The sequence below is a fragment of the Acinetobacter sp. ABJ-A23_2 genome, from assembly GCF_044538765.1.
In the GTDB taxonomy this organism is placed as follows: Bacteria; Pseudomonadota; Gammaproteobacteria; order Pseudomonadales; family Moraxellaceae; genus Acinetobacter; species Acinetobacter nosocomialis_A.
In genome coordinates, this window is the sequence record NZ_JBIUCP010000008.1 from 1 (window position 1) to 95902 (window position 95902).

A 95902-nucleotide genomic window follows, 5' to 3' on the forward strand; every position below is an offset into this window, starting at 1 on the left:
GCCACTGTTGCTGCATATCCAGTTTGGCTTGCGTTGCAATCAGGCCTGACTGGTTATCAATCCCTTGTGCCTTTAATGTCAGGTCCTGACTAGACTGAAGCTTGCCTTGCTGGTTACTTAACACCCCAGTACCGGCATCAATATTCACAGTACCTTCAACACTGCCAATCTGCCCTGCATTGTTCGTCAGACTCTGACTGCTCAGCTGTACCGCCTTGTTCGCAATGATCTGGCCTGAACTGTTATCAATGTCCTGACCTGCCGTCACCTCTATCGAACCCTGGGCATTGATCAAGCCGGACTGGGTCTTTAACTGGCCTGCCTGAACCTTGATATCTTTACCTGACTGTAAAGAACCTGACTGGTTGCTCAATACACCTGTACCAGCATTTAGTATTAATTTGCCTTCTACTGAACCAATTTCACCTGCGTCATTATTAAGTTCTTGAGAAGAAACGCCAACATCAGCATTTGCAATGATTTTTCCAGAGTGGTTATTGATGAGCCCTAAGCTTGTTAAAGTCAAAGCATTCTGTGCAGAGATTTTCCCAGCCATACTGTTATTGATAGAACCAGCATGAATGTTATTGTTCAGACCTGCATAAATTTGACCTGATTGGCTGTTATCGAGTAAACCCGCTACATCAAGCTGCAGATCATGATCTGCTGCAGAACTTAACTGGCCACCCTGATTATTTAAGCTACCCGCAGTAATATAAAGTGCTGTTGGACTTTGAATAAATCCTAACTGGTTATTGATTTGATCTCTAATGGCTAATGTAAGCGGTTTTAATGTTCCGCGTTGGATCATTTGCCCTTTTTGGTGACTCAAGTTATACGCGGTAATATTAATTTGATCTGCTGATGTAATAGCACCATCTAGTATAGCTTGCTCTGTAGCTAATACTAATTGTCCATTACTCAGAATCTTACCTTGGGCTCCCTGCAATTGATTACTATTGATATTCAATTGCTGATTTCCAGAGTGAATAATTTGGCCTGCTTCATTGTTTAGAATAGAAGTATTTAACTGCATTAAAGCTGCATTACTACTCATTTCACCTGATTTATTATTTAGACCATTTACAAAGTTCAGAGTAAATTCGTTATTTCCAGTATGCTGAATTTTTCCTTGGCTATTATCTAGTTGTTGAGCAGAAAGAATAATATCCTGACTATTTAACTGTCCTTGCTGATTATTAATCAGATTCTGGCTGGCCAGTTTGAGTTGATCTTGAGCAACAACTGTCGCTGCCTGAGTTGAAATATCTGTACCAGCGTTCAATGCAATCGTTTTCGATTGTAATTGTCCCTGTGCTGCATCAATCGTCCCTGTCGCATTAATCTGGATATGCTGGCCTGCGAATGTTTGGCCATGTAAACCAACCCGATCCACATTGATCGTAAGCATACCCGTATCAGCTAATTTACCTTCACGATCTAGGCCCGCGGCAATTAAACCATTCTGTGCATGTTCTAATGCTGAGCTTGTGATTTTTATATTTTCCCCAGCCGCCAAAGAACCAGAATTTTGAATATATTTTCCTGTAACCGTTAAATCCTGATCCGCATAAATATCACCATTGTTTTTAAGCTGATCATGTTGCAATTGAACAGTTGTCGCCTGTAATTGCCCTTGATCATTGTCAAATTGCTGAGCAGTACTGTTTAAATTTTGCTTGGCAATAATAGCTCCTTGGCTATTATTGACAGTGCCGTGTTGCTGTTGAATTTGATTGCCAATGATTTGCCCAGATGTATTATTCAGCGTTTGACTATTTAAATTTAAATCAGTTTTTGCCTGTATAAACCCCTCTGTATTATCAATCGCTTGATTAGCTTTGATATTTACAGATTGGTTTTCTGAATAAACCACACCAAACTGGTTGTTTAAATCGCCTGCACTTACCAGAACATTGTCACCACTAGCAACGTAGCCCTTACTATTATTTAACTCACCACCTATAACTAAATCGAGCTGCCCAATTGACTGGATCTTACCACTTTGGTTATTAGCATTCTGACTTTGAATTTTTAGTGTGTCACTCGATGCCAACTGACCTTGCTGGTTGGTAAAACCTAACGTTTGAATATCGGCCTGTTTAACATTCAATTGGCCTAGATCATTATTGAAGTTGCTGCCTTTAATGGTGACAGTACCTAAATTCAGTTGCCCACCTTGGTTATCCAAACCATTTTGACTCTCTAAATCGACACCGCCATTGGCAATGATCGTTCCCTGATCATTACCTAATACACCCGAAACATGAATGAAGCCAGTATCATAAGTTTTTGGGGTGGTATCTATTGGAGGAACAACACCCAGACTTCCTCCATCCTGTGCCGGATCAACAGGAACCGTTGGAACTATTACCGTACTATCTGTATTACCGGAGCTATTTCCAGCGGCACCACCACTCGTATTACTCTTGGCAACTCCAATTTTACCACCTAAGTTGGTCATTGCACCCGACTTTAAATCAAGTCCTTGCAAACCTGTTTGTTCAATAGAACCACTATTTTTTAGTGTAGTAGAGGTAATAGCTATTCGAGCAGCATTTAAGGTGCCGCTATTGCTCATCTTACTTTCGTTTTGAAGATGTAACTCATCAGCACTACTGATTAAACCAGAGTTCTCTAGATTTTGACTTTCAATAGAAATTTGTGAAGTTGCGCTACTTACATTACCCGTATTTTGAATATTTTGAGCTTTTAGCTGTACCTGATCTTTATTCGCGATCAAGTTACCATTATTGACCAAATCACCATTTGCATTTAGTGTCAGAGTACCTTGAGTACTATTTATCGTACCTGCGTTACGTACACCTAGCCCTTGCTCTGTTCCCACTAAAAAGATTTTTCCAGCATACATCCCACCGAGTTGGCCTACATCTAAAGCAAAGCTTGGCGGAGGCGTAGTTGTGGATCCTGTTGTTGCCTTGATTTGAGGAGCTACTTGATCTTTGACTTGAATATCATTTTGTCCAAGTACCGTATTGAGTTCATTTGCATATAGGCCTGCATTGACTTTTAAGGCACGCGCATAAATATCTGTATACGGGGTTAAACTTCCATTTAAACCTTTACCTTCAATCGTGACCTGCCCCTCGCGGACACGGAATGATTCAAGATAACCTTGATTCATCACCGCTTGACCCGTAGTTAAAGTAAAGCGATCTGCATTAATCACACCACAGCCATCACATATCAAACCAGATGGATTCGCAATAACAACTTGTGCTTGTTTTCCGGCAACTTCAATATAACCCTTGAGTTGACTTGGATTATTACTATTCACTTCATTCAAAATAACTTTGGCTTCGCCTTTTGCAAGCCATGGGTTACCTTGCACCCAGCCTCCTAATTGAGTTTGGGTGTTATTTCGTGAGTTATTTAAAATAGCGCCTTCTTGCCCAACATCAAACTGAGTATAGGTATTACGTGAAACACCACCAGCGCTTGGTGTCTGAATATTGACCTGAGTCGTCCCATTTGCACTCGTTAAAATTGTCGGCTGTTGCGATGTAGGTGCACCTTTATCTGCAATAATCTGGGTTTCAGCCACACTGCTCATTGGCAAGCTAATCACCAATGCTCCCAAACAGCCAATAACAGCAAAGTTGAGTGGATTTAACTTCTTATAATGAATAGGTAGAACCGAGCCTGTAGTCGAATCTGTTCCAGATGCCCCCTGACTTTGCCCTGCTTGCTTGGTTTTGCTTTTTACAATCTCGGCAACAGCAATAAACATCCCACGAGCATGGCTAAAAATAATACGATAACGATTCTTATTCACTTTAAAGTCTCACTAAATTTTTATGTAATCAAATAAATATGTAATTGGGAGAGGATGGTTTAGTAAGTCCAGTTCACACTAAATCCAGTCGTGTAATCATCCGTTTCAAAGTGATCTGGCTTTTTCAACGGTGCTCCGACAAAAGCGTCATAATTCAAACGTAAGGGAGCAATTTGACCACGCAACCCGATAACTGCACCTAATAAACTTGTGCCTGGTAAAGGATTTGGATAATGTGCAGTTTTTCCACCAACCTCTCCGTAATCGATACCTGCGTACCAAGAGTGTGGTTTATTCATGATTGAGCCACTTAGTTCATTGCGAACTAAAAAACCATTATCAGCTAATAAAGTTTGCTCACCATCAAAACCTCTTACGGTATAACGGTTTCCAATTGAAAATCTGTCTTGAGGAGTTAAAGGTTGATTGCTGTGTTGAGTACGCCATTCAGCTAAATATTGCAGATTTTGCTGACCCACTTTAAAAGGAATTTGTAAACTAGCATTGGCTTGTAAAATCCCCACACGCGTATAAGCTTCACCAAAGTCTTCTTCTGGTGCTCTCATCGCATTCAACCAACCTGTACCACGTTTATAAGTCACATTGCCGCTTAAAGTAGCGTTAGAAAAATATTCAGTATGATCAAGGGTTGCTTTCCAACCCGCAGTTTTACGGCGTTGTACTTCAACTTCTACATCATTAATATAGTTTTGTGATTCACGATACCATCCTCCAAAACCCAAGGTTGTTTTCCGATGTGCGTCCCGATAAATTACTCGTGATAGATCTGCATTAATGAGTTCACTTTTACCGCTATATTGATAAGTTTCACTACTTCCAGCGACTGTTTGCAGGTAATTAGAGCGACTATAACTGGTTGAAAATAACCAATAATCAAATGGAATAGTATAACTTGCATAAAAGCCATCAGTACCATGTTTACCAGAGTTTCCACCGCCTAAATCATGGTTATAACTGATATAAAACAAATCATTTAAAGTCAGCATATCATCAAGTGATAAAGTCGCTGTGCCTTGATATTTTCCGGTCGCCTCACTCCCTGAATCATCAACCCCTATATGTAAGCGATAAGGTTTAGCCTGTTGCCACGCCAAAACCACATCACTATAGCCTGGTTCTTTTTTTTGTTCTGCTGGCTGGATTTTAAAGTCAGCTTCAACCGTTGGCACTCGTTTAAAGTTTTCTAAACCTTGCTCCATATCACGAATATTTAACAGCTCACCCGACTTTATCGGTAAAGCATTCCATAAATGTGCACGTTTAGAAGTACCATCAGCGAACTTAATCTGATCCACTCGTCCTGGAATAACACGAACACGCACCGTACCAGATGCAATATTTTGCTGAGGAAGCAGAACACGTGTGGTCACATAACCGTTTGCTATAATTTTATTTTGTACAAGATCAAGCGCCTGGTTTAGTCCATTTACCCCTAAACATCTTCCAATAATATTGTTCTTGCCAGTCGTAATCACATTAAAAGAAGAAATGAATTGATGGGCTTCTTCGCCTTCTAAAAGTATTTTCTTAATTTCAAAACAAGGTGTTTCACTGTTAGAGCGTAAATATTGTAATTGCTGAGCTGAAATCTTATTTTGTTCTTGCCCTAGATTTACGTTTACATTCGGCTGAATTTGTTTTTCTAATGCAGTGTCACGCTGTTGTTGTCGAATGGTTTGGTCAGCTTGAATTCTCTGGCCAATCGGATCACCTGAGTCCGCAGCATAACTTAAGCCCCCCATTAGCGATAAGCAGATGAATAAGACGCTTTTATTAAATTTTTTATAGTTCAACATATAAATCAAATCAAAATTTACTTTAATTAATCATATTTTAACAAAACATTAACAAAGTAAAAATACTTTATACAGATTAGTCTGTATGAAATTAAATTTTATTTAATATTAGTAATAATTTTTAAGAAAATTTAATTAGAAAATATACGAGATAAAAAAAAGCCCCTCTAACAGGAGCTTTTTTGAATCTTGGCAGAGGATCAAGGATTCGAACCTTGACGAACGGTTTTGGAGACCGTCATGCTACCATTACACCAATCCTCTATATGAATAATTAAACCCTTTAGATTTAATCATAAAAAAAGCAAGATCATCGTCTTGCTTTTTTCAATGGTGGGGGCGAAGAGACTCGAACTCTTACACCTTGCGGCGCTGGAACCTAAATCCAGTGCGTCTACCAATTTCGCCACGCCCCCATCTGGGACATTTATTTAAAATAAATGTGGCAGAGGATCAAGGATTCGAACCTTGACGAACGGTTTTGGAGACCGTCATGCTACCATTACACCAATCCTCTTCCAAGATTTAAATGACTTAACATTCAAATCAACTTTAAGTCTTAACTTAAAGTGGTGGGGGCGAAGAGACTCGAACTCTTACACCTTGCGGCGCTGGAACCTAAATCCAGTGCGTCTACCAATTTCGCCACGCCCCCGATGGCTGTGTATATTAGCGATAAGATCTAACAGTGACAAGTGTTTTTTTTCTAAAAAAAACTGACCGTGTAAATTGTATACAGATACTAGATCAATGATTTTTATCAGTTTGAGAGCGCATTTAAACAATTGATTGCTTCAAATGCATTTGAAAATCGGTTTTTCTGTTGTTTTTGCAATAACCCTACAAGTAAAGGGTAAAAAATTTTAACTGAATCAGGCAACTGAATGTTTAAATTTTGGCAATGCAATACAGCCCAATCATGATAAGTATTTGCTTGTAAACGCATTTGACTTAACCATTCATACAACACAACTCCAAAAGCATATAAATCGCTTTGTATACTTTTACTGGTTCCATGAAACAGTTCAGGTGCCATATACCTTGGTGTAGCATCAATGATTGAATCAGGACTCGGTATACGCCGCGTTTTTTCAAAATCAATTAAATAGAGCCCCTGCTCAAACTTTCGAAAGTGCTCCCTTTTTATATCTCCATGAATCCATCCTAGCTCATGAAACTCCGCTAAAGCTATAAGCGAGGTATAGATCATCTCACGAATATCTTTTAAATTTTGCTTTTGATCTAAATTGCCAAACCAGCAATCGGTGTCTGGCAAAATTAATACTTTCCCTTCAAACTGATGTAATTGGGAAATAGCACCGACATCAACTATTTTAAATGGCAAAAGCCAGTTCACTTTTTTATACTGAATATCTTCATAGAATTGCAATTCATGCAAAAAATCTTGCTCACTTTGAGCATGTACATGCGGCAAATGGTATTTTAGCCAGTAGTGATGAGCATCTATAGTACATGTCCATAGATGCCGTCCTAAAACTGCACTTTTAGGTTTTGTTACGCATTTTAGGTTTTCTATATGAGAAGCAAAATCATGCTTCAGCATAATAAGACTCTGGTTGTTGTCTCTTTTCTTCAAAACGTAGAACTTCTAAACAATGCTGAATTGTTTTACCAATACGCGCATGAGTTTCTATAGAAGAGATTTTCGGCCAAGTCGCCCGCTCACCTTCTCGTTGTAAACGCTTAAACAAATGCGGACGAGGGTTTTGTAGCGTATAGGCATAATGTTTTAGGCCATATTTGGCAATGATATTGACATCGCCATAGTAGCGCTGCCCTATTACTCCATACCCATGATCAAGCAATCTTCTTACTGGAGAAATAGCGCCAAGTCTTTGCCGGGTAAAGTCCATTACACCCATAGACAGAACTTTACCTTGGCGTCTTAAAATTCGTTCAGGCCAACTTAAAAGATCTTTACGGAAACGGTGTGCATCATCTTGCATAAATGGCACAACATGCGGATTTACTTGGCTGGCAATGGTGTAGTTTAAATTATAAAGCCTTGCCATTCTTTCTTGTGGAAAGTCACTGCGCACACTGCCATCTACCCATTTAGTGTTTGCCATATACGGCGTATGTTCACCATCATAACGCTTACTGGTTAAACGCACAGGTGGAAATAGAACTGGCACAGCACAAGAAGCCAATACAGCACTCCAAACTAAAACGTTGGGTGTCATAATTGCATTCATAATTCGTGGGTTTTCTGTTGCATCGTACGGTGCAACTGCCACATTAATATTTAAACCCGATTTTTTAAATGCTTCTTCAAAAGTCAAATCACCTAAGTTTTCGATAAGGAATTTTTTCAAATAATGGACATCCGCAATGCCCCCATTCCCTTTTATGAGTTCACGAAGCTTTCTAAAGTGAAACGCATCACTAAAAAATTGCTCGCCATTTAATAAGTTTTGAACGTCTTCACTCGCAGAAGTCCCCAACATACCTGTCATAATGGCGCCAGCACTTGAGCCAGACAGGACTTTGGGCATTAAGTCTTGTTCAATTAAAGCTTTACATACGCCTGTATGAAAAAGACCTAAAGTTGCACCACCCGAAAACATAAGCGCGGGCTGTCCATATGCTTTTTCACAATTTTCAAAAAACTCGATTTTTTCTTTTCTTTGAAAGGTAATACATTCACTAGAAGCAATATAAGCCAAGCTTTGGCTGACTTCTTCAATATAATCTTCAATTAATTTCTTTGTACCTACATGGGTTGCAGCAAACAACATAGGGTGGCCAATGTTTGCAATATCGTAGGTCAACCCTTCTTTTAAAAGATAAATCAAATCTAAAGTACGATGTTGCTGACGATATCTTTTCAGTAAAGTGTAACGATAAGAAATAAGCTCAGCATCAAAATAAGGTGAACTATTATCGAACTTCCACTCTTGCGCACCTGTTTCTTCATCTAGCTTTAATGCAAAAGACTTCCACTCTTCATAAGATTCAGCCATGTCTAACTGACGTTGTAATTTTTTGATACGGTAAGCCTGATGCGGATTCATATCACTTCGTATTTTTTCAAACATATTTCGTCCTCATCTTCACAGATGATTTTACTGAATAGACATGACAACACTATGCGCGGTCTGAACATTTCAATCAATTGCAAAACCGATAAACTGCATTGCTAGTATCTTTTTTGTCAGCTTGCAAATTTCGGTGTTAGTATCCTAGTAAATTACTGTTTAACATGATTGATTAACCATGGCTACCATTGATTTACCCGACAATTTAGTTCAAACCTTATCACTTGTATTAAATCAGTTACAGCAGGTTTTACCTGAACCGAAACAAGAAACTGATTTTACTGCACCTGCTTTTAGATGGGAAAACCAGCAACTTAAAGCAATTTATACGCCTAAGAATATTTATCTTGATGACTTAAAAGGCATCGAACGTCAAAAAGAAAAAATCATTCAAAATACTTTGCAGTTTTTAAATGGCCTACCTGCAAATGATGTACTGTTAACGGGTTCACGTGGTACGGGTAAATCCTCTATTGTGCGTGCTTTACTCACGGAGTATGCGCCTCAAGGATTACGTTTAATTGAAATTGAACGTGATGATTTAGCAGACTTACCTAAAATCCAAAAAATCATTCAAAACCGCTCTGAAAAGTATATCGTTTATTGTGATGACTTAGCTTTTAATGCTGAAGATGAAAATTATCGTAGTTTAAAAAGTGTATTAGATGGCTCATTACAGTCAGGTTCAACAAATTTTATTATTTATGCGACCAGTAACCGCCGTCACTTATTACCCGAGTTCATGCATGAAAATACACCTGTAACCAAGGTGGATGTACCTCAATATACCGAACTACATCCTCAAGAAGCGATTGAAGAAAAGATCTCTTTGTCAGATCGTTTTGGTTTATGGTTATCTTTTTATCCAATGGATCAAAACTTATATTTAGAAATCGTAGAGCACTATCTTGATAAAGCAAATATGCTTTTTACCGATGAAGTTCGTGCCGAAAGCTTGCGTTGGTGCCAAATGCGTGGACAACGTTCTGGTCGTGCTGCATATCAGTTTTCTAAGCACTGGATTGGTTTAAATGGCTTAAAAGAGTTGACCAGTTCTACCCAATAAAATAAACGGCTATTTAAATAATAATAGCCGTTTATTTTTAAATATTAAGAATTTACTGGAATAGATAATTCAGTCATTGGCCAACGTGGTGTAGTCGTGACAGCCAAGCCATCATGTTGGCCGGCTTTTAAACGCTGATAACCTGCAAATGCAATCATTGCACCATTATCAGTACATAAAGCAGGTTCTGCATAGTAAACCTGAGCTTTAATTTTCGCCAATGAAGTTTCTAACTGTTCACGTAGTCGTAAATTTGCACTTACCCCACCAGCAATCACTAAACGCTTAAGTCCAGTTTGCTTTAAGGCTTTTACTGATTTTTTTACCAAGGTATCAACAATGGCTTCTTGGAATGAAGCAGCAATATCAGCATCACGGTTTTCACCATTCAACTTTTTCAATTGAACAGAAACTGCCGTCTTTAAACCACTAAAAGAAAAATCTAGGCCTTGATGAAGCATTGGCCGTGGAAATTCAAATGCTAGCGGATCACCAGATAACGCTAGTTTTGCGATATTTGGCCCACCCGGATATGGCAAGCTCATCATTTTCGCGACTTTATCGAAAGCTTCACCAGCAGCATCATCAATAGACTCACCCAATAGTTCATATTGACCAATGCCATGAGCTGCCATCAATTGCGTATGTCCACCCGAAACAAGCAATGCAACAAATGGAAACTCAGGCGGTTGGCTTGAAAGCAAGGGCGCCAACATGTGCCCTTCCATATGGTGAACACCAATCGCAGGCTTATTTAAAGAAAAAGCTAAAGTTCTTCCAAACAATGCGCCTGTCATTAAGGCTCCCATTAAACCGGGGCCACGCGTATAAGCGACTGCATCAATTTCTTGTTTTGTTACGCCACTTTGTTCAAGCAATTGATTCATTAAAGGAATGAGCTTACGAACATGGTCACGAGAAGCTAACTCTGGAACCACTCCACCATATTCAGCATGAAGTTTTATCTGGCTATAAAGAACCTGTCCCCGTAAGCCGAGTTCGCTATCATAAAGTGCCAACCCTGTTTCATCACAAGAAGTTTCCAAGCCTAAAACAATCATCAAAACTGCCTTTTATATGAGTCAAAATATTGCAATCGCTATTATAGACTTGTGATATGAGTTGTAAATGAGTAAAATACTGACCTTCACTTGTGATCCGGCGCAATGGTGTGCCTGATCTTATCCATAATCTAGAGGATTTTACATGCCACAAGTTAAGTTGAAAGAAGGCGAACCAGTTGACGTAGCTATCCGTCGTTTCAAACGTTCATGCGAAAAAGCTGGTGTTTTAGCTGACGTTCGTAAGCGCGAATTCTACGAAAAACCAACTCAAGAACGTAAGCGCAAAAAAGCTGCTGCAGTTAAACGCTACCAAAAGAAATTGGCTCGCGAATCTGTACGTACTACTCGCCTTTACTAATTAATTTGTGATTGACTGCTGAAATTATGACTACTTTAAAAGACCAAATTACTGATGCATTAAAAACTTCTATGCGTGCCAAAGATATGGCAACAGTGACGGTTTTGCGTAGTCTACAAGCAGCAATTAAGCAAATCGAAGTTGATGAGCGCATAGAGCTTGGCGACGCTCAGGTTCTTGCGGTCATTGAAAAGCAAATTAAACAACGTAAAGAATCGATCAAAGCCTTTGAAGGTGCTGGTCGTGATGATTTAGCTAGTAAAGAACAAGCCGAAGCTGAGATTATTTCCCAGTTTCTACCAGAAGCTATGACTGAGGAAGAGCTTGATTCTATCATTGAGCAAACGATTGCTGCTCAAGAAGCAACTAGCATGAAAGATATGGGTAAGGTGATGAATTCTCTACGTCCGATCATAGCCGGGCGTGCCGATCCTGCTCAAGTTTCAGCAAAAATTAAAGCTAAGTTAGCTTAATTCCCTCCTCTTTCCTTATACATTCTTAAACTAAACTTTCATTTACTTGTCAGTTTAAGTATATCTGTGTCTACGAAAATCCTAAGTCAAACTAAATCTATTAAATTTTCATTCGTCGCTCATCTTGCATTTGCTTTAATCGACTATCTATTTTAGCCGACATAGCTTGGTTGCCCTTCGCTAGTCTTTGCGCGTGCAACATAGATTTAATTGCATTTTCTTCACTACCAGACCAGTACTGTGCTTCTGCACGATATCGCAATACATTCACCGCTCTTAATGGCGATTGTTTATCTAAATTAGCAGCCTGCTGTAATAGTTGCCAGCCCTGAATATCTCGAGCATTTTTATTAATAAAACGCTGCACGAGCGTCTGTACTTGCGCATATTTTCCCTGACGCAACAACACCTCAGCCAACTTATAGCTGAACGCCTTATTTTCAGGTATGGTCATTTGCAGTGGGGCAATCGAATTATAGGCCTGATCAAGCTTATTTTGGCCCAAATAAATATCTGTTTGTATAAGGGTAACTAGAGGCTTACCACTAGATTTCACTTGATCTAATGTTGTTTGAGCCTGCGTGTAATCTCCTTGTTTAAGATAAAACGCCGACAAAGCCAATATCCCTGCCAGATTTTTTTGTGAAGCTAAACTCTGCAGCTGATTTTCTGTAGCTTCTCCAGCGACCACCATGGTGTACCATTTTAAAATTTCAAAATCGACATCATATATTCTGCTTTTAACCTTAGGCATTTGATTGGCTCTTAAACGAGCTTCACTCATACGCTCAGTCGTTAAAGGATGCGTAAGCCAAAAATCCGGCAGAAAACTTACATGGCTAGTTGCTCTATGCATTGTTTCAAAATAATCTGCCATACTTTGCGGGTTATAACCCGCGGCATACATATACTGCATTCCAATTCGGTCAGCTTCACGCTCTTGATTACGACTATAAGTGAGCTGTTTATCAAGAAGCGCAGCTTGCGTACCTAACATGACCGCAGCTCCAGCATCTCCACCTGCCTGAGCAGCTAGAGCCACTCCAGCTAGCAAACCAGCCAGACTTAAAAGCGCCTGCCCTTTAAAAGCCTCTTCTGAACGGCTAAAGTGCCTCTGAGAAACGTGAGCAATTTCGTGTGCCATCACACCAGCAATCTCATCAATATTTCGAGCTGATGAAATAAGGCCAGTATTTAGTGCAAATAGCCCACCCGGGACAGCAAATGCGTTAATTTGAGGATCTTTAATTACAACCAGCCCAATAGGTTGTCCAAGTTGTGTTTCACCCAGAATATTAGAGAAGACTTGGAAAAACTGATCTTCCAGCCACACATCTTGTATGACTGGCATTTGCTTATGAACTTCACGGAAAACTTTTTCACCAATAAATTTTTCTTTCTGCTGGTCAAGCAATCCTATTCCACTACCAATATTGGGAATTTCGACTTGTCCAGAAGCGGGTTTTGGATCAAAAGGGTCAGCATAAGAGGCATTTGTTATAAAAGCCAAACTTAAAATAACTGGCAAAAATTTCAAAAGTTCTTCTCTATTAAAATTAAACTAACAAAAAAGCCCATTCATAGAATGCTTGAGTTTGCTGCATCATATGAACAGGCTTTCACTATAACATTGAAAATAGACTATATTTGCAATGAAGTGTTATTCAATATTTATACGAAATTAGGATTCACCAAATATCTTGGTGTTTTATCTTCTAATGCTTCTACCAAATTTTTATATGCTAAGTTTGCCATTTTTTTGCGTGTTTCAGCTGTAGCAGAACCAACATGAGGCAAAGTAACTACATTTGGTAATTTGAAAAGTTCAGAATCTTGCAAAGGCTCTTTTTCATATACATCCAAACCTGCAGCAAAAATAACTTCCTGCTGTAAAGCTTCAATAAGTGCCTGCTCATCAACCACTGAACCACGCGCAATATTAATAAAAATAGCGTGCTTTTGCATAAGCTCAAATTGAGCTTTACCCATTAATGCTTTAGATTCTGCATTTAAATCAACTGCTGTGACTACAAAATCAGACTGTTGTAACAACTCATCCAAACCTAGATATTGAGCATTCAATGGCTCAGCCAATTCAGGCTTTTCACGTCGATTATGGTAAACAATATTCATATTAAAACCATAAAAACCACGACGTGCAATTGCAGCACCAATATTACCCAATCCAATAATACCTAGTGTTTTCCCAAAAACATCCAGACCAAACTCCTGTGGCCCAACTGTTCTTTTCCATTCACCTTGTTTAGTCCAATGGTCTAGAAATGGTACTTTTCTAGCTGCACTTAACAATAGAGTAAAGGCAAGATCTGCTGTAGTTTCAGTCAAAACATGTGGTGTATTTGATAACCAGATTTTCTTTTGGTTTAAATAAGCAACATCATAATTATCGTAGCCAACTGTCACAGATGAAATAATTTTTAATTTTTGTGCTGGAGCAAGGTTACTTTCATTAAGTAAGCGGCCTGCCCCAATCATTCCATCAGCATCTACCACTTCTTGTCGTATCTGTTCATTAATATCACCCAATTTAGGGTTTAATACGACAACATGATAGTCCTGCTGCAACCGTGACAAAATTTCTTTATCGATTTGGCTAAAAACCACAACCTTTTTCATGTATATCCCTACTACTCATTGTTATCTTGCATAAGTTGCCACAACCTTTTTTTAAGGAGAGGCTTATCTAACATTTCTTTTAAACTAGCTAAATGAATAATATTTGTATGTTGAATATAGGCACATTTACCCAGACATAAAATCTTTTTTTCTGCCGCCACAGCATCTAAAAAACCTTGAATATATGAACCCACACCACGTTGATCCTGATAAGCAGCTAACGGGAAAGGCCATTTTAATTCAGCATAGTGCCCGACTTTGGCCTTTTGTATATTTGCCCAAAGTTGTTTTTCTTCTTTTTCTAATGCAGTTACATCAACAAAGATTACATACTTTTCAAGGCAATAAGCTTGCATCTCAAATGGAGCAATTGCCTCTTGCTCAACAACCACTTCAGACTGTGGAACATCTACAATTGCTATTGAAGGCTCCTCTACGACTTTAGGAACTTCAGGCAACACAGGCTTAGATGGCTTTTTTTCAAAAGTAGGAACATCTATTGTAGGTGCGATAATTGGTGCTTGAGATTCGACAACCTGATCTCGCCATACAGTATGGGCATTATTTTTTTGGCACACTTGTGTTCTAGGAATCCATACATCGATTCCTAAGGTTGCCAGTATATTTCTTTGCTGCCCAATCATGTTTAAATCAGTACCTCTAATCTACACACATTCTAACGGGCTTCTGATTTTTTTTCAGCGTTTTCTTTTAATGATCCCTATTGGAAACCACATATGTTTCTTAAATAATCATAACGCTATTTTTCTTCTGCATTTGCTCTACAATTTCATCAGACTCGAAACCAAATCGCCAGTAAAGCAATTCAAGCACATCCAGTTCATCTTGCGTAATAATTCGGTCACTCCATAAGCACATCTCAGCAATTGCCAAAATACTTAAACGATCACGAAGCAAGAGCCCAGCAATGTCATTTAAAATTTCAGCCAAGTCTAAAGGCTCATCCGAAATTTCATCATAAATATGCATTTCATCTGGGTTAAGTAAAGAGCGCAAAATACGTTCGCGAACTTCCAACTGGTTTGGACTATTAATTTGCTGCACATGGAGCAATGCATCAATCAAACGAACTATTTGAGGTTTCACCTCTTCAAATGCTGTTGGCAAATGAAGTGGCATCAAATTCAATTCATACTTAACACGCTCTAGTAATAGCGCATCAAGCAGTCCTATTTCGCCATCTTCCTGAATAATCAGTGCCAGTTTTGTCAAAAATTGACGTGCAATACTTGCAGGCATATGGCCAATATTTTTACATGCGTCGTGAAATATCTGAATATGAATACGACCATCCAAATTAAGCAAAGCATCGACAATCGAATGGCTTACTGGAGCTTCTTGCGGAATAAATTCTCGATATTGACGAATCATTAAAATTGCAACCATCACCTCACGCGAACCAGTGGCTGTTTGCAATGCACGCTGAATAAGTTCAGGGCGTTTTTTATTACGCCGGATATCACCACTTAAAGGCTTGATCGCATCATTTAATGCAAAACTAATTGGAGAAAGTCGTAATAATGGCAGAGGTTGTGGTGATGACCACGGAATATAGATTTCTGTCTCAGATTCTTCTAATGAACGGAAAAGGCTAAATAAAGGCCTATTGCGAAGTTTCTTTAAATTTTCTAACTGTAAATCTTGCAGTAAAGTGGGATTGAGCTCGTAAATACGCTCACGAATACTTGGGTGAATATTCATCCAGCTTTGAGGGCTAAGTGAGTTTGCAAAACACATATGCGCGATTGATTCAGAATAAGCACTATGAATTTGTGATCCTGAATGGTGAACATAAATACGTAATAATGTTTGGGTATTTGTACTATTTTTTAATAATCGCATGGTTTTTTGGTCATTGCGAAACGTACGGCCACTTAATGTTAAATATTTAATAAAACGAGTGATTAATACACCCAAGCTTCCCGCCAACCAGATTACACCACCGACAGCAACAAATACCGTTTCAAATTTATGCTTATAACCGGGACTATAGCGTTTAAAACCTTGCTTGGCGAGTTTACTACCCCATTGACTGAAAGTCGTTAAACCGCTGTATAAAATTTTTAATTTAGTATTTTCTACAGCTTCGCCCGATAAAATTTGGTTAAACTCATGGCCCAATAAACCATACAGCTCCAGTTCATCCAGATTCTGTAAAGCACCCCAGGTCAAGATAATGACAATATCATTTGAGTGAAAACCTGCCGTTAACGCATTTACACCTACTTCGTCAGGCAACACATAGAGAGTTGGAACGTTAAGAGAAAATGTTTGCGCCAAATGTTCTGTAATTTTTAATGCCGCATGTTCTTCTGGTGTACTCTCACCTTTTACCAAACGACGCGCTTTAAGCTGCTTGGCAAGGGAATGTCCACCTTTACGCAAAATATAAAGTTCAGTCACCACCGACCAAACCATAATAAAAAGCAAAAGAGCAACAAAATATGGACTTAAAGCGTGCCACCAAATTGGCTGACTATAATCAAAAAAATGAACGAGTAAACCTAAAATGAGATTTAAAATAAAAATAGTTAAAAGCACAGCGACCAAACACATAGTGATGGACCATGCCATATTTTTATTTTCGATTAAATAGTGGCTTACTTCTTTCAATGTAAATAATCCCAATTACATTGTTAAGTTTCATCATAAAAGAAAAAAGCGGGAAACACCCGCTTTTTTCGGCTATTTCTATTCTTCTTTAATACCCGTCAAATCTACTGACGCTGCATCAATATTGACATCAATATAACCATCTTTTTTCTTTTTCGCAGAATCATTACGCTTCTGCTCCAAATTATTCAGATAGTCTGCATCGATTCCACCAGTTACATAGATACCATCAAAAACAGAACAATCAAACTCAGTCAATGTAGGAACCTTACTTGTACGTACGGCGTTCTTCAAGTCTTCCAAATCTTGGAATACTAAACGATCAGCACCAATAATTTCCTGGATTTCCTCTACGCTGCGTTCTGAAGCAATAAGCTCAGTCTTAGCAGGCATATCGATACCATAAACGTTTGGATACATTACTTTTGGTGCTGCTGAAGCAAAGTATACTTTTTTCGCACCTGAGTCACGCGCCATTTGAATGATCTCATTACACGTAGTACCACGTACAATAGAGTCATCCACCAATAGAACGTTCTTGCCTTTAAACTCTAATTCAACAGGGTTCAATTTCTGACGTACAGATTTTTTACGCTGTTGTTGACCCGGCATAATGAAGGTACGACCGATATAACGGTTTTTCATAAAGCCTTCGCGGAACTTCACACCAAGAATATTTGCAAGTTCTAATGCTGAAGTACGGCTTGTATCTGGAATTGGGATAACCACATCAATATCATGGTCCTCACCCCAGTCACGCAAAATTTTATGCGCTAATTTTTCACCCATTTTTAAACGGGCTTTATAAACTGAAATACCATCAATAATTGCGTCTGGACGAGCAAAATAAACATATTCAAAAATACATGGGCGGTATTTTGGTTCTGCCGCACACTGTTTAGTGAATAACTGACCTTCAGAATCAATAAAAATTGCTTCACCTGGTGCAATATCACGCTCGATTTTAAAACCAAGTGCAGTAATCGCTACAGACTCTGATGCAATGATATATTCCATCTCGCCCTGTTCAGTTTCACGCGAACCGTAAATAAGTGGACGAATACCATTTGGATCACGGAAACCAACCAAACCATGACCAGTGATCATAGCCACTACGCCATAAGCACCTTGACAGCGCTCATGAACACGAGAAACCGTATGGAAAATATCTTCAGCTGTAGGGTTTAGTGTTCCTTTCTTTTGCAACTCATGTGCAAAAACGTTTAAAAGAACTTCTGAGTCAGAATCAGTGTTCATGTGACGTAAATCTGTTTTAAACAGGTCATCATGAATTTCTTCTGCATTGGTCAAGTTACCATTATGTGCAAGTGTAATCCCGTATGGCGAGTTCACATAAAATGGTTGAGCTTCAGCACTGCTAGCAGAACCCGCAGTTGGGTAGCGTACATGACCAATACCGTAATTACCAAGTAATGCTCTCATATGACGAGTATGAAAGACATCACGCACCATACCGTTATCCTTACGAAGGAAAAGACGGCCTTCATGGCAGGTTACTATTCCAGCTGCATCTTGCCCACGATGCTGCAACATCGTTAATGCATCAAACAACATTTGGTTCACTGGCGATTTACCGGCTATACCAACAACTCCACACATAGCAACCTCGCAGACAAGCTAGGAATTAATAAAAAGGATTCTTTGTTGAATGGTCGGGCCGGATTTCTGATTCTTCCGACTCGTCCATTGGTTTTGGAGAAGTGCGAGATACACCACCTCCAGATGTTATCTGATGATATGCCTCACTTGCTGCGTCTTTAGAAAGCTCTGTGGCTAAAGGCGCATAAGGCAGTAAAAATTGTATAAGTATGGACTGTTTCCAGTTTGCTGAACCCTCAACCCAAGGTCCTACACCTTGCATGGTAATAAGAACGACCAGTAAACCTTTCAACGAACCAAAAGCACCACCTGCTAAACGATTTAATGGCCCCAATTTCAAACTTTTCAAGAGGCCATTTAAAAGTGCAGTGACGATCCAAGTTAAAACAACAATAATAAGTGCAATAAATGCAAAAGCCGCAATCTTTTGAACCACCGGATCCTGACTTAAACCCGACATTGACGGAGCTAGAAGAACAGCATATTTTGCACCCATAATTAATGCAAAAATCCATCCTACCAAGTTCGCAAAGGCTTTTATAAATCCTTGTCGCAAACCGTTTAGCCCCCCAATGAGCAAAAGTATTAGAATGATGATATCAATAGTGTTCATGTTCAATTAGGTCATAGCTTCAACACATTGCTTTACAAGTGTTGGTCCTGTGTAGATTAGACCACTATAAATTTGAACAAGTGTTGCTCCAGCTTGTTGTTTCGCTAAAGCTTGCTCACCAGACAAAATACCACCCACACCGATTAAAGGAATTTGTCCTTTTAATGATTGAGCAAATAAACGTAAACATTCTGTACTTTTTTCAAATACAGGAGCGCCTGACAAACCACCTGACTCATTACCGTAAGGCAGGTTTTCCACCCCTTCTCTCGATAAAGTCGTATTGGTCACAATAAGACCGTCAATTTTAAAATCTAATAATTGAGCAGAGATAAACTCAACATCTTCAGCTGTTAGGTCCGGAGCGACTTTCAAAACCAAAGGAACATAATGATTATATTGCTCAGCCAACTCAAGTTGACGCGCTTTTAAAGTTTGCAGTAATTCAGTTAACGCATCGCCACTTTGTAAACTACGCAAGTTTTTAGTGTTTGGAGATGAAATATTAACTGTAATGTATGACGCGTAGTTATAAACTTTCTCAAGACAAATCAAGTAATCATCAACTGCTTTTTCGACAGGCGTATCAGCATTTTTACCAATATTGATTCCTAAAATGCCTCTAAACTTTGAAGCTTTAACATTTTCAATCAGCTTATCAACACCATCATTATTAAAACCCATGCGGTTAATAATGGCTTTAGCTTCAGGAATACGAAATAAACGTGGTTTTGGATTACCCGATTGTGGGCGAGGTGTAATTGTGCCAATTTCAATAAAACCGAAACCTAATCCAGCCAAGGCATCAATATGAGCACCATTTTTATCTAGGCCTGCTGCCAAACCTACAGGGTTAGGAAACTCTATTCCCATACATGTAGTAGGCTTTGCTTCTACAGCCTGACGCATCATGCCTAGCTTATGCGCTTTATCAAGCATGGATAATGTTAATTCATGGGCACGCTCTGGTGCTAAACTAAACAACATCGGGCGAGCAAGTGAATATAACATACCAATCACAGTCTACTGATTTTAGGTACGCATATTATAGGCACAGGCAGCACAAAACACCATGCCTGACATAAGCATATTTTAATATGTTATTGAACTGTCGCTGTTAATTTAATCTGACCTTCGCTTGAAACCATTTCCATCTTCTGAATACTAAGGCCCATCTGTGCAAGTTGTGTTAAAAAGTTAGCTAAAACCGCATAATTCTGATGTGTTACAACAATTTGTAACTGCTCTCCATTTTGCTGAGAAGTCACAGTTAAACCTTGCTGTTGAGCCACCCTTTGTATTTTTCCAGACTTATCAAGTTCAAGCTCATTTGCGGGTTTCATAGTAACCGCATTACTCTGCATCCACACCATCAAATCTTTTAAATCATTTAAGCGTTTTTGCTGTTGTTCTGCCAAGGAATGCATTTTCCAAAGTGAAGATCCAACAATAGCGACTACAACAAAAATTGTAGTAAAGACCACCATAACGCGTTCACGGACAGTTAAACGATCTAGGTATTGAACAACTTGTTCAATCCACTGATCAAAACGATTCTGCAATTGAGCTAACATTTTCATTATTGTATTTTCACCACCCCAATTGCCCCACCACCATTTGCTTGAACATTACCTAGCTCAGCTTTAAATCCTTGCTGATTTAATTGTTGTGTCAAAGCTTGTAAATCATCTGCCGATTTTGCTTTTAATGCCATCGTTAAGATTGAAGCATCATAATTAAGTTGCTGAGCCAAAATCTGTCTTTGCATTAAAATTGGGCCAACACGGCTCAACAAAGAAAGTGCTTGTGTATCACCTTGCTGACTCATTCTTAGATGGCTTTCAAATTGACCTTTAATATTTTGTTCGGTTACACGACTAGATGGCCCAAACCAATATTTATATTGTTCAATCGTTTGGTCAGCAGTTTGATTCGCCACTTTTTTCAATTTGACCCAACGCAATAAATCATAGCTAAACTGCACCACAATAATTGCTAAAACAACAGCAGCGCAAGCTTTCCAATAGCCAGAGAAAGTACGCTCCTGACCTTTTGATTTTGGCAAAACATTAAAAGGATGTTGCTTAGTTTTATCTAGAGACTGAAATTGATAAACAAACTCAGAACGTTGCTCTGCGCTTGAGGCGGCTTCTAAACTCTCTAGTTGCTCTGCTGTTAAACCGCTATATTGATAATGTATTTCAGCTGGCTGAAATTCTAAAAAAAGCCCCAAATCATCAATTGAATTACCTAACCACTTATTTTCACGCACCAAAAGTTGATGGTTAATATTACACAGAATAACTTGCTCAGTTTGTGGTTCAGGCAAAATCAGAAAATCAGGTAACAAAGCAACAAGTTTGGTTGGCAGTAAAGCCAAGGAATGTTGCCATGTCTCAACCATACCTTGAGCAACACCTAAGACAGTTAACTGATCCGCATGAAAATGGTGGACCACTTTCATGTGATCAATAGGTAAAGTTACAAACTCTTCAAGTAGATATTTAACCCCATCAGCCCCCAGCTGTTTATAGTGGGACTTCGCCATAGATTGCTGAAGCATTTGAGCATGGCGACTCGGAAAAAAGACCGTAGCCTCTTTTCCTTGATGTATTTGCAAGTCTTGTATTAATTGATCGAGACTCGCAGCCTGCAACCAGCTTTCTCCGTTAGACCAATGCCATGTTCCATTGGTTTCAGGCATCCATATATACAGCATGTCGGCTAAATAACCTTTTTAATTATATTGTGGGTATAAAACTATTTTTTTGTGTTGATAAACCATTTGCAATAACAGCTTGATCATAAATTCTAGCTTCAGCAAGCGCAAATGGATTGAAATTCTCATGAGTAAGTAGCTCTGCAATATGGCCTACAACATTCATATGGCAAACCACCACAATCGACTCATAAGGAATTTGAGACAACCACTCAATTGCTTCTTTTGCATCATCATCTGGCTTAATTTTATCGCACAACAACACAGGCACATCTTTAAAATATGTCTGAATATGTGCCAATGTTTCTTGAGCACGCAACAAAGGACTGACTACAAAAATATCAGGTTTTACAATATCTTTTAAAAATGTTGCTGTTTGTTCAGCCTGTGCATGCCCACGCGCAGTAAGTGGACGTTTAATATCATTACCATTTACTGGTGGAGCAGCTTCCCCATGACGAACTAATGTCAGTTGCATAAAATTTCCTTGTTAATAATTCCTGCATTATAACCACAATTTATGACATTTATTCGTCAGACTTCATGATGAGGTAAAACAAACTCGACATCACTACGATGCCCATTTTTCATAAGAGAAAGTGCAATATTTAATGGCGGAGCGCCTTCAAAAATCACCTCATATAAAGCATTGGTAATTGGCATATATACGTCCAGTTCTTGTGCTTTACCACGCACCTGAACAATTGTATTAATCCCTTCAGCAGTTTGACCCAACTCTTTACTAGCTTGATCCAATGTCTTACCAGAACCTAGCGCATATCCGATTTGGTAGTTACGGCTTAATGGACTATTACAAGTCGCAAATAAATCGCCCACACCAGATAAACCTAAGAACGTAAGTGGATTTGCACCCTGCTTTACCGCGAAACGGCTCATTTCAGCCAAAGCACGCGTTAAAATCATACTCTTGGTATTTTCACCAATTTTATATGCTGCACCAATTCCCATTGCAACTGCATAAATATTTTTAAGCGCTCCACCCAATTCAACTCCATGCACATCATCACTACCAAAAACGCGGAATAACGCACTATGAAGCGCATGCTGCACAGCATAACGAACAAGCTCGGAATCACTAGCAATCACTGTACCAGATGGCATGCCTGCCATAATTTCTTTGGCAAGGTTTGGACCTGACAATACACCATATGGAACTTCTGGTAGTTCTTCACGAATAATATCGCTCATGAAACTAAACGTTTTAGCTTCAACACCTTTCGTTAAAGAAACAACCGCTTGTGCAGTAATATAAGGAGCAATTTGTTTTAAGACATCACGGAAAGAATGACTAGGAATTGCGACCAAAATAATATCTCGATCACATACAGCTTGTTCCAAATCAGAAACTGCACGTAATGAAGATTCTAAAGTAAAGTCTGGTAAATAACGTTTATTAATATGGGTTTTATTAATTTCTTCTGCTGTTTCGGCATCACGAATCCAGATCATGGTATCGCAGCCATTACGAGCAGCTAAATTCGCCATGGCTGTACCAAAGCTACCGCCCCCTAAAACGGTAATACGTAATGCCGTTTTTTTATCGACCGCAACAGGTTCCACCAAATCTGTAAACTTAAATTCAGCCATGCTTTATTATCCTATTTCTTACTTTTACAGACGTTTAAGCCTGCCAAACTTTTACGAATTCTTTACTTTCAATATCTGCACGAGGCGCAATTGCTTTAGCTGCAGTGCCAACGTAAATAATACCTGAAATTAAATCATGTGGTTGCAGTCCTAAATACTGTTTTAACCAATTTGATTCAACAACAGCTCCACTACGCCACATGGTTGAAAACCCTTGAGCTTGCAAAGATAACAAAAGATTTTGTACTGCCGCACCTGTACTTAAGATTTGCTCAAAATGTGGTACTTTTGGGTGATCTTGTAACTGAGTCAGCGCTAAAATAAGTAGCGGAGCGCGAAAAGGATGTTGCTTAACACGTTCAAGTTGAGCGGGATCAGTTTCACCTAAATCTGCCAAAGCTTTTGTTAGAACCTCACCGAAAGCACCGCGTTGCTCACCTGGAATAACTACAAAACGCGTTGGCTTAAGTCTATGATGATCTGGAGCCGTTAAAGCAGCCTGAAAAGCTAACTCTAGTTGCTCTGAGTTTGGAGCTGGTTCAATTAATTGGCCAATAGACTGACGCTGATGAATATTTTGGTGAATTATTTGTATTGCTGAATCCGTCATTAATATTGATCTAACTCAAAAATTCGAAATAGATTAGCATAATCTACCGTTAATCCACCATTGAATCTAGCTTATAAACCTAGTGAACTTATAGTTTGACATTTTTTAATACAAAACTTCAAAACTCATACAACGTCTTCAAAATCAATTAGAAAACTTATGTTCAAATAGCTATGTCTTTTGGCGATTAACTTAGGTGAATCATGAAAAAAATAATTTTAGCGAGCGCAATGAGCGGCGTTGTTTTATTACTAGGTGCTTGTGCAACCACCCCTAAAAATACTCTAGCAATTCAAAAAGAAAATAATCAGTTTGAAGTGACTGGTATTGGTAAAACTAATTTAATTGCAAAGAATAATGCAGTTACTGCGGCACAAAAAACGTGCTCTAAGAGTACAAGCCCAGTTATTGTAGATGAAAAAACCTCTTATCACGGCGTATTAAAAGATGTGGTCAGTGAAAAGACTGGTCAAATGGTAGAAGCTGCTGCGGGTGTCATTGGTACTTTAACCGGTAAAAATGCGTCTTTGGCTAAAGATGATGACTACCAAACTACCCTTACTTTTTATTGCAAAATTAATTAAGTAAAAAAAATCCCAATCAATTGATTGGGATTTTTTTATTAGCAGTAGCCATCTAATCGGGTAAGCGGTAATTTCTTACCAATTGCTTTTTCAATTTCCGGTAAATAGAAAGCATCATCTTCAGATAAGAAACTAATACTTACACCCTGTGCCCCTGCACGGCCTGTACGCCCAATACGATGAACATAATCATCAGATTGTTCAGGTAAAGTAAAGTTGACTACATGAGATACGCCATCTACGTGAATACCACGACCAGCGACATCCGTTGCAATCATGATGTTATGCTTACCTTGTTTGAACTGCTCCAACATTTTCATGCGTTTATCTTGAGCAATCTCACCAGATAGCATCCCTACTTTATACCCATCTTTTTTCAAATGATCGTAAAGACGGCGCACCTGATCACGACGGTTAGCAAAGATCATAACTTTATCAATTGGCTCTTCACGTAAAATATCTTGTAAAAGACGATATTTATCTTGTTTAGCCACAACATAAACACGTTGTTCGACATCGTTATTGGTCTTTTGTTCAGGCTCAATTTCAACTGTTACAGGTTCAAACAACCACTGTCTTGCCAAATTTAAGACATCGTAACTAAATGTCGCCGAGAACATTAGAGTTTGGCGTTGTTCCTTACGCGGTGAATAACGAACAATACGTTTTACCGAAGGAATAAAGCCCATATCTAATAAACGGTCAGCTTCATCAATGACTAAAAATTCAATTTGATCGAGCCAAACTTCTTTTTGTTCTACAAAATCAATTAAACGTCCAGGTGTAGCGACAATAATATCAACAAAATTAGCATCAAGTTGCTTCTTCTGCTTATCAAAATCAACACCACCCAATAGGGTCACGACATGTAAATTAGAGAATTTTGTGAGGAATTTTGCATCACTTTCAATTTGCAATGCCAACTCACGAGTAGGCGCCAAGATTAAAGCACGAGGCTCGCCACGGAAGCGTTGCTCTTGAACCGGATTATTGAGTAAATCATTAATTACACTAATCAGAAAGGCAGCTGTCTTACCTGTTCCTGTCTGTGCTCGCCCAATTGCATCATGCCCGGCTAATGTATATTTTAAAACCTTTTGCTGAATTGGGGTCATTTGAGTAAACCCTAAAGCATCAATCGCCTTTTTAAGTTGCGGATGTAAATTCAAGGTTTCAAAACCAGATGTCATAAATACGCGCTCTAACAAACAATCTCTCGAATGAGAAGATCATTATAAACAAAAACGCCCCAATTCAAAAATTGGAGCGTCCATCATTCATCAAAAAGATGAATTAGTCTTAGTCTAAAGGCTGAACGTTTTCAGCTTGAAAACCTTTTTGACCTTGTACAACGCTAAACTCTACGCGTTGACCGTCACGTAGAGAACGGTGACCGTCACCTACGATTGCACGGAAGTGAACGAATACATCGTCGCCGCCGTTACGTTGAATAAAACCAAAGCCTTTAGTGTCATTAAACCACTTTACTACGCCTTGTTCACGAGCTGTCATAAGTCAATCCTCAGATGATGAAAAAAGGACCTTCCGGTGTTGCAAACAGCAGAGTAAACAAGTATTTAAAATTTTTATAATCTTAAAGCTTGTAATCATTCTGTAAAACTATCAACAATTTCCGGTTACATCCATTTGTTATAGGTTATTAAAACAATTTAACTGTGTGGTAATCCCTAAAACGGTTCGAGCTTAACACGGGTTTATGACAATTAATAGAATTTTTTTCAAATATTTCCCCTATTTTTAGCTCTTTTTTTAAACAGCTTATTACAATAATTTTTATATAATCCTTTACCTTTTAATTTTTATAAAACACCTAGAGTTCATCAAAAAATTTGTTAGAATATTTTTTTTAGTTGTTTTTATAATGAATGAGCACTACCTCTTCTACTGTAACGCCTATTGAAATTAATGCCCTTGGTCAACCATGCCCAATGCCTTTATTAATGTTGAAACGTGAACTTAAGAAAGTATCAGGAAAGCAGCTATTTTTATTGAAATCATCTGACCCTCATAGTGAAATTGATGTAACGCGTTACTGCAATTTACATCATTTTATGTGTCAAACCATGCAAATTTCAGAAAGAGAATTTCACTATTTAATTGAAACTCAATGATTCTTTGTTAAAATCTAAGATTAGTAACTGCATAAAATTTTACATTTTTCTACCCAATTTTCCTTAATTATGAAGGCAATTCAAATTAAGATGAATTTATTGGTTAATCCATCCTATCCTATAAGGAGAACTCATGAGTGACAGCAGCAATCAATTGATGCCCCTGTCATTGTCTGCGCCCGGTGTAAACCTTGGTGCATATATCAGTACTGTCAATCAGATTCCTATTTTAACGGCCGAGCAAGAAAAAGAACTTGCTGAACGTTATTATTATGACCAAGATCTTGATGCCGCAAAAATGCTGGTAATGTCGCATTTACGTTTTGTCGTTCATATTGCGCGCAGCTATGCAGGTTATGGCCTACCACAAGGCGACCTTATTCAAGAAGGTAATTTAGGCTTAATGAAAGCCGTAAAACGTTTCGACCCAAATATGGGCGTACGTCTAGTATCTTTTGCCGTCCACTGGATTAAGGCAGAAATTCATGAATACGTTATTCGTAACTGGCGTATTGTAAAAATTGCAACAACTAAAGCTCAACGTAAACTTTTCTTCAACTTACGTAGTTTAAAAAAATCGAGTAAAAAATTAACGCTCGAAGAAGCGCAATCTATTGCAAACGACTTGAATGTAACTCCAGAACAAGTTCTGGAAATGGAAGGTCGTTTAACTGCTTATGATGCTGCTTTTGAAGCGCAAGGTGATGATGACGATGATACGCCACATACTGCCCCTGCGTTGTATCTTGAAGATAACCGTTATGATCCGGCTCGTTTAGTTGAAAATGAAGACTGGGAAGAGCAAAGTACATCTGCTTTACATGATGCCATGGACCAGTTAGATGATCGTTCGCGTAATATTTTGCAGCGCCGTTGGTTAGATGATGATAAATCTACCCTACACGAGCTTGCTGCTGAGTATAATGTTTCGGCAGAACGTATTCGTCAGCTTGAAAAAAATGCGATGGAAAAAATTAAAGTCGCTATGTCGGCAAGCTAAAGTAAATGAAAAAAATAAAAGGGCGATAAGCCCTTTTGTTTTATCTGGCTATGTTTAGCCAACCTATTCTATGGTAACGTTGCCTTTCATTATTCAGTTGCGTTTTTTGTTATGTGGATTGCCATTTCAGCCCTTAATCTTGCTTTTGCAGTCATGTTGGGTGCTTTTGGAGCACATGGTCTTAAAGCTCACGCGAGTCCCGAGCAACTTGCTTGGTGGCAGACTGCAACCGACTACTTTTTTTATCATGCTCTAGGCCTATTAGCGCTTGGTATTTTAAGTAAGGTTCTTCCCCATTTCCCAATCAAGTTATCTTTCTTATTTATCCAGATTGGTATTCTATTTTTTTGTGGTTCGCTTTATATCATGGCGCTGGGATTACCAAGAATATTAGGTGCAATTACGCCAATCGGTGGAGCTTTAATGATTGCTGGATGGCTGATCTTGGCTTGGAATGCTTTCAAATACGCAAAATAATCGGAATGTGATCATGCAAATTTATTTAAATGGCGAATTAACGGACACGCCCAGCCAAAACCTGTTGCAACTCATTCAGGAGTTGGCACTTGAAGGAAAACGTTTTGCTGTCGAACACAATCAGCAAATCGTTTCTAAAAGCAAATTAGAGCAAATTACGATTGCTCAACATGACCGTATCGAAATTATTCACGCTGTTGGCGGCGGCTAAGTCGGAGTTATCCATGCAAGACATCCCTCTCATTATTGGTTCACGTTCTTTTCAATCTCGTTTATTGGTAGGAACTGGCAAATATAAAGACTTAAATGAAACGGATTTAGCTATTCAAGCCAGTGGTGCAGAAATTGTAACCGTCGCAATCCGCCGTGTGAATATTGGACAAAATCCAGATCAACCGAATTTACTCTCAGTTATTCCACCAGAAAAATATACTATCTTGCCAAATACCGCAGGTTGTTTTGATGCTGACAGCGCAGTACGTACATGTATGTTAGCGCGTGAGTTACTCGATGGTCATAACCTAGTAAAGCTTGAAGTGTTGGGTGATGAAAAAACCTTATATCCAAATGTAACCGAGACATTAAAAGCGGCTCGTACTTTGATTGATGATGGTTTTGAGATTATGGTCTACACCTCGGATGACCCAATCATTGCGCAAGAACTTGAAAGTATGGGCTGCGTTGCGATTATGCCTTTAGGTAGTCTGATCGGTTCAGGTTTAGGTATTTTAAACCCGCACACCATTTCAATTATTAAAGAAAATGCGAAAGTACCAGTTTTAGTAGATGCAGGTGTTGGTACAGCAAGTGACGCAGCAATTGCTATGGAACTTGGATGTGACGGCGTACTCATGAATACAGCAATTGCAGCTGCTCAAAACCCTATTTTGATGGCTTCTGCAATGAAAAAAGCTGTTGAAGCTGGACGTGAAGCATTTTTAGCAGGTCGTATGCCACGTAAACGTATGGCAAATGCAAGCTCGCCAGAAACAGGGTATTTCTTTAAATAATTTATTTCTAAGGAATCACTGTTTTTCAGTGATTCCTCTCCCCGTTCATATAACCATCTTTTTTTCTTTTTAAAGCTTATATCTCTTTATTCAATCAACAGATCTAAATTTTATATTTAGCTTAGGCTATTCTAATATTTGCTTTAAATTTTGCTTGGCGTTTAAATCAAAATTCTTTTGGAAATATGCAGTTTGATAAAGTGGCTCAGACTGATAAAAATGCATTAAAACTTCTTTTCGCTTAATTGCATATACTTCTGGATCAACCCAAGCATATTCCTGCTGAATTTGCTGTTCATATTGCATAAAACGCTCAGGTGTTGCTGCCAAAATAGCTAAATCAATATCCAATAAAAATTGCAAATCTGTTTCATCGGTTAATGCATGCTTTTGAGTCGCAAGAATCCAACGCTTTATTTTCTCTAGAGTATCGGATGATAAATCTTGCGCCATCGCTTGTTCAAATAACTCAACACTCTTAAGTTCATTATCTTTAGCTTCTGGATCATAGACCGCATCATGAAACCAAAGAGCCAATGCAACAGAATAAGGATCATTTAACTCAGACCGAATCAATTCATACAAACTCAAACATTCATACAAATGTTGGACGGTATGATAGGCTCGCTGCTTTTCACTATAAGCCGCAATAAGTTCATCATAAATTTTCTGCGGTTCGGAAAAAAGATAATGCTGATGCAGCTCAAACCAAAAATGTTTCAGTTTTAATAAATAAAGCTGCATCATCATCTATTAACCACGCTTAGGATTATTGCTCATCACGTTTAAATACCAACTCTTTTGCCGATGAATTATCAGCATCAAAGTAGTAACCCTCGGTATTAAACGCTTTGATGTCCTCAGCTTTATTTAATTGGTTTTCAATAATAAAACGAGCCATTAAACCACGTGCTTTTTTCGCATAGAAACTAATGACTTTATATTTGCCATTTTTCTGGTCAAGAAAAACTGGCTTCACAATTTCAGCCTTAATTTTCTTTTCATTGACAGATTTGTAATATTCATCTGAAGCTAGATTTACCAGCAATTCAGATTTAATTTCTGCTAAGTCTTCATTAATTTGGTTAGTGATGATGTCACCCCAAAACTCATACAAATTATGACCGCGTGTATTCTTTAATTTAGTACCCATCTCTAAACGATACGGCATCATTAAATCTAAAGGACGTAATAAACCATATAGACCAGAGAGCATACGCAAATGCTGCTGTGCAAAATCAATATCTTTATCTTTTAAGTGATAAGCATCTAAACCCGTATAAACATCCCCTTTAAATGCATAGATTGCTTGGCGAGCATTTGAGAAATTAAATTCGGGATTCCAATCTCTAAATCGATCTGCATTTAGTGTGGAAATTTTTTCACTAACACTCATTAAACTCGCAATTTCCGACGCAGAAAGTTTGCGGCAAACATCAATTAATTGTGCGGAGTGTTCTAACAAGCGCGGCTGAGTGAACTCATCTGTAGGTAACGCTGTTTCATAATCTAAAGTTTTTGCAGGAGAAATTAAAGCAAGCATAGACAACCTGAAAAAATTATTATTAATGCCAACTATAACAGTAGATATTTTTTAATGCTAACTCGTGTTTTCAATGACGACTATCGGTAAAATAGCACTTACGTATTGTTATTTAGCGGTTCTTCTATGTCTGAGCAAATTTTCATCCAGGGTCCAGTAGGTAAAATTGAACTTTTTGTTGACCGCCCTGAAGGTGAAATCAAAGGCTTTGCAGTTGTTTGTCACCCTCACCCCTTACAAGGTGGAACTCCTCAACATAAAGTCCCTGCTCTTTTAACCCAAATCTTTAATGAATATGGCTGTATCGTTTACCGTCCTAGTTTCCGTGGATTAGGCGGCAGTGAAGGTGTTCATGATGAAGGTCATGGAGAAACTGAAGATATTTTAGCTGTGATTGAGCATGTCCGTAAGCTTCATGCAGGTTTGCCATTTTATGCAGGTGGCTTTAGCTTTGGCTCACATGTTTTGGCAAAATGTCATGCGCAGCTTAGCCCTGAATTACAGCCAGTACAGTTAATTTTATGTGGTTTACCAACAGCTACTGTTGTGGGCTTACGTCACTATAAAACACCTGAAATTCAAGGTGATATTCTACTCATTCATGGTGAACAAGATGACATCACCTTACTTTCAGATGCAATTGAGTGGGCAAAACCACAAAAGCATCCAATTACGATTTTACCGGGCGCTAACCACTTCTTTACAGGTTATTTAAAACAGCTTCGCCAAATCATTACACGCTTTATTATTATGAAATAAACAGTAACTTGATGGGCATAGATTGAGTCTAAGCCCATCAAGTTATATACCATGTCCTTATTGAAAATTATTCCAACTTAATCCAAAACGCGCTAAATATTTTTTCACTCGGTCGCTATCATTTGTTGTATTACGTTGTTGGCGTGATACTGAAAAGAGTTGTCTTCCTGCCTCTGCCATTGATTTTGAATTTTCGCAGACTTTGAGTACACCTCGTAATTGAATCTGATCAAATTCATCTATTTGTTCCAGCTGCTCAGGACTTAAATAGCTCAACAGAATATCTGCATCTTTATCATTGTAAGATTCATCCTGAATAAGCCAAAGCTGCTTTAGACGTTGAATTTCTTTTTCTACAGCATCACGACGAATTAACTCACCTTGAGATAAAGTTGCCAACCGAGTTACGCTCGCTGCTAAATCTCTAAAATTTCCTTGCCATGATGCATCTGCCGATTTAGCAAACTTTAAATATGTTTCTAAGGCATCACGTTGAAAATGCAGTTGCCTTTGATGCATTGCAGCAAAACGTTGCAGCTCAAAATCAATATTGGGTGCAATATCCTCTACACGATCTTTTAAATTTGGTAAGAAGAACGTCCACGTATTCAAACGAGCCCATAAATCTTCACGAAAACGACCAGCTTGAACCTCATTGCGCAAATCACGGTTAGTACCCGCTATTAGCTGAAAATCGGCTTGAATTTCTTTATCACTCCCAACAGGAAAAAAGCTTTTGTCCTCTAAAGCTTTTAGCAGCATAGCTTGCTCATCAAGTCCCAATTCACCAATTTCATCTAAAAATAAAATACCTTGGTCAGCACTTTTTAATAAACCAGCACGAGATGCAGCTGCTCCGGTAAATGCACCTTTTATATGACCAAATAAAGTTGACATGGCACTATCACCACGCAAGGTTGCACAGTTAACATCAATAAAACGGCCGCTTAATTGAAATTTATCTTTCTTTAACTGAAAAATTTGTTTTGCCAAATGAGACTTACCAACCCCTGTTGCCCCCATAATTAAAATAGGTGCACTAGAGCGGGTTGCAACTAATTCAACTTCCTCAATAAGTTGATTAAACGCTTTATTATGAGTAGAAATATTGGCTTTAAGTTGTTGCCAATTTTGCTTTTGCTCATCATCGAAGCGCTGTTTTAAAACATCGTATCGAGATAAGTCCAGATTAATAATTCTATATTCACCTTCTGATGTCTTGTGTTGATTAGGTGAACTTTGGATAAGTTGAGCTGGTAAATAATGCGCATCTATCAATAAATACCAACAAATTTGAGCAACATGCGTTCCTGTCGTGATATGCAGTAAATAGTTATTTTTTTCGACATCAAACGGATACGTTTTTATAAAGTCATAGAGTGCACCATAAACTTCAGCAAAATCCCAAGGATCTTTAATACTTATCTTATGTCCAGAAACCTCAGTTTGTGGAGAAATCTCTTTAGCATCTGCTGCTATAGATTTAACTAAATTATGATGCTGTCGATCATGTAAAAGTACCAATTCATCTACAAGCAAATCTTCATGCATTAACAAGCTAATCGTAGGACGCCAACGTTGCCATCGATCTGGCTTTCTCCCCTGATCAAGTGTAGAACCGACAAAGCCAATAACGACTGTTTTCTTTGCATCCGCCATAATTTCTATAAAATTTTATAAGTGTCTATAATATACAATACGCATTTGACCAAAAAATTCCAAGAATATGCTTCATTTTACTTTTTTAGGCACATCTTCAGGTGTACCGACCCTGACACGTAATGTTTCAGGATTAGCAGTTCGTAACAGCAAAAATAAGGACTGGATTTTAATTGATGCTGGCGAAGGGACACAGCACCGTATTCAACAAGCTAAACTTTCACTACAAAACCTAGTTGCCATTTGTATTACACATGTTCACGGCGACCATTGTTATGGTCTAGTTGGTTTATTAGCAAGTGCAGGCATGAATGCCCGTAGCAAACCCTTAATCGTGATTGCGCCGAAAGAAATTCAGCAATGGTTTGAAATCACTGCCCAACTTACAGATTTACATTTACCCTATTCCCTTCAATTTATTGATGTGAATGAAGCAATGCAGCCACAACAAATCACTGACGAATTCATTGTTCAAGCACATCCACTAAGCCATCGTGTTCCAAGTTTTGCTTTTAGCATTTATATCAAATCTATTCAGAAGAAGTTAGATACCCAAGCTCTAACTCAGCTTGGCGTACCTCAAGGTGATATGTGGGGCCATTTGAAACGAGGCTACAATATTGAATTTGAAGGACAAACCTTAAAAGCTCAAGACTTTATCAAAATTCAAAATCAACAAGTTCATGCAATTATAGGTGGTGATAATGACCAACCAGAACTATTAGTTGACGCTTGCAAAGATGCTCAACTCCTTATTCACGAATCGACTTACTTGCAAACGGTTTTAGATAAAGTCGGCAAAGGTCCAATGCATAGCTCAGCAAAAATGGTGGCTGAATTTGCAGAACAGCAATCTTTAAGTAATTTAATTCTGACGCACTTTAGCCCCCGACATCAAGATAGAGCTGGACAGCAAGCTATTACTGAAGAAGTTCGCCAGTTTTATAAAGGTCATTTTTATTTAGCCAATGATTTTGATGAATTTACTTTAAATGAAGCTGGACAGCTTTTAAAAATCGATAAAAACGGGAAGATCCATTAAACACATATATCCAAAAATATATTTAAATATATTTATGGATATATTTTTAATATTAAAAACCGCCAAAAAAATTCATCCGATATAAGATAAAATTATTTTTATTTATTATTTTCAATATCTTATATTTTTAATTAACTGTTTTTAAAAAAAGTTGGCACACTCAGTGCAATAGTACAAAGCACACAACATCATTCGGATATTGTGAATAACACCTGCCTGCAAACGCTTGGCAGGCAGGCTTTGAAAGGAAAAGAAAATGTCTGTCATTGAAGAAATTAACCAACAAGCTCAGTTTGAACAAAAGCAGCAACAACGTTCTTATGAAGTTCTGCAAAATGAAAAAAGTATGCCAGTCAAAATGTGGACTAAAGGCGTGCTTGTTGATGACAACTCAAAACAACAATTATTGCAAACTGCTCAAATGCCTTTTATTTATAAATGGATGGCTGTAATGCCAGATGTACACTTCGGTTTAGGAGCAACTATTGGTAGCGTGATTCCAACTAAAGGGGCAATTATTCCTGCTGCTGTGGGTGTAGATATTGGTTGTGGAATGATGGCAACCCGTACAAGCTTAACTGCTTCAGATTTACCAGATAACCTGCATGCTCTACGTACTGAACTTGAACGTTTAATCCCACATGGAATGACGAAGCGCGGACGTGATCGCGGGTCATGGGAAACTCCACCAGAAATGGTAGATCAAGCTTGGACTGATCTGGTTGCAGATTTTGAATATATTTGTGCAAAACATCCACGCTTAAAAAACACCAACAACCGCAAACATTTGGGAACTTTAGGTACTGGAAACCACTTTGTCGAAATCTGTTTAGATGAGCATGATCATGTTTGGATTATGTTGCACTCAGGTTCTCGTGGTGTAGGAAATGCTATCGGTAATCATTTTATCGAACTTGCCCGTAAAGATATGCAGAAGCATTTCATTAATTTACCAAATAAAGATTTAGCATACCTAGTCGAAGGAACCGAACACTTTGATGATTACTGGTTTGCTGTAGGTTGGGCTCAACGCTTTGCGATGAAGAACCGAGAAATCATGATGCAATCTGCGATTAAAGCCTTAGCTACGATTGTACCAAAGCCTTTTCAAGCACAGTTGGAAGCAGTGAACTGTCACCATAACTATGTGGAAAAGGAAGAACACTACGGTGAAGAAGTGATGGTCACTCGTAAAGGTGCAGTCCGTGCGCGCTTAGGTGAATACGGAATTATTCCAGGTTCAATGGGTGCGAAGTCGTTTATTGTCCGTGGGCTTGGAAATCAGGAATCTTTCTGTTCATGTTCGCATGGTGCTGGCCGTGTTATGAGCCGTACTGAAGCAAAACGACGTTTTACTGTGGAAGATCAAATTGCACAAACTCAAGGTGTGGAATGCCGTAAAGATGCAGCAGTTATTGATGAAATTCCATCGGCATATAAACCAATTGAAGATGTAATGAAAGCTCAAAGCGATTTGGTTGAAGTGGTATATACCTTACGACAAGTGGTGTGTATTAAGGGTTAATCATGGAAAAAGATTGTTTAGATATTCGAAGTTATAGAATCAGGGCAAATGAAGAAAAGCATCTGATTCTACCTGAACACCCCTATTACATCCTCTTGGTTGTGGAAACCGATCAAATTCTGCCTAAATAGCGTAATTGGATTTGTGAGCAGATTGTCTATTCAAGACATTGTATTCAAGCAATGGTTACAGGATATGAGTGTTCGCTTTGGGATGACATCCTAGATGAAGCTTATCTAGTTTTTTATAACTATCAACCACCAATCGATCATTGCTTTATGACAACTTGGCATGAAGATGAAACTTTAGAAGACATTACTGAATGTGCAAAAACTACGATGCAATTAGAAGATATTTCGAACTTAGTGATTGTACATATTGAATAAAAGGTAAATAAAATGAAACTCGCAGAAGCACTTTTACTTCGAAGCGATCAACAAAAAAAGCTTGCTTCGTTAAAACAACGAATTAATACCAATGTATTGGTACAAGAAGGTGATGAACCTAGTGAAGATCCAAATGACCTCATCAAACAAGTATTCGCTTTAACTCAGGAAAGCAATCAATTGATTTGTCGTATTCACTTGACCAATGCACAAGCAAAACTGAAAGATGGCAAAGTATTGTTGTCCCTATTAAGCTTGCGCGATAGTTATGCTGAACAACATAAGATTTTAATCGATGCAATTGCCAATACGCATCGAGAACCTGATCGTTATAGCTCACGTGAAATTAAGTGGAAGAAAGTCATTCCTGTTTCTAGCTTACAAAAGCAGGCGGATGATATCAGTGCGAAACTCCGTGACTTAAACGTTAAAATTCAGGCTGCTAATTGGCAAATTGATCTAATCGATTAAACAATAAATTTTGTGAAATCATTTTCACAATCAAAGTTTGGACATACTGGGCGAGTACAAGATCCTGCATTACTCCGATCTGAGGGATTGAAAATAATTCAGGCGGCTATGGCAGCATGTGAGCCGTGCATCGATATTCACTTATCAGGCTCAGCACTATGCACCTAGTAAACCTTTGTCAAAAGCAAAGTCACACGTTACTTCGCATTACCATGTACTGACAGTATGTTCATTAAATTAGAAAATAAGGAAAATAGAAGTGAATACAGTTTTGGCAAATATGCCAAAAGCCATTCAAATTGATGGATCACAAGGTGAAGGTGGTGGACAGATTTTAAGAACTGCCCTTGCGCTTTCAATGATTACAGGCCAACCATTTGAATTAATTAATATACGTGCAGGACGTAAAAAACCAGGGTTAATGCGTCAACATTTGGTTTGTGTACAAGCATCTCAACAAATTAGCCAAGCTTATGTAGAGGGTGCTGAATTACATAGTCAACGTTTATATTTCGCACCTCAGCATGTTCAAAGTGGTAAATATCAATTTCAAATCGGTTCAGCGGGTAGTACAACACTGGTTTTACAAACGCTTCTACCTGTTTTGTTGTTACAAAATGAAGCTACCGAACTCACCATTTCAGGGGGTACACATAACCCACTTGCACCAACAGCAGATTTTATTGAACACTGCTTTTTACCTGCTCTAGCGAAGATTGGAATTAACGTCGATTTTAGATTAAATAAAGCTGGCTTTTTTCCAATTGGTGCAGGTGAAATTCAGATTACCGTTCAACCATGGCAACATCGAAACAAGCTAAATTTATTAGATCGCGGTGCTTTGCAAAGTAATGAGGCCTTTGCAGCTGTATTAAATCTTTCAGAAGAAGCACAGATAGCACAACGTGAATTAACCACATTAAGTAAAAAACTAAACTTAAGCTCTCAGCAGCAATTTCATTTAAATGGAATTAGCCAAGGCAATACAGTCTATGTGAAAGTTACTCATCAATATCACACTCAACTGTTTACAGCTTTAGGTGAGATGCGCAAAAGTGCAGAGCAAATAGCTGATCATTTAGCAAAAGGTGTAAAACTATATTTATCTTCACAGGCTGTTGTAGATGAGTATTTGGCAGATCAATTGCTTTTACCTTTAGCTTTAGGTCAAGGTGGTGAATTCACCGCACAATGTATTAGCGAACACACTCGTACTCAAGCGGCCATGATTGAAAAATTTATTGATTGTGAAATCGAGTTTGTCGAGTTAAAACCAGATCATTTTCATGTAAAAGTTAAAGTTTAAGAAGCTCACAATTGAGCTTCTTATTTGTAAAAACTACTCTACAGATGCTAAAGCTGTTACCAACAGCTTCCAGCATTTCTCTACAGTATCAACTTTGACTCGTTCGCCTGGTGCATGTGCACCTTGAATATCCGGTCCAAAAGAAACCATTTGTAGATGTGGATAATGCTCGGCAATAATCCCACATTCTAAGCCTGCATGAATTACTTTTAGATTTGGCTCAATATTAAATGCATTTTGATAGGCCTGTTGTAAGCACTTTAGAGCAGCCGAATCTGGATTTGGTGTCCAACCTGACACTAACGGTGTAAGTGTAGAGCCGATATTAAATTCATGAAAATGTGCCTGAATTTTTTCTGCAAAATCTTGAGCTTCTTGATTCACCATTGAACGAACCATTAAGACAGCTTTTCCACCTTCTCGATTTAGTCTCACCACCCCAATGTTATTTGATGTTTCAACTACATCTGGTAGAACCTGACTCATACTTGCAACGCCATAAGGACTTGTTGCCAAAGCTTGTAACCACTCGTTTTGCTGTTGTTGAGCGATCACTCCCGCCACTTCAGTACTATTAGGCTGAATAGTTAATTGCAGATTGTCATCAATACCTTGTAGCTGTTTTTTCCATGCTGTTTGATATTCAGCGAGTAATTGTTCTAATTCAGGCAATTGGTTAGATAAAATAGTAATGGTTGCTACAGCTTCGCGAGGTAAAGCATTACGAGCTGTACCACCTATAAACTCAACAAGCCGTCCACCAAACTTCGCTAAATGCTGATTTAAAAAACGGGCCAGAATAACGTTGGCATTACCACGTCCTAAATGGATATCTACGCCAGAGTGGCCACCTTTAAGACCAGCCACCTGAATATTAACAATATTCAAATTTTCAGGAATTGGTTCATAATTAAGCGGTTGCTCAACTTCAACATCAATACTACCAGCACATCCGAGATACAACTCGCCCCACTCTTCTGTATCAATATTAAATAGCCACTTCCCTTTTAGTACACCTGCCTGTAAAAGCCGTGCACCACTCATACCTGCTTCTTCATCAACTGTTAAAAGAACTTCAATTGGCCCATGAGCAATATCATTTGAATCTAAAACAGCTAAAGCCAAAGCCACCCCAATGCCATTATCAGCACCTAAAGTAGTATCTTTAGCAATTAACCAGCCATCTTCAAGAACTGGACGAATCGGGTCTTTAAAGAAGTCATGTACCGTGCCAGTATTGGCTTGTGTAACCATATCTAAATGGCCTTGCAGAATAACGCCAGACACATGTTCTTTACCCAGAGTCGCATTCTTACGAATAATCAAATTCCCCACTTCATCTACGTAGGTTTCTAAATTTCGACTTTCGGCCCAGTTTCTTAAAAACTCACGAAGTTGCTGTTCATGCTTCGATGGGCGAGGAATAGTGCAAAGTGTTTGAAAATGCTGCCAAACCACTTGAGGAGATAATGCTGCAATATTGACTTGTGTCATGAAAACCACACTCTAATTATGTAAATATCGTAATAATTTCAATATACACAATGCATTATAGATAGGTAGCGATTTAGGGAAAGATTTTGTATTTTTATATTTAATCTAAAGAGATTGTACGACTTTTCTAAAAAGCCGTACTTCATGAATAACTCTTAACAGCCGTGCGCTTAGTTTTTCCATTCAAATGCTGAAAAGCTATGATCAGCCTTCAAACTATTTTCAACTGCCTGTGCAAGCTGACGAATAATGCTTTGTGTTTCGATTTTCTCAAACCAGTCTTGTTCCTCATCTGGATTGGCAGAGATTTCACACATCAAATGCCCTTCATGGTCTGTTTTCTGGCAAGTAATCGATAATGGCAAAAGATGATTATCAATACTCACTTCTACTTTTTCATGCTCATGCACAATGTGCTGTGCATCAAAGCCATAATGCCCCAATTGTTTAAACAGTAAAGCTGCTACATATTCTTGAGTGATATGGCATTCATTTGGTGGATGATCAAGCACCCCATGTTGTGGGCAACTGGCAATAAATTGTAATTTTTTCATCCTTTGTCCTAACACTTTTATCATTATCTGCGCTTAGCATAAGCAATAAACAAACAGCAGCCAAGCCTTTAGCCCGCTGCTGCCGTTGCTATTGTGTTAGCAATTATAAAATGTGTTAGGTTAAAAGTTATTGGCTAACTTCGATTGTTAAGCCTGCACGATTCGCCAACTCAGTGAAAGTTGGGAAACTTGTCGCCACAGTTTCAGTACCATGAATTGTAATCGGACCAGAATTACGAAGACCTGCCATACTAAAACTCATAGCAATACGGTGGTCATGATGTGATTCAATTTCGCCGCCAGCAAAGATTGGTGACCAATCGCCAGATTTGCCTTTACCTTCGATAATGATGCCATCTTCAGTTGGTGTGCAGTCAATGCCCATGATTTTTAAGCCATCAGCCATAACCTGAATGCGGTCAGACTCTTTCACGCGAAGTTCTGCCGCACCAGTTAATACTGTTTGCCCTTCGGCACAAGCCGCTGCAATAAATAAAGCAGGGAATTCATCGATTGCTAAAGGTACTTGATCTTCCGGCATGTGAATGCCTTTAAGCGTGCGTGAACCTTTAATATGAATATCAGCAATAGGTTCGCCACCAGCAATACGTTCATTTTCAACAGTCAGGTCAGCACCCATCTGTTTTAAAATTTCGATTACGCCAGTACGTGTAGGGTTAATACCAACCGCTTCAAGCACAACGTCTGCACCTTCAGTAATTGCAGCGCCCACCATAAAGAAAGCAGCAGATGAAATATCAGATGGAACCTGAATATCAGTACCTACTAATTTACCGCCACCCACAAGAGAGATCTTATTGCCTTCAGTTTTAACATCATAACCAAATGCACGAAGCATGCGCTCTGTGTGGTCACGAGTAGGTTCTGGTTCAGTTACCGAAGTTTCACCTTCAGCCCATAAACCAGCAAGTAAAATACCCGACTTCACTTGAGCAGATGCCATCGGTAAATCGTATTGAATGCCTTTTAATTGCTGGCTACCCGTAATGCTGACAGGTGGTGTACCTTTCTCACCTGTTGTCTGGATTTGCGCACCCATTAAACGCAATGGCTTAGCAATACGCTCCATTGGACGTTTAGAGAGCGAAGCATCACCTGTCATAACAGAATCAAACTTTTGTGCAGAAAGCATACCTGAAAGCAAACGCATGCTTGTTCCAGAGTTACCCATATACAATGCACTTGCTGGTGCTTTTAAGCCATGCATACCCACGCCATGAATGGTCACTTCACCATTTTTAGGGCCTTCAATGCTTACGCCCATATCACGGAAAGCTTGTAAAGTTGCTAAAGCATCTTCACCTTCAAGGAAGCCAGTTACATGCGTAGTGCCTTCTGCAATAGCACCAAACATAATGGAGCGATGTGACACAGATTTGTCACCCGGTACGGTAAATTTACCTTTAAAAGCCTTATTTCCCGGTAAGATACTGAATTGCTGTGTCACCTTATTTTTCTCCATTAAAGGTTTTTTGGCTAACATATGATTGAAATGCTGACGTGCTGCCTGAGCATGGCCGAGTAAACCCATTAATGCATGAGAATCTTCGTTTTCAATCAATTTTCTAAGTACGGTAAGTTGCTTCTCGAAACCATCTACAGCATTTAATATGGCTGTTTTATTGGCAAAGAAAATGTCATGCCACATTTGGGGATCACTAGCCGCAATTCGTGAGAAATCACGAAAGCCACCTGCTGCATAACGGAAAATATCAAGATTATCTTCACGGTTTGCAAGTTGCTCGACCAGATTAAATGCCATTAAGTGCGGTAAATGGCTCGTATGTGCCAAAACCTCATCATGCTTGGCAACATCCATACAAATAACTTCAGCTTTAGCAGCTGACCAAAGTTGAATCAGTTTATCAACAGCCCATTCTGCACTTGTTGGCAACGGCGTTAAAATTACTTTGTGATTTGCAAAGAGATCGACCTTACCTGCATGGACACCCGTATGTTCACTACCCGCAATAGGATGCCCCGGTACAAAACCTGCTGGTAAATCTTCACCAAATACAGCTTTTGCTGCATCAACCACATTACCTTTTGTACTTCCTACATCAGTTACAATCGTGGTTTCTGACAAATAAGGTTTAATTTGCTCGAGCACTTTTTTTGTTGCGCGTACTGGTAAGGCTAAAACAACTAAATCAGCCCCCTTCACAGCCTCTACAGGATCAGAAAATCCTTCTTGTATTAAGCCAAGTGATTTTGCATCTTCTAAAGTTTTCTGTGAGCGTGTAGAAGCCACAATAGTTGTCGCCAATTTTTCTGCAATAATAACGCGCGCCAAACTCGACCCGATGAGTCCTAAACCAATAAATGCAACTTTTTTAAATAGGGGTTGTGACATAACTTCAACTTTGCTTTTGCTCAAACTTATTTAAATCTTTGAACAATTTGTTTTTTAAGCATAATGACATGTTCTATTTGATACATGTCATTATTCCAACATGAGTGATTAAAGAACAGCAGCAGGATAAGAACCTAAAATACGAAGCTCTTTCACCATTGGACGAATATCATTGATTGCCGCAGCAACGTTCTCTTGATCGATATGACCTTCTAAATCGATAAAGAATACATATGCCCATTTTTCAGGTAATGCTGGACGAGTCTCAATACTCGTTAAGCTAATATTGTGTTTTGCAAACGGTGCTAGAATTTCTAATAAAGCACCTGCACGGTCATGTGCTGAAATTAATAACGATGTTTTGTCATTGCCACTTTGTGGAATTTTTTCACGGCCAATGACTAAGAAACGAGTGGTATTTTCAGGATTATCTTCAATATTACTATGTAAAATTTCAAGGTTATACATACCTGCTGCAATGTCAGATGCAATTGCTGCTGAGTGCCATTCGTTGCGAATACGGCGTGCAGCTTCCGCATTTGAGTTTAAAGCAACACGTTCAACACCCGGATAATGCGCATCTAACCACTGGCGGCATTGAGCCAAAGTTTGCTGGTGAGCATAAATCTGTTTAATACTGTCTTTACGCGTATTTTCAGAGACTAGGAATTGATGATGAATACGCAATTCAACTTCACCAATCACATTTAAATTCGATGTTTTAAAGCAGTCTAAAGTATGGTTCACAATACCTTCAGATGAGTTTTCAACCGGAACCACACCATAATGTGCACTACCCGCTTCTACTTCACGGAACACTTCATCAATAGTTGGTAATGGACGAACAACTGCATCTTTACCAAAATGCTTAAGTACAGCAGATTGAGTAAAAGTACCTTCTGGCCCTAAAAATGCAATGCTTTGTGGAGCTTCTAAAGCAAGGCAAGCAGACATAATTTCACGGAACAGACGCGCCATGGTGACATCAGATAAAGGCCCCTGATTGCGCTCCATAACTTTACGTAAAACTTGTGCTTCACGTTCAGGACGATAAAACAAAGGATTCTCTTCAGAAGCAAATTTAGCTTTCGCAACAGCTTCAGCAAGGCTTGCGCGGCGATTTAATAATTCTTGAATCTGTTGATCTACGCTATCAATATCTTCGCGAATTTGTTCTAAACTAAGAGAAGTCGTTTTGTTTTGATCATCGTTGATCATTGGAATGCAGCCTCAGCAAAATCATCTTTTAAACGAGAGTATAACAATAGTCGGCTTTGATTTGTTAGGCAATATCGGTGTATTGGCTTTTTTCGTTAATCGCTCTCGAACCTGTCTATAAGATTACTTTATTTGATAATGATTTTCATTTATTATTTTACTTACCCTATTTCTTATCGGTATTTTTAAAACTCTACTCAGCAATAGATGACAAATCTGTATCCTCTCTTCTCATAAGCACTTATGTTTGCTTCATATCAAAACCTAGAAAGCTATAAATCTTTAATTGATGAGTAGAAGCACAAGACTACTGAATAAAAAATTACTCAACTTTTAAAATAATTATTTCGTTTATTTTAAAAGTTGAACTCGTCTTAATGCTTTGATTAGCTATACTGCCTAAAGATGTTATAAGAACAGTAAAATAGAATGAATAAAATTATTGTTTTAGGCTTACTGGGTATTACAAGTTTTAGTTTAACGGCTTGTGGCGGTTGTCCAATAATCGCAGGATGCAATGGTACTGATAATTCCCCGTATTATATGACCACTATCAACAATCAAGTTCGTGGCATTCCAATCCCACCCCAAACCAAACTGACCTATCAGTCGCAACATTTCAGACAGAAATTTGAGCAATCACATGCTTTAAAAGAGAAAAATTTATCAGGCATTACTTTACCAACAGATACTGCAATCATTTGGGGTGGCATGCCAGTAGACATGTTTATACAGTTTTCTAATCCCGAAATGAAAGGCTTCTCGGTCTATCCTGCACAAGGATTTAAAACAGAATTATCAAATGAGTTTTTACGTTTATGGAAAAGCTGTGAAAGTGATTTAAACATTAACTTAAAGAATCCAAATGACTGGTCATTTAATCCTGAAAATATGAAAATAACGGGTTGTGGTGTCGTCTTTCAAGAACGTAGTGAATACACCGAAGATTCATTTCATCAAGATGAAGCCGATGAATTTTTAAGAAAGATCAATCATGCATTACAGCAATTACCGAAACAACAAGACTATCCTGTCATTCATCGAACTAACAAATAGGTAATATAAAAAAGCCTACTCAAAGGTAGGCTTTTTTTGAAACTATTTAATTAGGCTTTGCCAATTAATCCACGCGCTACGATTTCTTTCATAATTTCATTTGTACCACCGTAAATACGCTGAATACGAGCATCTACAAAGAAACGTGAAATCGGATATTCAGTCATATAGCCATAACCGCCAAAAAGTTGCAGCAAGTTGTCAGCCACTTTCATTTGCATATCTGTACTGAAGCTTTTAAGCGCCGCTGCAGTTTCAACATCAAGTTTACCTTCTTGATATAGAGCAACGTTTCTCTCATAAAAAGCAGCTGTAGCAAGCTCATCAATTTTTGCTTGTGCCAGAACAAAACGCGTATTTTGGAACTGTGAAATAGGTTGCCCAAATGCATGACGCTCTTTTACATAAGCAGTTGCCAAATCAATTGCACCACGAATAGCGCCAATTGCGGTAGATGCAATAGCGGTACGCTCACGTGGTAACTCTTGCATTAAATAAGCAAAACCTTGTCCAGCTTGACCGAGTAACTGGTTTTTAGGAACCTTAACATTGTCAAAAAATAGCTCAGAAGTATCTTGAGAATGCAGACCGATTTTGTCTAGGTTGGTACCTTTCTTAAAGCCTTCCAGATGAGTATCTGCCAATAATAACGACACCCCTTTCGCACGCGCTTGAGGATCAGTTTTTACTGCAAGCACCACAAGGTCAGCATGTTGCCCATTTGAAATAAATGTTTTAGAACCATTTAGCAAATAATGGTCATCTTGCAAAATGGCACTGGTACGCATTGATTGTAAGTCTGAACCAGCACCCGGTTCCGTCATACCAATTGCCCCAACCACTTCACCAGTTACCATTTTCGGCAACCAGTATTGCTTTTGCTCTTCTGTCCCAATATGTAAAATATAAGGTGCAGCAATTTCAGAGTGACAAGAAATAGCCGTTGATAATGCACAAAAACCGGCTCGAGCAGACTCTTCAACTAACATTAATGAATAGTAAGTTGGAACGCCATAACCACCGTATTCTTCTGGAACATCTACACATAAAAAGCCATTTTCGCCCAGTTGATTCCACACTGAACGCGGCATAATTCCTTCACGTTCCCATTGGTCGTAATGTGGAGCAATATGCTCATTCATAAAACGTTTAAAATTATCACGGAATAATTCTAAATCTGCATCATATGCCAACATAATATTTTCCTTCGGCTTTATTGTTTTATCGAATCTCATTGCTGTGCATGCTAATCATTTTTTTAGTTACTGTCATGGCATAGCTGCTCATTTAAACTGTACTTTTCAGTCAGCCAATAAAAAAGGAAGCTTAGCCTCCTTTTTTATTACGATAAATGATTAGTGAGATGCCTCAGCAATTACACTTTTTTGCTCAAGCATTTTTCTATCTACTTCATCTGGATTATTCAGTGCATCATTTAGTTTATCTTTATCTAATGCACCGACCCATTTCGCAACCACAATCGTTGCTAGAGAGTTACCAACTAAGTTCGTTAAAGCACGTGCTTCTGACATGAAACGGTCAATACCTAAAATCAATGCCAAACCTGCAACTGGAATATGACCAACAGCAGATAAAGTTGCCGCCATAACAATAAAGCCAGAGCCCGTTACACCTGCCGCACCTTTAGATGAAATTAAAAGTACCAAAAGCAAAGTAATTTGATGTTGGATATCAAGCTGCGTATTTGTTGCCTGAGCAATAAAGATTGCAGCCATCGTCAAATAAATTGAAGTACCATCAAGGTTAAATGAATAACCTGTTGGGATGACTAAACCAACTACAGACTTTTCACAACCTGCGATTTCAAGCTTACGTAGCATACGTGGCAAGACCGACTCAGAAGAAGATGTACCGAGTACAATTAAGAGTTCTTCACGAATCAAACGCACCATCTTAAGAATGCTAAATCCACTTAAACGGCTGATCGTTCCTAATACCAAGAAAATAAATAATAAACAGGTAATGTAGAAACAGAGGATGAGCTGACCTAGCTGTACCAGTGAACCCACACCATATTTACCAATGGTAAACGCCATTGCCCCGAATGCACCTAGTGGAGCAAGCTTCATGATCATATTTACAATGTTAAAGAACACATGTGCAATTTGATCAATTAACTTTAATACTGGACGTCCTGCATCACCTAACTTATGCAGTGCAAAACCAAATAGAATTGCAAAAAGAAGGACCTGTAAGATTTCACCATTTGCAAATGCACCCACCACTGTATCTGGGATGATATGCATTAAGAAATCAACGGTAGATTGTGACTCACCAGAAGTGACGTATTTTTGGATACCTGAAGTGTCCAGAGTCGCAGGATCAATATTCATTCCTACGCCTGGCTTTGCAATGTTAATCACCACAAGGCCAATCAGAAGTGCGATTGTTGAAACGATCTCGAAGTATAACAACGCAACACCGCCAGTTTTACCAACTGACTTCATACTTTCCATACCAGCAATACCACTGACCACTGTACAGAAAATAACAGGTGCGATGATCATTTTAATCAAACGAATAAAAGCATCACCTAATGGCTTGAGTTGCTCACCTAAACCTGGAATATGATGTTCGACACCATTAACAATTTGCATTGTACTTGGAGAGAAATGCCCTACCAAAACACCCGCAATAATCGCAATAATCACCTGAAAATAAAGTGATTTATAAATCGGTTTTTTAGCCATAACTTTACTTCAATCTATATTTCCAAGTCCGTTGGAAATATCAAAATGAAACGTCTATTCTTTACGAATACACAGCCCTAACCTTTCACATGAACACCGCAAAAGGGAAACGGTTTTTTAATAACAAAAAACCTTCCTACTACCTCAACGAAAACAAAAAAGCTGTTTTCTAAAACAGGAGAATACCTGAAGTTTCCAACCACTTTGAGTAGCCAGAAATAACCTCTTACTTTTTCAATAAAAAGCTGAAGATATAGGAGAATCACAGAAAATTATGATATGAGTGCTCAAAAAAGCACATGAAAGTTTACTCGAATTAAATCACGATTCGGTTAAATTTTTGGCTAATACGCACAAAAAATACTCATGCAGCCTTAAGACTTTAGTATGAGAAACACTTTTGATATTTTTTCAGCAGATTTTTATGTCATATTGATAAGTCCTTGTAGACATTTCATTTTGAGCTGCCTACCCCTTATTTTTTACTGTTTTGAATTGACATGAATACTAAACGTAATATCTATAAAGATGCTGAACATCCCTTTGCACAATATGTCCGTATTTTAGGTAAGGGGAAAACCGGATCTCGATCACTGAATTATGAAGAAGCTTATCAAGCTTTTACCATGATTTTAAAAGGCGAAGTTCTTGATGTTCAGTTGGGTGCTTTTTTAATGCTACTACGTGTTAAGGAAGAGTCTATTGATGAGCTTGCGGGCTTTGTACAAGCCACCAAAGACCAACTTAATTTTCAACCTTTAGACGTTAACCTAGACTGGTCATCTTATGCAGGCAAGCGTAAACATTATCCTTGGTTTTTATTGGCTGCCCTGACACTTGCTCATCATGGCTATAAAATCGTTATGCACGGCGCTTCTGGCCATACAATTAACCGAGTCTATAGCGAACAAGTTTTAGAATATTTAGATTATAAAATTTGCCATTCTGAACAAGAAGTCCGTACACAATTGGCCGAACAGAATTTTGCTTACTTACCTTTAGAAGTAATTTCACCTGTTTTAAGTGATTTAATTTCTTTAAGAAATGTCATGGGTTTACGCTCTCCTATTCATACTTTAGCCCGTCTCATTAACCCATTTAACGCGAAAGCAACCTTACAAGCGATATTCCATCCGGCTTATAGAACCTCTCATCAGCATAGTGCGCTTCGCTTAGGCTATCAAAATAGTGCAGTCATTAAAGGTGAAGGCGGTGAATTTGAGCGAAACCCCGATGCTAAAACACTGATTTGCGGTATTAAAAATGGTGAACTCTATGAACATGAGTTGCCAAAGCTTACACCTGAACGTAGCCCAATTGAAGAAGAGTTAGACTTGGCAACATTTAAAGCTGTCTGGCTTGGTCAGCAGCATCATGAATATGGTGAAATGGCAGTAACAGAAACCATGGGTATTGCGTTATATACCATGGGTGTAGTCAATAGCTATGATGAAGCAATGGATAAAGCCAAAGCGTTGTGGAATAGTCGTTTCTAAAATACGAATAACCAAGGTTATATCAGATAACCTTGGTTTTAAGGCTCAACATAATAAAAGTCTGGCCAAAATGGATATTCCTGACCTGAAGAATGAATATTTCTTAGTTTCAAATGATCACCTATTTTGATTGTAATCTTATTAGAAGCGTAGGGACCTGAAAGATAAGCATCTCGTTGTTGACCAATAAGTGTCTTACAATATAAATGATGCGCTTTGATCTTTTGGGAGCTTCGTATTGTTTGCGACCCCAGCACCTGAATCCCAATCAATAACATGGGATAACCGTCATTCTTTATACTTGTATATTTAGCTTGAGGGGAAGTGTATTTCTGACTCGCAATAACCTTCACATTGAGTAAACATTCAATAGGCTGTTTGGCCAATGCAGCACCACTAAACAATATGAGAAATAATAGTACGTAAACAGGTTTTAAACGTTTCATATGTTTCTTTATTATATGTTGATAAACATAAAAAAAGCCCAGTAATCACTGAGCTTCCTAAATTAAACAAAACGAATCGGTTTAAACTCAGGTTCTTGCTTGTGATGATCATCATCACACTCTTCACCCTCTTCTTTCGTTCCGCGGTCAATATAACCACTACGCTGCTCTTCCGGTAAGTTCTTTAACTCCCAAGCAATCACAGCTTGCATACATGTTTCGCGCTGTTCTTTCGTTAAAACAACACCATTTGGCCATTTACCAATTTCTACTGCTGTTTTTAAACGCTCTACAATTTCAGGGTTTAAAACAGATAGCATTTGTTCAATATTCATGATTCATCTCTTTGAAAAGATTCAAAATCTTGGTTCCAACCCAGTTTGGTACGACAAGCCATATAGAAATCATAACCTGGTGGGTGTAATAAACTTAATTTAAATGGGTGTTTACGGATGTGCAAACTGTCGCCAACATTGAGCGATACGCTATGTTGTCCGTCTGCACTCACCATCGGTAACACTCGATTTTCGCGAATAACAATTTTAATTTCACTTTGCCCACCGACTACGATTGGGCGTGAAGATAATGTATGGGGGTGCATAGGGACTAATGCAATCGCATCCATACTCGGATGTAAAATTGGACCACCACCCGACAATGCATAAGCAGTTGATCCTGTCGGTGTCGACACAATTAAACCATCACTATGCTGACGGTAAACATATTGACCATCAATATTGAGTTCAAAGTCGATCATATGTACCGACTTACCTGAGTGTAGTACGACATCATTTAAAGCAATTGCGTCATAAATGACTTCGCCATTGGTACGTACTTCCATTTCAAGCAAGAAACGGCGATCAAGTTGGAAATGACCTTGTAATACCTGATCAAGTTTAAAAATAGCTTCCGCAGGCTTAATATCGGTTAAAAATCCTAAACGCCCACGGTTAATACCAATGACAGGTGTATTGTAGCGAACTAAAGCTCTAGCTGCATGAAGTAAAGAACCATCTCCACCGACTACAATCACCAGATCAGCAACTTCACCTAATAAGTGACGACTAACAACTTGTGCATGATCATAGGGCACTAATTCGGCAGTTTCCTGATCAAAAATGGGGTTTAGGCCTAAACTTAGCAAATGGTCATGAATTAAACATAGTGTTTCTACAACTGATGATTTATCCGGTCGACCAATTAACCCGACGTTTCTGAAGGACTTATGTGAAATTTGCACGAATGAGTAAGCTCCGCTGCGATTCTACGCTATCATAACATTAACCTGATTAATTTAAAAAAACATAACAACAAGATGCTGTAAAATTCAATCTAAGTTTTCCATTTATTCACAGTTTTATCATTGCAAATTGATGACAAGCTATCGCATCATTAACGTATTGTTTAGGGTTTTATCTCATTTATATGAAGTTTGAACGTGGTATCGGTTTCTTCGCACTAATTTTTTCCATATTGGTGATTGGTGCTTTTATTGCTCTTAGTATCTATCTGATTCGTTTAGATAATATTATCCGTGAAAAATTTGAAGGACAGCGCTGGGACATTCCTGCCAAAGTGTTCGCTCGGCCTTTGGAAATTTATAATAATGCACCTATTACTCAAGCAAATTTTACCCAAGAATTAAAATTATTAGGTTACAAAACTTCAAGTAATTATGACAAGTCTGGAACCTTTGTTGCTCAAGGTAGCAACATGTATGTACATACTCGCGGTTTCGACTATGGTGATAGTGTAGAACCTGAACAAGTTTTAGAACTTAGCTTTGCAAACGACCAAATTGCGGAGGTACGCAGTACCAAACCTTCTTCGACAGGTGTGGCTCGTTTAGAACCTATGCTCATTGGGGGGATTTATCCTCAGCATAATGAAGACCGCGTTCTAATCAAACTCAATAATGTTCCTAAACCACTTATTGAAGCTTTAATTTCTACAGAAGACCGTAATTTCTACCACCATCACGGTATTTCAATTCGTGGTACGGCCCGTGCTTTGGTGAGTAATGTAACTGGAGGACGTCGCCAAGGTGGTTCAACCCTGACACAACAGTTAGTTAAGAATTTTTATTTAACACCTGAACGCACATTAAAACGTAAAGTGAATGAAGCCCTAATGGCTTTACTCATTGAATTGCATTACAGCAAAGATGAAATTTTAGAAGCTTATTTAAATGAAGTAAATTTAGGCCAAAACGGTAACTATTCAATCAATGGTTATGGCTTGGCTTCACAGTTTTATTTTGGTTTACCACTTCGTGAACTGAATGTCGCGCAACAAGCTTATTTAGTCGGTTTGGTTCAAGGTCCATCTTTATATAACCCTTGGAAAAATCCTGAAGGAGCAAAAAATCGTCGTGATACAGTTTTAAATAACATGCGTGTTATGGGTTATTTAACTCAAGCAGAATATGAAACTGAAATTGCACGTCCTTTAAATGTGCTAAGCAAACCAAGCTTAGGTCCTGCAAAATTCCCTGACTTCTTAGATATTGTGCGTCGTCAGTTACGTACCGAATATCAAGAAAGTGATTTAACCAATCAAGGATTACGTATTTTTACGACCTTGGACCCTATTGCTCAAACTCAAGTTCAAGATGCATTTAAAGCTTCTGTAGAACGTCTGACTCAAAGCAACCCTGCCCGCTTGAAAAACTTGCAAGGTGCTGTACTGATTGCACATCCTGAAAATGGTGAGTTAATTGCAGCCGTTGGCTCAACTCAAGACTTTACTGGCTTTAACCGTGCCTTAGATGCAAAACGTCAAGTCGGCTCTTTATTGAAGCCAGTGATTTATTTAAGTGCAATTGAGTCTGGCCGTTATAACTGGGCAAGTAAAATTGAAGACGCACCAATCAGTATTCCTGTAGACGGCGGTAAAAGTTGGACACCGAAAAACTATAGTGGCGGTGGTCATGGCATTGTAAGTTTAAGTGAAGCCTTAGCAAACTCTTATAACCTTTCTGCTGTTCGTATAGGTCAAGAATTTGGGTTATCTACATTTACCAACAACTTAAGAAAATTTGGCGTTGAATCACCAATTCCCGCCTACCCTTCTATTTTCCTTGGTGCAGTTAATATGTCACCAATGGAAGTACTCGGTATTTATGAAAACTTCGCTACAGGTGGTTTCAAATATCCAACCCGTGCGATTCGTTCTGTAGTAGATGCAAATGGCCGTTTACTTGATCGTTATGGTTTAAACGTACAACAAACCATTGACCCTTCGGTTGGCTATATCATGAACTACGGCCTTCAACAGGTCATGTCTTCAGGTACGGGCCGCGCAGCGTACAACAGCTTACCTCCTGCTTTAAAACTGGCTGGTAAATCAGGTACGACTAACGATACACGTGACTCATGGTTTGCCGGTTATTCGGGTAACCATGTCGCTGTAGTATGGTTAGGTCTAGATGACAACAAAGTTACTGGCTTAACAGGTTCATCTGGTGCATTACCGGTATGGATTAATGTGATGAAACAATTACGTCAAACACCGGTAAATTTACGTCAGCCAGACACTGTACAGTGGCAATGGATTGACCATGCAACAGGTGATTTATCGGCACAGGCGTGTGCTGGTGCGATGTATATCCCTATGCTGACACATACAGTGCCACATCGTGCTACGCCATGTGGAGCACCGTATTATCAAGTTGATCCAACATACGCACCACAAAGTGATAACACAGCACCAGCTTCTCAACCGGATAATAGCGATAGCTATATTCGTGAGAGTGAAAATCAGATGGAACAAGATCTGTCGAATAACTCACATGTGATTTCTAGTGGTAGTTATAACAACTAAGCGTTGACAGGAAACAGGGTATGTTAAAGAAAGGTGTTTTTTATATTGGTGCTGTACTTATGGTCGGCTGTACAACTTTACCGGATCATTCAGCTCCAAAAGAGAAAACACCGCCTGTTACCGAGAAAAAGAATACTGAGACGCCGTCTGGTGTAAAAATTACACCTTATGATCATCCAGATATTCAACGTAAAAGTTTACAAGTGATTGTTCCTCAGCAGAAAAAGTCCCAACGCTTTAATGATGATGGAAGCCAATTACCTGCTTTTAAAACGTTAATGCAAAAAACTGAGCAAGCTTACAAAAACCAGCAATGGTCGGAGGCTGAGCGCTATGCCCTTCAAGCGCAGCGTTTAGCACCACAGGCGGCTGAGACTTATTTATTTCTTGCACTCACGGCAAATCATAAACAGCAATATGCTAATGCTGAGTCTCTTGCTAGACGTGGTTTAAGCTTTGCTCAGAGCCAAGCAATGAAAAAACAGCTTTGGCTAACCATTTTAAAAGCTGGGCAACAGCGGAATAACCCAAAAACTGTTCAGGAAGCACAGCAAGCATTAAAAGCGCTCTAGCTTTTAATACTTTTATGTCTTATTAAAAATTACGAATACCTGCCAAGCCATACGCACCATGTTGCTGTGCTGTAGCTAAATCATCAGGACTCATGCCTCCCAAAGCAAATACGGGAATCTGGCATTTCTCAATCAAGTCAGTTAAACGATCCCATCCTAATGCGCTAGCGTCTGGATGGGTTTCTGTTACTTTGACAGGACTTACAAAAACAGCATCACAGCCAATTTGCTGAGCATGCTGTAAAGAAACTGCATCGTGACAAGCAGCAATAAAACGTACTCCCACCTCTAAGTCGCCTTTATGCAAACTCATTAATTGAGACTGCTTAAGATGAACCGTTTTTATATGACTTTTTAACTCAGGTTTTAGCTTGTGCCAAACATCGATATTCACGATTAATTTTGAAAGCTGATCTGTATCTAAAAGAGCTAATTTTTCTAGATCTGCCTGATCAAAACTCTCTTTTTCATTACGCCAATACACTAAAGTGTCATCATTTTCGGCTGGAGTCAGCGTGGGACTAATTTTAATAAAATGCGGCCAATACAATCTTTTAATAATGTCTTTATTGGCTTTCGGGAAGTTTAATTGAAGTAACTGTTCACGTGTGTACCATGTCCAAGGCTGATGAATAAGATTTAATAATTCATCAGGCACATAGCTATGAAACAAATGAAGGTTGACGATAATGTCATCATATTCATGGTGAATATAATCAAATTGATGCCAATCTTTTAAACCAATACCGACTTCTTCATAAATTTCACGGCGGCAAGCTTCTTCTGGTGTTTCACCCTGCTCAACCTTTCCTCCAGGAAACTCATGCTTTCCACCTTGATGCTGCTGTTCTCCACGCCATCCAATTAATATTTTTCCGCGATGAATTAAGATGGCTATTGCGACATCGACGATCGGTTTAGGCATTGTTCTACTCACTCAAATTTTTCTCAAGTGTAAGCAAATTTTATCAATTTATAAATTCTTTAAAATCTCATTGACAGATCTATTCGATAATGATTATCATTTAAATCGTTCAAGAATATACCACGGAGCACAACAAATGAACGCACCTTTTAGCTTATTTACTCGTAACACTGACTCAGCTCATGCCTTACCAATGCTACATTCTAACAACCTATTTGCATTAGGTCGTGAAATTCGAATTATGCATGCTGGCGAGGAATACCGCTTACGCCTTACTCGCAATAACCGTCTCATTTTAACTAAATAAGAACGATCCTCGCGTTTCAATAATATTCGTGGGAAAACAAAAAATGGATAGCATGGGCAACCATGCTATTTTTGTATTTCATAATTAAAAGGCAATGTCACTTCAACTTTTAAACCACCTTGGCTTGCATGCATAAATTGTAGTTCCCCACCATGGAGTTGAATAATTTTTTTAGTAATTGAGAGCCCTAGTCCTGACCCTTGCTGCTGCGTACCTAATACCCGAAAAAAACGCTGTCCTAGACGTCTTAAAACTTCATCATCTACCCCATTTCCAGCGTCTTCTATAGAAATTTTCAGTTGTTGCTGGGACTGACTAAGTTCAACATGAATAAATCCTAAAGTAGGACTATAGCGAATCGCGTTATCAAATAGATTTCGAAAAGCAATAAAGAGTAACTCTTCATTCGCAAATACTTTAGTTTCATTTGACAAAATATTTGTCTCAATCACCATTTGTTTGGCTTGTGCATCAATATTTACAGTTTCAACTACTCGAGCCAATACATGGTTTAAATCAATGACACTCTTAAAGAGTTCCGGTTGCTCTGTTTCATTAGGCTCCAAACGTGCCAGAAGGAGTAAATTTTCAAGAATTTTTGTACTTCTTGAAACGTCTTCTTGGATGCGTTCAAAGTCTTGGTCAAGCTCTGGAACATGCTGATATTTGCGTTGTAAAACCTGAAGGCGCATTTGTATGGCAGATAACGGAGAACGTAACTCATGCGAAGCATCTGCGGTAAAGCGCTGTTCAGCAACAAGTGCTCTTTGAAGTCTTGCAAGTAACTGGTTTAAAGCATCTATAACAGGTTGGATTTCTGTAATGACATCTGGGTCTTGAATAGGCTCTAAATTTGATGCAGTTTTTTGAGCAATACGTTTAGAGAGTAGATTGAGAGCTGCCAATTGTTGTTCGGTACGCCAACTTACAATCACCCATTGTAATAACCAGAACAAAACCATAAGACCGCTATATCCAGCAAGAGCTTTAAGTACCTCTTCTACACGAGTACTCATGGGCTGAAAGACTTCAACTTGCAACTCTGAATCTTTTTGTTGTGTGGCCAGACTACGCCATAACTGACCATCAAACCAAAAGTATGAAAAACCTTTTGATAAATTGCCTTGTTCAAAAAGTTCGTGTTGATAGGTATGAGAATGAGTAAGCAATTGACCAGAGTTTAATAATTCATATTGAATATCAAATTCATCACTGAGCTCGTCAAACTGTTTCATAGAATGTTTAGAGAGATCAGAAACCAGCAAGGTATCTGAAATTTCATCCATGATTTCATCTTGCACTGACATGTTGTGATAAATCGAAAATATGGTGAGTAAACTTAATGCCAATAACCCCACCACCACACTACTCCACATCGTGGTTTTAACCAGTTGGGATTGCAAAGAGGAACGATTCGATTTCATTTTAAATCTCCCATACGGTAGCCTAGTCCCCGTATGGTTTTAATACTGCTACTTCCGATTTTTTTTCGAAGTTGATAAATAAAAACTTCTATCGCATTACTTTCAATCTCGTCACCCCATGCATAGAGCGCTTCTTCTAACTGATCACGCGTAATAATATGTTCAGGATGAACCATCAGCTTGCGTAAGATTTGGAACTCTTTTGCTGTTAAATCGATCGAATTGCCAGCAAATAATACAACTTTCGCTTGAGTATCGAGGTGTAAATCTCCCCATGTTAAAACCGATTGCTGGCTCAAAGTTTGTTTGCGTAATTGAGCTCGAATACGGGCAGATAACTCTTCTAAGCTAAAAGGTTTAACCAAGTAGTCATTTGCACCTAAATCTAGCCCCTCTACTCGGTCTTGAATGCTGTCACGCGCTGTAATAAAAATGACAGGTACATTTTTTTGTTTATAACGGATTGTGGTTAGAACTTTTTCACCCTCGAGTTGTGGTAGGCCTCGATCAAGTAAAATACAGTCATAGTCATGCTGCTCAATGGCAGTCAGGGCATAATCGCCTCTTTCAACCCAATCGACTTGATAACCGTCTAATTCTAACCAAGATTGAATACTTTCCGCTTGAGAGCGATCATCTTCTGCAAGCAAAATTCTCATCTATTTTTCCTATTATATTCTGACCTGATCTTGCCAAGCCTTTATTAAAAAAGCAAAGCCGCATCATTTGTGCGGCTATAAATCGTATAAGTAAAATCCAATGTTAGAACTGGACTTGTTCTACATCAATTTCTACACGTTTTAACGGTTTCAGGTCTATATCGACTTCACCCACTAGACCAATATTAGTCGTTGGGGAAATAGGATGACCTTGCCAAAGTTCATCATCTACATCAATGGTAATAGTGCCCGTTTTATCACGGAACTGATATTTTTCATCCCCTAAAGATTTCACCACTTGTCCATGCAGTTTTACAGGCGTATTGTCTTTTGCTGTTAAAGCTTGCTTAACAGTCGTTACGGTTGCTGGAGTAATTGCTGCATGGTTCAAAGGTATATTTGCCATAACCATGCCAGCAGTTGCCAAACCAGCAGTCATCAAGATCACTTTAAATATTTTCATAAAATCACCTATTTGATTACATCTTGGAATGGCATAAGTACAACAAGCATAGATGAGGTGAATCTTAAGAAAAATTTAATTTAAGGGTACAACGCGTAGTACCTCTTCTAAAGTGGTAAGCCCTTCTATGACTTTATGCGCTCCAGCAATTCTCAAAGGCTCTACACTTTCTTTTTTAGTTTGGCTTCTTAATTCATTTAATGTCGCATGACTACCAATCAGATGCTTAAGCTCAAGACTAACAGGCATAAACTCATAAATACCCACTCGCCCCTTATAACCAGTATGTCGGCATTGTTCACACCCTACGGCTTGATAAACTTTTTCGGGCATTTCCATAATGTAGTCAAATGTTAGGTGTTGCCATTCATCTTCATTAATATGAGTTTGTTGCTTGCAGTGCGGACAAAGCTGTCGCACCAAACGCTGTGCCAATACACCTAAAATAGTTGCTGCTGTTAAAAAGGGTTGTACGCCTAAATCGTGTAAACGAGTCAAACTAGACGGTGCATCATTGGTATGTAAAGTTGACAGTACCAAATGACCTGTGAGTGCAGCTTGAATAGCCATATTTGCAGTGTCTTGGTCACGAATTTCCCCAATCATAATAATGTCGGGGTCTTGACGCATTAAAGCACGCACACCATCAGCAAAACCCAGATCAATTGCATTATTGACCTGCATTTGGTTAAAACTAGGTTCTAGCATTTCAATCGGGTCTTCAATGGTACAGACATTGACTTGATCAGTTGCAAGTTGCTTTAAAGAAGAATATAGCGTTGTCGTTTTACCCGAACCTGTTGGCCCAGTAACCAAAATAATGCCGTGACTATTTTGTGTTATGCGTTGCCATTGTTGAAGCAATGACTGATCAAAACCCAGTTGCTGAAAAGAGCGTACCAATACATCTGGATCGAAAATACGCATCACCAGTTTTTCACCAAACGCTGTTGGTAAGGTCGATAAACGGAGTTCAGTTTCTTGCCCTTTAGGTGTGCGTGTTTTTAAGCGACCATCTTGCGGTTTACGCTTTTCCGCTACATTTAGCCGCCCTAAAATTTTAATTCGGGATATCACGGCGGTTAGTGTATTTGATGGCATGTTATAAATAGTGTGTAAAACGCCATCAATACGGAACCGAACTTTACCATTGTCTTTTCGTGGTTCCATGTGAATGTCACTGGCACTTTGTTCAAACGCAAACTGTAAAATCCAGTCAACCAATTTTACAATGTGTTGATCATTGGCATCAGGGTTTTGGCTATCACCAAGTTGTAAAAGCGCTTCTACCCCTTTGTTATCACGGTCATGCGCAGCATCTTTCTGAGCTGAGTTTACTGCCCGGCTAACCTGATAATACTCTCGTAAATAACGTTGCAACTGTTCGGGATTAAGCAGTACCCGTTCAATTTTTTTCGGTGCCAAACTTCGTTCCAAATTGTTTAACCAATCTATTTTAAAAGGCTGGTCGGTACCAATCACAATTCGGTCCGCATGGACTTCTACAGCTAAAATGTGGTTTCGAATCGCAAACTCTTGTGACATGACTTGAGTTAAAGCGCTGACATCAGCCTTTAAAGGATCGATCACAAATAAAGGTAATTGTGCTCGATCGGCAAACCATTGGCACAGACGGTTTAAACTTAAATGCGCTTGTACGTGGTGTTGGTCTTTTAAATTAAAATGTGCAATCCACTGTAATGGATGCCATTTCAGTTGATCTTTTTGTCTATTTGTCGTTTGTACTAGTAATTTGTCACGCTCAGTAATACGACCTTCTTGTAATAATTGTTCTAGACACCAATGTGCGTCTATTTCTACATGTGCATTCATGTGTTATCCCCAATATATTTTTATAATATAGCAGAGATGTTTTAGATTTAACTGGTATGAAAATTTCCAAATTCAGCTTTTAAATACCTTTTAACTTCAATTAATTAAACCAATTCTCAACTTATTATTGTTTTGTGGCATAGATCATATTTATAAAGATATTTATTATGATAGTTTGATTAAAAAAGAGACTAGGCTCAATACAATAAAAAGCATACACTGAATATGAATACATGATTTAAATATGATTAACACCTGTATATAACAATAAACCAATGAGGAAGTATCATGAATCTTCCAATGACAATGTCATTACAAACTGCATCTTTTGAAGAATTTATCACTATCATTGCTGCTGCATTGGGCTGCGGTTTATTAATTGGTCTGGAACGTGAAAGAAGCAAGCTCAAACATGAATATAAAACCTTTGCAGGTTTTCGTTCTTTTGCAATTAGCTCCCTACTTGGTGCAATCTGCTTTTTATTTGGTACTGAAATTGGAATTGTAGGCGCTCTACTTATTGGCGCGATCAGCATTGTCTCCCTTAAAAATCAGCCGAATGACCCAGGCGTGACTACCGAACTCGCATTTATTATGACTTACTTTATAGGGGCGCTTTGTATTTGGAATATCTCGTTAGCTGCGGGACTCGCCGTCATCATGACGATTATTTTATTAGCAAAACAATCTATGCATGGTATTGCCAGTCAATGGATTACCGAATCGGAATTACGTGACGGGATTTTTTTACTTGCCCTACTTTTAATTGCCTTACCCTTAGTCCCCAATAAACCTTTTTGGGGGCCAGTTTTAAACCCACATGTCATTTTAAAATTACTGACTTTAATTTTATTTGTGCAAGCGCTCGCACATATTGCAAAACGGCTTTTGTCATCGAAAAATGCTTTATTACTCTCTTCCTTAGCCTCTGGTTTCGTTTCAAGTACAGCCACTATCGCAAGTCTAGGTTTAGAAGTCCGTTCTGGTCGTGCCAATGCAAAAACAAATGCAGGTGCAGCATTGATGTCGTGCGTTTCCACACTCATTCAGACTTTAATTATTGTAGTTGGAATTAGCCTAGCATGGTTCAAATTCATTATATTTCCTACACTCATTGCATTGGCTTTTTTAGCAGTATGGGCTTTTATTTTATTACATAAGGCAGGACCAAGTACGAGTTCACCCGAGCTAGATTCCAGAATGTTCAGCTTAAAAGAAGCTGTCATTATTGCAGGAACACTTACGCTCATTCAGGCAGGCGTTTATGGTCTAAGTCTATATTTAGGAGATGCTGGTTTAATTGCAGGGACTCTACTCGCTTCTTTGTTTGAAATACATGCAGCAATTGCAGCAGTGATTGTACAAGGAGAACCGAATAACGCTAATACCTCGCTACTCATTGCTTTTATGGGCGGCTTTGCTGTGCATGCAATTGCTAAGAGCATTAACTCAGCTATTTCAGGTGGAATACACTACGCCCTTGCTTTTGTTCCCGCCCAACTGATTCACATGACAATATTGATTAGCCTGCTATGGATGAACATACATTGGTTTTAAATCTTACTTTTAAACACACGAAGTATCTTCCACCATATCCACAACTGTAATTACATTATCATTCACTTTAAAATGAATATCAAAACTCGAAAATTTCATTTTATATACTCGTTCAGGGTCTTCTTGATAGGCAGGTCTAGGGTCTAAAGCCAGTACTTGTTCTAATTCATCAAGATATTGCGTATTAATTTTTTTATTCTTTAAAAGATATTGCTGGGTAGTGAGTGCACTTTCCGACCATATGACCGACTTTCGTTCTGGTTCAGCTTGTGCATAGCCACTTTGAGCATCAACAATGGCATCTGAATATTGAATATAAGGTTTAATATCTAAAATTGGGGTGCCATTTAGTAAATCACTGCCAGTAACATACACTCTTAATGACTTACCGACTTTTTCAACCTTTTTTAAACGTACTACAGATAAACCCACAGGCGCTGGACGATACATGCTGCGTGTTGCAAACACACCAATTTTTTCATTACCACCTAATCGTGGTGGGCGAACCTGAGGCCGAAACTTAGTTGCAGTCTCCTGATTTTTATTGTCATGAAACTGCCAGATGAGCCAGAGATGGGTAAATTGTTCAATTCCTTCAAAAGCCAATAAGTCATTATAAGGTTCTACCATTTCAATATAAGACTCGATATTGACCAAATTAGGTTGGCGTGGAATACCAAATTTTTCTCGAAAAGGTGAGCACATGTGCCCGACTATTGGAAGGGTGACAGAATTCATCATCACTTTTTCTTATAAACACAATTAAATATATTCAGTTTATCGGGAATGAAATTATATTAGAATAGCTATCTGTTTTCTTTTAATCGTGATCGAGACCTTTAATGGCTGCTTTTAACGTTGAACGCATTACTCATGTGCACCACTGGAATGACACCCTTTTCAGTTTTAAAACTACACGCGACACTAGCTTACGTTTTAAAAATGGTCAGTTCGTAATGATCGGACTTGAAGTGAATGGCAAACCGTTAATGCGTGCATATTCGATTGCAAGTGCGAACTACGAAGAAGAGTTAGAGTTCTTCTCAATTAAAGTACAAGACGGTCCTTTAACTTCGATTTTGCAAAAAGTACAAGTTGGTGACGAAATTTTAGTTTCTAAAAAACCGACAGGTACATTGGTTCATGATGACCTTTTACCAGGTAAAAACTTATACCTTTTATCTTCTGGTACTGGTCTTGCGCCATTCTTATCAATTATTCGTGACCCAGAAACTTACGAACGCTTTGAAAAAGTAATCGTTGTTCATGGTACACGCTATATTTCTGAATTAGCGTATCAAGACCTAATCTTAAACGAATTACCAAACCATGAATTCTTTGAAGAATTAGGTATTAAAGACAAACTTGTTTACTACCCTACTGTTACTCGTGAGCCTTTCCACACTCAAGGCCGTGTAACAACTGCAATTGAAACTGGTGCTTTATTTGAAAAAATTGGTTTGCCACGTTTCAACCGTGAAACTGACCGTGCAATGCTTTGCGGTAGCCCTGCATTCTTAAAAGATGTTGCTGCATTACTTGACCAACATGGTTTAGTTGAATCACCTCGTATGGGTGAAATGGGTGACTACGTGATTGAGCGTGCGTTCGTAGAAAAATAAGATTTTTCTAAATAAAAAACCGAGGTAAAGTCCTCGGTTTTTTTATATGTGTTTTATAACTTGATTGTGCCATCAATACAGGTAACAGCGGTTCCACCCACTAAAATTTTATCTTGATACAATTCAAGTTGAAGCTGTCCATCTCGGCCTACTGCCCCACCTTGTGAAGAAAGTACGACATCATTTTGTGCAGGAAGAATCCCATAATAACGAATAAATGAAGCTACGCTACCATTACCACTACCACAAACAGGATCTTCATTTATTCCACATGAAGGGGCAAATGAACGAACTTCTATGTGTTTTTGTTCATCATTATTTTCATGAAAACCAAAAACTGTCGCACCCGTGACTTTCATTTCTAAATCATGTTCTTTTAAAGCGGCAAAGTCTGGTTGGCTATCTAGAACAGCCTCAGCATTAACAGCTTGTAATACAATCCAGCGCGCCCCTACATCTACCAATGTAGCGTTCCACTGAGTATTAATTTCACATTTTAAAATTTCTGCTAATTTCTCAGTGTGCATTGCATCTAGTGGAGTAATTTTAGGCTTAGGTAGTTCAAATGAAATATGACTTGATTCACTCACGGTCAGAGTCACCAAACCAGCACCGCACTGCTGTACCAGCTTACCTTCTTTCGCTTTAATTAGACCCGCCTCAAGCAAAGCATAGGCAGTACCAATTGTAGGATGGCCTGCAAATGGCAATTCACTTTGTGGAGTAAAAATTCGAACCTGATAGTCAGCTTGTGAATCGCTCGCAGGGAGTACAAATGTGGTTTCAGAAAGATTGGTCCAGTTCGCAATGGCTTGCATCTGCTCAGACGTTAAGGTGCTGGCGTCCATAATGACCGCAACAGGATTTCCTTTAAATGCTTGTGAAGTAAAAACATCAACTTGTTTAAATGCAACAACAGACATAGACCTCTCCTACTGATTTTAATATTAAAAAATATGGTTTTTAAGTCCTCACCATTTCTTGATCTTACTAATTTATTTTTAATGGTCACAGTATCAGTTCATATGAAAAATAACAGACACAGTTTCTAATTTTAAATTATAAATAAACCGAAAAATCTAAAGTAATCACAATATTTGAGTTAAATAAAAGATCACGATAAAGTGTATCCATTACTTTGGCTTTTTAATGAATTGACATGTACAAATATAAAAAAGTGAGTGATGACCTAACCCTTCAAATTCAGAATGGCAGGCAGCCTATTGGTTCACGCTTACCATCAATTCGCGACTGTGCAAATCATTATCAGGTCAGCATAAACACCGTAAAAGAAGCTTATCGCCAGCTTGAAGATCAAGGATTGATTTCTGTTCGTCCACAGTCTGGCTACTATGTTTGTCATGCACCTTCAAACTTACTAGAGCTCGAAGAGCGTTATGTCAGTGAAGAAAAAGTATCTCTTTCAGGAATTAGCTGTTTTCTCGCACAAATTGTTAAAAAGCAGATGGACCCCGACTATGTCAATTTGGCCTTAGCTTGCCCTACAGGTGAAAATTTCTATCCAATTGAACGCTTAAAACGCTTAACTGCTCAAGTTTTACGGACACAGCCAGATATTTTTAAAAACTATACTTTACCGCCCGGCTCTATACGTTTACGTACTCAAATTGCGAGGCGAAGTTTACAGCTTGGTATGTTTCTTTCAGCAGATGATATTGTACTCACTCATGGCACCATGGAAGCTTTAAGTCTTGCGATTATGGCAACCACCCAAGCAGGTGACAGCATTGCTCTTGAGATCCCTACTTTTCATAACCTGTACCCACTGCTTCATAATTTAGGCCGAAAAATTGTAGAAGTGCCGACTTCGCCACATACAGGTATGTGCCTTGATGCTCTTGAAGAACTGTTAAAATCTAAAAGTGTACAAGCCATATTAACCATTCCAACAGGACACAATCCTCTCGGTTTTAGCATTCCTGAAAGCAACCGCCGTCGCGTGGCAGAGCTAGCCAATCAATTTCACGTTCCCGTCATTGAAGATGCGATGTACGCCGAACTGCAACTGACTGAACCGCTCTTACCCAACATTAAGGCATTTGACCAAAATGGATGGGTTTTGGTCTGTGGTAGCTATACGAAAACCGTAGCACCCGACTATCGAATTGGTTGGTTAGAAGCTGGGCGTTTTCGTAATATTGTGCAGCAAATTAAATTAACAACCACTGTTGCTGAACCGGCTTTGCTCACGGAAACTTTAGGGCTTTTCTTAGAGAATGGAGGTTATGACCTGCACTTAAGGCATCTTAAAAAACGCTATCAACAACAAATTGACACCATCAAATCTTATATATGTCGTTATTTTCCACTCGGTACTCGAGTCAGTCGACCGCAAGCGGGATTTATTTTATGGTTAGAGCTCCCCGAATCAATTGACACACTAGAACTGTTTCATCAGGCAATGGATGAAAAAATCTTATGTATGCCGGGAATTTTGTGTTCAGCTGATAAACGTTTTAGTCATTGTTTACGTATAGCAGCTTGTTTTGAGTTAAATCCCAAAATGTTAAATGCTTTGATGCGCTTAGGAGAGCTAGCAAAAAATATGCTGCCCGTACAAAAGGATAATGATCAAATCCCTACTAATTCAGTAGGTTGAATCCCAAATCTGGAGTTAATAAAATAAAACCATATATTTTTTATGCCTTTTATTTTATGAAAACTGAGCTTCTCTCTCCCGCAGGTTCACTTAAAAACATGCGCTATGCTTTTGCCTATGGTGCAGATGCCGTATATGCCGGCCAACCACGTTACAGTTTACGTGTGCGTAATAATGCTTTTGATCATGACAACTTAAAAATCGGAATTGATGAAGCCCATGCTTTGGGTAAAAAGTTTTATGTTGTAGTGAATATTCAGCCACATAACAGCAAATTAAAAAACTTTATTCGTGATCTTGAACCAATTATAGCCATGCAACCAGATGCACTCATTATGTCTGACCCGGGCTTAATCATGATGGTACGTGAGCATTTTCCAGAAGTGCAAATTCATCTATCGGTTCAAGCCAACGCTATTAACTGGGCCACTGTTAAATTTTGGAAAGATTATGGTCTAAACCGTGTGATTTTATCGCGTGAGTTATCTTTAGAAGAAATAGAAGAAATCCAGCAATACGTACCCGATATTGAACTCGAAGTTTTTGTACATGGTGCTCTATGCATGGCCTACTCAGGCCGCTGCTTACTTTCCGGTTATATGAACAAGCGTGATGCCAACCAAGGTGCTTGTACCAATGCTTGCCGTTGGGACTATAAGTTGCATGAAGCCCAAGAAGATGCAAATGGAGATGTGATTCCAGTTACTCAGCTTAATGAGTCAGAAAAGTCTTGCTGCTCATCAGCACAATTAGAAACAACCTCGACTCAAACGCTGCTGGTACAACGCAATGATGAAGAAATGTTTGCGGCTGAAGAAGATGAACACGGCACTTATTTTATGAACTCTAAAGATTTACGTGCGGTACAACATGTAGATCGTTTAACCAAAATGGGGATTGCCTCACTAAAAATTGAAGGCCGTACTAAATCCTATTTTTACTGTGCCCGTACCGCCCAAATTTATCGAAAAGCTATTGATGATGCTTTAGCAGGCAAACCATTTGACCCAAGCTTAATGAGCCAGCTTGAAGGTTTGGCAAATCGTGGTTATACCGAAGGCTTTTTAAGACGTCATGTACATAGTGAATATCAAAACTATGCCGATGGTTCATCACATTTTGACTACCAACAATTTTGTGGAGAGGTTTTAGAGCGTTACGGTGATTATATTCGTATTGAAGTTAAAAACCGTTTTGTGGTTGGCGACTCACTTGAGCTGATGACGCCTCAAGGCAATATCACCTTTACTTTAACCGAAATGCGCGATTTAAAAGGTAACCCAATTACCGATGCTAAAGGTTCGGGGCATTTTGTTGAGATTCCACTTTCACAAGATGTTGATGTTAGTTATGCCCTACTCATACGCAATTTGCCGCATGCTAAGGAAAACATTACTGCCTCAACATTAGCTTATTCAGCGAGTTAAACATGGCACTTTTGATTACGAATGACTGTATCAATTGTGATATGTGCTTACCGGAATGCCCCAATACAGCTATTTTTGAAGGCAACAAAGTTTATGAAATTGATCCACTTCGTTGTACCGAATGTGTAGGCTTTTATGATGCACCCACATGTAAGGCGGTTTGCCCTATCGATTGCATAAAACCAGACCCTGCACATATTGAAAATAAAGAGCAACTGCTAGAGAAATTTAAGGATTTAAATATACTCGGCGAATCTATCTCTTAAAAAGTCTATCGAGGATCAGGCTAAGGTGGCTGATCCTCTTAAATGACTATACAGATCAATGATTAAATAAATGAATAAATAGCTTAAGCCACTTTGCTAATGATAAAATCAAATGATCAGTTCAGTTTGTTTTACTGGTATTTTTGTACCCCAAAAATTGCACAATCGTTAAAACTGGTCTAACCATTTCAACATTTCATATAGATTGATTAAAACTCTTTCTGGCGTAGCTCCCCATGTCTTATCTTTATTTAGCAATTGCGATTGCTTGTGAAGTCATTGCAACTTCAGCCTTAAAAGCATCTCAAGGTTTTACTGTTCCCATTCCGTCCATCGTTACTGTTGTGGGCTATGCAATTGCTTTTTATTTATTATCCCTGACGCTAAAAACAATTCCGATCGGGATTGCATATGCCATTTGGTCGGGTGCGGGTATTATTTTAATTTCTGCAATTGGCTGGATATTTTACAAACAGCATTTAGACTTGGCAGCCTGTATTGGTCTTACTTTAATGATTGCAGGTATTGTGATTATTAATGTGTTTTCTAAAAATACCCATTTATAAAATATAAATAAACCGAGTACGATGAAACTCTTTTTATAAAAAATTTCATCTTACTCGGTATGAACAGCTTATTTCAAACTGCCCGTCAAAAATTGTTTTAGACGCTCACTTTTCGGGTTATTGAGTACTTGATCAGGATGGCCCTGTTCCTCAATTTTCCCTTGATGCAAGAAAATCACTTGATTAGATACATGACGCGCGAAGCCCATTTCATGTGTCACCACAATCATAGTACGTCCTTCTTCAGCCAAGCCCTGCATTACTTTTAGTACTTCACCCACCAACTCTGGATCAAGCGCGCTGGTTGGTTCATCGAACAACATAACTTCTGGTTCCATAGCCAAAGCACGAGCAATCGCTACACGTTGCTGCTGACCACCAGATAAAAATGCCGGATATTTACTTTCAACAGTTTCAGGTAATCCAACTTTGCGTAGATATTTGCGTGCACGCTCTTCTGCTTCAGCACGTTTTACCCCAAGTACGTGAATCGGCCCTTCAATTACATTTTCCAGCACTGTCATGTGAGACCACAAATTAAAATGCTGAAACACCATCATGAGCTGCGTACGCATTTTTTGTAGTTGCTTTGGTTCAACTACTTTTAAATTGCCTTTTTTATCAAAGACTGTGCGTAGTTTTTCACCATTGAGCTTAATCGTGCCATTGCTCGGTTGTTCCAAAAAGTTAATGCAGCGGAGTAAAGTACTTTTACCTGAACCCGATGAACCAATAATACTAATTACATCGCCAGCATTTGCATCAAGTGATATCCCTTTTAGTACTTCATGATCGCCAAATGTTTTGTGTAAATCACGAATCACTAGTTTTGCAACGTGTTCCATTTATGTCTCCTAATGATTCGATGGCTTTAAAAATGCCAACCAACGTTTTTCCAACTTACGAAATATCCAAATCAAAATAAATGCCAACACTGCATATAACACCGCGGCAATTCCAAAAGCATTGAAAGTGTCATAGGTTGCCGCATTTACATCACGCGCAATTTTTAAAATGTCAGGAACAGTTGCTGTAAATGCAATGGTTGTCGCGTGCAACATCAAAATGACTTCGTTACCATAAAACGGTAAAGCACGGCGTAACATCGATGGGATGATAATACGTGTGTAGAGTTTCCATTTTGACATTCCAAAAGCTTGGGCGGCTTCAATCTCACCATGTGGAATAGAGCGAATCGCTCCAGCGAAGATTTCAGTTGTATATGCACCAGTATTGAGCGCGAATGCCAAAATGGTGCAATTTATGCCCTCTCGAAAGAATGCATCGAGCGCTTGATGTTCATGGACATAATCAAAGCTATAAATGCCCGAGTAAATAATTAACAATTGGATGTACAGTGGTGTTCCACGAAACACATAAGTAAACAACCAAACTGGACCACGCAACCAGATATTTTCTGATACTCGTGCAAGTGATAAAGGCACAGCAAGCACAAAGCCAATACCAATAGAAAGCACCAATAACCAAGCAGTCATCGCGACACCGGTCATTTGTAGGCCATCGGTCCAAAGGTATGCCTGCCAATATTGTTGAAGGATTTCAATCATAATTGTCCCTTCCTTACACCAGCAGAATAACGACGTTCAAGCCACATTAAAATCAGGTTGGACACGGTGGTAATTGCCAAATAAATGGCAGCAGCGACGATGCTGAAAAAGAACAGTTGCATGGTACTTCTACCCGCATCTTGTGTAATTTTTACAATATCAGTCAGGCCAATAATAGAAACCAGTGCGGTCGCTTTAATCAAAACTTGCCAGTTGTTACCAATGCCAGGCAGTGCAAAACGCATCATTTGAGGGAATAATACACGGTGAAAAACCTGCCACGGCGTCATCCCATAGGCCATTGCTGCTTCAATTTGACCCGTTGGAACCGATTGAAATGCACCACGAAAGGTCTCGGTAAAATATGCACCATAAATGAACGCTAAAGTAATCACACCAGCCACAAATGGGTTGATATCAATCTGGTCCATTTGCAGTGCTTCAGTAATTTGGTTTAGACCCAACTGCAAGCTATAAAATAACAGCAGCATAATCACTAAGTCAGGCACACTACGGATGAGCGTGGTATAGGCGGTCGCAATATAACGTAAAGCTTTAATATTAGAGAGTTTTGAACTCGCACCAATTAAGCCAATAATGACAGAAAGCAAGAGTGATAACAGCGCAAGCTGTATGGTCATCCATGTTCCGCTGAGAAGGAGTGGCCCATAGCCAGACAAAGACATGACTCATCTTCTCCTTAAAAACAATATCTAATATTGATGAGATGAGAATAGATTTAAAAATGTCGGCACTCAGCCGACATTTTTCACATCATTAGTAAATGCTAAAAGAGAAGTATTTTTTCTCGAGTTTCTTGTATGTGCCATCAGCAATGATTGCAGCTAAAGCTTTGTCAATATTCGCTTTCAAATCTGCATCTTCTTTGCGTAAACCAATAGCTGCGCCTACACCTAGTGTTTTGACATCAACCACATTGCCACCAGCAAAACTGAAGTTTTTACCTTTTGGTTGTTTTAAGAAAGCGCCATCAACCATGATTGCATCTTGTAAAGTTGCATCCAAACGACCAGACATCATGTCTTGGTAAATCAAGTCTTGAGTTGGATAAGGTACAACACTCACACCTTTTGGAGCCCAATAGGTTTTAGCATATGTTTCTTGAATTGTGCCCTGTTGTACCCCTACACGCTTACCTTTCAATGAAGTAGGCGTTGGCAATAACGGTGAGCCTTTCTTTGCAACCATACGCGTTGGCGTATTGTAGATTTTGCTACTAAATAAAATTTGTTTTGCACGTTCATCAGTCACTGTCATTGATGAAAGAATGCCATCAAATTTTTTCGCTTTAAGTGCCGGAATCATTCCGTCAAAAGAGTTTTCAACCCAAACACACTTAGCTTTGAGTTTTGCACAAATGGCATTACCCAAATCAACATCAAAACCAGTTAATTTGCCATCTGGTGTTTTATATTCAAATGGAGCATAAGACGACTCAGTACCAAAACGAATCACCTTCCAATCCTTTGCTTGAACATTCGTTGCAACAGCAGCCAAAACCAAGGTTGTTGAAACGAACATTTTTTTCATAAAGCTTGCCATATTGAAGCTTCTCCTTAAAATCCAAATAAGGTGATAAAAAAACTTGAGCAATTTCTAAATTACTCTTCTGCCGTAATAATTGCAATTTCTATACCAGTAAATTAAGGATTTATGAAGATATCAAAACAGCTGATCGTACTACCCCATTAAATGTTGAAAAATCACTCAAATTTTAAGTTAGTTTTTGAGTGTGTAAGCCTCTGCCATATTTTCATTTTCAACCAATGTCCGAATGGTGTATTCATGGTTATGTTCTTTGGCACTGGTAAATTCACATTTTTGATCTAATGACATTGAGCAACCACTCAGCAATGGACAACCTGCAAATAATTCGGCTACCCAATCTACAAATACACGGACTTTAGGCGATAAATGACGGTTTTGTAGATAAACGACTGATATTGGCATAGGCGCAGGTAACCATTCAGTCAACACCTCTCTAAGAGCACCAGACTCTAAATGTTTTGCCACCATGTAATATGGACATTGAATGAGGCCAAAACCTTGTACTGCCAAATCAATATATGAATCGCCATCGTTAACAGAAACACGTCCCTTCACACCGACACTATGAATTTCACCGTTCACCATGAAATCCCAATCGATATTGCGTCCGGTACGGCTGTTAAAATAATGTACCACTTGATGTTTTTGTAAGTCTTCAATGGTTCTTGGTTCGCCATGTTCCATCAAATAACGTGGCGCAGCTACTGTCACACACTGAATTGTTCCGATACGACGTGCAACTAAACTTGAATCTTTCAATTGACCAATACGAATGACACAGTCCACCGCATCTTGAACTAAATCGACTGGACGATCACTCATGCCAATCACCAAATCAATATCGGGGTACTTGGCATGAAAATCACACAGCATCGGAATCAGAATCAACCGCCCAATTGAAGCTTTAACATCAATGCGCAGTCGTCCTCGGGGTCCTCGTTCAGAATCATGAAAAGTTGATTCTACGTCTTCGACATCGGCCAAAATTCGCGCGGTCCGTTCATAATAAACCGCGCCATCTGGTGTCAAACTGAGTTTACGAGTGGTGCGGTTTAATAAGCGAACTTGTAAATGTTTCTCTAAAGCCTGAATGGTTGTAGTCACAGAAGCACGCGGTAGGCCTAAACTGTCAGCCGCTAAACTGAAACTATTTGTTTCGACAACTTTGTTAAATACTTTCATGGCATGAAATAGATCCACACACACACTCCTATCAATGCATTTATTTAATCAAACACATCAATTGTTATAAAAATACGAATAGTGTTATCGAATTTAATATATTTATTCGTGATTGACAAACTTTTATGCTCCGTCCATCCCATAAACCCTGTTTCTCCCATACGGACCAAAACTAAAAGTCTGAAAACAGGTATCCAAATAACTAGGAGCACCTCATGTCATTTTCTCGCAAACAGTTCGCACTGTCTGCCATCTTTGTCGCTATTTTGGCTACAGGGGGCAGTTTTATGTTTTTACATGAAAATGCCGATGCAAAAGCTGCACCGACCAGTGCCCAACAAGCTGCAACTGTTGATATTTCTAATGTCATCAGCAAAACCATTACCGATTGGCAAGAATATTCCGGTCGCTTAGAAGCAATCGATCAAGTCGATATTCGGCCACAGGTTTCAGGTAAACTCATTTCCGTACACTTCAAAGATGGCAGTCTTGTTAAAAAAGGCGATTTACTATTTACCATTGACCCGCGTCCTTTCGAAGCAGAACTCAATCGAGCCAAAGCTCAACTTGCTTCGGCTGAGGCACAAGTAACATATACGGGTTCTAACCTTTCTCGTATTCAACGTTTAATTCAGAGTAATGCTGTTTCTCGCCAAGAGTTAGATTTGGCAGAAAATGATGCACGATCAGCCAATGCTAACCTTCAAGCCGCTAGAGCAGCCGTTCAATCTGCACGTTTAAATCTGGAATACACTCGTATTACTGCACCAGTCAGCGGCCGAATTTCCCGCGCCGAAGTAACCGTTGGTAATGTGGTTTCTGCAGGTAACGGCGCACAGGTTTTAACAAGTTTAGTATCAGTATCACGCCTATACGCATCTTTCGATGTTGATGAACAAACTTACCTAAAATACATCAGCAACCAGCGTAACTCAGCACAAGTTCCTGTCTATATGGGACTTGCCAATGAAACAGGTTTTACTCGCGAAGGTACGATCAATTCAATCGACAATAACTTAAATACCACCTCAGGTACGATTCGTGTCCGCGCAACCTTTGACAATCCAAACGGAGTTTTATTGCCGGGTTTATATGCACGCATCCGTTTAGGTGGTGGTCAACCTCGTTCAGCAATTTTGATTAGCCCAACCGCAGTTGGAGTCGATCAAGATAAACGTTTTGTCGTAGTAGTTGATGCGAAAAATCAAACTGCTTACCGCGAAGTAAAACTCGGTGCCCAACAAGATGGCTTGCAAATCGTGAATAGCGGATTACAAGCGGGTGATCGTATTGTGGTAAATGGTTTACAGCGGATTCGTCCGGGTGACCCTGTTACACCTCATCTTGTTCCTATGCCAAATGCGCAAATCACTGCGAGCAGCACTACTCCTCAACCTCAGCCAACAGATAAAACATCAACTCCGGCAAAAGGTTAATCACATATGAATATTTCTAAATTCTTTATTGATCGGCCGATCTTTGCTGGTGTGTTATCAGTACTGATTTTACTTGCCGGTTTACTGTCGGTATTTAAATTACCGATTTCGGAATACCCCGAAGTTGTTCCACCATCTGTGGTGGTACGTGCTCAATATCCAGGTGCAAACCCGAAAGTCATTGCTGAAACTGTTGCTTCTCCGCTTGAAGAATCCATCAACGGCGTTGAAGACATGCTGTATATGCAGTCTCAGGCAAACAGTGACGGTAACTTAACCATTACAGTGAACTTTAAGCTCGGTATTGACCCAGACAAAGCTCAGCAATTGGTTCAAAACCGTGTGTCTCAGGCCATGCCTCGTTTACCTGAAGACGTACAGCGTTTAGGTGTCACTACCTTAAAAAGCTCGCCTACTTTAACCATGGTTGTGCATCTGACTTCACCAGATAATCGCTATGACATGACCTACTTGCGTAACTACGCGGTGCTCAACGTAAAAGACCGTTTGGCTCGTTTACAAGGTGTAGGTGAAGTCGGTTTATTTGGTTCTGGTGACTACGCAATGCGTGTGTGGCTCGACCCACAAAAGGTAGCACAACGTAATCTCACAGCAACTGAAATTGTGAGTGCAATCCGCGAACAAAACATTCAGGTAGCCGCTGGTACCATTGGTGCTTCGCCAAGTAATTCACCTTTGCAGCTTTCGGTCAATGCTCAAGGTCGTTTAACCACTGAACAAGAATTTGCAGATATTATTTTAAAAACTGCCCCTGATGGCGCGGTTACCCGATTGGGTGATGTTGCTCGTGTTGAACTTGCAGCTTCACAATACGGCTTACGTTCGTTACTCGATAATAAACAAGCGGTTGCCATTCCAATTTTCCAAGCACCGGGTGCTAATGCTTTACAAGTTTCTGATCAAGTGCGTAGCACAATGAAAGAACTTTCAAAAGATTTCCCATCTTCGATTAAATACGACATTGTGTACGACCCGACTCAGTTCGTACGTGCCAGTATTAAAGCGGTTGTTCATACCTTACTTGAAGCGATTGCACTGGTTGTTGTGGTTGTTATTTTATTCTTACAAACATGGCGTGCTTCAATCATTCCATTGCTTGCTGTACCAGTTTCAATTATTGGTACATTCGCGCTCATGCTTGCTTTTGGTTACTCGATCAATGCGCTTTCTCTGTTCGGGATGGTACTTGCCATCGGCATTGTGGTCGATGACGCCATTGTGGTCGTCGAAAATGTCGAGAGGAATATTGAAGCTGGCTTAAGTCCAAGAGATGCAACTTATCGTGCCATGCGAGAAGTGAGCGGACCGATTATTGCCATTGCTTTAACGCTGGTTGCCGTGTTCGTACCACTTGCTTTTATGACAGGCTTAACAGGGCAATTTTATAAACAATTTGCCATGACCATTGCCATTTCAACTGTTATTTCGGCATTTAACTCCCTTACCCTATCTCCTGCTTTAGCTGCCATGTTACTAAAAGGACATGATGCTAAACCTGATGCATTAACACGCCTTATGAACCGTGTATTCGGACGTTTCTTTGCATTATTTAACCGCGTATTTACTAGAGCGTCGGACAACTATGGTAAAGGCGTAAGTCGTGTTATCTCTCATAAAGCTTCGGCAATGGGTGTCTATGCTGCGCTTTTAGGTTTAACCGTTGGTATCTCTTATATTGTTCCGGGCGGTTTCGTTCCTGCGCAGGACAAACAATATTTGATTAGCTTTGCTCAATTACCAAATGGCGCATCATTAGATCGTACTGAAGCGGTCATCCGTAAAATGAGTGATACGGCACTTAAACAACCTGGTGTGGAAAGTGCTGTTGCCTTCCCTGGCCTCTCAATTAACGGTTTTACCAACAGTTCGAGTGCCGGTATTGTCTTTGTAACCTTAAAGCCATTCGATGAACGTAAGGCTAAAGACTTATCTGCCAATGCAATTGCTGGTGCACTCAACCAGAAATACTCAGCTATTCAAGATGCCTATATTGCGGTTTTCCCACCACCACCCGTGATGGGCTTAGGGACCATGGGCGGCTTTAAACTTCAACTTGAAGACCGAGGTACCTTAGGCTATTCAGCCTTGAATGATGCTGCTCAAAACTTTATGAAAGCAGCACAATCAGCTCCTGAACTGGGTCCAATGTTCTCAAGTTATCAAATTAACGTACCTCAACTAAACGTAGATCTGGACCGTGTAAAAGCCAAACAACAAGGTGTTGCTGTAACAGATGTTTTCAACACCATGCAGATTTATTTAGGCTCTCAGTACGTTAACGACTTTAACCGCTTTGGACGTGTTTATCAGGTTCGAGCACAGGCAGATGCCCCTTTCCGTGCTAATCCTGAAGATATTTTGCAGCTTAAAACCCGTAACAGTGCCGGACAAATGGTGCCGTTATCTTCATTGGTGAATGTAACTCAAACTTATGGTCCAGAAATGGTAATTCGTTATAACGGCTATACATCAGCCGATATTAACGGTGGGCCTGCACCGGGTTATTCATCTAGCCAAGCAGAAGCTGCGGTTGAACGTATTGCTGCTCAAACTCTACCGCGTGGTATCAAATTTGAATGGACAGATTTAACTTACCAAAAAATCTTGGCTGGTAATGCAGGACTCTGGGTATTCCCAATTAGCGTATTACTGGTGTTCTTGGTTTTAGCTGCTCAATATGAAAGCCTAACCTTACCTTTAGCTGTAATTCTAATTGTGCCGATGGGAATTTTGGCTGCCCTCACTGGGGTTTGGCTCACCAGTGGAGATAACAACATCTTTACCCAAATCGGTCTGATGGTACTGGTCGGGCTGGCCTGTAAAAATGCCATCTTGATTGTTGAATTTGCTCGAGAACTCGAAATGCAAGGTGCAACTGCCTTTAAAGCAGCAGTTGAAGCAAGTCGTCTACGTTTACGCCCAATTTTAATGACCTCTATTGCATTCATTATGGGTGTAGTCCCACTGGTTACTTCAACTGGCGCAGGTTCTGAAATGCGTCATGCCATGGGTGTTGCAGTGTTCTTCGGAATGATCGGGGTAACTTTCTTTGGTTTATTCCTGACTCCTGCCTTTTATGTCCTGATTCGTACATTGAATAGCAAACATAAATTGCATTCGGCGGCAGTTCATGAAGCGCCTTTATCTACCCCACATGACCATTAAGGAGGACATTTGATGACTACAGCAAAACAAAGCTTGTTATTGTCCTCACTCATAGGGAGCCTGCTTCTTGCAGGCTGCTCTTTGGCTCCGGAATATCAACCTGCAAAAGTGATAGTTCCAGTCAAATTTAAAGAGTCTGACCCAAAACTTGAAGACAATAATTGGAAAATTGCTCAACCTGCCGATCAGCAAGTTCGAGGTGAATGGTGGCGTGTTTTTAATGATGCTCAATTGAATGAGCTAGAACAACAAGCGATTGCCAGCAACCAAAATCTTAAAGCGGTGGCAGCCAATATTCAGGCTTCACGTGCAATACGCTCGGCTGCACAAGCCGAACGTTTGCCAAGTATTGGTGCTGGCTTTGGCCCAACTCGTCAAAAACCCTCTCCTGCTTCATTGGGATTAGATGACAATGCTCATACATCTGCACAAACTTTATGGCGTGCTCAAGCCAATGTTTCATATGAGCTCGATTTATTTGGTCGTATCGCCAGTAGTGTTAATGCAGCAACAGCGGATCTACAACAGCAAGAAGCGTTATATCAGTCGGCACTTTTAGCGTTACAGGCCGATGTTGCGCAAGGTTATTTTCTCATTCGCCAGCTTGATGCTGAACAAGCAATTTATACTCGTACTATTAAGTTACTTGGTGAGACACGAGATCTCGTTCAAACCCGATTTAAGAATGGTTTGGTCAGTGAATTAGACGTTTCTCGTGCACAAACTGAACTTGCTACAGCTCAAACCAATGCACTGAACATTGCTCGTAGTAGGGCTAATGCAGAGCATGCACTTGCAGTATTGTTAGGAAAACCACCAGCTGACTTTAGCTTAGCTATTCAACCTTTAACTACAAACAGTATTCGCCTTCCGGCTGGTTTACCTTCGAGTTTACTTGAAAGACGACCTGACATTGCTGCTGCTGAACGTGCTATGGCAGCAGATAATGCGCGTATTGGAATTGCCCGTGCAGCTTTTTTTCCGAAAGTTAATCTAACGGGTGCCTTAGGTTATGAATCTTCAAGTTTAAGCGAGTTGGGTAAATGGTCGAGCCGTACGTTCTTGCTTGGTCCAGTCGCTGGCACTATTTTGTCTTTACCATTATTTGATGGCGGACAACGTAAAGCAGGCGTTGCTCAAGCACGAGCAGCTTATGAAGAAAGTGTCGCCAACTATAGACAAACTGTACTAAACGCATTTCGTGAAGTTGAAAATGGTTTATCCGATCAACGTATTCTTGATCAGCAAATTCAGGCACAAAACCAAGCACTCTCATCGTCTCGTCATGCAAATCACCTGTCTCATCTACGCTATCGAGAAGGTGCGATTAGCTATCTTGATGTGATTGACTCCGACCGGACTATTTTGCAACAAGAACAATTGGCAGCTCAGCTTAAAGGTGGCCAAATCATTGCAAGTGTAAACTTAATCCGTGCTTTAGGTGGGGGTTGGAATAATTAATATAAAAAAAGCGCCTTACGGCGCTTTTTTTATACATACAAATTATTTTGCATATACAGGGAATTTTGCACAAACAGCTTCAACTTTCGCTTTTACATCAGCAATAACTTTTTCATCACCTTTGCTGTCAATCACGTCAGCGATCCAACCAGCAAGTTCACGAACTTCAGCTTCGCCAAAACCACGAGTTGTTACTGCTGGAGTACCGATACGGATACCAGAAGTTACAAATGGAGAACGTGGGTCATTTGGAACTGAGTTTTTGTTCACAGTAATGTGAGCAGCACCTAACCAAGCATCAGCATCTTTACCAGTTACGTCTTGTTTGATTAAAGATAACAAGAATAAGTGGTTGTCTGTACCGCCAGAAACAACATCATAACCACGTGCGATTAATACTTCAGCCATTGCTTGAGCATTTTTCACAACTTGTTGTTGGTAAGCTTTAAAGTCATCAGACATTGCTTCTTTGAAGCAGATTGCTTTAGCAGCAATCGCATGCATTAATGGACCACCTTGGTTACCAGGGAATACAGCTGATTGAAGTTTTTTCTCGATTTCTTCATTCGCTTTCGCAAGGATTAAACCAGAACGTGGACCACGAAGTGTTTTGTGAGTCGTTGTTGTTGTTACATCAGCAATTTGAACTGGGTTTGGATATACACCAGCAGCAACAAGACCTGCAACGTGAGCCATATCAACAAAAAGGTAAGCGCCAACTTTGTCCGCGATGTCACGGAAACGTTGCCAATCTACAACACGGCTATAAGCAGAGAAACCAGCAACGATCATACGCGGCTTGTGTTCTAATGCTAAACGTTCAACTTCTTCGTAATCGATTTCGCCAGTTTCAGAGTTTAAACCATACTGAACAGCGTTATAAGTTTTACCAGAGAAGCTTACTTTTGCACCGTGAGTCAAGTGACCACCGTGAGCCAAGCTCATACCCAAAACTGTATCGCCTGGGTTAAGAAGTGCTAAATAAACAGCAGAGTTAGCTTGTGAACCAGCATGTGGTTGAACGTTTGCGTAATCGGCACCAAAAAGTTCTTTAGCACGATCAATCGCCATTTGCTCAATAACGTCTACATACTCGCAACCGCCATAATAGCGTTTGCCTGGATAACCTTCTGCGTATTTGTTAGTAAGTTTTGATCCTTGCGCTTCCATCACAGCAGGAGAGCAATAGTTTTCAGATGCAATTAACTCGATATGTGCTTCTTGACGCTCACCTTCAGAAGCAATAGCTTGAGCTAATTCTGGATCAAATTCAGAAATGGAAATATTGGCAAACATTAGCGGGGGTCCTATAAATTAGGGCTTTTAAGCCGTGCTAAGATTGCGGCATATTGTAGCATGAACTTTATAATTAAACAGAATCAAGTTAGCTCAGTTTTAAATAAAAATGGCTCAATTTTTATAAAAAATGAGCCATCAAATCTAAAATAATTTATAAACACTTAAAAAACTTTTATTTAATAATTTTCTAAAGTTAAATTTAGCTTCTCAAAACAACAAAAAAACTTTAAATATCAATTACTCTTATTGAGCTGACAACAAGTTTTGCACATTCCCAACAATGTTATCTACATTATTGCTCATTGCCGTCTCATGGTCCCAGTTACCCGTTACATAGCTATTAATTTTTGTGCCCACGACAGTGGCATTAGATATCAAAATATCAGTCGCTACTTTAGGAACCGTTGTATCAGCTAACCCCTGATAAATAATAATTGGTGTAGATACTTTTGTCTGCAGAGGTTGAGAATCTTTATCTAAGAATGTTTTTACGGTTGGCACAGCCATAAAGTTAGGTTGTGTACGCGTAAAACCATCTAGTGTGCCGCTATGTGTTGCCGCGTAGGTTTGCATATTAACTGCCAAGGCTTGGCCCAATGGCCCTGCACAAATCGTTTCTGCCTGCTGTGCAGTACTTGCTGTTTGTGAAGTAAATACCTGTGAATAATCAAAGCTTGGCTGTGTATTTCGGATGCCGGCTGTAACTAAAGCAGTATATGTATCAAGCTGTGCATACATCGGAATCTTTTTATCCAAAGTTGCATTGGCAACGGCTTGTTCTCCTGCAGTTAAAATGAAACCTAAATTAGAAGCTGGTGCTACCGCTACTGTACCTTTATAGTTTAGCTGTGCACGGCTTGCATATTGTGCAGCGCCCAATGCAGCATGCCCACCCTGAGAGTGACCTACGGTGACCCATTTGTTCGAAGTTAATAAATTACGTTGAGATAAATAATTGCGTGTTGCAACCACGGCGTCAGTAATTGAATAAGCCTCACTTTTAACATTTAAGAATGGATGTATGCCTGCGGTTCCTAAGCCCTCATAATCTGGAGCAACCACTACATAACCGGCTGCAAGGAGTTTACTAATTAAATCTTTAGTACTGTCTGTTAACGCTGATTTACTCGGTGCACATGCATCTGCAACCCCTGTCGTGCCATGTGCCCAAACCACAATTGGCCAACCGCCTGCTGGTGGTGGTGTCGTTGGTGTAAATACTAAACTGGTTGCCTGCACCTCTTGTCCACTTTGACCTAACATTTTATAAGTTAAAATACTACTTTCAGCAGCAACTGATCCTAAGTTAGTACTTGTATAAGCATCTACCTTAACCACTGGGTTTTGAATATTATTGGCTGGTGCACCAGATGGATCAGTAGTTGCCGGACTGTCATCACTACTTCCATCTCCACATGCCGTCAACAATAAACTTGTGCTAAGAACACTGGTCATGAACAGTTTCATTTTCATTGATATATCCCTTAAATTCGATTTTTGTTGTGCTTTACTTTTTAATGAACATTTTAAATGTCTTACAAACAATTACGCCTAATCTTCATTTTTCGCAAGTGATATTTAATCAAAATGAGCAGCTAAATTTTCTACTTTTTAACATAAATTGCATTTGATAGCTTATCTAGCCTTACTCCATGTTTTAAAGTAGATAGCCAACTGTTAACATTGATGGTTACTTGTAATTGTTTAAAGGTTCAAAAGATGCAAGCCATTATTTTAGATACAGAAACTCATACACTAAATGGTTTGCCTATTGAAATTGCATACGCTCCCATTGAACTTAATGCGGGTAAACTCACTTTAGATAAAAGCAAATTGTTTGATCAGCTCTATCAGGTGGGAGCTCCGATCTCTTATGCTGCAATGGCGGTCCACCACATCTTGGAGTCTGACCTAGAAAACCAGCCTCACTATAAAACATTTCAATTACCGGATAGCACGACTTATATTATTGGTCATAACATTGATTATGATATTGCTGCCATTGCTCGTTGTGGCGTTGATGTATCTCATATCAAACCGATTTGTACTCTAGCTTTAGCACGTAAAGCTTGGCCAGATGCTGAAGCTCACAACATCTCTGCACTCATTTATATGATTTCTCAAGGCAGCAGTAAAGCGCGAGAATTACTCAAAGGTGCACACCGTGCCGATGCGGACATTATTTTAACTGCCAATATTTTGATGCATATTATCTATCATTTAAATATTCAAGATATTGAAGAGCTTTACCAAGTTTCTGAAGAAGCCCGTATCCCCACGACTATTAATTTTGGCAAGCATAAAGGTACGGCAATTTCTGAACTGCCAAAAGATTATATTCAATGGCTTCTACGTCAAGACGAGCTAGATGTCTATTTACGTAAGGCTCTAGAAAGCGCATTTTAAAGACTTAACTTAAATAGATGATATTCATAAATTCTTCATCATATTGTCATTTTTGAGTTTTATCGTTAACCCCATTTATATTTTATTAAGAACGGTACTGTTTGATAGAAAAATTCAAACAGGCTGCTTCATTTTTTATATTGGGGAAATACAATGTCTGGTTTTTATAGAACCAATTTGGGAAGAGTTGCGCTTCAACAACGTAATATCACGTTAAATGCAAAACAAAGACGTTTACTTCTATTAATAGACCATGAAGATTTTCAAAGCCTCGATCCCGAGTTTAAGAAACGGATTGCCCCACCAGAGCTAATTCAACAGCTCATTGACTTAAAACTCATTGCTACTTCTAACGAAAGTTATTCAGAATTGACCGAACAAATATCTCCCCCAGAGACATCTATAACGACTAAAGAAGTACATCAGAAAAATATTGATGAGAATAAAAGTAATGATTTAATTGGAGAAATTCAGATTCCTCAATCAACGTCTGTGACTTCTCCAAATATAGAAAATGACCAGCCATCTATTCCAGCTCAACAACTCTCTTTTGAAGAAATACAACTATTAATGAAACAAAGCTTGAGCCAGTACTGTGGCCTTATGGCAAAACCACTGATTCAAAAAATAGAGCAAATCAAAACGCTTCAAGAACTTAAAATGTGCCAAATGCAATGGATTACCAGTTTACAGGAGTCACGTATTCCTCCTCATGAGCTAGCACATACGCTTCATTCTATTAATTATTCAATTCAGCTTATTCAACAACGCATCTAAAATAGAACAAGCTGCTGTTTAATTAAGCATTAAACTCACTTGGTACGTATTTCGTGCTTTACCTACCAGTGTTTTTTTCCTATGATGTGCCCCACACATGTGCGCTCGTAGCTCAGTTGGATAGAGTACAGGTTTCCGAAGCCTGGGGTCGTGGGTTCGATCCCCGCCGGGCGCACCAATTATTTTTTTAAAAATCAGAGACTTAACTAAACTTCAAAGTAATGGATCAGTTATCCATTGTGTTGTAGTAATTTTTCTTCTTCAAAAAATACTATTTTATAATTAGTAGCAGATTTTTTCTGGAGTTAAATCAATCTTCTTTTAAAAATGGTTTTATTTTCTCTCGTTCATATATGCTATCTCCTAGCTTTTTTTGATTTATTATGTAGTCAATTTAAAAATTTACTACGCACGAGGCTATTTGTTGCATTATCTACAGGCGATGAGTCATATAAGATATTACGGGTTAATGATTTAACAAACAAGTCAACTGAACCCAGTGCATCACCAACATTTACATATTTTCCAACTGATAATGATAAATCTGAATTATTAATATTTACATTTAAATCTAAAAATGATGAGCTAATATTTTGTAGAATATAATGATCTGTTTGAAATGCAATACCATCAAAAAAACTAAAACTTTGATGCCGTTTCAAATAAGACTCGTTTAAGAATAAATTTGTTCCTGTTGCTTTCAATATACCAGCACCATAAAAAGAAACATCTACATTACCATTAAAAGCAATTCCTGCCATCGTTTCTAATATCTTCCCATTCATATTGAAAGAAATTTTAATATTACTATTAATAATAACTTTTGATGTTTCTTGAATACTAACTACCAACTCAACAACACCATTCCATGCTTTATCGAGTAAGCGAATTGTTTCATCTAATTTATTTAAGCTATTGATTGCACTCGTCTGACCAACTCCAAATCCATTATTTACAACCAATGGATTTACATAAATAGTGTAAAAATTATCAGGTATTCCGCTGATTTTTTTAATATAACGAGAATCAGAGAACCAACATGCTCCAATTAATTTATCATGGGGAATATTCTCAATAGACAAAAAAGCATAATTGTAATTTGCATCATATCCCGATCCATCAACAATAATAAATTCTGAATTATCAGCATAGTAACCCGCTCCATTTAATTTAAAATAATCACCCTGTGCCTTATTCATTCCATTTGAATAAACTATTGAAGTCCCATTCCGACCATACATCGAACGAATTCCAGACCAATCATTTACATTAATCTTAGAATTGTACACAATGAAATTATTATTCATTATCAAATTACTCCCTTCAATATGGGGCTTATTGAGCGTTATTCCAGAGGATGCAATCATATATGCGACTCCCCAATGCTCTGTGATAGGGTTATTTAAAGTGCCATTAAACTCATCAATTACAATACCGCATGTCACATTTTTAGCAGGCGGAATTCCATCAGCTATGAATTCCGACTGCAATCCTAAAGCATCTATATGTTTATCAAGTTGTCTATTTACATAAGCTTGATCAACAATATACCCAGCAGAATGTCTACCAAGAAAAATACCTGTTTTGTGAGCTATAACTCTTGGTCGAGTTAATTTCCCATTCCATGCTCGGCGAACATAGATACCACAACGCGGACTTAGATCATCATAGTTATAATCTTGGGATTGCATATCCGTAGCCACCGTCTGATCTGATGCCCAAGTTCCCATGGTCCCAACTCCCAATTCAGCCTCACCTCCTTCGTGACCATACAGATTTACACCAATTTTAGTATTCCGTCTTGTGATCACATTAAAACGAAATTTAGTATTAACAGACATGCTTCGTTCTGCTGCGTCACCAATATTTGCAATATAAGTACTATTATTATTTAATGACCAAGTACCGTTTCCATTATTTAAATATAAGGGTAAATATACTGCTGCAACTTCCAAATCCGCCCCATCATAATAAAAGCATGGATGGTTATTATTTGTTATAATGTCTGGCTCTAAAAAATAATTCATTGCACCGCTCGACAAAACATCCATCATTGCCGGTAAACGTAATGGTTTAGTATGACGATAAACTACGCTACTCAACATCAGAGTTCCACTTTTTGCTTTATGCTGTTCAAAATTTGCATCATAAATCAGTTCTGGAACTGGAGAGAGTGCGGTAAAACATTTAATTAAATTTGCATAATCATCATCGATGCCATTACCTTTACAACCGAACATTTCAGGCGTAATGTATGTATCCCACGCCCGAACCCATCCATTTAAAATCAAACCACCATCATTTTGATTTGCACATGCGGTATCATAAATAAAAGTTCCCCCGCCTTTGTTTAATCCTACGTGATAAGATTTTACATATACAGAACGACCATCCCATTTTTCAAGATTAAGTAACTCATCAATTGACTCAACTTGAATTATATAATTTTTAATTTCTTCTCCGAATGTAGGCTGAATTTCAAACATATTTCTCTCCTAAATATAAAATATAAATAAATCACCCAATTTGAATGCTTTTTAAGTAGTTGTTAATCGAGCTAGTTTCTTTTATACTCTTAATTTTCATAAGATTAACATTTTAAAATACCAGCTTTCGAAGTACTGATATTTATAATCGTCTCACACTTAGAAATATAAAAAATACATTTATTATAAAAAACTGTTTCATATAAATTTTTCTATTACACGTTAAAATGAAATACTCTTCTCTAAAATGTGATCTCATTTGGCTATTTTTCATTAGTGACATCCTGTAATTTTTGGAAATAAAAAAGCCCTAAGCTATCGAAGCAAAGGGCCTGCAATTGTCTCTATAAGTAATAGAATTAACTAAAAATCCATGTTCCAAATGAATCCAAGATTTTTGTTCGTCCACCACTCATGTTCTGTAGCTTAATCCAGCCACCCAAAGTTAGAGTTTTTGCCTGAGTCTTTGTAACACCATCGATTAAAAGATTTAATCCATTAATATTACATCCATTACCAATTATTGAAGTATTATAATCTAATCCTATTTTTAAGACTCTAAAGTCATTAGCAGTCATTATATAATTTGCATCAGAGGAAGAAATAGACGGATCATGCCATATTTCATTAGGCATTTTTATACTTGATGCAGAAAATCCCGAATGAATAAAATTATCTTTTGAATCAATAAAAGTATCTTTTCCACTAAGCGATGCTTGAGAATCTGTCTTATTTGTGAAATAAGTTATTCCATTTTTACCATCATTTGCTACATAGAATCTATAACCATCTACTTTATAATCAGCCCCAACATCACAAATAAATGGTGTAAATCCAATAGTGTGAATATTATTAATAGTGACATTTCCTAAAACTTTAGTTGAAAAGCTGCCATTATTTAAGCTAGCAATTTCAAAAGCTTTATCATTAGCAATCGGATAAATATGATCTATTTCAACTTTTAAGTTTGAGTTTTTATGCCAAGCTAAAACAATTTCCTGATACATACTAGATAGATATTTAATATTGTCTATTTTAACCATTCCGGTACAATTATTAGATCCATGGAACATTCCTAAACCTATTGTAGTAATTCCGTTTAGTACTAAGTCACCTTGTATATGAATATCAAAACTACGATCATCATAACTACAATAGAAAAATACTCCATTATTAGCGTTTAAACATTTAGGATTTGTAATTATACCGTTATAACCTTGAGCAATTGAGAAGCCTTCGGCGTTCTCAAGCTCAATATCTATGCATGATTTTGGAAAAGCACCTGTTATTCCATCACTATCACCAGCATAAGAAAGAACTGGATCAATAATTTTCACTCCATCCCAAGCCGTTAAAGCTATGCAATTACGTCTTGCATGATCACAATTTGGACGAACAATTGTAATATTTTTAGGTAATAAATTCTGGTTACTTCCCCATGGCTTTCCTATATAAATATTATCCCCATGAGATTGCGATATTTGTGGCTCGAATATGAAACCATTTTCAGCTTCATACAAAGTTAATCCATATCCAAAACCTTGTGCATCAGATGTATGACCTAAAGAAGTATTTTCTAATCTATCTCCAATAAGCTTCGGACTAATAATTGTAAAATTCTTATTCCTCATACATAGAATAATATTTGTTTGATTCTTATTTTGATTGATCTGAATAAATTTTGCTTCGGGGAGGAATGTGATTTTTGCATTATCTCGCACAATAAATGAATTATTTTCAACTCCCATATAATATTGATTTGCCTCTACGTAGAAAACCCCATCAATTATATAAGGTCTATTCTTTGAAACTGCAAAATCGTGTCCTAATTGCAACTTTAACGATTGGTCAATGATTTCATTTGGTTTTGCAAACCATGATGCATAATAGGCATCCGGAATCTCCATTAACCAACTACCAATATCTATTTGTGATTTAACACTAGTGATGCCATTCTCGATTTCAGAGGTCGATACATAATAAGTATAGTGTTTACCAATTTCATTTACATAAACTATATGATTATCTACAACGGGAGAATAAGTCTTTAGATCAGATATACTATTAACTGATCCAACTTTATCTTTAATTGAGAACATCACATCAGCATCTAGATTCGTAGCAACCAAGTTCCCATCCTTATTACGAATCGAAATAGAACATCTATCATTCACTGTATATATATTTTTTATAGCATCATAATAAGAAAGATATCCATTATGTGTGCGAACAGGCTGCTCTGCTGGAATTGTTAAGTTCTCATCCCAGAAAACAGGTACTGGATAAACTTCAGGATCTTTACCAGTTTCACCAATGTAAATAAAGCCTTCATCTAATGGAAGTCCATTAATATCCGAAAATAATGGAAATGGGGTTTGAATTTTATTACTCATCAACTTGCTCCAGTTCTAGAAAATTTTTATGGGTTGTGAAAATAATAAAGCCCGCATTTAATGCGGGCTTTATTAATATTTTTATATCTTGAATTAATTCTTTATAAAGAGTTCACGCTCTACTGTACGTCGACGAACAAGACCTTGCAGAACTTTCCCACCTGCTTTATTCCATAAAAGAAATTGATCAGCTGCTCCTCTATAATCACCAAGATTTAATTTTTTAAGTAATGTTGAATTTTTAAAAGCTCCACTACCAATATTATAAGTCAGCGATACTAAAGCATCGAATTGGTTTTGAGCCAAAGGAACAGTGACCGATTTATTTACAGTATTTTCAAAGTGAGCGAGATCATATTTAAAGTATGATTTTGCCTGCTCAAGTGTGCAAATATCACCGTTTTTAACTTTTATACCATTTGGATAAACTGTTGTTCCAATACCAATAGTCCAAACTCCTACCCCATCGTCATAGGCTTTAAGCTCAACACTTTCAAAGCTCACAATCAAATCAATACCTACTTGACTTATATTCTTTTTACCTAATGTAAAACAGCTATCGGGTCCATTAAGTTCATTCATTTGTCTGTGTTTAAGCTTATCACCTACTAAGTTGCAGGCAGCATTAAAGATGTTTTTAAAGGTCATTACTTCCCCCACTTATTAATATTTTTCTTTAGGTATTCCTCAATATATGTACTTCCTAAAATACCCAAAGCACATGCGATCGAAACTAATGCAACAGGAGAGATATCGGGGAACTGAATTAAAATTAAGCCCGCTATTGTAGAGGTCGCAGATCCTAAGATGGTTCGACCAACAATCATACGCCATGATAATGGCTCATTCGAAACTAACAGACGTCCCATACCAATAAGTCCTCCCACAACTAATAGTGAGATAAGTGTTTTTTCATATTCTTGCATGACTCTCCACTAATTTTCATTAATAAAAAAGCCCTAACTTATTTATAAGTAGGGCTTATGATGTTTCTTTAAATATTAATTATTAAAAACCTAAGGTTTTTGGTCAATTAAAGTTAGAGTCGTCGCTCTTACAACACCATCGGAACCCATAACTTTTACTTTTAGCTCAGTGTTGCTTGTCAGCTCGAAAACCATTTCCCCACCAAAAATTGGCGTATTGGTTGCTGGTGGATACATATGTGCATTAGTAACATGTGAGTCGGAATATCTAAAATCTACATGGCCAATAGAGTATCCGTTATTCATTACTGGTCGCACAATTGAGTCAGTGAATATTAGCTTATCTTGCCCAAAGTGAGAGAAGTATAAATCAGTACCGCCAGAATTTAGGTTCATCTTGAAGCTTAGAGAACCCCGTTCGGAACCAGCAGTGGCAGAAATTTTAAACATACCGCCTGCTTGATCGCTAATCCCACCGCGCAGTTCCATAGCTAAAGCTGAAGTATTGATCTGCATCAGATTGTTTGCATAATTAAAGTTATTAGAATTAGGTGTAAAAGTCTTATTCACGACTGACGATGAGGCTTCCGCTGTAGCAACAAAGCTACCTGTAGCGTACATCGTCGTCAACTCTAGCGCGCGAGCTGTGCCTACATTAATGAGGTTAGATACGACAAAATTATCAACCCCTCGACCTCCAATATCAGCCCCATTTAAATTAACCTTGTGAATAGAAAGTAATTTGGTTGATGAATAATTCCATGTAAATGGAGTAGCAAGAATAGCATATGAGTCATGACTAGGACCAACGCCAGAATCATAAGAGCCACCAACTATTTCAATGACTGCTTTATTGACTAGAGAAGAAGAAGAACCCGTTAGGAACAGAATTCCACTTCTTGCATTTCCTGTCATAATACAATTCAACAAGCGAACGTTGGTACTTCTTACATCTGTTGCATATTCTTCGGAATCCCAACCACTCCCATATACCTGCCCCTGCATTTGATCACCTCGAAGACCACTATCAAGAGGCGCATTAGGATCAATATCTAATCCATTTCCATTACATGTAACATTACTTAATTCCATACCATCAACTGAATTACTTGACCCGCCATGTCGGCGATTCCCGTTAAATACGCAATTTTTCAGAAATACATTACGTACAGTGCCATTAATAGAAGATTGATTACCATGGGGAAACAATACAATCCCATCTGCAGCACAGTTATTTGCAGTGCAATTGATCATCGTCAGACCGTTTACAGGGCGAATAAATCGAAAACCAGAGCGACCACCATCTTCTTGTGTTGTTGTGCTTTTGATTGCTGTGTGTAGCTCACGTTTTCCGTCAATGTGAATATTTTCTAAATAAACGTTTTCCAACCAGCGTGGGTCGTCGTTGTATGATGTACATTCGAGAACAGAAATCAGGTCTGTATCAAATTTATTGCATACAAGAGTTGCATCTCTAAATCTCAGGTTGCTATCAAGCTTTACAGAATGACAGCCAAAAATTTCTCCTTGCCCATTAAGTATTGCTTTTTTAGTAATTGTGTAGCCAATTGAATTTGTTAAAGCCACACTATCATCATGGCTTGATGCATTTGAGATAGCATCTTTTGATTCAAGACCATAAGCACCAAACATAAATGGATTTACAATATTATTTTCCAATTGGCGAACCCAACCTTTGATACATCCCCCCCCATCATTTACATTCGCATGACAAGAAGCGTAAATAAAATTGCCACCACCTTTATTTAATCCAGAATGGTATGACTTTACATATACTGTTCTACCCTCCCACTTGTCTAATTCAAGTAATTCGGCTATTGATTCAACATTCACGGTTAGCTTGCGAAGCTTTTCTGCTAAATTTCTTTGAGTAATTACTAAGTCTGCATATAGATCAGCATGAATTAAAGTGCCATTCTTATTTAGAACCGTGATTGAACACTCATCATTTGAAATATATAACTTCCCAGTAACTCCATAGTTAGAAAGATATCCATTATGTGTGCGGACAGGCTGCTCTGCAGGAATTGTTAAGTTCTCATCCCAGAAAACAGGTACTGGATAAACTTCAGGATCTTTACCAGTTTCACCAATGTAAATAAAGCCTTCATCTAATGGAAGTCCATTAATATCCGAAAATAATGGAAATGGGGTTTGAATTTTATTACTCATCAACTTGCTCCAGTTCTAGAAAATTTTTATGGGTTGTGAAAATAATAAAGCCCGCATTTAATGCGGGCTCAATTTATTATTTATAGACTTGCGTATAGTGGCGGTCTGATATTATTAGTGCCATGCAATAGAATATAGCCTGTTGCTAATACACCAGAATCGTCAACCGGAAGTGTTTCAAGATTTTTATTGAAGATCGTGCCATCAAAATTTCGTAGCACTGTTCTCAATTTTAGCTCTTTACCACTTTGTGTGCCGATAAGCACACATCCAATACCTACATTCGATATTGCATGAGAAGGGCTATTTTGAAACAAAATTTGATTCATAAAAGTATCAATTACGACATCTGTAGTTTGTGATACGTCTGCTGGAAGTGTTCCACTTACTGTACAGATACGAGGATTTTTACTTGCCGCTGTAATACTAGTGCCATTAAGCACATAAAATCTATCGGTAGTATCACCTTCGAAAATAGAGCCTCCACTTGTAGTATTATTTACAAGCCTATCGTAATCGCTATTAATTTTAGGTTCATAATTAACATAACTAGGCATTAGTGGATAACCATCCATACTGTAAGCTCCAATATGTTCAATTTCCACTTGAGCACCCGCTTGTAATGAGATTACTAGATCACCACTTGTATTTACTAATTCATTAATGTTTTTGACAATTGCAAGCTTCCAACCATTGCCATAATCAATCACATCTTCAGCAATCGTAATTCTTTTGTTCGTACCATTAAATTCAAGAACATTTAGCTTAATATCTTCAGCGAAGAAATTAGAAATTGGGCGATACAGAACAGCGACTTGAGCATTAATATTTTTACAGTCAATTGGAAAAATTAAGCTCTTCTCAGCATTTTCAAAATTAAGCACGCGAATACCATATTTTGATGTAAAACCAGTCCAGATCCGCTCATAACGTTTAACATCAACAATAAGACCTGGTGAAGCATTAACGCCATACAACCCATATTTAAAATCATATTGTGGCAAGAATTTAAAGAAATTTTTAACTAGCTCACATTTTCCTCCAATGTTCATTCCAGTTGTGTTTATAAACTGATTATTTACTACATCAGGAAGATTGTTTCTTGTATAAGTCGCATAATTAAAACTTGAAAAGCTATTTTTAAATCTAACAACTTTATCCTTTGACTCTTTAAATACATGCGAACCTTGGAAATTAAAACCACCGAATTTTTTTTGAATCTCAAGGTCAAAAAGTATGTCAAACCACTCAGTGTAACCACCTGTATAACTTGATCCCAAACAACCATCGTATATCAAAGCATTCTTCATATTTTGACGATATGCAGGTGCAATATTAAAACCCGTACAACTAAATCCAGCACCACCGTTAACCAGCAAGTAGTTGAATTTATTTACATACTCCCCTCCTACAATATAGCCACCACCAATTGTCAAATTAGATGCATGAGTTGCATTTGCTGAGTTAATAACACCATTAATACATTCATGAACACTAATATTTCTAAGTTCATTTTCATAAAAATTCCCTATTCTCGAACCACCCGTCCATGCTGAAGTATCTAACGGGTATAAATGAACACCAACAGCGAAACGCTCTATAAGAATGTTGTCTAAAACACACTTATAGGGGTTTGCAAAATCGAAACATTTATCAGCATGTACAACTGAATCGTGAGTTATATTCCCGACAATTACCCCATTTTTAAAAGTTGCATAGCAAATTGTCTGCGTATTCCATCCAGTATTTACTTGATATGCATCAACCATTTCTTGACGTGGTGTAGTAAATAAATGTTTGCTTCCAACAGGATTGAAGAAGATCTTACCCCCCTTACAATCAGTGAACTGATATGAACGTAACGGCAGCGAATCTTCTAAATAGAACATCGCATTTCCCCACTCAAAAGTATATTGAGCTTTATTTTCAGGAGGTAGTTTACTAATGTTGCTGAAAATCGTGTACTTATTCATGTTGTACATTTTCTGGAAAGCAACTGCATCATTATGACCACTTTGACGTTCGATAACTTCTTGTGCTTTAGGTACAAAATCACCGTATGCCCCAAACATGAATGGATTCAATACATTATTTTCTAATTGACGAATCCAACCATTTATACAGATGCCACCATCATTTTCATCAGCACGTGAAGCAATGTAAATAAAATTACCGCCACCCTTATTAACTCCAGAATGGTAAGATTTTACATTTACGGTTCTACCATCCCATTTCTCCAGCTTAAGTAATTCATCTATTGACTCAACATTAACAGTAAGATTACGCAACTTTTCTGAGAAATTACTCTGTGTAATTGCTAAATCGGTATATAAATCAGTATGAACTAATCTTCCATTTTTATTTAAAATTGTAATTGAACAATGATCAGTTGAAACATATAACTTCCCAGCCTCTCCATAATAAGAAAGATATCCATTCCGTGTACGGATTGGCTGTTCTGCTGGGATCGTTAAGTCCTCATCCCAAAAAACAGGAACTGGATACACCTCAGGATTTTTGCCAGTTTCACCAATGTAAACAAAGCCTGCATCTAATGGAAGCCCATCAATATCAGTAAATAATGGAAATGCGGGTTGAATTTTATTACTCATGAATTTACTCCGATTTTAAAGATAATTTCGTGGTTTATGAAAAAGAAAAAGCCCGCAATTAATGCAGGCTTTATCAACGTTGTTATATATGAGAAATGGCTCGCTGAACCAATTGCCCATAAGGAGGTCTATCAAAATAAAAAATCACCCGTAGGTGACATTGAATAAATGAACTTTTCTAAAAGTTAAAAGGAATTTTTAAATCAAATAAACTTTGTCAAATTTGCTCCCATGATCCTATGTTGCTATTACTTAATTTTGTTCTCTTCCAAACCTTATTAGAATTAGTTAAGTAGAGTATTTGAGTGCCTTGTGTACTATTTAAACCATAATACACACTAGTGCCCCAAGCTGAATCAATTATTGGGGGAATATTTACTGTTGCACCTTGAATTGAACAAATAAATACTCCACTCGTAGAATTAAATCCATTGTTCAAATCATCAGTAATAATCTTTGTAGGATGACTAATTCCACTATTTGTAAAAGTTAAAAAACTAGAATTTAAACTTAAGAATTTCGAAGAAGGTGTAATTTGTGGAGCTAACTCCCCTAAAGTACAAGCTTTTTCATAAACTATAGCTCCACCAGATACAAATAAAAAGTCGTTAATAAACCCTTCATTACCTTTGATAAAAGTACAGGTATTTAAAGAAACCTCTAAATCTGCACCCGTTACAGTAACAAGGTTCACTCCTTTATCACTGACCATCGTTCCATTCGTTCCCCATCTCGCTTGGAAGCTATTGATTTCTATAGATCTTTTAATAGGTGCATTTGTAGATGCCGTAATATATAAGGGAGTTCCATAACTTGATTCTTGGCCACAACAATCAAATACTAAATTGTAAGGATTTGAAATTAAAAAAGTTTGAGTATCATCTATTCCTCTATTTTTTTTAATTTGCTCACCATAACAACAAATAAACTTTGAAGTTTGAAGATTTGAAATTTCATACCCCCTTTCATAATTTACGAACAAGAATCTTTCGAAAGTATTGGAAGTACCTGTTGTTGTATCTTCTCCATCATAAATAATCATTCCTGAACGCCCTTGACTCAAATTATCTAGAGAGCCCGCAATAGAAGTAAAATTGGTATGTTTATTTAAAAAAAGATTTTTTGTAAAAAAACCAATTCTTACATTATCAAACTGTAGATTTTCCGTAACACATCGGGAATGTCTAGGTGCATATAAACCATAAGATGCCCCCTTGTTATCAGCAAACTCATTAGAGCTGAAATGAATATCTTTTACAGTAATTGCTTCAGCATAACTATTTTCCCAAGGATAAAATATAAGACATGCATCAACATTATAATTATCTAAAGTACCAGTTGGTTTTTCAGGTGCTTGTCTAGCAGATAAATTTTCAACTGAATTACCAATTTTTCTTATACGGCTTATAAGACGCCCCTCTCCCACAATAGTGTCCCATGACTGTAGTATCAATGCTCTTGTAGTAGCAAATGTCCCATTAATTTTTAGGGCTAACTTCAATTCTCGTGCATATTCTAATGCTTTTTGTAAAGCAATCGAATCATCTGAAATATTGTCTCCTATGGCACCAGCCATGAATGGATCGACATGCGTAATATTAATTCTAGACCAACCGTTAAAGACAGAAACATTATCATTTATATTCCATAAACTAGATATATAAATAAAACTTCCACCACCAAATTTATTTTTCCCAGTATAACTACTGACAAAAGCCATTTGATTATTTATAGGACTAGGATAATTGATAAGTTCTTGTATGGTATTAAAATATAAATTTTCCATAATTCCTCACTAATTTAAATTAGGATAATATGAATTAGCGTAAACAGCTCTAACCTGCCATTTTTCAAGTTGAAATAAATCATTTATCGATTCAACTTTAGTAATAGTATTTTCAACTGCATTAATTTGATTTAATAAATTACTCACAATTACCTCAATGCAAAAAAATACCCCAACAGATTGTTAGGGCTTAGATTTAAGTTGCTCTAGGCAATCTAGTTTGACATTCTCAATACTCATAAAATTGAGTGTTTTATATCGCGGACATTTAATTTCCAAAGTTTTATATTCTCCTTTGGCCAATAAACGCCCACATGATTTATACTCAATTAAATTCATTTATTTTTTCCTACGCAAAAGCTTTTTAATTTTGTTAGCCTTTTTCTATCGTGTACATGATAGTTGGGCTTATTTCCGACAATATAGGCAATCATGAAATCAGCATATTGTTACCACAATATGCCTTTCCCGGTCTTACAAAATGAAAAAACTCGGATCTTAAAGATACCGAGTTTTGTTTAGGCAATAAAAAAGCCCATCGAATGATGAGCTTTTTAAAATTTCTTAGTGTTTGACTATAACTTCGTCCCACTATAACACAAATATACCCCAACTATGCTGCACTGTCAAGCCTGTAATACGTCTATTTTTCCATCTAGATATGCAAGACCTTTATCAATTTCTGCACGAACCTTTGCTTTACTACATTTATGTATATTAGCAATTGTTAGATACGACCAATTATTTTCATAGTAAAGTATTAAAAACCAAGCTCTTTCTTGTAAAAACTCTCTTTTATCATTATGCATTTTTGCTAGAAGTCTACTTACTTCAACAGCTTCAAAATCCTCAATAATGCAAGGTATTGATACCTTGCTTGCTCTAACTCTAGTTGTGTCATTTTGATCAATTAATAGGGCTAAAGGATTTACTGAAACTTTAAACTTCGCAGACCTTACCCATAAACCATATTGTTCCAACCACTGATGAGCAGAACGTTTAGCCCAATCGATAGTTTTATTATTAAATTTTGCATTCATCTTTAAAACTCTCTCACATTAATATTTTAAACTAACTTCCTCAGGTATTCTGTAGTGCGATAACTTATTAACTAAATCTTAAATATAAAATTAATATTTTCAATTATATGAATATCACCTACTATTAATTAAATAATATTAAAAACACTTAATTAATTTTATCTTTAATATTTTCGACTTTTCTTAAATACCACCAAAGCAC

At 38.4% G+C, this 95902-nt stretch carries 84 protein-coding genes, 5 tRNA genes and 2 pseudogenes; 33 read left to right on the forward strand and 58 right to left on the reverse strand.

Translation table 11 applies throughout. The features are described from left to right. The 8 genes from ACH63V_RS04465 to ACH63V_RS04500 all read right to left on the reverse strand — a co-directional run. On the reverse strand, window positions 1–3796 hold a 3796-nt coding region (locus tag ACH63V_RS04465; RefSeq protein WP_396462865.1), incomplete at its 3' end, for a filamentous hemagglutinin N-terminal domain-containing protein. Window positions 3797–3855: 59 nt separating this feature from the next. Next, entirely contained in the window at window positions 3856–5613 is a 1758-nt protein-coding gene (locus ACH63V_RS04470; protein WP_396462866.1) for a ShlB/FhaC/HecB family hemolysin secretion/activation protein, read from the reverse strand. A gap of 190 nt (window positions 5614–5803) precedes the next feature. Then, window positions 5804–5877: transfer RNA gene (locus ACH63V_RS04475), tRNA-Trp, on the reverse strand. A 67-nt stretch (window positions 5878–5944) separates the two neighbouring features. Further along, window positions 5945–6029: transfer RNA gene (locus ACH63V_RS04480), tRNA-Leu, on the reverse strand. Between the two features lie 27 nt (window positions 6030–6056). Beyond that, window positions 6057–6130, reverse strand: a tRNA-Trp gene (locus tag ACH63V_RS04485). A 53-nt stretch (window positions 6131–6183) separates the two neighbouring features. Continuing rightward, window positions 6184–6268 (reverse strand) — tRNA-Leu (locus ACH63V_RS04490). Window positions 6269–6373: 105 nt separating this feature from the next. After that, window positions 6374–7177: a protein kinase gene (locus ACH63V_RS04495; RefSeq protein WP_343568446.1), complete on the reverse strand. Its 804-nt coding sequence runs from the start codon at window positions 7175–7177 to the stop codon at window positions 6374–6376. Next, window positions 7164–8672: a DUF3336 domain-containing protein gene (locus ACH63V_RS04500; protein ID WP_004700599.1), complete on the reverse strand. Its 1509-nt coding sequence runs from the start codon at window positions 8670–8672 to the stop codon at window positions 7164–7166. The genes ACH63V_RS04495 and ACH63V_RS04500 overlap by 14 nt, the downstream gene beginning before the upstream one ends. 178 nt (window positions 8673–8850) lie before the next feature. On the opposite strand from ACH63V_RS04500, the gene ACH63V_RS04505 reads away from it, so the two are divergent. Next, window positions 8851–9738 (forward strand): ATP-binding protein, encoded by an 888-nt coding sequence (locus ACH63V_RS04505; RefSeq protein ID WP_263614141.1) that lies wholly within the window; start codon window positions 8851–8853, stop codon window positions 9736–9738. Window positions 9739–9782: 44 nt separating this feature from the next. Here the strand turns inward: ACH63V_RS04505 and tsaD are convergent, their stop codons facing one another. Beyond that, complete coding sequence (tsaD, locus tag ACH63V_RS04510) at window positions 9783–10799, reverse strand: tRNA (adenosine(37)-N6)-threonylcarbamoyltransferase complex transferase subunit TsaD (protein WP_311069290.1); 1017 nt, start codon at window positions 10797–10799, stop codon at window positions 9783–9785. A gap of 145 nt (window positions 10800–10944) precedes the next feature. Between tsaD and rpsU the strand changes: the two genes are divergently transcribed. Both rpsU and ACH63V_RS04520 read left to right on the forward strand, forming a co-directional pair. Next, window positions 10945–11160 carry a 30S ribosomal protein S21 gene (rpsU, locus tag ACH63V_RS04515; RefSeq protein WP_001136722.1) on the forward strand — a complete coding sequence of 72 codons (216 nt, stop codon included), beginning with the start codon at window positions 10945–10947 and terminating at the stop codon, window positions 11158–11160. Between the two features lie 26 nt (window positions 11161–11186). Beyond that, window positions 11187–11633 (forward strand): GatB/YqeY domain-containing protein, encoded by a 447-nt coding sequence (locus ACH63V_RS04520; RefSeq protein WP_004700591.1) that lies wholly within the window; start codon window positions 11187–11189, stop codon window positions 11631–11633. Window positions 11634–11733: 100 nt separating this feature from the next. On the opposite strand, the gene ACH63V_RS04525 is transcribed toward ACH63V_RS04520, so the two are convergent. From ACH63V_RS04525 to ACH63V_RS04580, 12 genes are all read right to left on the reverse strand, one after another. After that, a complete protein-coding gene (locus ACH63V_RS04525) occupies window positions 11734–13161 on the reverse strand; it encodes a M48 family metalloprotease (protein ID WP_396462906.1) in 1428 nt (475 codons plus the stop codon). A 143-nt stretch (window positions 13162–13304) separates the two neighbouring features. Next, window positions 13305–14270, reverse strand: a complete 966-nt coding sequence (locus ACH63V_RS04530; protein ID WP_263614143.1) for a D-glycerate dehydrogenase — start codon at window positions 14268–14270, stop codon at window positions 13305–13307. A gap of 11 nt (window positions 14271–14281) precedes the next feature. Beyond that, window positions 14282–14914 carry a hypothetical protein gene (locus tag ACH63V_RS04535; RefSeq protein WP_396462867.1) on the reverse strand — a complete coding sequence of 211 codons (633 nt, stop codon included), beginning with the start codon at window positions 14912–14914 and terminating at the stop codon, window positions 14282–14284. 100 nt (window positions 14915–15014) lie between these two features. Then, window positions 15015–16904 (reverse strand): M48 family metalloprotease, encoded by a 1890-nt coding sequence (locus tag ACH63V_RS04540; RefSeq protein WP_396462868.1) that lies wholly within the window; start codon window positions 16902–16904, stop codon window positions 15015–15017. 78 nt (window positions 16905–16982) lie between these two features. Beyond that, window positions 16983–18524 carry an amidophosphoribosyltransferase gene (gene purF / locus ACH63V_RS04545; protein ID WP_019457102.1) on the reverse strand — a complete coding sequence of 514 codons (1542 nt, stop codon included), beginning with the start codon at window positions 18522–18524 and terminating at the stop codon, window positions 16983–16985. A gap of 25 nt (window positions 18525–18549) precedes the next feature. Further along, complete coding sequence (locus tag ACH63V_RS04550; protein ID WP_263614145.1) at window positions 18550–19137, reverse strand: CvpA family protein; 588 nt, start codon at window positions 19135–19137, stop codon at window positions 18550–18552. 6 nt (window positions 19138–19143) lie between these two features. Beyond that, a complete protein-coding gene (locus ACH63V_RS04555) occupies window positions 19144–20148 on the reverse strand; it encodes a quinone-dependent dihydroorotate dehydrogenase (RefSeq protein ID WP_004707879.1) in 1005 nt (334 codons plus the stop codon). An 89-nt stretch (window positions 20149–20237) separates the two neighbouring features. Beyond that, window positions 20238–20717 carry a type II secretion system protein GspM gene (gene gspM, locus ACH63V_RS04560; RefSeq protein ID WP_396462869.1) on the reverse strand — a complete coding sequence of 160 codons (480 nt, stop codon included), beginning with the start codon at window positions 20715–20717 and terminating at the stop codon, window positions 20238–20240. Further along, a complete protein-coding gene (gspL, locus tag ACH63V_RS04565) occupies window positions 20717–21856 on the reverse strand; it encodes a type II secretion system protein GspL (RefSeq protein WP_396462870.1) in 1140 nt (379 codons plus the stop codon). Before gspL ends, gspM begins: the two co-directional genes overlap by 1 nt. A 22-nt stretch (window positions 21857–21878) precedes the next feature. Next, window positions 21879–22334, reverse strand: a complete 456-nt coding sequence (locus ACH63V_RS04570; protein WP_001177595.1) for a histidine phosphatase family protein — start codon at window positions 22332–22334, stop codon at window positions 21879–21881. Between the two features lie 56 nt (window positions 22335–22390). Beyond that, window positions 22391–23464 (reverse strand): NAD(P)H-dependent glycerol-3-phosphate dehydrogenase, encoded by a 1074-nt coding sequence (locus ACH63V_RS04575; protein WP_002049214.1) that lies wholly within the window; start codon window positions 23462–23464, stop codon window positions 22391–22393. 34 nt (window positions 23465–23498) lie between these two features. Next, window positions 23499–24074 (reverse strand): nitroreductase, encoded by a 576-nt coding sequence (locus ACH63V_RS04580; RefSeq protein ID WP_042077027.1) that lies wholly within the window; start codon window positions 24072–24074, stop codon window positions 23499–23501. 203 nt (window positions 24075–24277) lie between these two features. Between ACH63V_RS04580 and ACH63V_RS04585 the strand changes: the two genes are divergently transcribed. Continuing rightward, a complete protein-coding gene (locus tag ACH63V_RS04585; RefSeq protein WP_042077025.1) occupies window positions 24278–24658 on the forward strand; it encodes a hypothetical protein in 381 nt (126 codons plus the stop codon). A 38-nt stretch (window positions 24659–24696) separates the two neighbouring features. Here ACH63V_RS04585 and rhlB read toward each other — a convergent pair whose 3' ends face one another. Then, a complete protein-coding gene (gene rhlB, locus ACH63V_RS04590) occupies window positions 24697–25848 on the reverse strand; it encodes an ATP-dependent RNA helicase RhlB (RefSeq protein WP_042077024.1) in 1152 nt (383 codons plus the stop codon). Window positions 25849–25957: 109 nt separating this feature from the next. Then, window positions 25958–26170, reverse strand: coding sequence for a cold-shock protein (locus tag ACH63V_RS04595; RefSeq protein WP_000126912.1), 213 nt, complete (start codon window positions 26168–26170; stop codon window positions 25958–25960). A gap of 374 nt (window positions 26171–26544) precedes the next feature. Between ACH63V_RS04595 and ACH63V_RS04600 the strand changes: the two genes are divergently transcribed. From ACH63V_RS04600 to ACH63V_RS04620, 5 genes are all read left to right on the forward strand, one after another. After that, the gene (locus tag ACH63V_RS04600; RefSeq protein ID WP_042077021.1) at window positions 26545–26790 is read left to right on the forward strand and encodes a sulfurtransferase TusA family protein; all 246 of its coding nucleotides are present in this window, start codon (window positions 26545–26547) and stop codon (window positions 26788–26790) included. Window positions 26791–26923: 133 nt separating this feature from the next. Further along, complete coding sequence (rpoH, locus tag ACH63V_RS04605; RefSeq protein ID WP_002049311.1) at window positions 26924–27790, forward strand: RNA polymerase sigma factor RpoH; 867 nt, start codon at window positions 26924–26926, stop codon at window positions 27788–27790. A 111-nt stretch (window positions 27791–27901) separates the two neighbouring features. Next, on the forward strand, window positions 27902–28267 hold the full coding sequence (locus tag ACH63V_RS04610) for a DUF423 domain-containing protein (protein WP_114154511.1): 366 nt from the start codon (window positions 27902–27904) through the stop codon (window positions 28265–28267). Between the two features lie 13 nt (window positions 28268–28280). Next, window positions 28281–28478: a sulfur carrier protein ThiS gene (thiS, locus tag ACH63V_RS04615; protein ID WP_004700562.1), complete on the forward strand. Its 198-nt coding sequence runs from the start codon at window positions 28281–28283 to the stop codon at window positions 28476–28478. Between the two features lie 13 nt (window positions 28479–28491). Further along, window positions 28492–29277: a thiazole synthase gene (locus ACH63V_RS04620; protein WP_396462871.1), complete on the forward strand. Its 786-nt coding sequence runs from the start codon at window positions 28492–28494 to the stop codon at window positions 29275–29277. Between the two features lie 126 nt (window positions 29278–29403). Here the strand turns inward: ACH63V_RS04620 and ACH63V_RS04625 are convergent, their stop codons facing one another. After that, the gene (locus ACH63V_RS04625) at window positions 29404–30027 is read right to left on the reverse strand and encodes a metal-dependent hydrolase (RefSeq protein ID WP_396462872.1); all 624 of its coding nucleotides are present in this window, start codon (window positions 30025–30027) and stop codon (window positions 29404–29406) included. 19 nt (window positions 30028–30046) lie between these two features. Beyond that, entirely contained in the window at window positions 30047–30820 is a 774-nt protein-coding gene (gene yaaA / locus ACH63V_RS04630) for a peroxide stress protein YaaA (RefSeq protein ID WP_396462873.1), read from the reverse strand. A gap of 126 nt (window positions 30821–30946) precedes the next feature. On the opposite strand from yaaA, the gene ACH63V_RS04635 reads away from it, so the two are divergent. Further along, entirely contained in the window at window positions 30947–31579 is a 633-nt protein-coding gene (locus ACH63V_RS04635; protein WP_000003115.1) for an alpha/beta hydrolase, read from the forward strand. A 57-nt stretch (window positions 31580–31636) separates the two neighbouring features. Here the strand turns inward: ACH63V_RS04635 and rtcR are convergent, their stop codons facing one another. Then, complete coding sequence (rtcR, locus tag ACH63V_RS04640) at window positions 31637–33238, reverse strand: RNA repair transcriptional activator RtcR (protein WP_396462874.1); 1602 nt, start codon at window positions 33236–33238, stop codon at window positions 31637–31639. A gap of 67 nt (window positions 33239–33305) precedes the next feature. Between rtcR and ACH63V_RS04645 the strand changes: the two genes are divergently transcribed. The 5 genes and pseudogenes from ACH63V_RS04645 (at window position 33306) to rtcA (ending at window position 37968) form a co-directional block, all read left to right on the forward strand. Beyond that, complete coding sequence (locus tag ACH63V_RS04645; protein WP_396462875.1) at window positions 33306–34280, forward strand: ribonuclease Z; 975 nt, start codon at window positions 33306–33308, stop codon at window positions 34278–34280. A gap of 256 nt (window positions 34281–34536) precedes the next feature. Next, window positions 34537–35805 carry an RtcB family protein gene (locus ACH63V_RS04650; protein ID WP_396462876.1) on the forward strand — a complete coding sequence of 423 codons (1269 nt, stop codon included), beginning with the start codon at window positions 34537–34539 and terminating at the stop codon, window positions 35803–35805. A 2-nt stretch (window positions 35806–35807) separates the two neighbouring features. Beyond that, window positions 35808–36191: pseudogene (locus tag ACH63V_RS04655) on the forward strand (hypothetical protein). 12 nt (window positions 36192–36203) lie between these two features. Continuing rightward, window positions 36204–36662 carry a DIP1984 family protein gene (locus tag ACH63V_RS04660; protein ID WP_396462877.1) on the forward strand — a complete coding sequence of 153 codons (459 nt, stop codon included), beginning with the start codon at window positions 36204–36206 and terminating at the stop codon, window positions 36660–36662. Between the two features lie 259 nt (window positions 36663–36921). Next, window positions 36922–37968: an RNA 3'-terminal phosphate cyclase gene (gene rtcA / locus ACH63V_RS04665; protein ID WP_396462878.1), complete on the forward strand. Its 1047-nt coding sequence runs from the start codon at window positions 36922–36924 to the stop codon at window positions 37966–37968. Between the two features lie 33 nt (window positions 37969–38001). Here rtcA and ACH63V_RS04670 read toward each other — a convergent pair whose 3' ends face one another. From ACH63V_RS04670 to pheA, 4 genes are all read right to left on the reverse strand, one after another. Then, on the reverse strand, window positions 38002–39462 hold the full coding sequence (locus ACH63V_RS04670) for an aminoacyl-histidine dipeptidase (protein WP_396462879.1): 1461 nt from the start codon (window positions 39460–39462) through the stop codon (window positions 38002–38004). Window positions 39463–39632: 170 nt separating this feature from the next. Then, window positions 39633–40016, reverse strand: coding sequence for a hypothetical protein (locus ACH63V_RS04675; RefSeq protein WP_005068294.1), 384 nt, complete (start codon window positions 40014–40016; stop codon window positions 39633–39635). A 127-nt stretch (window positions 40017–40143) separates the two neighbouring features. Beyond that, complete coding sequence (locus ACH63V_RS04680; RefSeq protein WP_396462880.1) at window positions 40144–42390, reverse strand: bifunctional prephenate dehydrogenase/3-phosphoshikimate 1-carboxyvinyltransferase; 2247 nt, start codon at window positions 42388–42390, stop codon at window positions 40144–40146. A gap of 108 nt (window positions 42391–42498) precedes the next feature. After that, complete coding sequence (pheA, locus tag ACH63V_RS04685) at window positions 42499–43608, reverse strand: prephenate dehydratase (RefSeq protein ID WP_002049199.1); 1110 nt, start codon at window positions 43606–43608, stop codon at window positions 42499–42501. A 429-nt stretch (window positions 43609–44037) separates the two neighbouring features. Here pheA and ACH63V_RS04690 point away from each other — a divergent pair, with 429 nt between their 5' ends. Next, on the forward strand, window positions 44038–44664 hold the full coding sequence (locus ACH63V_RS04690) for a hypothetical protein (protein WP_396462881.1): 627 nt from the start codon (window positions 44038–44040) through the stop codon (window positions 44662–44664). A gap of 50 nt (window positions 44665–44714) precedes the next feature. Here the strand turns inward: ACH63V_RS04690 and ACH63V_RS04695 are convergent, their stop codons facing one another. Both ACH63V_RS04695 and ACH63V_RS04700 read right to left on the reverse strand, forming a co-directional pair. Next, window positions 44715–45860 carry an acyl-CoA dehydrogenase family protein gene (locus tag ACH63V_RS04695; RefSeq protein ID WP_017386519.1) on the reverse strand — a complete coding sequence of 382 codons (1146 nt, stop codon included), beginning with the start codon at window positions 45858–45860 and terminating at the stop codon, window positions 44715–44717. A 159-nt stretch (window positions 45861–46019) separates the two neighbouring features. After that, window positions 46020–47375, reverse strand: coding sequence for a dicarboxylate/amino acid:cation symporter (locus ACH63V_RS04700; RefSeq protein ID WP_396462882.1), 1356 nt, complete (start codon window positions 47373–47375; stop codon window positions 46020–46022). A 500-nt stretch (window positions 47376–47875) separates the two neighbouring features. Between ACH63V_RS04700 and ACH63V_RS04705 the strand changes: the two genes are divergently transcribed. Further along, complete coding sequence (locus ACH63V_RS04705; protein ID WP_396462883.1) at window positions 47876–48871, forward strand: glycosyl transferase family protein; 996 nt, start codon at window positions 47876–47878, stop codon at window positions 48869–48871. A gap of 38 nt (window positions 48872–48909) precedes the next feature. Here ACH63V_RS04705 and ACH63V_RS04710 read toward each other — a convergent pair whose 3' ends face one another. The 3 genes from ACH63V_RS04710 to ACH63V_RS04720 form a co-directional block, all read right to left on the reverse strand. Beyond that, window positions 48910–49317: a hypothetical protein gene (locus ACH63V_RS04710; RefSeq protein WP_396462884.1), complete on the reverse strand. Its 408-nt coding sequence runs from the start codon at window positions 49315–49317 to the stop codon at window positions 48910–48912. 62 nt (window positions 49318–49379) lie between these two features. After that, window positions 49380–49652: a YeaC family protein gene (locus ACH63V_RS04715; protein WP_396462885.1), complete on the reverse strand. Its 273-nt coding sequence runs from the start codon at window positions 49650–49652 to the stop codon at window positions 49380–49382. After that, on the reverse strand, window positions 49649–50557 hold the full coding sequence (locus tag ACH63V_RS04720; RefSeq protein WP_002049094.1) for an NAD(+) kinase: 909 nt from the start codon (window positions 50555–50557) through the stop codon (window positions 49649–49651). The genes ACH63V_RS04715 and ACH63V_RS04720 overlap by 4 nt, the downstream gene beginning before the upstream one ends. A gap of 185 nt (window positions 50558–50742) precedes the next feature. On the opposite strand from ACH63V_RS04720, the gene mrcB reads away from it, so the two are divergent. Further along, window positions 50743–53139, forward strand: coding sequence for a penicillin-binding protein 1B (mrcB, locus tag ACH63V_RS04725; protein WP_396462886.1), 2397 nt, complete (start codon window positions 50743–50745; stop codon window positions 53137–53139). A gap of 20 nt (window positions 53140–53159) precedes the next feature. Then, complete coding sequence (locus tag ACH63V_RS04730) at window positions 53160–53711, forward strand: tetratricopeptide repeat protein (protein ID WP_311086901.1); 552 nt, start codon at window positions 53160–53162, stop codon at window positions 53709–53711. 22 nt (window positions 53712–53733) lie between these two features. Here the strand turns inward: ACH63V_RS04730 and ACH63V_RS04735 are convergent, their stop codons facing one another. Next, a complete protein-coding gene (locus ACH63V_RS04735) occupies window positions 53734–54636 on the reverse strand; it encodes an NUDIX domain-containing protein (RefSeq protein WP_263614168.1) in 903 nt (300 codons plus the stop codon). Window positions 54637–54772: 136 nt separating this feature from the next. Here ACH63V_RS04735 and hemP point away from each other — a divergent pair, with 136 nt between their 5' ends. Further along, window positions 54773–54943 carry a hemin uptake protein HemP gene (gene hemP, locus ACH63V_RS04740; RefSeq protein WP_000993415.1) on the forward strand — a complete coding sequence of 57 codons (171 nt, stop codon included), beginning with the start codon at window positions 54773–54775 and terminating at the stop codon, window positions 54941–54943. A gap of 65 nt (window positions 54944–55008) precedes the next feature. On the opposite strand, the gene ACH63V_RS04745 is transcribed toward hemP, so the two are convergent. From ACH63V_RS04745 to ACH63V_RS04760, 4 genes are all read right to left on the reverse strand, one after another. Then, complete coding sequence (locus ACH63V_RS04745; RefSeq protein WP_396462887.1) at window positions 55009–56367, reverse strand: sensor histidine kinase; 1359 nt, start codon at window positions 56365–56367, stop codon at window positions 55009–55011. Beyond that, window positions 56364–57026, reverse strand: coding sequence for a response regulator transcription factor (locus ACH63V_RS04750; protein ID WP_396462888.1), 663 nt, complete (start codon window positions 57024–57026; stop codon window positions 56364–56366). The genes ACH63V_RS04745 and ACH63V_RS04750 overlap by 4 nt, the downstream gene beginning before the upstream one ends. A gap of 103 nt (window positions 57027–57129) precedes the next feature. Continuing rightward, window positions 57130–57489, reverse strand: coding sequence for a NirD/YgiW/YdeI family stress tolerance protein (locus ACH63V_RS04755; RefSeq protein WP_263614171.1), 360 nt, complete (start codon window positions 57487–57489; stop codon window positions 57130–57132). A gap of 75 nt (window positions 57490–57564) precedes the next feature. Beyond that, a complete protein-coding gene (locus tag ACH63V_RS04760; RefSeq protein WP_019457134.1) occupies window positions 57565–59322 on the reverse strand; it encodes a GspE/PulE family protein in 1758 nt (585 codons plus the stop codon). A 288-nt stretch (window positions 59323–59610) separates the two neighbouring features. Between ACH63V_RS04760 and ACH63V_RS04765 the strand changes: the two genes are divergently transcribed. After that, entirely contained in the window at window positions 59611–60879 is a 1269-nt protein-coding gene (locus tag ACH63V_RS04765) for an MgtC/SapB family protein (RefSeq protein WP_396462889.1), read from the forward strand. 9 nt (window positions 60880–60888) lie between these two features. Here the strand turns inward: ACH63V_RS04765 and tsaA are convergent, their stop codons facing one another. Then, window positions 60889–61617, reverse strand: coding sequence for a tRNA (N6-threonylcarbamoyladenosine(37)-N6)-methyltransferase TrmO (gene tsaA / locus ACH63V_RS04770; RefSeq protein ID WP_396462907.1), 729 nt, complete (start codon window positions 61615–61617; stop codon window positions 60889–60891). Between the two features lie 104 nt (window positions 61618–61721). Here tsaA and ACH63V_RS04775 point away from each other — a divergent pair, with 104 nt between their 5' ends. Next, window positions 61722–62501 carry a ferredoxin--NADP reductase gene (locus ACH63V_RS04775; protein WP_002118187.1) on the forward strand — a complete coding sequence of 260 codons (780 nt, stop codon included), beginning with the start codon at window positions 61722–61724 and terminating at the stop codon, window positions 62499–62501. 53 nt (window positions 62502–62554) lie between these two features. On the opposite strand, the gene ACH63V_RS04780 is transcribed toward ACH63V_RS04775, so the two are convergent. Further along, window positions 62555–63424 carry a PhzF family phenazine biosynthesis protein gene (locus ACH63V_RS04780; RefSeq protein ID WP_368578356.1) on the reverse strand — a complete coding sequence of 290 codons (870 nt, stop codon included), beginning with the start codon at window positions 63422–63424 and terminating at the stop codon, window positions 62555–62557. Window positions 63425–63654: 230 nt separating this feature from the next. Here ACH63V_RS04780 and ACH63V_RS04785 point away from each other — a divergent pair, with 230 nt between their 5' ends. The 4 genes from ACH63V_RS04785 (at window position 63655) to abeS (ending at window position 67380) form a co-directional block, all read left to right on the forward strand. Beyond that, a complete protein-coding gene (locus ACH63V_RS04785; protein ID WP_368578370.1) occupies window positions 63655–65121 on the forward strand; it encodes a PLP-dependent aminotransferase family protein in 1467 nt (488 codons plus the stop codon). A gap of 56 nt (window positions 65122–65177) precedes the next feature. Beyond that, window positions 65178–66548, forward strand: coding sequence for a tRNA 5-hydroxyuridine modification protein YegQ (gene yegQ, locus ACH63V_RS04790; protein ID WP_368578358.1), 1371 nt, complete (start codon window positions 65178–65180; stop codon window positions 66546–66548). A 2-nt stretch (window positions 66549–66550) separates the two neighbouring features. Next, window positions 66551–66814, forward strand: a complete 264-nt coding sequence (locus ACH63V_RS04795) for a YfhL family 4Fe-4S dicluster ferredoxin (protein WP_002118193.1) — start codon at window positions 66551–66553, stop codon at window positions 66812–66814. Between the two features lie 236 nt (window positions 66815–67050). Beyond that, window positions 67051–67380, forward strand: coding sequence for a multidrug efflux SMR transporter AbeS (gene abeS, locus ACH63V_RS04800; RefSeq protein WP_005307063.1), 330 nt, complete (start codon window positions 67051–67053; stop codon window positions 67378–67380). A gap of 68 nt (window positions 67381–67448) precedes the next feature. Here the strand turns inward: abeS and ACH63V_RS04805 are convergent, their stop codons facing one another. From ACH63V_RS04805 to ACH63V_RS04825, 5 genes are all read right to left on the reverse strand, one after another. Further along, window positions 67449–68225: an ABC transporter ATP-binding protein gene (locus ACH63V_RS04805; RefSeq protein WP_396462890.1), complete on the reverse strand. Its 777-nt coding sequence runs from the start codon at window positions 68223–68225 to the stop codon at window positions 67449–67451. Between the two features lie 9 nt (window positions 68226–68234). Next, window positions 68235–68948 (reverse strand): ABC transporter permease, encoded by a 714-nt coding sequence (locus ACH63V_RS04810; protein ID WP_396462891.1) that lies wholly within the window; start codon window positions 68946–68948, stop codon window positions 68235–68237. Further along, window positions 68945–69634 (reverse strand): ABC transporter permease, encoded by a 690-nt coding sequence (locus ACH63V_RS04815; protein WP_396462892.1) that lies wholly within the window; start codon window positions 69632–69634, stop codon window positions 68945–68947. Before ACH63V_RS04815 ends, ACH63V_RS04810 begins: the two co-directional genes overlap by 4 nt. 91 nt (window positions 69635–69725) lie before the next feature. Continuing rightward, a complete protein-coding gene (locus ACH63V_RS04820) occupies window positions 69726–70511 on the reverse strand; it encodes an ABC transporter substrate-binding protein (protein ID WP_002049251.1) in 786 nt (261 codons plus the stop codon). A gap of 177 nt (window positions 70512–70688) precedes the next feature. Then, window positions 70689–71717 (reverse strand): LysR family transcriptional regulator, encoded by a 1029-nt coding sequence (locus ACH63V_RS04825; RefSeq protein WP_396462893.1) that lies wholly within the window; start codon window positions 71715–71717, stop codon window positions 70689–70691. A 197-nt stretch (window positions 71718–71914) separates the two neighbouring features. On the opposite strand from ACH63V_RS04825, the gene adeF reads away from it, so the two are divergent. From adeF to ACH63V_RS04840, 3 genes are read left to right on the forward strand one after another with little or no spacing between them, the layout of a single operon-like run. Then, on the forward strand, window positions 71915–73135 hold the full coding sequence (adeF, locus tag ACH63V_RS04830; protein WP_311086895.1) for a multidrug efflux RND transporter periplasmic adaptor subunit AdeF: 1221 nt from the start codon (window positions 71915–71917) through the stop codon (window positions 73133–73135). A gap of 6 nt (window positions 73136–73141) precedes the next feature. Next, entirely contained in the window at window positions 73142–76321 is a 3180-nt protein-coding gene (gene adeG, locus ACH63V_RS04835; RefSeq protein WP_396462894.1) for a multidrug efflux RND transporter permease subunit AdeG, read from the forward strand. A gap of 12 nt (window positions 76322–76333) precedes the next feature. Further along, window positions 76334–77782: an efflux transporter outer membrane subunit gene (locus tag ACH63V_RS04840; RefSeq protein WP_396462895.1), complete on the forward strand. Its 1449-nt coding sequence runs from the start codon at window positions 76334–76336 to the stop codon at window positions 77780–77782. A gap of 42 nt (window positions 77783–77824) precedes the next feature. On the opposite strand, the gene glyA is transcribed toward ACH63V_RS04840, so the two are convergent. Next, window positions 77825–79078: a serine hydroxymethyltransferase gene (glyA, locus tag ACH63V_RS04845; RefSeq protein ID WP_191028968.1), complete on the reverse strand. Its 1254-nt coding sequence runs from the start codon at window positions 79076–79078 to the stop codon at window positions 77825–77827. A gap of 60 nt (window positions 79079–79138) precedes the next feature. On the opposite strand from glyA, the pseudogene ACH63V_RS04850 reads away from it, so the two are divergent. Further along, window positions 79139–79216: pseudogene (locus tag ACH63V_RS04850) on the forward strand (hypothetical protein); the annotation flags it as partial. Window positions 79217–79324: 108 nt separating this feature from the next. On the opposite strand, the gene ACH63V_RS04855 reads toward ACH63V_RS04850, so the two are convergent. After that, on the reverse strand, window positions 79325–80554 hold the full coding sequence (locus ACH63V_RS04855; RefSeq protein ID WP_311069322.1) for an alpha/beta fold hydrolase: 1230 nt from the start codon (window positions 80552–80554) through the stop codon (window positions 79325–79327). 246 nt (window positions 80555–80800) lie between these two features. On the opposite strand from ACH63V_RS04855, the gene ACH63V_RS04860 reads away from it, so the two are divergent. The 3 genes from ACH63V_RS04860 (at window position 80801) to ACH63V_RS04870 (ending at window position 82442) form a co-directional block, all read left to right on the forward strand. Beyond that, window positions 80801–81487 (forward strand): 3'-5' exonuclease, encoded by a 687-nt coding sequence (locus ACH63V_RS04860; RefSeq protein ID WP_191028966.1) that lies wholly within the window; start codon window positions 80801–80803, stop codon window positions 81485–81487. 153 nt (window positions 81488–81640) lie between these two features. Further along, window positions 81641–82264, forward strand: a complete 624-nt coding sequence (locus ACH63V_RS04865) for a hypothetical protein (protein ID WP_396462896.1) — start codon at window positions 81641–81643, stop codon at window positions 82262–82264. 101 nt (window positions 82265–82365) lie between these two features. Next, window positions 82366–82442 (forward strand) — tRNA-Arg (locus tag ACH63V_RS04870). A 211-nt stretch (window positions 82443–82653) separates the two neighbouring features. Here ACH63V_RS04870 and ACH63V_RS04875 read toward each other — a convergent pair. From ACH63V_RS04875 to ACH63V_RS04915, 9 genes are all read right to left on the reverse strand, one after another. Further along, on the reverse strand, window positions 82654–84750 hold the full coding sequence (locus tag ACH63V_RS04875; protein ID WP_396462897.1) for a hypothetical protein: 2097 nt from the start codon (window positions 84748–84750) through the stop codon (window positions 82654–82656). A 359-nt stretch (window positions 84751–85109) separates the two neighbouring features. Continuing rightward, entirely contained in the window at window positions 85110–87143 is a 2034-nt protein-coding gene (locus ACH63V_RS04880) for a hypothetical protein (RefSeq protein WP_396462898.1), read from the reverse strand. Between the two features lie 93 nt (window positions 87144–87236). Beyond that, entirely contained in the window at window positions 87237–87791 is a 555-nt protein-coding gene (locus ACH63V_RS04885) for a lysozyme (protein WP_396462899.1), read from the reverse strand. Then, window positions 87791–88012, reverse strand: a complete 222-nt coding sequence (locus ACH63V_RS04890) for a holin (RefSeq protein ID WP_396462900.1) — start codon at window positions 88010–88012, stop codon at window positions 87791–87793. The genes ACH63V_RS04885 and ACH63V_RS04890 overlap by 1 nt, the downstream gene beginning before the upstream one ends. A gap of 147 nt (window positions 88013–88159) precedes the next feature. Further along, window positions 88160–90262, reverse strand: coding sequence for a hypothetical protein (locus ACH63V_RS04895; RefSeq protein WP_396462901.1), 2103 nt, complete (start codon window positions 90260–90262; stop codon window positions 88160–88162). A gap of 80 nt (window positions 90263–90342) precedes the next feature. After that, entirely contained in the window at window positions 90343–92874 is a 2532-nt protein-coding gene (locus ACH63V_RS04900; RefSeq protein ID WP_396462902.1) for a hypothetical protein, read from the reverse strand. A gap of 217 nt (window positions 92875–93091) precedes the next feature. Beyond that, window positions 93092–94660 carry a hypothetical protein gene (locus ACH63V_RS04905; RefSeq protein WP_396462903.1) on the reverse strand — a complete coding sequence of 523 codons (1569 nt, stop codon included), beginning with the start codon at window positions 94658–94660 and terminating at the stop codon, window positions 93092–93094. Window positions 94661–94843: 183 nt separating this feature from the next. Next, window positions 94844–94999 (reverse strand): Com family DNA-binding transcriptional regulator, encoded by a 156-nt coding sequence (locus tag ACH63V_RS04910; RefSeq protein ID WP_396462904.1) that lies wholly within the window; start codon window positions 94997–94999, stop codon window positions 94844–94846. 287 nt (window positions 95000–95286) lie between these two features. Beyond that, window positions 95287–95700, reverse strand: coding sequence for an antiterminator Q family protein (locus ACH63V_RS04915; RefSeq protein ID WP_396462905.1), 414 nt, complete (start codon window positions 95698–95700; stop codon window positions 95287–95289). Between the last annotated feature and the right edge of the window lie 202 nt (window positions 95701–95902).

Bases quoted from the DNA above. Each gene is read 5' to 3' on its own strand.
- ACH63V_RS04905 (WP_396462903.1), bottom strand. From the start codon at position 94,660: ATGGAAAATTTATATTTTAATACCATACAAGAACTTATCAATTATCCT.
- ACH63V_RS04755 (WP_263614171.1), bottom strand. From the start codon at position 57,489: ATGAAAATATTTAAAGTGATCTTGATGACTGCTGGTTTGGCAACTGCT.
- ACH63V_RS04620 (WP_396462871.1), top strand. From the start codon at position 28,492: ATGCAAGACATCCCTCTCATTATTGGTTCACGTTCTTTTCAATCTCGT.
- ACH63V_RS04795 (WP_002118193.1), top strand. From the start codon at position 66,551: ATGGCACTTTTGATTACGAATGACTGTATCAATTGTGATATGTGCTTA.
- ACH63V_RS04530 (WP_263614143.1), bottom strand. From the start codon at position 14,270: ATGAAAAAGGTTGTGGTTTTTAGCCAAATCGATAAAGAAATTTTGTCA.
- ACH63V_RS04750 (WP_396462888.1), bottom strand. From the start codon at position 57,026: ATGAGAATTTTGCTTGCAGAAGATGATCGCTCTCAAGCGGAAAGTATT.
- ACH63V_RS04805 (WP_396462890.1), bottom strand. From the start codon at position 68,225: ATGGAACACGTTGCAAAACTAGTGATTCGTGATTTACACAAAACATTT.
- ACH63V_RS04810 (WP_396462891.1), bottom strand. From the start codon at position 68,948: ATGATTGAAATCCTTCAACAATATTGGCAGGCATACCTTTGGACCGAT.
- gspM (WP_396462869.1), bottom strand. From the start codon at position 20,717: ATGAAAATGTTAGCTCAATTGCAGAATCGTTTTGATCAGTGGATTGAA.
- ACH63V_RS04735 (WP_263614168.1), bottom strand. From the start codon at position 54,636: ATGCCTAAACCGATCGTCGATGTCGCAATAGCCATCTTAATTCATCGC.
- ACH63V_RS04650 (WP_396462876.1), top strand. From the start codon at position 34,537: ATGTCTGTCATTGAAGAAATTAACCAACAAGCTCAGTTTGAACAAAAG.
- ACH63V_RS04900 (WP_396462902.1), bottom strand. From the start codon at position 92,874: ATGAGTAATAAAATTCAACCCGCATTTCCATTATTTACTGATATTGAT.
- ACH63V_RS04700 (WP_396462882.1), bottom strand. From the start codon at position 47,375: ATGGCTAAAAAACCGATTTATAAATCACTTTATTTTCAGGTGATTATT.
- ACH63V_RS04710 (WP_396462884.1), bottom strand. From the start codon at position 49,317: ATGAAACGTTTAAAACCTGTTTACGTACTATTATTTCTCATATTGTTT.
- ACH63V_RS04675 (WP_005068294.1), bottom strand. From the start codon at position 40,016: ATGAAAAAATTACAATTTATTGCCAGTTGCCCACAACATGGGGTGCTT.
- ACH63V_RS04885 (WP_396462899.1), bottom strand. From the start codon at position 87,791: ATGACCTTTAAAAACATCTTTAATGCTGCCTGCAACTTAGTAGGTGAT.
- ACH63V_RS04715 (WP_396462885.1), bottom strand. From the start codon at position 49,652: ATGAATATTGAACAAATGCTATCTGTTTTAAACCCTGAAATTGTAGAG.
- ACH63V_RS04470 (WP_396462866.1), bottom strand. From the start codon at position 5,613: ATGTTGAACTATAAAAAATTTAATAAAAGCGTCTTATTCATCTGCTTA.
- ACH63V_RS04550 (WP_263614145.1), bottom strand. From the start codon at position 19,137: ATGAACACTATTGATATCATCATTCTAATACTTTTGCTCATTGGGGGG.
- ACH63V_RS04820 (WP_002049251.1), bottom strand. From the start codon at position 70,511: ATGGCAAGCTTTATGAAAAAAATGTTCGTTTCAACAACCTTGGTTTTG.
- ACH63V_RS04570 (WP_001177595.1), bottom strand. From the start codon at position 22,334: ATGCAACTGACATTAGTTCGTCATGGGGAAGCTGCTCCACCAGTAAAT.
- ACH63V_RS04625 (WP_396462872.1), bottom strand. From the start codon at position 30,027: ATGATGATGCAGCTTTATTTATTAAAACTGAAACATTTTTGGTTTGAG.
- rpoH (WP_002049311.1), top strand. From the start codon at position 26,924: ATGAGTGACAGCAGCAATCAATTGATGCCCCTGTCATTGTCTGCGCCC.
- ACH63V_RS04890 (WP_396462900.1), bottom strand. From the start codon at position 88,012: ATGGGACGTCTGTTAGTTTCGAATGAGCCATTATCATGGCGTATGATT.
- ACH63V_RS04495 (WP_343568446.1), bottom strand. From the start codon at position 7,177: ATGCTGAAGCATGATTTTGCTTCTCATATAGAAAACCTAAAATGCGTA.
- hemP (WP_000993415.1), top strand. From the start codon at position 54,773: ATGAACGCACCTTTTAGCTTATTTACTCGTAACACTGACTCAGCTCAT.
- ACH63V_RS04840 (WP_396462895.1), top strand. From the start codon at position 76,334: ATGACTACAGCAAAACAAAGCTTGTTATTGTCCTCACTCATAGGGAGC.
- ACH63V_RS04895 (WP_396462901.1), bottom strand. From the start codon at position 90,262: ATGAGTAATAAAATTCAAACCCCATTTCCATTATTTTCGGATATTAAT.
- rtcR (WP_396462874.1), bottom strand. From the start codon at position 33,238: ATGGCGGATGCAAAGAAAACAGTCGTTATTGGCTTTGTCGGTTCTACA.
- gspL (WP_396462870.1), bottom strand. From the start codon at position 21,856: ATGCTGTATATATGGATGCCTGAAACCAATGGAACATGGCATTGGTCT.
- tsaA (WP_396462907.1), bottom strand. From the start codon at position 61,617: ATGAATTCTGTCACCCTTCCAATAGTCGGGCACATGTGCTCACCTTTT.
- ACH63V_RS04915 (WP_396462905.1), bottom strand. From the start codon at position 95,700: ATGAATGCAAAATTTAATAATAAAACTATCGATTGGGCTAAACGTTCT.
- purF (WP_019457102.1), bottom strand. From the start codon at position 18,524: ATGTGTGGAGTTGTTGGTATAGCCGGTAAATCGCCAGTGAACCAAATG.
- ACH63V_RS04580 (WP_042077027.1), bottom strand. From the start codon at position 24,074: ATGACGGATTCAGCAATACAAATAATTCACCAAAATATTCATCAGCGT.
- ACH63V_RS04690 (WP_396462881.1), top strand. From the start codon at position 44,038: ATGAATAAAATTATTGTTTTAGGCTTACTGGGTATTACAAGTTTTAGT.
- ACH63V_RS04535 (WP_396462867.1), bottom strand. From the start codon at position 14,914: ATGATTGGGCAGCAAAGAAATATACTGGCAACCTTAGGAATCGATGTA.
- ACH63V_RS04780 (WP_368578356.1), bottom strand. From the start codon at position 63,424: ATGTCTGTTGTTGCATTTAAACAAGTTGATGTTTTTACTTCACAAGCA.
- ACH63V_RS04575 (WP_002049214.1), bottom strand. From the start codon at position 23,464: ATGGCTGAATTTAAGTTTACAGATTTGGTGGAACCTGTTGCGGTCGAT.
- mrcB (WP_396462886.1), top strand. From the start codon at position 50,743: ATGAAGTTTGAACGTGGTATCGGTTTCTTCGCACTAATTTTTTCCATA.
- ACH63V_RS04760 (WP_019457134.1), bottom strand. From the start codon at position 59,322: ATGAATGCACATGTAGAAATAGACGCACATTGGTGTCTAGAACAATTA.
- ACH63V_RS04765 (WP_396462889.1), top strand. From the start codon at position 59,611: ATGAATCTTCCAATGACAATGTCATTACAAACTGCATCTTTTGAAGAA.
- ACH63V_RS04610 (WP_114154511.1), top strand. From the start codon at position 27,902: ATGTGGATTGCCATTTCAGCCCTTAATCTTGCTTTTGCAGTCATGTTG.
- abeS (WP_005307063.1), top strand. From the start codon at position 67,051: ATGTCTTATCTTTATTTAGCAATTGCGATTGCTTGTGAAGTCATTGCA.
- pheA (WP_002049199.1), bottom strand. From the start codon at position 43,608: ATGATCAACGATGATCAAAACAAAACGACTTCTCTTAGTTTAGAACAA.
- thiS (WP_004700562.1), top strand. From the start codon at position 28,281: ATGCAAATTTATTTAAATGGCGAATTAACGGACACGCCCAGCCAAAAC.
- ACH63V_RS04505 (WP_263614141.1), top strand. From the start codon at position 8,851: ATGGCTACCATTGATTTACCCGACAATTTAGTTCAAACCTTATCACTT.
- rhlB (WP_042077024.1), bottom strand. From the start codon at position 25,848: ATGACATCTGGTTTTGAAACCTTGAATTTACATCCGCAACTTAAAAAG.
- ACH63V_RS04500 (WP_004700599.1), bottom strand. From the start codon at position 8,672: ATGTTTGAAAAAATACGAAGTGATATGAATCCGCATCAGGCTTACCGT.
- ACH63V_RS04855 (WP_311069322.1), bottom strand. From the start codon at position 80,554: ATGAAAATGAAACTGTTCATGACCAGTGTTCTTAGCACAAGTTTATTG.
- ACH63V_RS04695 (WP_017386519.1), bottom strand. From the start codon at position 45,860: ATGTTGGCATATGATGCAGATTTAGAATTATTCCGTGATAATTTTAAA.
- ACH63V_RS04880 (WP_396462898.1), bottom strand. From the start codon at position 87,143: ATGAGTAATAAAATTCAAACCCCATTTCCATTATTTTCGGATATTAAT.
- ACH63V_RS04555 (WP_004707879.1), bottom strand. From the start codon at position 20,148: ATGTTATATTCACTTGCTCGCCCGATGTTGTTTAGTTTAGCACCAGAG.
- rpsU (WP_001136722.1), top strand. From the start codon at position 10,945: ATGCCACAAGTTAAGTTGAAAGAAGGCGAACCAGTTGACGTAGCTATC.
- ACH63V_RS04730 (WP_311086901.1), top strand. From the start codon at position 53,160: ATGTTAAAGAAAGGTGTTTTTTATATTGGTGCTGTACTTATGGTCGGC.
- yaaA (WP_396462873.1), bottom strand. From the start codon at position 30,820: ATGCTTGCTTTAATTTCTCCTGCAAAAACTTTAGATTATGAAACAGCG.
- tsaD (WP_311069290.1), bottom strand. From the start codon at position 10,799: ATGATTGTTTTAGGCTTGGAAACTTCTTGTGATGAAACAGGGTTGGCA.
- ACH63V_RS04600 (WP_042077021.1), top strand. From the start codon at position 26,545: ATGAGCACTACCTCTTCTACTGTAACGCCTATTGAAATTAATGCCCTT.
- ACH63V_RS04875 (WP_396462897.1), bottom strand. From the start codon at position 84,750: ATGTTTGAAATTCAGCCTACATTCGGAGAAGAAATTAAAAATTATATA.
- ACH63V_RS04815 (WP_396462892.1), bottom strand. From the start codon at position 69,634: ATGTCTTTGTCTGGCTATGGGCCACTCCTTCTCAGCGGAACATGGATG.
- ACH63V_RS04635 (WP_000003115.1), top strand. From the start codon at position 30,947: ATGTCTGAGCAAATTTTCATCCAGGGTCCAGTAGGTAAAATTGAACTT.
- ACH63V_RS04670 (WP_396462879.1), bottom strand. From the start codon at position 39,462: ATGACACAAGTCAATATTGCAGCATTATCTCCTCAAGTGGTTTGGCAG.
- ACH63V_RS04865 (WP_396462896.1), top strand. From the start codon at position 81,641: ATGTCTGGTTTTTATAGAACCAATTTGGGAAGAGTTGCGCTTCAACAA.
- ACH63V_RS04520 (WP_004700591.1), top strand. From the start codon at position 11,187: ATGACTACTTTAAAAGACCAAATTACTGATGCATTAAAAACTTCTATG.
- ACH63V_RS04595 (WP_000126912.1), bottom strand. From the start codon at position 26,170: ATGACAGCTCGTGAACAAGGCGTAGTAAAGTGGTTTAATGACACTAAA.
- ACH63V_RS04585 (WP_042077025.1), top strand. From the start codon at position 24,278: ATGAAAAAAATAATTTTAGCGAGCGCAATGAGCGGCGTTGTTTTATTA.
- ACH63V_RS04860 (WP_191028966.1), top strand. From the start codon at position 80,801: ATGCAAGCCATTATTTTAGATACAGAAACTCATACACTAAATGGTTTG.
- yegQ (WP_368578358.1), top strand. From the start codon at position 65,178: ATGAAAACTGAGCTTCTCTCTCCCGCAGGTTCACTTAAAAACATGCGC.
- ACH63V_RS04680 (WP_396462880.1), bottom strand. From the start codon at position 42,390: ATGTCACAACCCCTATTTAAAAAAGTTGCATTTATTGGTTTAGGACTC.
- ACH63V_RS04645 (WP_396462875.1), top strand. From the start codon at position 33,306: ATGCTTCATTTTACTTTTTTAGGCACATCTTCAGGTGTACCGACCCTG.
- ACH63V_RS04660 (WP_396462877.1), top strand. From the start codon at position 36,204: ATGAAACTCGCAGAAGCACTTTTACTTCGAAGCGATCAACAAAAAAAG.
- ACH63V_RS04775 (WP_002118187.1), top strand. From the start codon at position 61,722: ATGGCTGCTTTTAACGTTGAACGCATTACTCATGTGCACCACTGGAAT.
- glyA (WP_191028968.1), bottom strand. From the start codon at position 79,078: ATGTTTGCCAATATTTCCATTTCTGAATTTGATCCAGAATTAGCTCAA.
- adeG (WP_396462894.1), top strand. From the start codon at position 73,142: ATGAATATTTCTAAATTCTTTATTGATCGGCCGATCTTTGCTGGTGTG.
- ACH63V_RS04910 (WP_396462904.1), bottom strand. From the start codon at position 94,999: ATGAATTTAATTGAGTATAAATCATGTGGGCGTTTATTGGCCAAAGGA.
- ACH63V_RS04745 (WP_396462887.1), bottom strand. From the start codon at position 56,367: ATGAAATCGAATCGTTCCTCTTTGCAATCCCAACTGGTTAAAACCACG.
- ACH63V_RS04705 (WP_396462883.1), top strand. From the start codon at position 47,876: ATGAATACTAAACGTAATATCTATAAAGATGCTGAACATCCCTTTGCA.
- adeF (WP_311086895.1), top strand. From the start codon at position 71,915: ATGTCATTTTCTCGCAAACAGTTCGCACTGTCTGCCATCTTTGTCGCT.